This window comes from Sphingomonas sp. (genome assembly GCF_041661885.1).
Lineage (GTDB): Bacteria > Pseudomonadota > Alphaproteobacteria > Sphingomonadales > Sphingomonadaceae > Sphingomonas.
This window is the reverse complement of record NZ_JBAZTL010000008.1, coordinates 1-115343: the sequence shown is the minus strand read 5'-3', so window position 1 is coordinate 115343 and position 115343 is coordinate 1. Positions and strand designations below refer to the sequence as shown.

Annotated in this window: 109 protein-coding genes and 2 tRNA genes (1 of these 111 running past the window's edge); 56 read left to right on the top strand and 55 right to left on the bottom strand. The window is 63.6% G+C overall.

Annotated features, from left to right (window positions below; genetic code table 11):
• The 9 genes from WC704_RS15570 to WC704_RS15530 form a co-directional block, all read left to right on the top strand.
• Positions 1-63 carry the 3' portion of an arginine N-succinyltransferase gene (locus WC704_RS15570; RefSeq protein WP_372891520.1) on the top strand. It extends 954 nt beyond the left edge of the window, so the window shows 63 of its 1017 coding nt (coding positions 955-1017); its start codon lies beyond the left edge, outside the window; it ends in the stop codon at positions 61-63.
• 6 nt (positions 64-69) lie between these two features.
• Positions 70-1323, top strand: a complete 1254-nt coding sequence (locus WC704_RS15565) for an N-succinylarginine dihydrolase (protein ID WP_372891518.1) — start codon at positions 70-72, stop codon at positions 1321-1323.
• Positions 1324-1388: 65 nt separating this feature from the next.
• A complete protein-coding gene (locus WC704_RS15560) occupies positions 1389-1607 on the top strand; it encodes a hypothetical protein (protein WP_372891516.1) in 219 nt (72 codons plus the stop codon).
• Between the two features lie 68 nt (positions 1608-1675).
• A complete protein-coding gene (cysD, locus tag WC704_RS15555) occupies positions 1676-2578 on the top strand; it encodes a sulfate adenylyltransferase subunit CysD (RefSeq protein WP_372891514.1) in 903 nt (300 codons plus the stop codon).
• 47 nt (positions 2579-2625) lie between these two features.
• The gene (cysN, locus tag WC704_RS15550) at positions 2626-4587 is read left to right on the top strand and encodes a sulfate adenylyltransferase subunit CysN (RefSeq protein ID WP_372891512.1); all 1962 of its coding nucleotides are present in this window, start codon (positions 2626-2628) and stop codon (positions 4585-4587) included.
• A complete protein-coding gene (locus WC704_RS15545) occupies positions 4584-5339 on the top strand; it encodes a 3'(2'),5'-bisphosphate nucleotidase CysQ (RefSeq protein ID WP_372891510.1) in 756 nt (251 codons plus the stop codon). Before cysN ends, WC704_RS15545 begins: the two co-directional genes overlap by 4 nt.
• Before the next feature lie 89 nt (positions 5340-5428).
• Positions 5429-6778, top strand: a complete 1350-nt coding sequence (locus WC704_RS15540; RefSeq protein WP_372891508.1) for an ATP-binding protein — start codon at positions 5429-5431, stop codon at positions 6776-6778.
• A gap of 120 nt (positions 6779-6898) precedes the next feature.
• Positions 6899-9292, top strand: a complete 2394-nt coding sequence (locus tag WC704_RS15535; protein WP_372891506.1) for a TonB-dependent receptor — start codon at positions 6899-6901, stop codon at positions 9290-9292.
• Between the two features lie 26 nt (positions 9293-9318).
• On the top strand, positions 9319-10206 hold the full coding sequence (locus tag WC704_RS15530; RefSeq protein WP_372891504.1) for a tyrosine-protein phosphatase: 888 nt from the start codon (positions 9319-9321) through the stop codon (positions 10204-10206).
• Between the two features lie 144 nt (positions 10207-10350).
• Here the strand turns inward: WC704_RS15530 and WC704_RS15525 are convergent.
• A tRNA-Arg gene (locus tag WC704_RS15525) sits at positions 10351-10427 on the bottom strand.
• Positions 10428-10509: 82 nt separating this feature from the next.
• Between WC704_RS15525 and WC704_RS15520 the strand changes: the two genes are divergently transcribed.
• Complete coding sequence (locus tag WC704_RS15520; RefSeq protein ID WP_372891502.1) at positions 10510-11043, top strand: hypothetical protein; 534 nt, start codon at positions 10510-10512, stop codon at positions 11041-11043.
• On the opposite strand, the gene WC704_RS15515 is transcribed toward WC704_RS15520, so the two are convergent.
• The 9 genes from WC704_RS15515 to WC704_RS15475 all read right to left on the bottom strand — a co-directional run bounded on the left by WC704_RS15515 (position 11040) and on the right by WC704_RS15475 (position 22462).
• Positions 11040-13256, bottom strand: coding sequence for a spermidine synthase (locus WC704_RS15515; protein WP_372891500.1), 2217 nt, complete (start codon positions 13254-13256; stop codon positions 11040-11042). The two genes, WC704_RS15520 and WC704_RS15515, sit on opposite strands and share 4 nt — an antisense overlap.
• A complete protein-coding gene (locus WC704_RS15510; RefSeq protein WP_372891498.1) occupies positions 13256-13783 on the bottom strand; it encodes a GNAT family N-acetyltransferase in 528 nt (175 codons plus the stop codon). The genes WC704_RS15515 and WC704_RS15510 overlap by 1 nt, the downstream gene beginning before the upstream one ends.
• Positions 13780-14319: a GNAT family N-acetyltransferase gene (locus tag WC704_RS15505; RefSeq protein WP_372891496.1), complete on the bottom strand. Its 540-nt coding sequence runs from the start codon at positions 14317-14319 to the stop codon at positions 13780-13782. The genes WC704_RS15510 and WC704_RS15505 overlap by 4 nt, the downstream gene beginning before the upstream one ends.
• Positions 14316-15308, bottom strand: a complete 993-nt coding sequence (gene hemB, locus WC704_RS15500) for a porphobilinogen synthase (protein WP_372891494.1) — start codon at positions 15306-15308, stop codon at positions 14316-14318. Before hemB ends, WC704_RS15505 begins: the two co-directional genes overlap by 4 nt.
• Before the next feature lie 49 nt (positions 15309-15357).
• Positions 15358-16824 carry an MATE family efflux transporter gene (locus WC704_RS15495; protein WP_372891492.1) on the bottom strand — a complete coding sequence of 489 codons (1467 nt, stop codon included), beginning with the start codon at positions 16822-16824 and terminating at the stop codon, positions 15358-15360.
• A gap of 58 nt (positions 16825-16882) precedes the next feature.
• A complete protein-coding gene (locus tag WC704_RS15490; RefSeq protein ID WP_372891490.1) occupies positions 16883-19831 on the bottom strand; it encodes a valine--tRNA ligase in 2949 nt (982 codons plus the stop codon).
• Positions 19832-20163: 332 nt separating this feature from the next.
• Positions 20164-21165, bottom strand: a complete 1002-nt coding sequence (locus WC704_RS15485; RefSeq protein ID WP_372891488.1) for a polysaccharide deacetylase family protein — start codon at positions 21163-21165, stop codon at positions 20164-20166.
• Between the two features lie 36 nt (positions 21166-21201).
• Positions 21202-21276: transfer RNA gene (locus tag WC704_RS15480), tRNA-Gln, on the bottom strand.
• 61 nt (positions 21277-21337) lie between these two features.
• Complete coding sequence (locus WC704_RS15475) at positions 21338-22462, bottom strand: branched-chain amino acid aminotransferase (RefSeq protein ID WP_372891486.1); 1125 nt, start codon at positions 22460-22462, stop codon at positions 21338-21340.
• A gap of 72 nt (positions 22463-22534) precedes the next feature.
• Here WC704_RS15475 and WC704_RS15470 point away from each other — a divergent pair, with 72 nt between their 5' ends.
• The gene (locus tag WC704_RS15470) at positions 22535-23014 is read left to right on the top strand and encodes a MarR family transcriptional regulator (RefSeq protein ID WP_372891484.1); all 480 of its coding nucleotides are present in this window, start codon (positions 22535-22537) and stop codon (positions 23012-23014) included.
• A gap of 28 nt (positions 23015-23042) precedes the next feature.
• Here the strand turns inward: WC704_RS15470 and WC704_RS15465 are convergent, their stop codons facing one another.
• The 6 genes from WC704_RS15465 to WC704_RS15440 all read right to left on the bottom strand — a co-directional run bounded on the left by WC704_RS15465 (position 23043) and on the right by WC704_RS15440 (position 28111).
• A complete protein-coding gene (locus tag WC704_RS15465) occupies positions 23043-24791 on the bottom strand; it encodes a di-heme-cytochrome C peroxidase (protein WP_372891482.1) in 1749 nt (582 codons plus the stop codon).
• A gap of 169 nt (positions 24792-24960) precedes the next feature.
• Entirely contained in the window at positions 24961-25740 is a 780-nt protein-coding gene (gene proC / locus WC704_RS15460) for a pyrroline-5-carboxylate reductase (protein ID WP_372891565.1), read from the bottom strand.
• Between the two features lie 45 nt (positions 25741-25785).
• The gene (locus WC704_RS15455) at positions 25786-26301 is read right to left on the bottom strand and encodes a YbjN domain-containing protein (protein WP_372891480.1); all 516 of its coding nucleotides are present in this window, start codon (positions 26299-26301) and stop codon (positions 25786-25788) included.
• A 114-nt stretch (positions 26302-26415) separates the two neighbouring features.
• Positions 26416-26682, bottom strand: coding sequence for an accessory factor UbiK family protein (locus tag WC704_RS15450; RefSeq protein ID WP_372891478.1), 267 nt, complete (start codon positions 26680-26682; stop codon positions 26416-26418).
• 19 nt (positions 26683-26701) lie between these two features.
• Positions 26702-27259: a TspO/MBR family protein gene (locus WC704_RS15445; RefSeq protein ID WP_372891563.1), complete on the bottom strand. Its 558-nt coding sequence runs from the start codon at positions 27257-27259 to the stop codon at positions 26702-26704.
• A gap of 120 nt (positions 27260-27379) precedes the next feature.
• On the bottom strand, positions 27380-28111 hold the full coding sequence (locus tag WC704_RS15440) for a TlyA family RNA methyltransferase (RefSeq protein WP_372891476.1): 732 nt from the start codon (positions 28109-28111) through the stop codon (positions 27380-27382).
• Between the two features lie 277 nt (positions 28112-28388).
• Between WC704_RS15440 and WC704_RS15435 the strand changes: the two genes are divergently transcribed.
• Together WC704_RS15435 and WC704_RS15430 are read left to right on the top strand one after the other, a co-directional pair.
• Positions 28389-29060, top strand: a complete 672-nt coding sequence (locus tag WC704_RS15435) for an RBBP9/YdeN family alpha/beta hydrolase (protein ID WP_372891474.1) — start codon at positions 28389-28391, stop codon at positions 29058-29060.
• 129 nt (positions 29061-29189) lie between these two features.
• On the top strand, positions 29190-29396 hold the full coding sequence (locus WC704_RS15430; RefSeq protein WP_372891472.1) for a hypothetical protein: 207 nt from the start codon (positions 29190-29192) through the stop codon (positions 29394-29396).
• Between the two features lie 54 nt (positions 29397-29450).
• Here the strand turns inward: WC704_RS15430 and WC704_RS15425 are convergent, their stop codons facing one another.
• Both WC704_RS15425 and WC704_RS15420 read right to left on the bottom strand, forming a co-directional pair.
• The gene (locus WC704_RS15425) at positions 29451-29807 is read right to left on the bottom strand and encodes a DNA primase (RefSeq protein WP_372891470.1); all 357 of its coding nucleotides are present in this window, start codon (positions 29805-29807) and stop codon (positions 29451-29453) included.
• Between the two features lie 94 nt (positions 29808-29901).
• Positions 29902-31131, bottom strand: coding sequence for a multidrug effflux MFS transporter (locus tag WC704_RS15420; protein ID WP_372891468.1), 1230 nt, complete (start codon positions 31129-31131; stop codon positions 29902-29904).
• Between the two features lie 199 nt (positions 31132-31330).
• Between WC704_RS15420 and WC704_RS15415 the strand changes: the two genes are divergently transcribed.
• The 3 genes from WC704_RS15415 (at position 31331) to WC704_RS15405 (ending at position 34312) form a co-directional block, all read left to right on the top strand.
• The gene (locus tag WC704_RS15415) at positions 31331-31831 is read left to right on the top strand and encodes a hypothetical protein (protein ID WP_372891466.1); all 501 of its coding nucleotides are present in this window, start codon (positions 31331-31333) and stop codon (positions 31829-31831) included.
• Between the two features lie 77 nt (positions 31832-31908).
• A complete protein-coding gene (locus tag WC704_RS15410; RefSeq protein WP_372891464.1) occupies positions 31909-32874 on the top strand; it encodes an isopenicillin N synthase family dioxygenase in 966 nt (321 codons plus the stop codon).
• A 151-nt stretch (positions 32875-33025) separates the two neighbouring features.
• Complete coding sequence (locus WC704_RS15405; protein WP_372891462.1) at positions 33026-34312, top strand: homoserine dehydrogenase; 1287 nt, start codon at positions 33026-33028, stop codon at positions 34310-34312.
• Positions 34313-34318: 6 nt separating this feature from the next.
• Here the strand turns inward: WC704_RS15405 and WC704_RS15400 are convergent, their stop codons facing one another.
• Genes WC704_RS15400 through WC704_RS15390 form a run of 3 tightly spaced genes read right to left on the bottom strand, consistent with a single transcriptional unit; the run spans position 34319 to position 36273 of the window.
• The gene (locus tag WC704_RS15400) at positions 34319-34849 is read right to left on the bottom strand and encodes a hypothetical protein (protein WP_372891560.1); all 531 of its coding nucleotides are present in this window, start codon (positions 34847-34849) and stop codon (positions 34319-34321) included.
• Positions 34850-34882: 33 nt separating this feature from the next.
• Positions 34883-35311 carry a CoA-binding protein gene (locus WC704_RS15395; protein ID WP_372891460.1) on the bottom strand — a complete coding sequence of 143 codons (429 nt, stop codon included), beginning with the start codon at positions 35309-35311 and terminating at the stop codon, positions 34883-34885.
• Positions 35311-36273: a P-loop NTPase gene (locus WC704_RS15390; protein WP_372891458.1), complete on the bottom strand. Its 963-nt coding sequence runs from the start codon at positions 36271-36273 to the stop codon at positions 35311-35313. Before WC704_RS15390 ends, WC704_RS15395 begins: the two co-directional genes overlap by 1 nt.
• 70 nt (positions 36274-36343) lie before the next feature.
• Between WC704_RS15390 and hflK the strand changes: the two genes are divergently transcribed.
• The 4 genes from hflK (at position 36344) to WC704_RS15370 (ending at position 41771) form a co-directional block, all read left to right on the top strand.
• Positions 36344-37495 (top strand): protease modulator HflK, encoded by a 1152-nt coding sequence (gene hflK / locus WC704_RS15385; RefSeq protein ID WP_372891456.1) that lies wholly within the window; start codon positions 36344-36346, stop codon positions 37493-37495.
• Entirely contained in the window at positions 37492-38355 is an 864-nt protein-coding gene (gene hflC, locus WC704_RS15380; protein ID WP_372891453.1) for a protease modulator HflC, read from the top strand. The genes hflK and hflC overlap by 4 nt, the downstream gene beginning before the upstream one ends.
• Positions 38356-38466: 111 nt before the next feature.
• On the top strand, positions 38467-40002 hold the full coding sequence (locus tag WC704_RS15375; protein WP_372891451.1) for a Do family serine endopeptidase: 1536 nt from the start codon (positions 38467-38469) through the stop codon (positions 40000-40002).
• Between the two features lie 101 nt (positions 40003-40103).
• Positions 40104-41771 carry a helicase HerA-like domain-containing protein gene (locus WC704_RS15370; protein ID WP_372891449.1) on the top strand — a complete coding sequence of 556 codons (1668 nt, stop codon included), beginning with the start codon at positions 40104-40106 and terminating at the stop codon, positions 41769-41771.
• Positions 41772-41795: 24 nt separating this feature from the next.
• Here WC704_RS15370 and WC704_RS15365 read toward each other — a convergent pair whose 3' ends face one another.
• The 5 genes from WC704_RS15365 to WC704_RS15345 form a co-directional block, all read right to left on the bottom strand.
• Complete coding sequence (locus WC704_RS15365) at positions 41796-43016, bottom strand: CaiB/BaiF CoA transferase family protein (protein ID WP_372891446.1); 1221 nt, start codon at positions 43014-43016, stop codon at positions 41796-41798.
• Positions 43013-44953, bottom strand: coding sequence for a biotin carboxylase N-terminal domain-containing protein (locus WC704_RS15360; RefSeq protein WP_372891444.1), 1941 nt, complete (start codon positions 44951-44953; stop codon positions 43013-43015). Before WC704_RS15360 ends, WC704_RS15365 begins: the two co-directional genes overlap by 4 nt.
• A 164-nt stretch (positions 44954-45117) precedes the next feature.
• Positions 45118-45606, bottom strand: coding sequence for a nuclear transport factor 2 family protein (locus WC704_RS15355; protein WP_372891442.1), 489 nt, complete (start codon positions 45604-45606; stop codon positions 45118-45120).
• Between the two features lie 9 nt (positions 45607-45615).
• Positions 45616-47217, bottom strand: a complete 1602-nt coding sequence (locus tag WC704_RS15350) for a carboxyl transferase domain-containing protein (RefSeq protein ID WP_372891440.1) — start codon at positions 47215-47217, stop codon at positions 45616-45618.
• A 172-nt stretch (positions 47218-47389) separates the two neighbouring features.
• Positions 47390-48541 carry an isovaleryl-CoA dehydrogenase gene (locus WC704_RS15345; RefSeq protein WP_372891438.1) on the bottom strand — a complete coding sequence of 384 codons (1152 nt, stop codon included), beginning with the start codon at positions 48539-48541 and terminating at the stop codon, positions 47390-47392.
• Between the two features lie 129 nt (positions 48542-48670).
• Between WC704_RS15345 and WC704_RS15340 the strand changes: the two genes are divergently transcribed.
• Complete coding sequence (locus WC704_RS15340) at positions 48671-50044, top strand: MFS transporter (RefSeq protein WP_372891436.1); 1374 nt, start codon at positions 48671-48673, stop codon at positions 50042-50044.
• A 3-nt stretch (positions 50045-50047) separates the two neighbouring features.
• Here the strand turns inward: WC704_RS15340 and bglX are convergent, their stop codons facing one another.
• The gene (gene bglX, locus WC704_RS15335) at positions 50048-52342 is read right to left on the bottom strand and encodes a beta-glucosidase BglX (RefSeq protein ID WP_372891434.1); all 2295 of its coding nucleotides are present in this window, start codon (positions 52340-52342) and stop codon (positions 50048-50050) included.
• Positions 52343-52522: 180 nt separating this feature from the next.
• Here bglX and WC704_RS15330 point away from each other — a divergent pair, with 180 nt between their 5' ends.
• From WC704_RS15330 to WC704_RS15290, 9 genes are all read left to right on the top strand, one after another.
• Positions 52523-53542 (top strand): LacI family DNA-binding transcriptional regulator, encoded by a 1020-nt coding sequence (locus WC704_RS15330; RefSeq protein ID WP_372891431.1) that lies wholly within the window; start codon positions 52523-52525, stop codon positions 53540-53542.
• The gene (locus WC704_RS15325) at positions 53539-56493 is read left to right on the top strand and encodes a carboxypeptidase regulatory-like domain-containing protein (protein ID WP_372891429.1); all 2955 of its coding nucleotides are present in this window, start codon (positions 53539-53541) and stop codon (positions 56491-56493) included. The genes WC704_RS15330 and WC704_RS15325 overlap by 4 nt, the downstream gene beginning before the upstream one ends.
• Before the next feature lie 78 nt (positions 56494-56571).
• Positions 56572-57975, top strand: coding sequence for a glucoamylase family protein (locus tag WC704_RS15320; protein WP_372891427.1), 1404 nt, complete (start codon positions 56572-56574; stop codon positions 57973-57975).
• Entirely contained in the window at positions 57972-61064 is a 3093-nt protein-coding gene (locus tag WC704_RS15315) for a discoidin domain-containing protein (protein WP_372891425.1), read from the top strand. Before WC704_RS15320 ends, WC704_RS15315 begins: the two co-directional genes overlap by 4 nt.
• 71 nt (positions 61065-61135) lie before the next feature.
• Positions 61136-62302, top strand: a complete 1167-nt coding sequence (locus WC704_RS15310) for a serine hydrolase domain-containing protein (RefSeq protein ID WP_372891423.1) — start codon at positions 61136-61138, stop codon at positions 62300-62302.
• On the top strand, positions 62299-63183 hold the full coding sequence (locus WC704_RS15305) for a LysR family transcriptional regulator (protein ID WP_372891421.1): 885 nt from the start codon (positions 62299-62301) through the stop codon (positions 63181-63183). The genes WC704_RS15310 and WC704_RS15305 overlap by 4 nt, the downstream gene beginning before the upstream one ends.
• 81 nt (positions 63184-63264) lie before the next feature.
• A complete protein-coding gene (gene dgcN, locus WC704_RS15300) occupies positions 63265-64272 on the top strand; it encodes an N-acetyltransferase DgcN (protein ID WP_372891419.1) in 1008 nt (335 codons plus the stop codon).
• A complete protein-coding gene (gene dgcA, locus WC704_RS15295) occupies positions 64256-65245 on the top strand; it encodes an N-acetyl-D-Glu racemase DgcA (protein ID WP_372891417.1) in 990 nt (329 codons plus the stop codon). The genes dgcN and dgcA overlap by 17 nt, the downstream gene beginning before the upstream one ends.
• Entirely contained in the window at positions 65242-66804 is a 1563-nt protein-coding gene (locus WC704_RS15290) for an amidohydrolase family protein (protein ID WP_372891415.1), read from the top strand. The genes dgcA and WC704_RS15290 overlap by 4 nt, the downstream gene beginning before the upstream one ends.
• Before the next feature lie 3 nt (positions 66805-66807).
• Here WC704_RS15290 and WC704_RS15285 read toward each other — a convergent pair whose 3' ends face one another.
• Together WC704_RS15285 and WC704_RS15280 are read right to left on the bottom strand one after the other, a co-directional pair.
• Positions 66808-68745 (bottom strand): amidohydrolase family protein, encoded by a 1938-nt coding sequence (locus WC704_RS15285; RefSeq protein WP_372891413.1) that lies wholly within the window; start codon positions 68743-68745, stop codon positions 66808-66810.
• The gene (locus tag WC704_RS15280; protein ID WP_372891411.1) at positions 68742-70778 is read right to left on the bottom strand and encodes an alpha/beta fold hydrolase; all 2037 of its coding nucleotides are present in this window, start codon (positions 70776-70778) and stop codon (positions 68742-68744) included. The genes WC704_RS15285 and WC704_RS15280 overlap by 4 nt, the downstream gene beginning before the upstream one ends.
• A 136-nt stretch (positions 70779-70914) precedes the next feature.
• Here WC704_RS15280 and dacB point away from each other — a divergent pair, with 136 nt between their 5' ends.
• From dacB to WC704_RS15260, 4 genes are all read left to right on the top strand, one after another.
• Complete coding sequence (gene dacB, locus WC704_RS15275; RefSeq protein ID WP_372891409.1) at positions 70915-72369, top strand: D-alanyl-D-alanine carboxypeptidase/D-alanyl-D-alanine-endopeptidase; 1455 nt, start codon at positions 70915-70917, stop codon at positions 72367-72369.
• Positions 72370-72379: 10 nt separating this feature from the next.
• On the top strand, positions 72380-73204 hold the full coding sequence (locus WC704_RS15270; RefSeq protein WP_372891407.1) for a phytanoyl-CoA dioxygenase family protein: 825 nt from the start codon (positions 72380-72382) through the stop codon (positions 73202-73204).
• Between the two features lie 122 nt (positions 73205-73326).
• Positions 73327-74331, top strand: a complete 1005-nt coding sequence (locus WC704_RS15265; protein ID WP_372891405.1) for a hypothetical protein — start codon at positions 73327-73329, stop codon at positions 74329-74331.
• The gene (locus tag WC704_RS15260) at positions 74328-75098 is read left to right on the top strand and encodes an ATP-binding cassette domain-containing protein (RefSeq protein ID WP_372891403.1); all 771 of its coding nucleotides are present in this window, start codon (positions 74328-74330) and stop codon (positions 75096-75098) included. Before WC704_RS15265 ends, WC704_RS15260 begins: the two co-directional genes overlap by 4 nt.
• 121 nt (positions 75099-75219) lie before the next feature.
• Here WC704_RS15260 and WC704_RS15255 read toward each other — a convergent pair whose 3' ends face one another.
• The 4 genes from WC704_RS15255 to WC704_RS15240 form a co-directional block, all read right to left on the bottom strand.
• On the bottom strand, positions 75220-75375 hold the full coding sequence (locus WC704_RS15255; RefSeq protein ID WP_372891401.1) for a hypothetical protein: 156 nt from the start codon (positions 75373-75375) through the stop codon (positions 75220-75222).
• Positions 75376-75823: 448 nt separating this feature from the next.
• Complete coding sequence (locus WC704_RS15250; RefSeq protein WP_372891399.1) at positions 75824-77260, bottom strand: IS1182 family transposase; 1437 nt, start codon at positions 77258-77260, stop codon at positions 75824-75826.
• Positions 77261-77355: 95 nt separating this feature from the next.
• On the bottom strand, positions 77356-78360 hold the full coding sequence (locus WC704_RS15245; RefSeq protein ID WP_372891397.1) for a serine hydrolase domain-containing protein: 1005 nt from the start codon (positions 78358-78360) through the stop codon (positions 77356-77358).
• Positions 78357-79883, bottom strand: a complete 1527-nt coding sequence (locus WC704_RS15240) for a permease (RefSeq protein ID WP_372891395.1) — start codon at positions 79881-79883, stop codon at positions 78357-78359. The genes WC704_RS15245 and WC704_RS15240 overlap by 4 nt, the downstream gene beginning before the upstream one ends.
• Positions 79884-80104: 221 nt before the next feature.
• Between WC704_RS15240 and WC704_RS15235 the strand changes: the two genes are divergently transcribed.
• The 10 genes from WC704_RS15235 (at position 80105) to WC704_RS15190 (ending at position 89930) form a co-directional block, all read left to right on the top strand.
• Entirely contained in the window at positions 80105-83014 is a 2910-nt protein-coding gene (locus WC704_RS15235) for a TonB-dependent receptor domain-containing protein (protein WP_372891393.1), read from the top strand.
• Between the two features lie 20 nt (positions 83015-83034).
• Positions 83035-83646: an NADPH-dependent FMN reductase gene (locus tag WC704_RS15230; RefSeq protein ID WP_372891391.1), complete on the top strand. Its 612-nt coding sequence runs from the start codon at positions 83035-83037 to the stop codon at positions 83644-83646.
• A 240-nt stretch (positions 83647-83886) separates the two neighbouring features.
• On the top strand, positions 83887-84420 hold the full coding sequence (locus tag WC704_RS15225; RefSeq protein WP_372891388.1) for a 3-oxoacyl-ACP synthase: 534 nt from the start codon (positions 83887-83889) through the stop codon (positions 84418-84420).
• Positions 84417-85475, top strand: coding sequence for a 3-oxoacyl-ACP synthase III family protein (locus WC704_RS15220; RefSeq protein ID WP_372891386.1), 1059 nt, complete (start codon positions 84417-84419; stop codon positions 85473-85475). Before WC704_RS15225 ends, WC704_RS15220 begins: the two co-directional genes overlap by 4 nt.
• Positions 85462-86196, top strand: coding sequence for an ABC transporter ATP-binding protein (locus WC704_RS15215; protein WP_372891384.1), 735 nt, complete (start codon positions 85462-85464; stop codon positions 86194-86196). The genes WC704_RS15220 and WC704_RS15215 overlap by 14 nt, the downstream gene beginning before the upstream one ends.
• Positions 86193-87296: an ABC transporter permease gene (locus WC704_RS15210; protein ID WP_372891382.1), complete on the top strand. Its 1104-nt coding sequence runs from the start codon at positions 86193-86195 to the stop codon at positions 87294-87296. The genes WC704_RS15215 and WC704_RS15210 overlap by 4 nt, the downstream gene beginning before the upstream one ends.
• Before the next feature lie 75 nt (positions 87297-87371).
• A complete protein-coding gene (locus tag WC704_RS15205) occupies positions 87372-87770 on the top strand; it encodes a thioredoxin family protein (protein ID WP_372891380.1) in 399 nt (132 codons plus the stop codon).
• Positions 87771-87773: 3 nt separating this feature from the next.
• Positions 87774-88499 (top strand): cytochrome c biogenesis CcdA family protein, encoded by a 726-nt coding sequence (locus WC704_RS15200; protein ID WP_372891378.1) that lies wholly within the window; start codon positions 87774-87776, stop codon positions 88497-88499.
• Between the two features lie 59 nt (positions 88500-88558).
• Complete coding sequence (locus WC704_RS15195; RefSeq protein ID WP_372891376.1) at positions 88559-88945, top strand: thioredoxin family protein; 387 nt, start codon at positions 88559-88561, stop codon at positions 88943-88945.
• A gap of 58 nt (positions 88946-89003) precedes the next feature.
• Entirely contained in the window at positions 89004-89930 is a 927-nt protein-coding gene (locus WC704_RS15190) for a hypothetical protein (protein ID WP_372891374.1), read from the top strand.
• 44 nt (positions 89931-89974) lie between these two features.
• Here the strand turns inward: WC704_RS15190 and WC704_RS15185 are convergent, their stop codons facing one another.
• The 3 genes from WC704_RS15185 to WC704_RS15175 are packed head-to-tail and all read right to left on the bottom strand — an operon-like array spanning position 89975 to position 91115.
• Positions 89975-90172 (bottom strand): hypothetical protein, encoded by a 198-nt coding sequence (locus WC704_RS15185; protein ID WP_372891372.1) that lies wholly within the window; start codon positions 90170-90172, stop codon positions 89975-89977.
• Between the two features lie 38 nt (positions 90173-90210).
• Positions 90211-90672 carry a MarR family winged helix-turn-helix transcriptional regulator gene (locus WC704_RS15180; protein WP_372891370.1) on the bottom strand — a complete coding sequence of 154 codons (462 nt, stop codon included), beginning with the start codon at positions 90670-90672 and terminating at the stop codon, positions 90211-90213.
• A 17-nt stretch (positions 90673-90689) separates the two neighbouring features.
• Complete coding sequence (locus WC704_RS15175; protein ID WP_372891368.1) at positions 90690-91115, bottom strand: organic hydroperoxide resistance protein; 426 nt, start codon at positions 91113-91115, stop codon at positions 90690-90692.
• A 147-nt stretch (positions 91116-91262) separates the two neighbouring features.
• Between WC704_RS15175 and WC704_RS15170 the strand changes: the two genes are divergently transcribed.
• Positions 91263-91907 (top strand): DsbA family oxidoreductase, encoded by a 645-nt coding sequence (locus tag WC704_RS15170; RefSeq protein ID WP_372891366.1) that lies wholly within the window; start codon positions 91263-91265, stop codon positions 91905-91907.
• Between the two features lie 73 nt (positions 91908-91980).
• Here WC704_RS15170 and WC704_RS15165 read toward each other — a convergent pair whose 3' ends face one another.
• The 6 genes from WC704_RS15165 to WC704_RS15140 form a co-directional block, all read right to left on the bottom strand.
• Positions 91981-92751: an anti-sigma factor gene (locus WC704_RS15165; RefSeq protein WP_372891364.1), complete on the bottom strand. Its 771-nt coding sequence runs from the start codon at positions 92749-92751 to the stop codon at positions 91981-91983.
• Positions 92748-93377, bottom strand: a complete 630-nt coding sequence (locus WC704_RS15160) for a sigma-70 family RNA polymerase sigma factor (protein WP_372891362.1) — start codon at positions 93375-93377, stop codon at positions 92748-92750. Before WC704_RS15160 ends, WC704_RS15165 begins: the two co-directional genes overlap by 4 nt.
• 33 nt (positions 93378-93410) lie before the next feature.
• Positions 93411-93758 carry a cupredoxin family copper-binding protein gene (locus WC704_RS15155; RefSeq protein ID WP_372891360.1) on the bottom strand — a complete coding sequence of 116 codons (348 nt, stop codon included), beginning with the start codon at positions 93756-93758 and terminating at the stop codon, positions 93411-93413.
• Between the two features lie 15 nt (positions 93759-93773).
• Positions 93774-94706, bottom strand: coding sequence for a metallophosphoesterase (locus tag WC704_RS15150; protein WP_372891358.1), 933 nt, complete (start codon positions 94704-94706; stop codon positions 93774-93776).
• Positions 94707-94891: 185 nt separating this feature from the next.
• Positions 94892-95545, bottom strand: a complete 654-nt coding sequence (locus WC704_RS15145; protein ID WP_372891356.1) for a cytochrome b — start codon at positions 95543-95545, stop codon at positions 94892-94894.
• Positions 95546-95630: 85 nt separating this feature from the next.
• Complete coding sequence (locus tag WC704_RS15140) at positions 95631-96560, bottom strand: LysR family transcriptional regulator (RefSeq protein WP_372891354.1); 930 nt, start codon at positions 96558-96560, stop codon at positions 95631-95633.
• A 115-nt stretch (positions 96561-96675) separates the two neighbouring features.
• Between WC704_RS15140 and WC704_RS15135 the strand changes: the two genes are divergently transcribed.
• The 3 genes from WC704_RS15135 to WC704_RS15125 all read left to right on the top strand — a co-directional run bounded on the left by WC704_RS15135 (position 96676) and on the right by WC704_RS15125 (position 98392).
• Positions 96676-97221, top strand: a complete 546-nt coding sequence (locus WC704_RS15135; protein ID WP_372891352.1) for a carboxymuconolactone decarboxylase family protein — start codon at positions 96676-96678, stop codon at positions 97219-97221.
• 68 nt (positions 97222-97289) lie between these two features.
• Positions 97290-97922, top strand: coding sequence for a pyridoxamine 5'-phosphate oxidase family protein (locus tag WC704_RS15130; RefSeq protein WP_372891350.1), 633 nt, complete (start codon positions 97290-97292; stop codon positions 97920-97922).
• On the top strand, positions 97919-98392 hold the full coding sequence (locus tag WC704_RS15125) for a DUF1348 family protein (protein WP_372891348.1): 474 nt from the start codon (positions 97919-97921) through the stop codon (positions 98390-98392). Before WC704_RS15130 ends, WC704_RS15125 begins: the two co-directional genes overlap by 4 nt.
• A 20-nt stretch (positions 98393-98412) precedes the next feature.
• Here WC704_RS15125 and WC704_RS15120 read toward each other — a convergent pair whose 3' ends face one another.
• From WC704_RS15120 to WC704_RS15095, 6 genes are read right to left on the bottom strand one after another with little or no spacing between them, the layout of a single operon-like run.
• Complete coding sequence (locus WC704_RS15120) at positions 98413-99147, bottom strand: DUF1223 domain-containing protein (RefSeq protein ID WP_372891346.1); 735 nt, start codon at positions 99145-99147, stop codon at positions 98413-98415.
• On the bottom strand, positions 99147-100082 hold the full coding sequence (locus WC704_RS15115; protein WP_372891344.1) for a helix-turn-helix domain-containing protein: 936 nt from the start codon (positions 100080-100082) through the stop codon (positions 99147-99149). Before WC704_RS15115 ends, WC704_RS15120 begins: the two co-directional genes overlap by 1 nt.
• Before the next feature lie 42 nt (positions 100083-100124).
• Positions 100125-100568 (bottom strand): DoxX family protein, encoded by a 444-nt coding sequence (locus WC704_RS15110; protein WP_372891342.1) that lies wholly within the window; start codon positions 100566-100568, stop codon positions 100125-100127.
• Complete coding sequence (locus WC704_RS15105; protein ID WP_372891340.1) at positions 100565-101305, bottom strand: putative DNA-binding domain-containing protein; 741 nt, start codon at positions 101303-101305, stop codon at positions 100565-100567. The genes WC704_RS15110 and WC704_RS15105 overlap by 4 nt, the downstream gene beginning before the upstream one ends.
• Positions 101298-102143 (bottom strand): DUF692 domain-containing protein, encoded by an 846-nt coding sequence (locus WC704_RS15100; RefSeq protein WP_372891338.1) that lies wholly within the window; start codon positions 102141-102143, stop codon positions 101298-101300. The genes WC704_RS15105 and WC704_RS15100 overlap by 8 nt, the downstream gene beginning before the upstream one ends.
• Positions 102144-102147: 4 nt before the next feature.
• Positions 102148-102420, bottom strand: coding sequence for a DUF2282 domain-containing protein (locus WC704_RS15095; protein WP_372891336.1), 273 nt, complete (start codon positions 102418-102420; stop codon positions 102148-102150).
• A gap of 260 nt (positions 102421-102680) precedes the next feature.
• Between WC704_RS15095 and WC704_RS15090 the strand changes: the two genes are divergently transcribed.
• From WC704_RS15090 to WC704_RS15070, 5 genes are all read left to right on the top strand, one after another.
• Entirely contained in the window at positions 102681-103214 is a 534-nt protein-coding gene (locus tag WC704_RS15090; protein WP_372891334.1) for a sigma-70 family RNA polymerase sigma factor, read from the top strand.
• The gene (locus WC704_RS15085) at positions 103214-103855 is read left to right on the top strand and encodes a DUF1109 domain-containing protein (RefSeq protein WP_372891332.1); all 642 of its coding nucleotides are present in this window, start codon (positions 103214-103216) and stop codon (positions 103853-103855) included. Before WC704_RS15090 ends, WC704_RS15085 begins: the two co-directional genes overlap by 1 nt.
• An 88-nt stretch (positions 103856-103943) precedes the next feature.
• Entirely contained in the window at positions 103944-104201 is a 258-nt protein-coding gene (locus tag WC704_RS15080; protein WP_372891330.1) for a hypothetical protein, read from the top strand.
• Positions 104202-104319: 118 nt separating this feature from the next.
• Positions 104320-105159, top strand: coding sequence for a DUF692 domain-containing protein (locus WC704_RS15075; protein WP_372891328.1), 840 nt, complete (start codon positions 104320-104322; stop codon positions 105157-105159).
• Positions 105156-105902 carry a putative DNA-binding domain-containing protein gene (locus WC704_RS15070; protein WP_372891326.1) on the top strand — a complete coding sequence of 249 codons (747 nt, stop codon included), beginning with the start codon at positions 105156-105158 and terminating at the stop codon, positions 105900-105902. Before WC704_RS15075 ends, WC704_RS15070 begins: the two co-directional genes overlap by 4 nt.
• Before the next feature lie 15 nt (positions 105903-105917).
• On the opposite strand, the gene WC704_RS15065 is transcribed toward WC704_RS15070, so the two are convergent.
• From WC704_RS15065 to WC704_RS15045, 5 genes are all read right to left on the bottom strand, one after another.
• Positions 105918-106580, bottom strand: a complete 663-nt coding sequence (locus tag WC704_RS15065; RefSeq protein ID WP_372891324.1) for an NAD(P)H-dependent oxidoreductase — start codon at positions 106578-106580, stop codon at positions 105918-105920.
• Positions 106581-106613: 33 nt separating this feature from the next.
• Positions 106614-107384: a haloacid dehalogenase type II gene (locus tag WC704_RS15060; protein ID WP_372891322.1), complete on the bottom strand. Its 771-nt coding sequence runs from the start codon at positions 107382-107384 to the stop codon at positions 106614-106616.
• 17 nt (positions 107385-107401) lie between these two features.
• The gene (locus WC704_RS15055) at positions 107402-108175 is read right to left on the bottom strand and encodes an SDR family NAD(P)-dependent oxidoreductase (protein ID WP_372891319.1); all 774 of its coding nucleotides are present in this window, start codon (positions 108173-108175) and stop codon (positions 107402-107404) included.
• Positions 108175-108567 carry a nuclear transport factor 2 family protein gene (locus WC704_RS15050; protein ID WP_372891317.1) on the bottom strand — a complete coding sequence of 131 codons (393 nt, stop codon included), beginning with the start codon at positions 108565-108567 and terminating at the stop codon, positions 108175-108177. The genes WC704_RS15055 and WC704_RS15050 overlap by 1 nt, the downstream gene beginning before the upstream one ends.
• A 142-nt stretch (positions 108568-108709) precedes the next feature.
• Positions 108710-109675, bottom strand: coding sequence for an alpha/beta fold hydrolase (locus WC704_RS15045; RefSeq protein WP_372891315.1), 966 nt, complete (start codon positions 109673-109675; stop codon positions 108710-108712).
• A gap of 130 nt (positions 109676-109805) precedes the next feature.
• On the opposite strand from WC704_RS15045, the gene WC704_RS15040 reads away from it, so the two are divergent.
• Positions 109806-110393, top strand: coding sequence for a CGNR zinc finger domain-containing protein (locus WC704_RS15040; RefSeq protein WP_372891313.1), 588 nt, complete (start codon positions 109806-109808; stop codon positions 110391-110393).
• A gap of 7 nt (positions 110394-110400) precedes the next feature.
• Here the strand turns inward: WC704_RS15040 and WC704_RS15035 are convergent, their stop codons facing one another.
• Entirely contained in the window at positions 110401-111297 is an 897-nt protein-coding gene (locus tag WC704_RS15035) for a LysR family transcriptional regulator (RefSeq protein ID WP_372891311.1), read from the bottom strand.
• A gap of 142 nt (positions 111298-111439) precedes the next feature.
• Here WC704_RS15035 and WC704_RS15030 point away from each other — a divergent pair, with 142 nt between their 5' ends.
• Positions 111440-112417, top strand: coding sequence for an alpha/beta fold hydrolase (locus WC704_RS15030; protein ID WP_372891309.1), 978 nt, complete (start codon positions 111440-111442; stop codon positions 112415-112417).
• A gap of 208 nt (positions 112418-112625) precedes the next feature.
• Here the strand turns inward: WC704_RS15030 and WC704_RS15025 are convergent, their stop codons facing one another.
• Positions 112626-113951 (bottom strand): glycosyltransferase family 4 protein, encoded by a 1326-nt coding sequence (locus WC704_RS15025; protein WP_372891307.1) that lies wholly within the window; start codon positions 113949-113951, stop codon positions 112626-112628.
• A gap of 350 nt (positions 113952-114301) precedes the next feature.
• Here WC704_RS15025 and WC704_RS15020 point away from each other — a divergent pair, with 350 nt between their 5' ends.
• Positions 114302-115135 (top strand): CDP-alcohol phosphatidyltransferase family protein, encoded by an 834-nt coding sequence (locus WC704_RS15020; RefSeq protein WP_372891305.1) that lies wholly within the window; start codon positions 114302-114304, stop codon positions 115133-115135.
• The last annotated feature ends 208 nt before the right edge of the window (positions 115136-115343 follow it).

The window sequence follows — 115343 nt, the reverse complement described above, 5'->3', positions numbered from 1 at the left end:
GAAACTGCCGCGGCATTGGGCGTTGGCGAAGGCGATTCGGTCAGCCATGTTGCGCGGAACTGAACGGTCATGATTTGCGAAATCAATTTCGACGGCATCATCGGCCCGAGCCACAATTATGCCGGACTCAGCCACGGTAACCTCGCCGCGACGCGCAACGCCGGGGCAACCGCTTACCCGCGCCGCGCCGCGCTGGAGGGGATCGCCAAGATGCGCGCGAACCTTGCGCTCGGCCTGACGCAGGGCATCCTCCTCCCGCACGACCGGCCCAACCGTCGCTGGCTCGCGACGCTTTCGACCACATACGAAAACGCCGATCCCGTGCTGCAGGCGCAGGCGATGTCGGCCTCCGCGATGTGGGCGGCCAATGCAGCCACGGTTTCCCCGGCCCCGGATACGCAGGACGGTCGCTGCCATCTGACCGTCGCCAACCTCGTCACCATGCCGCATCGCAGCCATGAAGCGACTGAGACGCTGCGCCAACTCCGCCTCGCCTTCGCCGACCCTGCCTTCGCGGTCCACGACGCGATCCCCGCGCCCTTTGGCGATGAAGGGGCCGCCAACCATATGCGGCTGTGCGAGCGCCACGATCAGCCGGGGATTGAGCTGTTTGTCTATGGTGTGTCGGGCGGCGGCTTCCCGGCGCGCCAGCGGCTTGAGGCGAGCGCGGCAGCAGCGCGCGCCCACGCGCTAAACCCGGCCCACACGCTGTTCATCGAACAGGCCCCCGAAGCCATCGCAGCGGGTGCCTTCCACAACGACGTGGTGGCGGTGGCGAATGAGCGCGTGCTGTTTACGCACGAACGCGCCTTTGCCGATCGCGACAGCACCTATGCCGCAATTCGTGCGCGCGCGCCCTGGGCCGAAATCGTCGAGGTGCCTGTCGATGCTGTCAGCCTGGCCGATGCGATCGTCTCCTATCTGTTCAATGCCCAACTTGTGACGCTGCCCGATGCCACGATGGCGCTGATCGTGCCGCAGGAAGCGCGCGAGAACGCCGCCGTGTGGCGCTGGCTGCAGGCGATGCTCGCAGGCAACGGCCCGATTCGCCGTGTCGAAGTGGTCGATGTCCGTCAATCAATGGCCAATGGCGGCGGCCCGGCGTGTCTGCGGCTGCGCGTCGTGGCGGACCCGGCGCGGGTCGATCCACGTTTTCTGGTGGATGAAGCCCGGCTCGATCGCATTGCCGAGGTGATCGAACGGCATTGGCCCGATGCGATTGCGCCGGCCGATATCGCCAATCCCGAACTGCTCGCCCGCGTCGGCGCGGCACGCACGGCGCTGTTGAAAACGCTCGAGATTGTCGAGTTAATTTACAATTAACCATCGTCAAAAATCAAAAACTACGCAAATGCGCCATTGGCCCGGCGCTTGCTTAACCGTTCCGCATGTGGACAAAATTTTCTCGCCTGTTCGTCATCAAGAACAAGTTCGAGGCGTTCGCGGTGATTTACGCGCTGGCGCTCGGCGCGGTTGAGCGCGGGGTGCATTACCTCGATCAATATCCCGGCTGGGGCGGGTGGATGCTGTTCGCTGTGTGCCCGCTCGCGGTGTTCATGGCGGGTGGGCGCATCCTCGATTCGGTCGAGCATAACAGCACGGACTGATGTGGCTTTAGTCGCCAACAGGATAAATTGATCGCGCCGCTGCATTTGTGCTCTATCTGCGGCGCACCATGTCCGTCGTCCTAACCCACCTTCAGCGGCTCGAAGCCGAAAGTATCCACATCCTGCGCGAAGTCGTCGCCGAAGCCGAGCGCCCGGTGATGCTGTATTCGGTCGGCAAGGATTCGGCGGTAATGCTGCATTTGGCGAAGAAGGCGTTCTTTCCCGGCGTGCCGCCCTTCCCCCTGCTGCATGTCGACACGACCTGGAAATTCCGCGCGATGTACGACCTGCGTGACCGCGCGGCGCAGGCGGCAGGGATGGAACTGATCGTTCACAAGAACCCCGAGGCTGAGGCGCAGGGCATCAACCCGTTCGATCATGGCAGCCTGCATACCGATCTGTGGAAAACCGAAGGCCTGAAACAGGCATTGACCGCAGGCGGCTATGACGTCGCCTTTGGCGGCGCGCGGCGCGACGAGGAAAAGAGCCGCGCCAAGGAGCGCATCTTCAGCTTCCGCTCGGCCAGCCAGCGCTGGGACCCGAAGGCGCAGCGGCCCGAACTGTGGCACCTCTACAATGCGCGCAAGGCAAAGGGCGAGAGCATCCGCGTGTTCCCGCTGTCCAACTGGACCGAGCTCGACATCTGGCAATATATTCTGGCCGAGGGGATTGAGATCGTCCCGCTCTATCTCGCCGCCCCCCGCCCGACGGTGGAGCGCGACGGGATGCTGCTGATGGTGGATGACGACCGCTTCCGCCTCGCCCCCGGTGAAGTACTGGTCGAACGCTCGATCCGCTTTCGCACGCTTGGCTGTTATCCCTTGACCGGCGCGGTGGAGAGCACCGCCGCGACTTTGCCCGAGGTGATCCAGGAAATGCTGTTGACGACAACCTCGGAACGTCAGGGCCGCGCGATCGACCACGATCAAGCCGCCAGTATGGAAAAGAAGAAAGCGGAGGGGTATTTCTGATGGCTAAGTCTCCCCTCCCGCACGCGGGAGGGGTCGGGGGAGGGCCTTTGCCCCACTCGACCGCTCCACGGCCCTCCCCCAGCCCCTCGCGCGAGCGGGAGGGGAGCTTCGTACCCGACGCGCTTATTGCGTCCGACATCACCGCCTATCTTGCGCAGCACCAACGCAAATCGCTGCTGCGCTTCATCACTTGCGGCTCGGTCGATGACGGTAAATCGACGCTGATCGGGCGGTTGCTGTATGATTCCCGCGCAATCTTCGCCGACCAGCTTTCGGCGCTGGAAGCCGACAGCAAACGCGTCGGCACGCAAGGGCAAAATATCGACTTCGCTTTGCTGGTCGACGGCCTCGCCGCCGAGCGCGAGCAAGGCATTACGATCGACGTCGCCTATCGCTTCTTCGCGACCGAGAAACGCAAGTTCATCGTCGCCGATACGCCGGGCCACGAGCAGTACACCCGCAACATGGTGACGGGCGCCTCGACCGCCGATGCCGCCGTCATCCTGATCGATGCGCGCAAGGGCGTGTTGACGCAGACGCGCCGCCACAGCTTCCTCGTCCATTTGCTGCGCTTGCGCCATGTCGTGCTGGCGGTGAACAAGATGGATCTGGTCGGGTACGATCAAGGCGTATTCGATGCGATCGTCGCCGATTATCGCGCCTTTGCCACAGCGATCGGCATCACCGATTTCACCGCCATCCCGATTTCGGGTTTTGTCGGCGACAATATCGCCAGCCGGTCCGACGCGACCCCCTGGTATGCTGGACCGACGCTGATCGAGCATCTTGAGACGATCGACGTTGAGACCGATGTCGCACAGGCCCGCCCTTTCCGCCTGCCGGTGCAATGGGTCAACCGGCCCGATCTGGATTTTCGCGGTTTTTCCGGCCTGATCGCCAGCGGTAGCGTAAAGCCCGGCGACGCCGTGCGCATCCTGCCCTCTGGCCGAACGACCCGCGTCGCGCGAATCGTGACAATGGATGGCGATTTGCCCGAAGCCGTCGCTGGCCAATCGGTCACGCTGACGCTGGCCGACGAAGTCGACTGTTCGCGCGGCGACGTCATCGCCACCGCCGACAATCCGCCCCAGGTCGCCGACCAGTTCCGCGCGACGATCGTGTGGATGGCCGAAACGCCGCTGTTGCCGGGCCGGAGCTATTGGCTGAAGCTTGGCACGCAAACCGTCGCCGCGACCGTGCAGGAGCCGCGTCACGCGATCGACGTCAACACGCTGGCGGAACTCTCGGTCAAGACGCTCGCGCTCAACGACATTGGTGTGGCCGAGGTCTATTCCGATCGTGATTTAGTGTTCGAACCGTTCAGCGAAGGTGCCGATTTGGGCGGCTTCATCCTGATCGACCGCGCGAACAATGCCACCGTCGCGGCAGGGATGCTCACCTTCGCGCTGCGTCGAGCGCAAAACGTGCATTGGCAAGCGATCGACATCACCCGCGCCGCACACGCGGAACAAAAAGGCCAGACGCCGCGCTTGCTGTGGTTCACCGGCCTGTCGGGCTCGGGCAAATCGACGATCGCCAATCTGGTGGAAAAGAAGCTGTACGCGCTTGGCCGCCACAGCTTCCTGCTCGATGGCGACAATGTCCGCCACGGGCTCAACAAGGATCTCGGCTTTACCGATGCCGACCGCGTCGAAAATATCCGTCGTATCGGCGAGGTCGCCAAGCTGATGACCGATGCCGGGTTGATCGTGTTGACCGCCTTCATCTCGCCCTTTCGCGCCGAACGCGACATGGTGCGCGCGATGCTGCCCGAGGATTTCGTCGAAATCTTCATCGATACACCATTGGCCGAGGCTGAGGCGCGCGACGTGAAGGGCCTTTATGCCAAGGCACGCGCGGGGAAGATCGCCCATTTCACCGGCATTTCCAGCCCCTATGAGGCCCCCGAACGCCCCGACATCCACATCGACACAACCCGGGAAAGCCCCGAAGCGGCGGCTGACCGGATCGTCGAACATATCCTGGGCACATGGAGTCCCGCACTTTGACCGAACAGACCGATGCCCAGCTTGCCCGTTCAGTCGCGCTCGCGGCAGGAGAAATCCTGGTCGGGCTGTGCGCCGAAGGAGCTTGTCCCGATTCCGAACTTGGCGATCGCGGTGATGCCGAGGCGAACGCCCTGATCCTGCGCCTGCTCCACGCCGCGCGCCCCGACGACTTCGTGCTGTCGGAAGAAGCGCAGGATGACGGTGCGCGCTGTGCCGCGCGGCGCGTGTGGATCGTCGATCCGCTTGATGGCACACGCGAATTTCGCGAGCGGCGCGAGGATTGGGCGGTGCACATCGGTCTGGCGATTGATGGCGTCGCGGTGACGGGTGCGGTCTCGCTGCCGGCCGCCCGCCGCATATTCGCGACCGACGATGCCATCGCGCCGCTGCCCCCCGCCCCCGCCCGCCCGCGCCTGGTCGTCAGCCGCACACGCGCGCATCCATTGGTGCTGCGTGTCGCAGAAGCGATCGGGGCCGATCTCGTGCCGATGGGGTCCGCCGGCGCGAAGGCGATGGCTGTGGTGCAGGGCGATGCCGAAATTTATCTGCACACCGGCGGCCAATATGAATGGGACAATTGCGCGCCCGTCGCCGTCGCGCAGGCCGCCGGGCTCCACGCCTCGCGGATCGACGGGGCCCCGCTCCGCTACAATTGCCGCGATCCCTTGCTGCCGGATATCCTGATCTGCCGTCCGGAATATGCGCAACAGGTGCTTGACGCCGTGGCTGCGGAAAATCCCGAAGCGGGATGAACGTCCTCAAAACAGGCAATTGTTTCGATGGTGAATCGGTATTAAGCCTGTTCTGACGGGTCTCCCGTCCGCTCGGGGGAGATACATCGGTGCGGTTGTTTTCGGGACTGTTCCTGCTGCTTGCAGGTCAGGCGTTGCTGGTTGCGGCGCTGCCCGGCAGCGCCCTTGTCTTCAATCTTCAGCGCGGGCAACAAGCCTATCTGGCAGCGCAGGACCGGCAGTCGCTGGCGGCGTTAAGCGCGCTGATGGCGACCGAAATTCGCTCGGGGACTCCACTGGTTGATGCATTGGCGGCGGCGCAGGACGTTGTGGACCGCAATGCGGTTGCGGGCGATGCGCTTGCGCCGCTTAAAAACCGTGTCGCGCTCTATACCCTTGCAGGTCTGCACGTGGCCGGCGCTCTGCCCGATGCCGAGGGGGTCCGCGCCGCCCATCCGGTGATACGCGACGGGCGTCCACTCGCGATTCTCAAGATCGTCACCGGAAGCGGGGCAACCGAGGCAAGCTATCTCTTCGTGCGCGACCAACTCGTCGGAATCGTCGCGGCGATGGTCGCAATTTTGCTGATCCTGCTGGTTACCGGCTATTGGATCGCCGCGCGGTGGACGCGCCCGCAACTGGCGCTGTTCCGCGCGAGCCGAGCGATTGCGCAAGGCGATTTCAACGCCGATCTCACCGAAACCGGCCCCGCCGAAACCCGCGCGACGATGCGCAACCTGGGTCGGATCGCACGGCAGTTCGACCGGCTCGAATCCGCACGGCGTACCTGGCTGGTGGCGGTGTCCGAAGATCTGCGTGTCCCCGTTCATGCGCTTGGCGAGAAGCTGGCGGGAATGCAGAAAGCGACGCCGTCCGCCGATCAGGCGGGATATGAGGAGATTGCCGAAGGCGTGCAGCGCCTGCAGGAAATGGCCGAGGACCTGCACGCCGTCGCGCTGGCTGACCTTGGGCGCTTGCCGGTTACCTTTGCCACGGTCGATCCGGTGGCATTGATCCACAATGCGGTATGGGCGAACAGCCGCCGGGCCAAGGCGCAGTGCGTGTCGCTGGAGCCCGGCCAATTGCCACCAACAACCGTACCGGTGCGGTGGGATGGCGCGCGGATCGAACAGTTGTTCACCGCGCTGATCGAAAGCAGTCTTCGCTACACTCCAGCCGGAGGCCGCATCGCACTCGGATTGGAGGGGCACCGCAACGCCTGGCGGCTGATTATCGACGACAGCGCGCCGGGCATCGATGTCGACCTCGCGCAGCAATTGTTCGAACCCTTTTACCGCACCACCAAAGCCCCCGGTGAATCGGTCACCACTTCCGGATTGGGGCTCGCTACCGCGCAAGCCATCGTTGAGGCCCATCACGGTCGGATCGAAGCGGGGCGCTCCCCACTGGGCGGGTTGCGCGTGACGGTCATCCTGCCTGCGGCACCACCCACCGCGTGATTGTAACGGTGCTACACACTGCGATAATTGTGCGTTGCAACATTTCTATACAATTGTCGTAACGCTGGCGACACGAATCACGCACACGGGACCCCGGAGAGTTCTAGACCGGGGGATCCAATGCTTTCCAAAAATCAGTTCGTCGCGGTGCGTCTGCTTGCCGCGACCGCCTTCTGCTCGAGCTTTGCGCTGTCGCCGGCCTTTGCATCGACCGCGCCTGAGGCAGCACCCGCCGCGCCCGCAACAGCGGCCGACGAAAGCGCGCAACTCGGCGACATCGTCGTCACCGCAGAAAAGCGTCCGCAAACCGCGCAAAAGACGCCGATCTCGATTTCGGTGCTGAGCGGCGCTGATCTCGCCAATCGCCACGTCGTTTCGCTCGCCGATCTTACCGACGGGTCGATCCCCTCGCTCAAGGTTGCGCCATTTTATTCGCGCAACTCGGCGTTGATCGTGAACATTCGCGGCGTCGGCGTGCTGTCGGACGGCAACCAGCCCGCGCGGGACCAGGGTGTCGGCGTGTACGTCAACGGCGTCTATCTCGGGCGTGCGCAGGGCCTTGGCACCGCGCTGTTCGACATTGACAGCCTCGAAGTCCTGAAGGGCCCGCAGGGTACGCTGTTCGGTCGCAACACCGAAGGTGGCGCGATCAATATCACCACCAAAAAGCCAACCGGCGAATTTCACGCGAATGTGATTGCCGGGCTCGGCAATTACGGCAGCTACAAGACCGAAGGGCATATCGATCTGCCATCGGTTGCGGGGATTTCGCTCAAGCTCGATGGCGTTATCAGCCACCGCGATCCGTTGGTGAAGAACCCGTTGTCGGGCGCGTCGGGCTTCAACTTTTATGACAAGCACGGCCTGCGCGTAGAGGCATTGTGGAAGCCAACGGCCGATTTCAGCGCCGATTATGCCTTCGACACGTCTTATGACGCATCGACCTCGCTTTATCTGCAGCTCCTTGCCCGTGGCAGCAACCGGCAGGCCGCGCTCGGCACGCTCCAGACCACGCGCGCCGACGTCGCCAATGTCGGTGCCCCCGAACAGCCCAGCGTCGGCAAGGTGCAAGGCCATGAACTGAACCTGGAATATCATCCGGCGCGCAACCTGACGCTGAAGTCGATCACGTCCTATCGCTACTTGACCCAGAGCCAGTACGATAACGGTTCGGCGGCGACCACGCTGTCAAACGGCTCGGGCGTGTTCACCGGCGTCGCCTTCGCGCGCTACAGCCTGGCCCAGTTCCGCCAGAATCAGTTCAGCCAGGAATTCCAGGCCATTGGCGAGCTCGGTCGCCTGAAATATGTCGCGGGCGCGCTATATTATCGCGAGAACGTCCAGGACAACGCGCAGGCGTTCAACACCAACCAGTTCACCGATGCGGCGGGCAGCACCTACACCATCCTGTCGCTCAACTATGACGCGCAGCGGATCGATCGTGCGAGCCACGTGACCACCACCAGCGTTGGTGCCTTCGGCCAGGCGACCTACACTCCCGCCCTTCTGGACGATGCGATCCACTTGACCGGTGGCCTGCGTTGGACGCGCGACGCCAAGCATGGAGAGCTCTTCACGGTCAACGGTGCGGCTCCGGTCGTATTCGGTGTAAGCGGCACGCGCTTTCTCGACGCGCATTGGTCGCGGGTCGATCCAATGCTCAACGTACTGGTTGATGTGTCGCGCGACATCCACGTTTATGGCAAGTGGAGCACCGGCTATAAATCGGGCGGTGCCAATTCGCGCTCGCTGCAATATCTCGCGTTCAATCCGGAATCGGTGTCGGTGTTCGAAGCCGGGTTGAAGACCGAGTTCTTCAACCGCCATTCCCGCTTCAACGTCTCGGCTTATGCCGGCACCTACAAGAACGTGCAGGTCGATTTCTCGGGCCTGTATGAGACGATCGTCAACGGCGTGCTGACGCGCAGCAACCGCACGACCACCGAAACGCTCAATGCGCGCGGTACGGGCGGCATCCACGGGGTCGAGGCTGACTTCAAACTTACCCCGGTCCCGCACCTGACGCTGGGCGCGTCCTACGCTTATACCTATGTCCGCATCCCCTCGACCGCCAACCCGTTCCCGGCGACCGCAGGCGGCACGGTCAACAACACTCCGGTCCCGGTTTACCAGACCTATACGCCGAAACATGGAGCAAGCGGCACGATCGACTATGAGGTGCCGCTCCAGGGTGCCACGATCCGCGCGCACCTTGACGGCAATTATGACAGCGGCTTCTACGCCAATGGCAACGACCCGCTCTATCTGGGCGCGGGCAACCCCGGCAACGTTTACCAGCCAAAGGGTGATAGCGCGTTCATCGTCAACGGCACGCTTGCGCTGGCCGATATCGACGTGGGCCGTGGCGACGCGCGTGTGACGCTGTCGGTTTGGGCGCGCAACCTGCTGAACGAACAGCATGTGTTCTACAAGGCGCTCAGCCTGACTAGCGGGCTCAACGGCTTCTTCAACGAAGCGCGCACCTTTGGCGGCCAGGTACAGGTGAAGTTCTAACGATATCCGACCCTGGGAGACAGACCATGAAGATCGCGTCGCTTCGGTTTGCGGTCGCCGCAGCCGCCCTGGCCACTGCGCCACTGGTGTGCTGGGGGCATGGTCCGTCTCCCCAAATTCATCCTACCGCAGCAACGGCAGCACCGCATGAGCGGGTGCTGCCGTTGCAGGGTGGCCGAAATTTCCGCGAGCTTGGCGGGTATCGCACCGCCGATGGTCGCCACGTCAAATGGGGCGTGCTGTTCCGTTCGGGCTCGATGCACGGCCTGACCGATAGCGATTACGCCTATCTTGAACGCCGTGGCATCCGCGTCGTCTGCGATTTTCGCGACTCCCGCGAACGCACCACCGAACCCGTCAATTGGCCAACCGCCGGGGCACCACGCGTGCTGAGCGATGATTACAAGCTCGATATGGCCAGCTTCTTGCCTGCTGGCCCGATGAAGGACTGGACCGCCGAATCGACACGTGCCGCGATGGCGGCGAGCTATCCCCGGATGCTGGTACAGTTTCACGGCCAATATCGGCGCATGTTCGATGAATTGCTCGCGGGTCACGCCCCGCTTGCCTTCAACTGCTCCGCTGGAAAGGATCGTACCGGCGTTGCCGCCGCGCTGCTGCTGACCGCACTCGGCGTACCGCGTGAGACCGTTATCCAGGATTATTTGCTCACCAATCGCTATCTCGATGCTGGCGCCTTGCTTGGCAAAGGCGGCACGGCCAACCCCGCCAATCCGCTACGCCAGATGCCAGCGCCCGTCGTGCAAGCGCTGCTTGGCGCGAATCGCAGCTATATCGAGGCGGCGCTAAAGGTACTCGACGCGCATCCCGGTGGCGCGCGTGGTTGGTTGCGTGACGAAATGGGTCTGTCGGCAGCGGATCTTACCCGCCTGCGCCATAGCTATCTCGACTGAACGCCGAGCCCCGCCTGGCGTTTCACGGGCGCTCCATTGCAATGCCGGGAGTTTTCGGTGCCGCCGTCGCCGCGACCCGCCGTGCCTGTCGCGGCATGGTGGGAATACCCGCCAACATCCTGCGATCAGACACTTTTGAAAGAATGGTGCACCCAGAGCGATTCGAACGCCCGACCCTCAGATTCGTAGTCTGATGCTCTATCCAGCTGAGCTATGGGTGCGTGGAGACGCGCTGTTAGCGGCGTCCTTTAAGAGATGCAAGTGCGTTGCGTGACCTTTCTCATCGGCATAGAGCAATTTGTGATGATGCCCCCGCTCCCGCCCGCCCGCCGCGCCCGCCCTGCGCTGGTTTTCGCCCTCATGCTCGCCCCTGCGTTGGCGAGCTGCGCGGTGCAGCCATCGATCCGTTACCCCTCGCTATTACCGCGCGCGATCGAATCCCGCAGCGATGCCGAACCCGACATCGCCATTCCGGTCGCAGTGGCGGACCCGGCGACCGATTCGGTCCTGGCCGATTTGCGCAAGACGCTCGACAAAACCACCGCCGCTTTCGCGCCCGCAGCGGAAGCTGCCGAACGCCTGGCCAGCGTCGCGCAGGGCGACAAGGTCGGCGGAGAACGCTGGATCGCCGCGCAGACGGCGCTGGCGAACCTGGACGGCTATCGCGCGACAACCTCCTCGGCGCTGACCGATATCGATTTGCTGGCGATTTCACGCGCCGCTGACGGCAAGCCGGACTATCCGGCGATCACCAGCCTTCACAACGCGGCCCAAGCCGCATTCGAAGAACAAAGCGCCCGCATTGCGGCCATCGCCGAGCGGTTGCCCGGCGCCTAACGCCCCGCCTTCAATAGCGGCAAGATGGTCGAATAATCGTCCGACCAGGCCGTGAAGCCTGCCCGCGGTTTTATCGGGGCCCAGGACGCATCGTTCGCCTTCAAAACCCGAATCACCCCGGCATCGCGCGATAGCGCGATCCACTGCGACATCGTCCCCGCATCGCGGTTGTTCGAACCGGGGCGATAGAAAAGCTGCACCGCCTGCCAACCGCCGCTCCGCGCCGCCGCCGCGACGACGGGCTCGAGATCGAGGAAGCGATTCGAGATGTGGACGAGCAACAACCCGCGCGGGCTCAGCGTCCGTGCATAAACGGCAAAGGCTTCGCGCGTCAGCAAATGCATCGGCACCGAATCCGACGAAAAGGCATCGAGCGCGAGCAGATCGAGCGAAGCCTTAGGCGCAACGGCGAGGTTCAAGCGTGCGTCGCCGAGTTCGATCGTCGGGCGTGGCAGGCACCGCGACAGAAAGCTGAACTGCCCGGTGTCGCGCGCGATTCGCACCACAGCCGGATCGATTTCGTAGAAGCGCCATTGCTGCCCGGCCTGCGCATAACAAGCCAGCGTCCCCGCCCCGAGCCCGACGATGCCAACCCGCGCACCCGGCCCGTACAGCGTCGGCAGCGCCTGCATCGCCCGGCCAACGCCCGAATGGGCCACATAATAAGCGGTCGGCGTCCGCTCGCGCCCCGGCGAGCCGAGCAATTGCGTTCCGTGGACGGTGGTGCCGTGCGCCAGTTGCCGTTGGGCGGCGTTGTGATGAACCGTATAGATGCCAAAATAGCTGCGCGTGCGCGCGTGCGGCTCCAGCGAAATCAACACGGTATAATATCCACCGAACGCGACCAGCGCCCCCAGCACCGCAATCGCAAAGGCGTAGCGTTGCCCGAGCGCGATCAATCCGACCACCACCAGCGCCGACAGAACCACCAGATGCAGCGTTCCTGCCTGATCCGTTTGCCCGGGATAGGCCAGAACCAAGGCCACCAGCGTCAGCACGGCAAAGGCCACGACGGCGATCATCGCGCGACGGCGGCGCACTGTTCCACCCCACAGCCGTCCCAGCGCGCCGAGAAGGGGTTGCTGCGGCACCAGCAGCGCCGCCGCGAGGATCAGGATCGGATATTCATACGTCCAGTCGAACACCAGCGGGGCCACCAGCGCCGCGAACACCCCGCCGAGCGCCCCGCCCACCGACATCGCGAGATAGAAGCCCGTCAGTCGATCCGGCTCGGGCCTAATGCGGTACAAGGCGGTGTGCAGCGCGACCGAGACCAGAAACAGCAGCGCCAGCGCCATGATCGCGCCGATATAGGGCAAGCCCGGGACACCCCCGACCAATATGCCGCCGAACAGCAAGATCGCGATCGGCGCGATCCGCGTCTGCGTGTCGGCCATCGTGCGATCGGTGGCAAAGGCGATGGTAAAGCTCAGCAGATACAGGCCAAGCGGGATCACCCACAGCAACGGCATCGCCACGATATCGGTGGCGATATAGGTGGAGGTGGCGAGCATCAGCCCGGACGGTACGAATGCCAGCGCAATCCAATATGCGACGCGACGACGGCTCGGCGCAACCGACGAGATCACGGGTGCCACGCTACTCGTGCCCGCACGGGGATCGACGCGCGGCAAGGTCGCGCCGCACAAGGCGACCAACAGACCGACCAGAATATAACCGCTGCTCCACAAGATACGCTGCCCCAACAGCGCCATGCCCGGCTCGACCAGCAGCGGGTAGGCGATGAGCCCCGCAAAGCTGCCGAAATTCGACGCGGCGTATAGCGCATAGGGGTTCTCCCCCTCGCGCAACACGCTGAACCAGCGTTGCAACAAGGGTGCCTGCGCCGAAATCGCGAAGAATAGCGGCCCGATCGAAATACCGAGCAGCCACGGCACCCAAATCGCCGGCTGTGCGGTTGGCCCCGGCTGCACCGCGTTGAGCCCGATCGGCAACCACAGCCCCGCGATCAACAGCACGCCCAGATGCGTCATCGCCTGCTCGCGCGCGCCCAGCCGACCAAGCCAATGCGCGTAAGCGTACCCGCCCAGCAGCAGCGCCTGATACACCAGCATCGCCGAGTTCCACACCGCGGGCGCGCCACCCAATCGCGGCAACGCCATGCGCGCCACCATCGACTGCACCAGGAACAGCAGGAACGAACTCGCCAGAATCGTGATGACGAAGAGCGGGCGAACCAGGCGTGTGGGCATCAGGCGGGACGGTCGATGCGATAGCGGATATGGCGCTTCAGCGGGCTGTCATCGGGGACGGCGGGATGGTCGAAATCGCCCCCCGCCACGCGGTACAGGCCGAGCCGCTCCATCAGGCCCCAACTGCGGCGATTGGCGGCCACGGTGATCGCGGTGATCCGTGGCGTAGCCAGATTGGTCCAGCCCCATGCCAGGCTCACCTCGGCGGCCTCGCGCGCATAACCCTCCCCCCAGGCGTCGCGGCGCAGGCGCCAGCCGATCTCGATCTCGCCTTCGAGAAAGTCATACCCCTGCTGCAAGCCGCAAAACCCCAGGAAGGCCGCGTCGCTTTTGCGTTCGATCGCCCAGAAGCAGAAGCCCGCTTCGGCCTGCCGGGCGACGCAGCGTTCATACCCGGCACGCGCCTGTTCGAGCGTCGCCAGGGGCCCGAGATAGCGCATAACCTCTTCATCCTGCCCCATCGCGTGGAACGGTGCGATATCGGCTTCGCGCCAACCACGCAGGATCAGGCGCTCGGTCTCGATCATGCGGCGGGCCGGTCGATCACGTAGACGACCATCCGCCCCAGCGGATCGCCGACCGTGTAAAGAGGGTGGTCGAAGTCCAGATCCTCACGTCGCACCATGCCCAGCCGCAGCATCAGGCCCCACGACCGGCTATTGGCGGCATTGGTCCAGGCCGAAATGCGTGGGCGATCGGTATTGGCCCAGCTCCAGGCGATGCTCGCCTCCGCCGCTTCGCGCGCGACGCCGCTGCCCCAATAGCGCTCGGCGATGCGCCACCCGATTTCCAACTCATCCGACACGCCCGTGCCGGGATAACCGCTGATCCGCACCCCACACACACCCGCGAGAGCGCGATCGGCCTTATGTTCCACCGCCCACATCGTGTGGCCGTCCTTGGCCTGGTTGACCATCAACTTGTCGATCAGCGCATCAATGTCGGCGCGCGGGCGAACGCCGCCGAAATGCGTCATCATCGCGGGCGTGTTGATAATCGCATTAAACGTCGGCTTGTCGTCCTCCCGCCACGGGCGGAGGATCAACCGTTCCGTCTCGATCACGCGCCGAGCAACCGCGCGGCATGGGCGGCGTGATAGGTGAGTACGCCCGAACAGCCCGCGCGTTTGAACGCCATCAGCGTTTCCAGCACCATCGGATCGCGTTCCGCCGCGCCCGCTGCGACCGCCGCTTCGATCATCGCATATTCGCCCGACACTTGGTACGCGAACACCGGCACCTCGAACGCCGATTTCACCCGTGCAACGATGTCGAGATAGGGCAGACCGGGCTTGACCATCACGCTATCCGCCCCCTCGGCGAGATCGAGCGCGACTTCGCGCAGCGCTTCCTCGGCATTGGCCGGATTCATCTGATAGGTTTTCTTGTCGCCTTTGAGCAGCCCGCGACTGCCGACCGCATCGCGGAACGGCCCGTAAAAGGCGCTGGCATATTTGGCAGCGTAGGACATGATCTGGACATTGTGATGCCCGCCTTCCTCCAGCGCCGCGCGGATCGCGCCGATGCGGCCATCCATCATGTCCGACGGTGCGATGATGTCCGATCCCGCCTCGGCCTGGTTAAGCGCCTGCCCGACCAAAGCCTCTGAGGTGATGTCGTTGACGACATACCCCGCTTCATCGACCAACCCGTCATGCCCGTGCGTGGTATAGGGGTCGAGCGCGACGTCGGTCAGCACGCCAACCTCGGGCACCGCATCTTTCAACGCGCGGATCGCGCGGCACATCAGATTGTCGGGATTGAGCGCCTCGCGCCCGTCATCGGTGCGCAAATGCCCCGGCGTATTGGGGAACAGGGCGACGCACGGAATCCCGAGATCGCGCGCCTCGCGCCCGCGCGCGACGATGTTATCGACCGACCAGCGCGACACGCCCGGCAACGAAGCGATCGGGTCTTCCACCCCCTGCCCCTCGGCAATGAACAGCGGCCAGATCAGGTCGGCTGGGGTCAGCACGGTCTCGGCATAGAGCCGGCGGCTCCAGGCGCTGGCGCGGGTGCGGCGAAGGCGAAGGGCTGGATAACGTGCGGTCATGCGACGCGTTCTGGAACCGCGTGCGTGCGTGCGCAAGTGAGTCGGTTGCTTAGGGCTTTCCAGCGGGCACGACCAAGCGTTGCCGCCGCCAGCCGCCATAGCGATAATAGACCGACGCCATCACCAGCGTGGCGACCGAGCCGAGCGGAAAGCTCCACCACAGCGAATCCGCGCCAAGCACACCCTTGAAAGCGAGCGCAAAGCCCAGCCGCACCGGATACATCGCGACGATGAGCATCACCAGCGGCGCCCACACTGCCCCGTTTGCCCGCACGGTCGAAAACAACACCATCGTCATGCCGAACACGATGAAGTTCCAGCTCGCCAACACCTGAATATGCCGCGCAATCGGCAGTGCCGGGCTGTCATCGCCGAGGAACACCGCCATGACCGGTCGATCGAACGCGATGATCGCCACCACCAGCGTCGTCGTCAGCAGCGCGCTGAACACCAGGCCCGAGCGCGTAATGCGATCGACCCGATCCCACAGCCCCGCGCCGATATTCTGCGCCGCCATGCTGCTCACCGCCGCCCCCACCGCGAGCGCGGGCATCTGGACATAGCCCCATAGCTGCATCGACACGCCATACGCCGCAGTCGTGTCCACCCCATAGCGGTTGACCAGCCCGGTCATCGTCAGTGCCGCAAACGACACCACCAGCATCTGCGCGCCCATTGGCAGCCCCTTGGCGATGATGGTGCGGATCAGCGTCGCCGATGGAACCAGCCAGGTCAGTTCGTGGCCGCGCAGCCGGATCGGCAAATCGCGCCAGTAAATATAGACGAGCAGGCCCAACGCCGCGACATGCGCGGAAATCAGCGTCGCGAGTGCCGACCCGGCAATGCCGAGCACGGGCATCCCGAACCAGCCGCGAATGAACACGGGGTTCAATCCGCCATCGAGCACGACGCTCAGCACCGTGAACCACAACGGCGTGATCGAATCGCCTACGCCGCGCAGCGCCATGCCGAGCAGCACCAGCAGCATCGTCGCGGGCAAACCAAGGAAGATGACGCGCAAATAGGCGAGCGCCAGCGGCATCGCGCTGGCCGGGGTGGCGAGCGCTTTCAGGATTTCGGGCGTGAAGATCCAGCCGAGCGTCGCGATCACCACCGCCGCGCCCATCACCAGCCCGACCGACGCGCCGAACGCGCGGCGTGCGCCCTCGATGTCGCGGCGGCCGATGCTCTGGCCGATCAGGATTGTCGCCGCCATGCCGAAGCCGAAGATGCCGGCAAACATCAGGAACATGATGGTGTTGGCATTGGCGGTCGCCGCCACCGCGCCTTCGCCCAGGAAACGCCCAACCCAGATCGTGTTGATCGATCCGTTGAGCGACTGGAGAATGTTGGCCCCCATTGTCGGCAACGCGAAGGCAAGTAGCGTCCGGCCAATCGGCCCGGTGGTGAGGTCGTGCTTGCCGGGGCGGGTGGGCCTGGACGGGCGGTGCCCGCTTGCCGACGCTCCTTCTTCTCCCCTCCCGCTTGCGGGAGGGGGTGGGGGAGGGCCTGTCATGATAGGTGATCCGGACACAGCCCCTCCCCTAACCCCTCCCGCACGCGGGAGGGGAATTTCAGCCCAGCCGCGCCAGTGCCGCGCTTAGCCGTTCGGCTTCGGCGGCTTTTTCGGCATGGTCGGCGCGGGCCTTTTCGACCGCTTCTGGCTTGGCGCGCTCGACGAAGCTGGGATTGCCCAGCCGCCCGGCGAGTGCGTCGCGCTCCTTCGCGGCAGCCTCAATGCCCTTGGTCAAGCGCGCGCGCTCGGCGTCGAGATCGATCACGCCTTCCAGCGGCAGGACGAAGGTCGCCTCATCGACCACCACCTGCACCGCGCCGCCAGCCGGACCATCCCCCGGCGTAACGTCGATGCGTGCAAGACGCGCAATCACGCCCGCTTGCCGCTCAATCCGCGCCAGTGTCTCGGCGCTGGCATCGCGGATATGCACTGGCATCCGCGTACCCGGCGATACGCCGAGCTCGGTCCGCGCGGCGCGGACTTCGCCGATCAGCCGGATCACCCAGTCGATCTCCTTGCTCGCCTCCGGATCGATCGAGCGCGTATCCGCCATCGGCCATTTGGCGACGATCAGGTCATTCTCGCGTGGGCCCATTGCGTGCCACAATTCCTCGGTGATGAACGGCATGAACGGGTGCAGCAGCACGAGGATCTGGTCGATCACCCAACCGGCAACGGCGCGGGTTTCGTCGGCCTCCGCGCCGGTCGCGGGGGCGTCCATCTGCCCGAGAACAGGCTTGATAAGCTCCAGATACCAGTCGCAGAAGCGGCTCCACACGAACTGGTACACGGCATTGGCTGCGCCATCGAAGCGCAGGTCCGCAAGCGCGAGATCGACCGCCTGCACGCACGCGATCGTCTCGGCGATGATCCATTTGTTGACCGCGAGCGTCGCCTCCGGCGCATCGAGCGTCTTGCTCGCGCCGATGCCGTTGGCTTGCGCGAAGCGGCAGGCGTTCCACAGTTTCGTGGCGAAGTTGCGATACCCCTCGACGCGCTTCTCATCCATCTTGATGTCGCGGCCCTGGCTTTCCATCGCCGCCATGAAGAAGCGCAAAGCGTCCGCGCCATATGTGTCGATCAGCCCGAGCGGGTTGACGACATTGCCCTTGGACTTGGACATCTTCTGTCCATCCGACGCGCGGACTAGGCCGTGCAGGTAGAGCTTCCGGAAGGGCACATCGCCCATGAAGTGGATGCCCTGCATCATCATCCGCGCATCCCAGAAGAACAGGATGTCGAAGCCCGAGATGAGCACGTCATTGGGGTAGCGGCCGTGGAGCGTCAGATCCCCCCCGGAACGGGGGGGGGAACCGTCCGCAGGACGGTGGGGGGGGACCGCCGCGAGCGCTTCCGCTTGTGGCACGCCCCCTCCACCCTTCGCTGAATGCTCAGGGTCCCCCTCCCCGTGCCGGGGAGGATTTTGGTTGGGCCAGCCCATCGTCGCGAAGGGCCACAGCGCCGAAGAGAACCACGTGTCGAGCACGTCGGAGTCACGATAAATCGCAACTGCGCCATCTGCAGTGTCTACCAAAGGGCCGTCCGAAACAAACACTTCGAGATCGCCGTAGTAAGCTTTCGCCGCCTCGACCGCCGCCTCTTCATCAAGTGCAACGAATACCTGGCTGCCGTGAAGCAGCGCACCGCTATCTTCCCTGTGAATATCGTAGGTGATTTGATTCGCGTGTTGATCGAATTTCGGCCCAAACCAAGCCGGAATCCGATGCCCCCACCACAACTGCCGGCTCACACACCAAGGCTGGATATTCTCCATCCAGTTGAAGAACGTCTTTTCCCACGTCTTGGGCACGATCTCGATCGCGCCCGAGCGCACCGCCTCGATCGCCGGTTTCGCCAGCGTTGCGGCGTCGACATACCATTGGTCGGTCAGCCACGGCTCGATCACCACGCCCGATCGATCGCCATAGGGTGTCTGGATCGTGCGCGGTTCGGCGTCGTGTTCGGTGCCGTCCTTGTCGATGTACGGGATCAGAAAGCCCTCGGCCTTCAACTGCGCGACCACCGCCTTGCGCGCTTCCGCCGTCGTCAGCCCCAGGAATGCGTCCGGGATCAGCCCGTCGGCGACCTGCACGACCTGCGCCTTGGCATCGAGCATGTTGAGCATCGCGCCCGCCGCGATGCCGGCACGCTTGCCGACTTCGAAATCGTTGAAATCATGCCCCGGCGTGATCTTCACCGCGCCCGAGCCAAGCTCAGGATCGGCATGGTCGTCGGTGATGATCGGGATCAGGCGCCCCGTGATCGGCAGCTTGATCTGCTTGCCGACGAGATGCGTGTAGCGTTCATCCGCTGCATTCACCGCGACCGCCATATCGGCGAGCATCGTCTCGGGCCGCGTGGTCGCGACTTCGATGAAGCCCGATCCATCTGCCAGCGGATAGCGCAAATGCCAGAAGCTGCCCTTGATTTCGCGCGTCTCGACCTCAAGGTCGCTGATCGCGGTGCCAAGGCCGGGGTCCCAGTTCACCAGCCTTTTGTCGCGGTAGATCAAGCCTTCCTTGTGCAGGTCGACGAACACCTTGAGGACCGCCTTGGAAAAGCCCTCGTCCATCGTGAAGCGTTCGTTCGCCCAATCCATCGAGCAGCCGAGGCGGCGGAGCTGCTGGGTGATTTCCCCGCCGCTCTCTTCCTTCCATTCCCACACCTTGGCGACGAACGCTTCGCGCGTGAAATCGGTGCGTTTCTGTTGGGCGGCGGCCATCTGGCGCTCGACCACCATCTGCGTGGCGATGCCGGCATGGTCGGTGCCGACCACCCACAAGGCATCCTTGCCCTGCAAGCGGGCATGACGCGCGAGGATATCCTGCAGCGTGTTGTCGAGCGCATGGCCGATATGGAGCGAACCCGTCACGTTGGGCGGCGGGTTGACGATCGTCCACGGCTCGGCACCGGGACGGTCGGGCCGGAACTGGCCCGTGCTTTCCCAATGCGCATACCAGCGTTGTTCGATTTCGGCGGGGTCGAAGGTTTTTGGAAGCTCGGTCATAGCGTCCGGCTTTAGCCGCGACGCCACAAAAGAAAAGGGCGGCCCGAGCTCAAAACTGTCCGTGCAGGCGGATCGCAAAGGCGCTGATCCACCCCCCGGTCGCGGTTGTAACCTGGGTTGCCGATCCCCCGATAATCGGCGGTGATGGCGACCGTGTCCCCGCCCCGCCCCCACAACGCGCCCTTGATCGAACCGCCAGCCGAGGCTGGTGCGGTCGACTGCGATGACATCATGAGGCTCGATTTGCCCATCCGCGATTCCCGCGCGCCGCGCAGTTTGATCGTCCGGCGGAAGAATAGCCGCTGCAAGCGCAAATAAGGTTGGCTGGAACGTCAGCGGTCATGATCGACCCGGTCATACGCCGTTTCGATCTCTTTCGGCACGTCGCGGAAGCTGCTCCACGGCAACGCCTTGTGCAACGCCATCGACCATCGCTCCATCCACTCGATTCCTTCCTTGCCGGTATAGGGATCGGCGGTGCGATAGGCCGGGTCTTTCATCGCCTGCGACAGCGTGACCGGGCGCAGATGCTCGCGCTTTAACATCGCGGCCAGATCATCGATCGAATCGGCGTTGAGCCGCGTTGCGTGCAACAGCATGACATAAGCGATGTCGCGACCGAACAGGCCAAGCGCCGCGCCGCGATACCAGCGGATCGTGGTCGTACTATGCGCGAGATAGAGTTCCTTGATCCGCTTTCGCTCGGCCTCGTCATGGCGCGCGATCACATCATCATAAGGTTCCGCAAATTCCCAGTCGTCGGCATCGATCGTCACCGGGGCGATGCGATAGCCGTGCGCACTCAGCCACGCGTCGATTTCCTGCTTCACCGCGCCCGGCGTCCCCGTTTCGAGATAGGGATGCCGGAACCACCCGATCCGACGGTGCCGCGCCTCGAGCAGCCCGCGCGTGACCGGCTCGCCCCGCGCAATATCGGCAATATACGCCGCCGCGCCCAGGCTGTTGGGCGATTGGTGGGAAAATGTGTGGTTCCCAAGATCCATTCCGGCATCGAGCCAGTGCTTCAGCACATCGATCTGCTGCGGGCGGTCCAGATCATCCAGCTTGGATTCGTTGACGAAGCCCGTCGCCGGAATCCCGTGTCGCTGCAATCCGCGCAGCAGCGCGGCGTTGAGGTCGTTCACATAGCCCTGATTCTTGATGATGGTCAGCGCGGGCAGATCATCGAAGGTCAGCGCGATCGTCGCGTGCCGGGTCCGTGCCTCCAACGCGCCGAAGGACAAGAGCATCGCCGCGATGCCGAGCAGCATTATGCCGAGGATCTTCGTGGTGGCCGCTACCTGCCCGTGCAGCGCAGATCCCGTCCGTGTCATATTTTCCGAATGCTCCACGTGACGAGATCGGGAGACTGGCTGGGGCGGCAGGGTTCGAACCTGCGAATGGCGGCATCAAAAGCCGCTGCCTTACCACTTGGCGACGCCCCAATCCGGGAGCGCGGTGCTTTAGGCTGCGAATCAGAGCTTGGAAAGCCCGGATTCACGCTTTTCAGATCACACGCTCAAGCCAACCATACGGATCCGGCGCGTGTCCGCGCTGAATATCGATCAACGCCTGACGCAAACGCTGGGTGGTTTGCCCGGCCCCGCCACTGCCAATCTGGAACGCGCCCTCGCGCATTTTCATCGTGCCGATCGGAGTGACGACCGCCGCCGTTCCGCAAGCGAAGGCCTCCAGCAAGCGACCGCTCTCGGCATCGGCGCGACATTGATCGATCGCATAGGGTTCCTCCCGCACGCGCAACCCCATGTCGCGCGCCAGCGTTAGCAGCGAATCGCGGGTGATGCCGGGGAGGATCGTGCCCGTCAGCGGCGGCGTGGCGATGCTGCCATCGTCGAACACGAAGAAGATGTTCATCCCGCCCAATTCCTCGATCCAGCGCCGTTCGACCGCGTCGAGGAACAACACCTGGTCGCAACCCTGGCGAGTCGCCTCGGCTTGCGCGATCAGGCTCGCGGCATAGTTGCCGCCGCATTTCGCCGCGCCGGTGCCGCCCGGTGCCGCGCGCGAATACTCCTGCGACACCCACAGCGTGACCGCTGGTGCCCCGCCCTTGAAATAGGCCCCAACCGAGGAGGCGATCACCGCGTAGAGATATTCGCTGGATGGCTTCACGCCCAGGAACACCTCACTCGCGATCATGAACGGACGCAAATACAGCGCACCCCCGTCGATATCGGGAATCCACCCGGCCTCCTGCCGCACGATAGCGCGGACCGATTCGACGAACAGCGCGTCGGGCAGCGGGACCATTGCCATCCGCTCCGCAGATTTACGGAAGCGTGCGGCGTTCGCGTCGGGGCGAAACAGCGCCGCACCGCCATCGGGCAAGCGATAGGCCTTGAGCCCTTCGAAGATTTCCTGCGCATAATGCAGCACAGCGGAGGCGCTATCCATCTCGAACGCCGCACGCGGCGTGACCTTGGCGTCATGCCAGCCCGCGACCTCGTTATAGCGGATCGTCACCATGTGATCGGTAAACACGCGCCCGAAGCCCGGATTGGCGATCAAGGCGGCGCGCTCGTTCGCGGGCGTGGGGGCCGGATGCGGCTCCAGCGCAAACGCGTGTTCGCCCGAGGAGGAGCGGCGGTCGAAATTGGCGTTCTGCTGCATGGAAGCCCTGCGACAAGTTGTTACAATTTGGGGGTTGAAGGGCTGTACGGGAGGCGGCAAACGCGGTCAATAATGGCCACCGCAATCGCCTCTGCATCACCGCTTTTCCTGCGCGAACCCGAAATCCGCCGCGGCATGGAACTCATGTACTTCGCGCAAAGCACGCTCGCGCGCTCGACCGAGGACCGGTTGAGTGCGCTGGGGCTGGGCCGCGCGCACCACCGCGCCTTGTATTTCATCGCGCGCCATCCTGATCTGACGGTCAGCGCGCTGCTCGGGTTGCTTGGCATCACCAAGCAATCGCTCGGTCGCGTGCTCAACGAGCTGGTCGACCGTAACCTCGTTGAGACGCGCGTCGGGGAACGTGATCGACGGCAGCGCCTGCTGCGCTTGTCCGACACCGGCAAACAGCTCGAATCCGATCTTTTCGAGTGCGTGCGGCAGGTTTGGGCCGAGGCTTATGCCAGTGCCGGGCAAAATGCGGTCAGCGGCTTTTGGGCCGTGCTGGAAGGCATCACCCCCGAAGAGGTGCTCAAACTCCTGTCGGTTTGAGCACCGTCCGCCGCCGCCCACCACACGCTTATAGCGTCTTCATATATTCCAGCAACGCACGCTTGTCGGCATCGGGCAAGGTCGTGCCGAATTCATGCCCGCACCGGCTGTTGCCCGAATTGCGATCGGCGCAATCGGTCGTCGTGCGGGTATAGGTCGACCCGTGTTGGTCGGCGGCAAGGCCAACCGTATCGGGATCATAATAGCGCCCGAGATTGAAGGTGATCGCGCGCTTGGCCGCAGGCTGCAACAGATCCGCCAGCGAAGCGACCGAGCCATTATGAAGATAGGGCGCCGCCGCCCAGATGCCGTACAACACCCGCGACTCATAGGCATATTGCGTGGTCGCCGGGATCGCTGCCGAAAGGTTGAACGCGCCCTTCAAATCGGCCTGCGCCGCCGATAGCCCGGTCGCGGGTGGCGAGGCCGCCACGCCCTGTGCCGTCGCCAGTTTCGGCACCGACAGGGTCGTATAATTCTGCACGATCGACCCGACGACCGAGAAACCGAGCAGGCTGAACGCCGATTGTTTGGGAAGGATCGGCTTCATCAAGAACGGGATGCTCGCCCCGGTCAAAACGCCCGAATCCGCATCGCGCCCGAGAATGGCATATTGGCGCGAGTCGGTGCCGACATCGACGATCGGGGTGGCCCAGGTCTTCTGCAGCAGGAACCGCGTGACGCCCGGTTTTTGGCCGTGGCACGAAGCGCAACTCCCACCCGGCGCAGGTGCGGAGAACACCACGCTGCCACGTTGCGCCAACGTTTGGTCGATCGCCCACGGCCATTTCGGCGCTCCGATCTTTTTGACCAGCCCCTCAAGCCGGTTCAGTCCATCAAAATTGGCGGAATTGTCCGACAGGAAATTGATGCCGCCGATGTGCCACCATTCCTTCTTGGGCCGATAGACGCCGTAAACGCCATAAACCTCTCCCAGATTGCGCGCGAGCCCGAGGATGTCGTTGCCATTGTCGGCAAAGCCCGGCCACTGCGTCTTGTCCTGGATCGGTGCATTCCACAGGAAGGGATACCGCACCGGCGCATCGGCGGTGCGGATGTTGCCCGGAATCATGTAGCTGGGCGCCGCCCCGAGATCGAGCCCGGTGAGGCGGTTGAAGATCATGCTGACCGCGTCAAGCCGCCCAAGCCCCCAGGGATTGGTCTTCGGCAGGGCGCGGTCGGTCATGGTGCCTTCGCGCAGATACCAGAGCTGCACCGCCTGCTTTAAAGAGGCGACCTCGGCAGGCGACGCGCCCGGACCAAGCACGGCGGTGGCGAAGGTCTTGAAGGAAGCATCGGTCAGCAAAACGCGCCCGACCGCCGCACTCAGATCGGCGAGCAAAGCCTGGAAATCGACCAGCGCCGGGCCACCATCGACCCGATAATCACGGTCGGCAACGGTAATCTGGCGCGTATGGCACGCAGCACAGGTCATCCCGGTTATTTCGCTGCCTGCAGGGCCCGACGCAGTGAAGCCCACCGGCAAACCGACATCGCTATCGGGATTGGGCAGATAACCATAGCGCGCGAGGCTGTCGGCCAGGAACGGCTGCCCATCCGCGGTGGTCAGCGCTTTCAGCCAGGCGAGCGGGATCATTTGCGCGCCCTGATCGCGAGAGTAGAAATCGGCGCGGGTCGCAGCAGTCCAATTGCTGCCCTGATCGAGATAGACTGGCGCGGATGTCGCCGGAGCTCCGGCCGATCCGGGACTGGTCAAGACCAGCGAAGAGCCAAGAACCGAGCAAATAAGTGCCGACTTCAAGCGGTTGTTGCGCATCGTAGCCCCCTACCGATTGCCCAACGACTCTAAGCTCGCTGGATTGGCAGATGCTACGTGGCAACGTAATGGCATGGATGTGCCAAAATACACCGCGAGATTCTTGATTGAAATCTTTCAAGAATATCGAGCAAAATTACACTCTACAGACACGTCATCATCGACGATGTTACCGTCTTGCTTCTGCGGCCATTTCAGCATTGCGCCGCGTCGATGCCGCAACCGTCTCACGCAACAAGGTAAAAAGAGCCTGTTCGTGATCCAGTACGTCCAGCCCCTTGCGCGTCGAACCGCCGGGACTGGCAACGCGATCGGCGAGCGTGCCCGGCGAAACATCGGCAGCGGCGGCCAACAGCGCCGATCCCTCGACCGTCGCCAGCGCCAGACGCCTTGCTTGGTCAACGGGCAATCCCTGCGCAACGCCCGCCGTCGCGAGTGCGTCGATAAACCGGTAGAGAAACGCTGGCCCACATCCGGCAAGTGCGGTTACCGCATCAAAATGCGCCGCCGCGACCCACTCAACCAAACCCAGCGGCGCCATCAGCGCCTCAATCGCATCGCGCAACACCGCATCGCCGCACCGACTATCCAGCGCGACGACGCCCTTACCGATTCCGACCGGCAAATTGGGCATCGCCCGAACGATCGCCCCGGCCTGAAAGCGCTTGGCAAGGGCTGCTTCTTCCACGCCGGCCAGAATGGAAACCAGCGCTGGCACGCCCCGCAACCGCTCCGCAAAGCGCCTGGCAATTTCATCGAGCTGCTGCGGCTTCATCGCGAGGATCACCGCGTCGGGCAAGGCGCCCGCCGGTAGATCGCGCGCTTGCCGCACGTCCGCAGGCAGGGCACGATCGTTGCGATTGACGACATCAACCTGGTTGGCGGCGAGCACACCGCTGTCGATCCATTGGCGGAGCATTGCCCCGCCCATATTGCCGCATCCGATCATCCAGACGCGCGCAATCTTCGTGGTTGGCGCGGCAGGTTGCGCCACTCAGGCCTCGCCCTGCGTCTCGGTCATTGCTGCGGCGAGCGCCTCGGCCGGAGTCTTCCCGCCCCACAGGACGAACTGGAACACCGGATAGAAGCGTTCGCACTCGTCGATTGCGCTTTCGACCAGCAATTCCGCCGCGCCGAGCGACATGGTCCCGCCGCCGGACTCGGTTGCGCCCTCGATCATCGCGGCATGGCGGTACAACAGGATTCCGCTCGCCGACCACAATTCGAAATGGCCGACCCACAATTGCTCGTTGATCAACCCGATCGCTTCATAGATCGCGCCGCGCCGGTCATCCGCCACGCGCACATCGGGAAAGGCCAGAAACTGGATAACGCTATCTTCCTCGCGCCACAGCGCGCGGAGTTCATATTGCGTCCAGCTCCCCTTAACCTTGGCGATGACCTCATCGTCCTGCCGCTCATGCTCCCAGCCATGCGCCGCGAAATAGCTTTCCAGCATATCGATCGGCGCCGCGTCGTCGCGATCGAAATCCGCCTCATCGAGGATCATCGTGCGCCTCCATCACCTACCGTGCATATTGTGGTGACGCAGCATGACGGGCAGCACAAGAATGGAGCAGGTAGGCCAATCGAAAAAACTGTGGAAAAGGTGGAAAAGATCGTCTCAACCTTCCGCCTTGGGGGCAGCCGTCGCTTTCGCTTCGAGCGCGTCCAGCCGCGCACGCAACGCGTCGGCATCGTCGCGGGCCGCCGCTGCCATCGCCTTGACCGCCTCGAACTCGTCACGCGAAACGAAATCCAGTCCGCCAATCCATTCCTTGGCCCGCGCCCGCGCGCCCGCTTCCGCTTCGCGCCCGACACCCGCCAGCGTCCCCGCAGCACCGTTCAGGAACTTGGCGAAATCGTCGAAAATCTTGTTGTCGGATTGCATGAGGAAAATCCCGTGGGGTTCAAAGCTTGATGATCTGGGTGGCGGTAGCCGACGGTGCAAGGGTTTCAGCGTCGGGGTTCAGCGTCATGATCTGGTAGTTGAGATAGCCGGCAAACACCAGCCAGACGAGATACGGCACCAGCAAGAGCCCCGCCATCACGCGGATTCCCCAGAAGATAACGGTCATGGCCAGCGTGAGAACAAACATCGCCACAACGATGCCGAGCGCCACCGTAACCTGATGCATACCGAAAAAGACCGGCGACCACGTCAGGTTGACCACCAACTGAAGAGCGAACACCGTGATCGCCGGGCCGCGCATCCGCGATCCGCGGGCATGAATAATCATTGCCAACGCCAAACCGAGCATCACGTAAATCGCCGTCCATGCCGTTGGAAACGCCCAATCGGGCGGGGTGACGGGCGGTTTGGCCAGCGTCGCGTACCACGCATTCGTCGACCCTGAAGGCGCCAACCGCGCCGACGTGAAGCCGAGTAGCAGCACGAACGGCACCGTCACGACCGCCCAGCGCAGAAACGCCAGTCGCAACTGCTGTTTCGATGCAATCTCTCTCAAGCCACTGTCCCTTTTACGCGCGAATCCGGCAAACACCGCCAGATCCCTTCGCCGACCCATTTACTATAGAAGAACGGCGATTGTGATGCGTGGTTAAATTTTGTGCAACCACCCGCCGCATCATCGCGTAGCGGCAATTAGAAATTCAACATTGCCTTCAGGGCCGGTGATCGGACTTTTGACCAGCGTCGCGACACGCCAGCCCTGCGCCACGATCCAGGCCGCCACCTCGGCACAAACCCGCTCGTGAACCGCCGGATCACGCACCACCCCGCCCTTGCCGACCTCGCCACGCCCCGCCTCGAACTGCGGCTTTATCAACGCCAGCAGGCGCGCGTCCGGTTTGGCGAAGCGCAACGGAGCCTCCAGCACCTTGGCCAGGCCAATGAAGCTCGCGTCGCACACGATCAGATCGACCGGCTCGGGAATGTGCGCGGCGGTCAGGATTCGGGCGCTGGTCTGTTCATGGACGACGACACGCGGGTCCTGCCGCAGCTTCCACGCCAATTGGTTGGTGCCGCTGTCAACCGCATAGACCCGTGCCGCGCCACGCTGGAGCAACACGTCGGTAAACCCCCCGGTCGAGGAGCCGACATCGATCGCCACCGCACCGGTAACATCCCACCCGACCGCATCCAATCCGTGCGCCAGCTTGATCCCGCCCCGCGAGACCCAGGGGTGATCGCGCCCACGCACATCGAGCACGACGTCTTCGGCCACCGCTTGCCCCGGTTTGTCGATCTTGCGCTCGCCGGCAAACACCAGCCCTGCCATAATGAGCGCCTGCGCGCGCGTCCGGCTTTCGGCGAGGCCGCGATCGACGAGGAGTTGGTCAGCACGGGTTTTCGACATGGAAACCCTCCAACGCCAAGCGCGCGGCGCGCGCAAGGGGCTTCGAGTCGCGGACCAGCGTCGATCGCGATTTACGCCCGATCCGGGCTTTTTTGCGATCGGCCGTCAGCGCCTTTTCGGGCTATCGCACGCCGCCGTCTTTCTGGCGCAGTGCTATTGCCTATCTTTTAAGTAGGAATATCTTTGCCACTTGGGAGGCGTGGCCGCGCGGCGTCCCCTAGAGCACGGGTGGCCACGTCTCTCCGCCTGAATTTCGGGTCTTATTGGAAGAGGATCGATGGGAACATTCTCAAATTTCGACCCCGTTCAACCGACCATCCTAACCGTTCCGGGGCTGGGAGGATCGGGCCCGTCGCACTGGCAAAGTCTGTGGGAGCAAGCGCGCCCCGATACGATCCGCGTTGAGCTTGGCATGTGGAACACCCCGCACCGCAACGCGTGGGTCACCAAGCTCGATCAGGCGATTCGTTCGGCGCAGGCCCCGGTGGTGCTCGCCGCGCATAGCCTGGGCTGCCTTGCGGTGGCGTGGTGGGCAGAATTGACGCGACAGCCTTATGGCTGGCCCGTCGCCGGCGCGCTGCTGGTCGCCCCCGCCGATGTCGACCGGCCCGATGCGCAAGCGGAGCTTGCCGCCTTCGTGCCAACCCCCATTGGGCCATTGCCTTTCCCATCGATCGTTGTCGCCAGCCGCGATGATCCGTGGATCACGATCGAGCGCGCGCACAGTCTTGCGGTCGGTTGGGGCAGTCATTTCGTCGATGCCGGGGCGCAGGGTCATCTGAACGCCGCGAGCGGAATTGGCTGGTGGGCCGAAGGGCAGGAACTGCTCGACCGCGTGATTGGTGCCGCAGCGGATCGCCACGGCAAACCGCTCTCCCCCGGTGATGCGCGGTCAATCCTGGCGATCAACGCGACCGACGCAGCGCAGTCTTATTATCTCGCAAGATAAAAGCTTGCGGCCCTGCGCATTTGTGGAAGCGATCGAGTGTGGAACACATTGGGCCGAGGATCCACCGGACGAGAAATTATCTCCGCATCCGAGGGCCGAGTCTTAACCTTCTCCCGCCAATCTGGCGATGTGCCGTTTCGAAAGATCTTTCTCAGCCGATGGGCAGCCCTGCTCTGGGCCGCGGGCATTTTGTGGACGGCGTTCGACACGGTTGGTTTCGGGCCGCCCGCTGCACACGACAAACCCGAAGCGGCGAGCAATGAGAGCGATGCCACCGAGCTGAACGTCAATAATGACGACCTTGCCATTCTCGCCAATGCGATGAGGAGTGACTGACGCCGCTACCAATTGGATGGATCGGCGCTGTACCGCCACCTGCCTCAATCGCGCTTACGGGCGCAACGCCTCGTCGTCGCGATCGCTCAATTCGTCGTCATCGATCGAACCGTCATCAAGCTCGTCCTGAACGTCATCCTCGTCCTCGCTATCTTCGTCAGAATCCTCTTCCGGATCGAGGTCGTCATCTTCCTCGGCAAGGTCGTCATCGTTCATTTCGAGGCCGTCCTCGTCGTCATCGTCGTTCTCGGACGCAATGTCGGGATTGAGGTCGGTCAGCAGATTGCCGTCGCTCGGGCCGCTGCGCGTAACCTCGAGGATCTCGGCGCGCTGGCTCTCGTCATAGCCTTCTTCGTCATAACCGTCGTCGCCGGTGCCTTCGCCCGATACCCGATGTCCACCGATGCTCATTGTCTCTCTCCCGACAGCCCATGCGATGCAGGATCATCACAAACCGCGAACCGCGCAGCCGCTATTCGGTTCCCTTCCCCGCGCAGAAATTCCGTCAGGACGGGCGAAACAACCGCCCGCGCTCAACGATCGCAGCGATGCCAAGGCCGGCGATACCAGCAACCAAAAACCCCGAATGCATCGGCACCGTCGTCCCGTCGAAACTGCGCCCGATCGCCCATCCGATCACCCCGCCCAGCGTTATGCCGAAAAACCCCTGCACGCTGGACGCGATTCCGGCGATTTCCCCCATATTCTCCATCGCCATTGCCGACATATTGGAGGTCGCGAGGCCAAAGCACGCCATTGTGATCGCCTGAACCACGACAAACACCAGCAGCGGCTCGTCGCCCAACCGTCCTATCAACAGGCCAGTGCCAGACGAAACGATCATCACCACCAACGCAACCTGCGAGATGCGGCGCATCCCCAGATGGATCACGATGCGCGAGTTCAGCAAATTGGCCGCAGCCATCGTGCCCGCCGACGCGGCGAATACCGTGCCAAGCAGCCCGGGGCGATGAAACACATGCTCCATGATCGGCTGAATCGAGCTGAGATAGCCGAAGATCGCGCCCTGGCAGATCAGCGCCGCAATCATATAGCCTAGCGAATAGCGATCCATGATCGTCTGTCGCCAGCCGGAAAGCGTCGTTTGTAGAGACAGGGGAGCCCGGTTCTCTGCGCGCAGCGTTTCCGGCATACGAATCGCGAACCATGCGAGACAGAGCAGACCCGCGCCCGCGATCACTTCGAAAATCAGGCGCCACGACCCCAGCAACAGGATCGCCTGACCAATGCTTGGCGCAACGATCGGCACCGCCATGAACACCATGAAGGCAAGGCTCGTCACCTGCGCCATCGCTCGTCCGGAAAAACAATCGCGGATGACCGCAATCGTCACCACCCGGCTCGCCGCCACCGACAACCCGCTGACAAACCGCATGGCGAGCAGCAAGGTAAAACCATTGGCCAGTCCGGCGAGAAGATTGCAGAGGATGTAACCGATCAGCCCGCCAATCAGCACCGGACGGCGTCCGAACCGGTCGGTCAACGGACCGTGGATCAATTGCCCGATCCCCAGCCCCACCACGAACACGGTCAGGATCAACGGGCCATCGACAATCGCGTCCACCCCGAGCCTGTGGGCAATATCGGGCAAAGCGGGCAGCATCGTGTCGATCCCCAGCGCCCCCAGCGAGATGAGCGCGGCAATTAGCGGGACGAACTCGATCAGCCGGATCGGCGGCGAGTCCTGCATCGGGGGATGGTCGGAAACGGACATGCCGATCCCAATGCCCGAGCGCGCCCGTCAGGTCACCCATCAATTCGCCCGCTTGGGGGTCGCCGGGGGCGCGCTATCACAGGCGGGGCGGCGAGGCGCGCTCCAATGGGGCAATCAAATCGAATCGAGGCACGAAAATCTTGACCTCAGGCACCGTCAGCGTTAGTGTATTATTACATTGATACACGAGAGGCTCACCATGTTCCGTTCCGTCCTCTGCGCGGTTGCGCTTGTTTCGCTGGCCGCGTGCGATGGCGCAAAGAGCGGTAGCTCGATTTCGATCAACACCTCGGATGGGGACGGCAATATCGTCGCCGGAATCGACGGGAATGGCGAAGCCGCGATTGATACCCCTTTCTTCAAGGGCAAGATCACGCTGCCCAAAGTGAAACTGGACGCGACGAATTTCGACATGAACGGGGTGCATTTGTACCCGGGATCGACGATCAGCGGCATGAATATCAGCGCGCAGGACAAGCCCGGTGCCAAGGATGAAGGCCATGTACGGGTGGCGTTTACCAGCCCGGCTGCACCGGGCACCGTGCGCGACTGGTTCAAAGGCAAGCTGACGGCCGCCGGATTTACGCTCGCGGCGGAGGGGAACGGCCTCACCGGCAAGACCAACGAAGGCGAGCCGTTCGCGCTCGATCTCGTCCCCGTCGGGAAAGATACGGCCAAGGGCGTCATCACCATCGGTTGACCTCGCCCGTCGGTCTGTTGGTGACGTCCGGGCAAATCCGGTTTATCCGGTGGCTTTCCCATCACGGACGCCTGAATATGCTTGACACTCTCACCGCCCCCGCAACCGCGCAGGTTCCGGCCCTTTCGCTGAACGATCAAGCCGCCGATCCGGTCGCCTTTGCCGCCGCACTCGGTGGATCGTTCGAGCGTTTCGGCTTTGCAGTCGTCGCGGATCACGGCGTACCCGCCGATTTGATCGCGCGGGCGTGGGTGATGACCGAGGCTTTCTTCGCGCTGCCGGAAGAAACCAAGCGCGGCTATTTCGTGGCGGGCGGCGGCGGCGCGCGCGGCTACACACCCTTCAAGACCGAGATCGCCAAGGGCGCGAGCCATGTCGATCTCAAGGAATTCTGGCATATCGGCCGCGAGCTGGCCAAGGGCCACCGCTTCGAAGGGCAGATGCCCGCCAATATCTGGCCAGACCAGCCCGAAGGCTTTCGCGAAACCTTTATCGAGCTGTTCGCAGCGTTCGATACCGCAGGCGATCGCTTGCTATCGGCGATAGCACGCCATTTGGGTTTGACCCCCGACTGGTTCGATCATGCCGTAAAGGACGGCAATTCGGTGCTGCGGCTGCTGCATTATCCCCCCGTCCCCGCCGATGCGCCGGAGGTCCGCGCTGGTGCGCATGAGGATATCAACCTTATCACGCTGCTGCTCGGAGCCGAGGAAGCCGGGCTCGAACTGCTCGACAAGAACGGGAACTGGCTGGCGATCAAGCCGCCCGAGGGCGCGATGGTTGTCAATGTCGGAGACATGTTGCAGCGCCTTACCAACCACGTCTTGCCCTCGACCACGCACCGCGTCGTCAATCCGGCCCCCGATCGGCGCGGCCATTCGCGTTATTCGATGCCCTTCTTCCTGCACCCAGCGCCCGATTTCCTGATCGAGACGCTGCCATCGACGATCTCCGCGGAAAACCCGAACCGCTATCCCACCCCGATCACCGCGCACGACTATCTGCATGAGCGGCTGGTCGAAATCGGGCTGGTGAAAGCCTGACCCACTTCCCCTCTCCCTGCGGGAGAGGGGCAAGCCGCAAAGCGGCGCGGGGTGAGGGCGCGATTCGGGAGGTAGTCACCCTCACCCTTCCGCGCTACGCGCTCCCTCCCTCTCCCGTTGGGAGAAGGAAAGATTTGAACGGAGCTGCATGATGACCAAACCCCTCCGCATCGCGCTTGCCGGTCTCGGCACGGTCGGCGCAGGCGTGATCCGCTTGCTCGACACCAACGGCGCGTTGATCGCGCGGCGCGCGGGGCGGCCGATCGAGATCGTCGCGGTATCCGCGCGCGATCGAAGCAAGGATCGTGGCGTCGATATCGGTCGCTTTGACTGGGTCGATGATACCACCACGCTCGCCCATGCCGATGTCGATGTCGTGGTGGAACTGGTCGGCGGGGCGGACGGCCCTGCGCTCACCCTCGCGCGAACCGCGCTCGGCGCGGGCAAGAGCTTCGTCACCGCCAACAAGGCGATGCTGGCGCATCACGGCCTGGAATTGGCCCGCGCCGCCGAAGCGGCCAATGTCGCGTTGAAGTTCGAGGCGGCGGTGGCGGGCGGTGTCCCCGTCATCAAAGGGCTGCGCGAGGGCGCCGCCGCCAATGAGATCGAGCGCGTTTACGGCATCCTCAACGGCACCTGCAATTTCATCCTGTCCAAGATGGAGGCCGAAGGTCGCGATTTCGCCGATGTGCTGGCCGAGGCGCAGGCGCTGGGTTTTGCCGAATCCGACCCGAGCTTCGACATTGACGGCGTCGATGCCGCACACAAGGTTTCGCTGCTCGCCAGCCTTGCCTTCGGCACGCAACCTGCCTTTGCCGACGTCGCCGCCAGCGGTATCCGCCACGTGCTCGCCGCCGACATCGCCGAGGCGGCCTCGCTCGGTTACCGGGTTCGGCTGATTGGATTGGCGGAATCCGGCCCGAACGGACTGTTCCAGCGCGTCCACCCGCATCTCGTGCCCGTCAGCCACCCACTCGCCCATGTCACCGGCGCAACCAACGCCGTGGTGGCGGAAGGCAATTTCGTCGGACGCCTGCTGTTTCAGGGCGCGGGTGCCGGCGACGGGCCGACCGCTTCCGCCGTCGTCGCCGATCTGATCGACATTGCGCGCGGTGAATTTGGCCCCGCCTTCGCGATGCCCGCCGATGCGTTGCTGGCGCAAGGGCCAGCCGATGCCGGTGACCGGCTGGGCCGCGCTTATGTGCGCTTCACCGTTGCCGACCGCGTCGGCGTGCTTGCCGAAATCGCGGCGGCGATGCGCGACGCCGGGGTATCGATCGAAAGCCTGATGCAGCGCGGCGTCCACGCCGATGGATCGGTGCTGGTCGCCATCGTCACGCATGAGGGCCCCGAGCGCAGCGTCGCGCAAGCGCTGGAACGGCTGCGCGGATCGCAGAGTCTGGTCGGGCAACCGCTGTGGATGCACATCCTCGGCTAGACGGCGCTAGTCGGAAACTTTGCCGAAGGTTGTAGGCGGCGCATCATCCAGAGGGATCGGCACGCGCCGGGATTTGTCGGGCTTCTTGCGAAAGGCGTGCTTTACCCCACGGACCGCGTCTCTGCCGAGCAGGACTGGGTTCGTACCCTCGCTCTGCTCCTCGCAGCAACTGCTTGGCGCAAGCACTTTCTGCGCCAGCCGCACCGCCGCCGTGCCCGCGCCGAGCAGATCCAAACCGCCTGAACAGCCCCCGCTCAACGACGCACACGGCGCCGCTTCCAGCGCGAGCGCGCCTGTTCCGCGCAAATCGGGGTTGGAGGGCCGCGGCTCGTCCAACACCACTTCATTAGGATAAGGCAGTTTCTGCGACGGCAGTGGTTTGCCGCACACCACGATGTCGTCGGGACTGCTGTTTTTCGCGCCGCGCCGGACGCACGGTTCGTTCGGCACCGGCTGCAGGATCGAGAACGAGGTCGGCGCGACCGCCGAGGCGTCTGCCGGAGTGGCGCTTTGCGCGGCGAGGAGCAGCAACAGCATCACAGCGAAGCTGGGCCGCAATCGTGGCAAATTTCAGGCGATTGGCGCGATTTCGAGGCGCGGCAGTTCGATTGCGGGGCAACGGTCCATTACAACCTTCAATCCCGCCGCCTCCGCCCGCTCCGCCGCGGCCTCGTTGATGACGCCCAACTGAAGCCACACCGCCTTTGCCCCCACTGCAATCGCCTCGTCCACCGCCTCCCCGGCGGCGGCCGAATTGCGAAAGATGTCGACCAGATCGATCGACTCGCCAATCTGCGAAAGATCGCGAAATACGAATTCACCGTGCACATGCTCGCCCGTGATCTGCGGGTTGACCGGGATCACGCGATAGCCATGCTCCTGCAAGGTCCGCTTCACGCGGTAGGACGGGCGATCAGGGCGATCCGACGCGCCCACCAGCGCAATTACGCGCGTTTCCTGGAGCAAGGTGCGCAGGTCGGCATCCTGGGTAAGCGGCATCAGCCTTGTCCTTTGATCCAATCGGCGACCTTGTCGGCCACGCCCATGAACGCCACGCCTTCGGGACCGTTCCCCGCCGCCGGGGGCTCCCCAGCATCCGACGCCACGCGCACCCGAATATCGAGCGGGATACGACCGAGAAACGGCAAGCCCAGTTCCGCCGCAGCAGCCTCGGCCCCGCCTGTCCCGAACGGATCGGAAATCTCGCCGCACGATGGGCAAACATAGCCCGCCATATTCTCGATCAGCCCGATAATCGGCACGCCCGCCTTGACGAACAGGTCGATTGCGCGCCGCGCATCGATCAGCGCCAAATCCTGTGGCGTCGATACGATCACCGCGCCGGTCGGGCGATATTTCTGGATCATCGTCAATTGCACATCGCCCGTGCCCGGCGGTAAATCGAGCACAAGCGTGTCGGCCCGTCCCCAATTGGCGTCCATCATCTGCGTCAGCGCCCCTGCCGCCATCGGCCCGCGCCATGCGATCGCCTGGTCGGCGGCAACGAGCATCCCCATCGACAGCATCGGTACGCCATACGGTGTCGGCACCGGCTGCAACACCTTGTCGCGCGCAGTTGGTTTGGCATCGGCAACACCCATCAGCCGCGGCTGCGACGGGCCGTAGATATCGGCATCGACCAGCCCGACGCGCCGTCCGGAACGCGCCAGCGCGATGGCGAGATTGGCTGAAACGGTGGATTTTCCCACCCCGCCCTTCCCGCTCGCCACCGCCAGCACGATTCGGCGCGAGCGCTGGCTGGTCAGCGCAACCCGCACGCCGGAAACGCCGGGAACATCGGCGGCGGCGGCGCGCACTTCCCCCTCCAACGCCTCCCGCGCGGCGTCATCAAGGCCGCTGACATCGACGATGATACTGGCGCGTCCCTCCTCGATTTTGGCGGTGGCGCGCCCCTGGGCGACGCGGAGAAGGGCGGCATCTAGCAAACTACTGTCGGTCATCGTGCGCAGATAGGCGACACGGATGCGCTTGCCACTGTTTTTCGTAAGAACGCGCCCCTATAAAGGTCCCATGACGATCTTATCGGGCTGGTTTCAGCGCCTCTCCATCCTCGCCGCCGACAATAAGGGACCGTGGGGCAGCGGCTCCGGTTCCGACAATGGCGGAGGCGACAGCGGTGGCCCGCGCAACCCGTGGGCGCAGCCTCCCGGCGGCAAACCGCGCGGTGCCATGCCCGGCCCCAGCGCGCTCGACGAATTCCTCAAGCGGGCGCGTGGCGGCGGGGGCGGCTCGGGCGGCGGTGATGGACGTCCGCGCATCCCGGGGGCACCCAGCGCCGGGCAATTGTGGGTGATCGCGATCGGTATCTTGCTGGTCGCGTGGATCGCGCTGACCAGTTTCCATTCGATCGGCCCGCAAGAGCGCGGCGTGGTCACTTTCCTCGGGCGCTATTCGGAGACGCTGGAGCCCGGCATCCGCTTCACCCTGCCCGCGCCCTTTGTCGATGTCGCCAAGGTCGATGTCGCCGCGATCAACACCGATACCTTCCCCGACGACAGCAGCACCATCACCACCGGCAACGATACCGACAAGCTGATGCTGACCAGCGACCAGAACATCGTCGATCTGGATTATTCGGTGCGCTGGCAAATCGCCAACCCGCAGGATTTCGCTTTCCAGATCGCCAAACCCCGCGAAACGCTGCGCGCAACTGCGCAAAGCGCGATGCGCGCGGTCGTCGCTACCGCGACGCTCGACGAAGCGATCGGTGCTGGACGCACCGTGATGGAAATCAAGGTCCAGCAGGCGATGCAGGAAATCCTCGATCGCTATAATGCGGGCATCCGCATCCAGGGCGTCGCCATCAAGGGCGCGCAGGCCCCGGCGCAAGTGGCCGACGCCTTCAAGGAAGTGTCCGCCGCGCAGCAACAGGCGCAAAGCGATATCAGCCGTGCGCGCGGCTACGCGCAGCAGGTGCTGGCCAAGGCCCAGGGTGAAGCGGCGGCCTTTGACGTGATCTACGCCCAGTATAAACTCGCCCCCGAAGTCACGCGCCGCCGCATGTATTACGACACGATGGAGCAAGTCCTGTCCAAGTCGGACAAGACCATCATCGAATCGCCCGGCGTAGTGCCGTATTTGCCGCTACCCGGCCTCCGCCGCCTGCCGCCCGCGCCGTCTTCGAGCGTAGTCGCTCCTCAGACCTCGGGAGTCGCCCAGTGAACCGCGCCTTGTTCCGCAATCCCATCGCCCTTGGCGTCTTCGCTTTGGTGTTGCTGATCGTCGCTGCCAGCACCTTCGCGATCGTGCCGGAAACGCGCCAGGCGGTCGTGCTGCGCTTTCAGCAGCCGGTGCGCACCATCAACGAATATCGCCCCAACGAAGTGTTCGGCCAGACCGGCGCGGGCCTGACCGCGCGCGTTCCCTTCATCGATCGGCTGGTGTGGGTCGACAAGCGCGTGCTCGATGTCGAACTCGACAACCAGCCCGTGCTCTCGACCGACCAGACTCGCCTGGAGGTGGACGCCTATGCCCGCTTCCGCATCGTCGACCCGCTGAAGGCGGTGATCTCGACGGGCAGTACCTCGGTGACCGAACAACGCGTGCAGGACCAGTTGAAGCCGCTGTTCAGCTCCTCGCTGCGCAACGAACTCGGCAAACGGCCCTTCGCCGCTCTGCTTAGCCCCGAGCGCACGCAAGTGATGGGCAACATCCGCGCAGGATTGCAGAAGCTTGCGTCGCAATATGGCGTGCAGATTGTCGATGTCCGCATCAAACATGCCGATCTGCCGAGCGGCACGCCGTTCGACAGCGCCCTCAACCGGATGCGCACCGCCCGCCAGCAACAGGCGCTGACGATCAAGGCGCAGGGCCTACAGACCGCGCAGATCATTCAGGCGCAGGCCGATGCCAAGGCCGCGCAAATCTATGCGGACGCCTTCAACAAAGACCCCGATTTTTATGATTTCTACCGGGCGATGCAGTCGTATCGCTATACCTTTGCGCAGGATGCCAAGGGCCAGACATCCTTGGTACTGTCGCCCGACAATGCTTATTTGAAGGAATTTCAGGGACGGCGCTGACGGATGGCGCGATAACCGTCCATCAGCCGTTCATATTCAATCGCCGTTCAGCATCACCCGGTATCTACAATGGTGATGCTGCCAGTTGGTAGACGAGAGGAAACGACCAAAGTGCGCTACGCCTACGCCATTACCGCCGCCCTGTTGCTGAGCGGCACCGCGACTGCCATTGCCTTGCCGTCCGCCGGGGGCGCGCAGACCGCGCAGAACGAGCCCGCCGTAATCGCCGCCACCGCCCCCAAGCCGGGCGCGCCGATGAGCTTCGCCGATCTGGTTGCGAGGCTCCAACCGGCCGTGGTGAATATCTCGACCAGCCAGCACATCACGCAGCAGCAACCCGCCAACCCGTTCGCGGGCACCCCGTTTGAGGGGTTGTTCGGCCAGCAGGGCCAGGGGGGCAATGGCCCGGCGATCACCCGTGAAGCGACCTCGCTCGGTTCGGGCTTCATCATTTCCCCCGATGGCTATGTCGTCACCAACAATCACGTCGTTGCGCCCGGCGCAAAGGGCGCGACGGTCGATTCGATCACGGTGACGCTGGTCGACCGCAAGGAATATGTCGCCAAACTGATCGGGCGTGATCCAACGTCGGATCTCGCGCTGCTCAAGATCGATGCGAAAAACCTGCCCTTCGTGAAGTTCGGCGATTCGGATGCTGCGCGCGTCGGCGACTGGGTGGTCGCGATCGGTAACCCATTCGGCCTTGGCGGCACGGTGACGGCCGGCATCGTCTCGTCGCTGCACCGCGTCACCGGCGGCGGTGCTTATGATCGCTTCATCCAGACCGACGCGGCCATCAACCAGGGCAATTCCGGCGGCCCGATGTTCGATCTTAGCGGCAATGTCATCGGCATCAATTCGCAGATTCTGGGCAGCACCGGCGGCGGCAATATCGGCATCGGCTTCGCCATCCCGGCCACCGACGCCAAGCCGGTCATCGACAAGCTGATGAAGGGCACCAAGATCGCCCGCGGCTATCTCGGCGTTGGGCCGCAGCCGATCGACGACGATCTTGCCTCGTCCTTCGGCCTGGTCAAGAATCATGGCGAACTGCTCCGCAGCATCGAGCCGGGCCAGCCTGCCGAAAAGGCCGGGCTGAAGGTCGGCGACGTCGTGCTGCGCGTCGATGGCAAAGATGTTACCCCCGATCAGTCGCTCAGCTATCTCGTCGCGAATGTAACACCGGGTAGCCGCGTGCCGCTCGACATCGTTCGTCAGGGCAAACCGCAAACGATCATCGCCACAATCGGTACGCGTCCGCCCGAGGATCAGCTTGCCGCGAAAGCCGCCGGCGAAGACGGCGAAGACACGGACGATAGCGACAACCCCACCGTCGAGCAGGCGGCGGCCAACGCGCTTGGCATGACCGTGCAGACGCTGACCCCGCAAATCGCGCGCACCTTCAACATCGATTCGTCGGTGCAGGGCGTGGTTGTCGCAACCGTCGACCCGTCGAGCGATGCCGGATCAAAGGGTCTGAAGCGCGGCGACGTGATCGTCTCGGCCAATGGTGTTCCGGTCGCCACGCCAGCGGCGCTCGGCGCGGTGGTCGCGCAGGCGAAGGCAGCCGGTCGCACGCAAGTCGCGCTGTATCTGGTGCGCGGTCGCCAGCCCGCCTTGTTCATCGCGGTCAAGCTGAAGAAGTAAGCCGACACATCCCTCTCCCGCCATTCACGCGGGAGAGGGATTTTCCTTCCGCCGCCCCGGTTTTCGCGCGATAGCTTTTCGCCGAAATCGCGGGAGGCTTCATGAACGACACGACCAGCATCTTCATTGGCGCAGGGCCCGGCGGTGCCAACCCGCAAGCGCTCGAACTCAAGCGCGCCAACCGCCACGGCCTGATCGCGGGTGCGACCGGCACCGGCAAGACAGTCACCGTCCAGGGCATCATCGAAGGCTTTTCGCGCAACGGAGTCCCGTGCTTCGTCGCCGATGTGAAGGGCGATTTGTCGGGGTTAGCAATGGCTGGCTCCCCCACCGCCAAGAACCACGAAATCTTCGCCGCCCGCGCACACGAAATTGGCGACGACGCCTGGGCCTATGCCGATACGCCGGTGCAATTCTGGGACTTGTATGGCGAACAGGGTCACCCGATCCGCACCACCATCAGCGAAATGGGGCCGCTGCTGCTTTCGCGGCTGATGGACCTCAACGAGGTGCAGGAAGGCGTGCTGACGATCGCCTTCCACGTCGCCGACAAAGACGGGCTGCTGCTGCTCGATCTCGACGATCTGCAGGCGATGCTGGTTAGTTGCGGCGAACGCGCCGACGAGCTCACCACCACGTATGGCAATGTGTCGAAGCAATCGATCGGCACGATCCAGCGCGCGCTGCTCCAGCTTCGTAGCCAGGGCGGGGAACATTTCTTCGGCGAACCGGCGCTCGATCTCGATGATTTCATCGGCGTGGACGACAAGGGCCGTGGCATCGTCAACATCCTCGCCGCCGACAAATTGATGGCGAGCCCCAAGCTTTATTCGACTTTCCTGCTGTGGCTGATGAGTGAATTGTTCGAACATCTCCCCGAGATCGGCGATCCCGACAAGCCCAAATTGTGCTTCTTCTTCGACGAGGCGCATTTGCTGTTCGATGCCGCGCCCAAGGCGTTGCTTGAGAAGATCGAACAAGTGGTGCGGCTGATCCGATCGAAGGGCGTTGGCATCTATTTCATCACCCAGAACCCGATCGACATTCCCGATACGGTGGCGGGGCAGCTTGGCAATCGCGTGCAGCACGCACTACGCGCCTTCACCCCGCGCGATCAGGCGGCGGTAAAGTCCGCCGCGACCACCTTCCGTGCCAATCCCGGTGTCGATGTCGAAACCGCGATCACCGAATTGAAGGTCGGTGAGGCGTTGGTCTCGCTGCTGCTACCCGACGGATCGCCCTCGCCCGTGCAGCGCACGCTGATCGCCCCGCCCGCCTCGCGCGTTGGCCCGGTCACCCCGGTCGAGCGCGGGGTGATGATCCAGACCGATCCGGTCGGCAACAAATACGACACCGCGATCGATCGCCAATCCGCCGAGGAAATCCTCGCCGGCAAGGCGCAAGAAGCGAGCGCAGCGGCAGCCGAAGCCAAGGCCAAGACCGAGGCCGACAAAGCGGCGGCAGCGCAGGCCAAGGCCGATGCGGTTGCCGCGCGCGAAGCGGAACGCCAGCGTGTCGCGGCGCAACGCGAAGCCGACCGTCAGGCTCGCCTCGCCGCGCAACAGGAGGCCGCCGCTGCCAAAGCCGCCGCCAATTCGCCGTGGAACCGGGCGATCACCTCGGCGACGCGCTCCGCCTCCTCGGCGGTCGGGCGTCAGGTCGCCAATGAAGTGTCGAAGGCGGTGTTCGGCTCCAGCCGTGGTGCCGGGGCCGGGATTATCGGCGGGCTGGTGCGCGGCGTGCTCGGTGGGCTGTTCAAAGGCCGCTGACCGGGCGAGGTCATCGGGAGGAGGCTAAGCGGGGATCACCCCATTGGCCGCCAAGCGATCAAGCGCCTCCGCCGATAGTCCGAGTACCTCGCCCAGCGTCGCGCGCGTATCCGCCCCCGCGCGCGGCGGTGCGCGGTCGTAACGGGCGGGCGTCGCCGACAATTTGGCGGGAAAGGCGACGACGTTCAGGGGCGTGCCGTCCTGCCGCGCCATCGGCTGAACGGTCGCGCGGTGCGCGACATGGGCATCGGCCAGAATCGCGGGCAGGCCGTTGATCTTGCCCGCCGGGAGCTTGGCCGCCTCCATCGCCGCGACCAAATCGTCCGATCTCCACCGCGCGACGGCGGGGGCGAGGTGCGCGTGCAGCGCCGCACGATTGGCGCTGCGCAGCGCTACGCTGGCGAAGCGCGGATCCTCACCCAGCGCCTCCAGCCCCAGTACGCGCAGGAAATCGCGAAACTGCCGGTCATTGCCGAGCGCGACGACGATCTCGCCATCGGCGGTCGCATAATCGCGATACGGCACGATATTGGGGTGGTCATTGCCCATCCGCACCGGGACCGCACCGCCATTGAGATAGTTGGACGCCTGGTTCGACATCATCGCCAATTGCGTGTCGAGCAAGGCGCAGTCGATATGCTGCCCCTCACCCGTCGCGTCGCGGTGGCGCAAAGCGGCGAGAATCGCGACGGTGGCATAAGTGCCGGTGAACAGATCGACAATCGGCACGCCGACCTTCATCGGTGGGCCATCCGCTTCGCCGGTCACGCTCATCAGCCCGCCCATCGCCTGGATCAGGAAGTCATAGCCGCCTTTGTCGCAATACGGCCCGTCCTGGCCGAACCCGGTGATCGAGCAATAGACCAGGCGCGGGTTGATCGCCGAGAGTGCGGCATAATCGAGCCCATATTTGGCGAGCCCGCCGACGCGGAAATTCTCCACCACGACATCGCTCTCCGCAGCAAGGCGGCGGATCAGATCGGCGCCTTCGGGCTGGGCGAGATCAATCGCGAGCGAGCGCTTGTTGCGATTGGCGCACAGGAAATAGGCGGAATCGCCAGAGTCATCGGCGAGCGCAGGTGGCCCCCAGCGGCGTGTGTCATCGCCCTGCCCCGGCTGCTCGATCTTGAGCACCTCGGCGCCGAGATCCCCCAGCATCTGCGTCGCCCACGGCCCGGCGAGCACGCGCGACAGATCGAGCACCTTGATACCGGCCAGCGCGCCGGGTGTGGAAGCCTCGGTCATGCGCCGGTGTCGAGCCGCACCAGTACGACGCCCTCCTGCACTTGCCCGCCAATCTCTGCGTTCAGTTCGGCAATGGTGCCGTCGAACGGGGCGGTCAGGCTATGCTCCATCTTCATCGCTTCGAGCGTGACGAGCTTCTGGCCTTTGGTGACGGTATCGCCTGCGGCCACGTCCACCGCGATGATGCGGCCGGGCATGGGCGAGAGGATTGCGCCGTCGGCGGCGGTGCCTGCGGCGGCGGGATCAAATCGCGCCTCGGTTAGGACGAAGGTGTTCCCGTCTTCAGATACGAGATAGCCATCATCCTCAACGGTAACATACGCGCTATCGTTGGGAGCGATTTCGCGGAACTCAACAACATAGTTTTGCTTGCCGTCATTGAGACGAACGATCGTAGGTGCAGGCAAAGCGTTGGAGCGAAAGCCGCGCAGCCAACTCCAGGCCGACGGAGGGCGCTTGATGTACGTTTCCCGAGTAGTCGTCGAGTCGCCGCCAAGCGACCGATCTACCACCACCGAGGCGACCGATTGCAGCACGCGTTCGGTTGGCCCTGTGTCTGGAACCAGGCCGTCCAATTCCCGGGCAATCAAGCCAGTGTCGACCTTTCCATCCACAAAGTCAGGCTCGCCGAGCAGATTGGCGAGGAACTGCGCGTTGCATTTGACCGGCCAGCAAACGACTTGTTCGCACATCTTGGCAAGCGCCCCAATCGTCCGCTCCCGGCTATCCGCCTTGACGATCAGCTTCGCGATCATCGGATCATAGAAGGGGGAGATAGCATCGCCTTGTTGAACGCCTGTTTCGATGCGCGATTTGACGCCAGTGCTACGTGGACGATCGTAGATCGCGAAGTGGGTCAACGGCCCAGTCGACGGCAGAAAACCTGACGCGACATCCTCAGCATAGAGCCGCGCTTCCATCGCCCAGCCATTGATCGACAGCTCGTCCTGCCGCTTGGGCAGCGCCTCGCCGCTGGCGACGCGCAATTGCCATTCGACCAGATCGACCCCGGTAATCTCCTCGGTCACCGGATGCTCGACCTGCAACCGCGTGTTCATTTCCATGAACCAGATGCGGTCCGCTCGGAGGCCTTCGCTCGCGTCGGCGATGAACTCGATCGTGCCCGCACCGACATAATCGACCGCGCGCGCCGCCTTCACCGCCGCCGCGCAGATCGCCTCGCGCGTCACCGGGTCCATGCCCGGTGCGGGGGCTTCCTCGATCACCTTCTGGTGGCGGCGTTGGAGCGAGCAATCGCGCTCGAACAGATGGACGACATTGCCGTGCGTGTCGCCGAACACCTGCACTTCGATGTGGCGGGGCGAGAGGATATATTTCTCGATCAGCACTTGCGCGTTGCCGAACGAGGACGCCGCCTCGCGCTGACACGAGACGAGCGCATCGGCGAAATCCGCAGGGTCATCGACGCGGCGCATCCCCTTGCCGCCGCCGCCCGCCACCGCCTTGATCAGCACCGGATAGCCGACCTGCGCCGCCTCCGCCGCCAGCCGTTCGGGGGCCTGATCCTCGCCGAGATAGCCCGGCGTCACCGGCACGCCCGCCGCGATCATGCGCTGCTTGGCGGCATCCTTCAGCCCCATCGCGCGGATGCTGTCGGGCTTGGGGCCGACCCACAGCAGCCCGGCATCGAGCACGGCCTGCGCAAAGTCCGCATTTTCCGAGAGGAAGCCATAGCCGGGGTGGATCGCCGCCGCGCCCGTCGCCTTGGCCGCAGCGATGATTTTCTCGCCCACCAGATAGCTTTCGCGCGCCGGACTGGGACCGATATGAACGGCTTCATCGGCCTGGCGGACATGCAGCGCGTTCGCATCGGCGTCGGAATAGACCGCGACGGTGCGGATACCCATCGCGCGCGCGGTGCGGATGATGCGGCAGGCGATCTCGCCGCGATTGGCGATCAGGAGCGAGTCGATCATTGCCGACCCCTGCGGAAGTCCACAAAGTCCACGCTACGTCCCCCCTGTTTTGCCCCTTTGCGCGATGCCGCACGGAGCAGAGCAAGGCGGCGCGTGGGCATGGCAGTGGACATAGGCGAGAGCATAGCCGCGACGGCGGCGTGTAGGATAGCCCAGCCTCGCATTCAGCCCTCGCATCCGGTCGTGCGCGAGGACCAGGTCAGGTTCTGGATCTTCCAACTTCCGTTTTCGCGGACGAGATCGAAATGGTCGTAGCCGCAATGGTGCAGCTTGCCGTCGATCAGGAAGGTATAAGGTGCCCAGACCATCGCGATGTCGCCGTCGATTTCGATCGCGGGGTCACGCACCCGCTCTTCATAGCGCTCGGGCCCCGGGGTGAAGCGCGCCAGCAGCTCCCCGCGCGTTTTGTGGGTGATGGTGGAGGCTCCGCCCTGCTCGGTCGCGATCGTCGCGGTCGCATCGGGGCGCAGCGCTTCGCCGATCGCCGTCGCATCGCGCGCGGCGATGCCGTTGAGGAGCGCCGTGACCGGGGCCAGCACTTGCGCTTCCTCGGTTGCGGGGGGTGGCAGGCCGGTGCCCTTGGGCAGCGGCTGCACCGGCGTCGTCAGCGACGAGACTTGCGCGGCGAGGGCGAGTGCGAAGATCAGGGGCATGAAGAGTCCTTACATGCGGAACACCCCGAACGCCGGGCGTTCGGGGATGGGCGCGTTGAGGGTAGCGGCAAAGGCGAGGCCCAGCACGTCGCGGGTTTGTGCCGGGTCGATAATGCCATCGTCCCACAGCCGCGCGGTCGCGTACCACGGGTTACCCTCGTCCTCATATTTCTGGCGGATCGGAGCCTTGAAGACCTCGGCCTCTTCCTCGCTCCAGCCATCGGCGTCACGGTGGACGGTGGCGAGCACGCTCGCCGCCTGTTCCCCACCCATCACCGAGATGCGGCTGTTGGGCCAGGAGAACAGGAAGCGCGGGCTATAGGCCCGCCCGCACATGCCGTAATTGCCAGCCCCAAAGCTGCCACCGATCAGCACGGTGATCTTGGGCACGGTGGCGGTGGCGACGGCGGTGACGAGCTTTGCGCCATGTTTTGCAATGCCTTCCGCTTCATATTTACCACCGACCATGAAGCCCGAAATGTTCTGCAGGAACAGCAAGGGGATGCGCCGCTGGCACGCGAGTTCGATGAAATGTGCGCCCTTCTGCGCGCTCTCGCTGAACAGCACGCCGTTATTGGCGAGGATCGCGACCGGTATCCCCCAGATATGCGCGAACCCGCAGACGAGCGACGTGCCGTAGAGCGCCTTGAATTCGTGGAATTCGGAGCCATCGACCAGACGTGCGATGATCTCATGCACGTCATAAGGCGCGCGCACGTCGCTCGGCACGATGCCGTACAGCTCCTCCGCGTCAAATTTCGGCGGGCGCGGGCCCTTGAGGTTTACCGCCGCCTGGACTTGCGGCTGGAGCGTGGAGACGATGTCGCGCACGATCGTCAGCGCATGGTCGTCATTCTCGGCGACATGATCGACCACGCCCGAACGGCGACCGTGGGTGTCGGCACCGCCCAGTTCCTCGGCCGAGATGACTTCGCCGGTCGCGGCCTTCACCAAGGGCGGCCCGGCGAGGAAGATCGTCCCCTGCCCACGCACGATGATCGTCTCGTCGGACATGGCGGGCACATAGGCACCGCCCGCGGTGCAACTGCCCATCACGCAGGCGATTTGCGGGATGCCCTTGGCGCTCATATTGGCCTGGTTGAAGAAGATTCGCCCGAAATGGTCGCGGTCGGGGAAGACCTCCGCCTGGTGCGGCAAGTTCGCACCGCCGCTGTCGACGAGGTAAATGCACGGCAAAAGATTCGCCTCGGCAATCTCCTGCGCGCGCAGATGCTTCTTGACCGTCAGCGGGTAGTAAGTGCCGCCCTTCACCGTCGCATCGTTGCACAGGATCATGCACTGGCGGCCCGAGACGCGCCCGATTCCGGCGATCATGCCCGCGCCGGGGACTTCATCGTCATACAGGCCGTTGGCGGCAAGCTGACCGATTTCGAGGAAAGGCGAACCGGGATCGAGCAAACGCTCGACGCGGTCGCGGGGGAGGAGTTTGCCGCGCGCGGTGTGGCGCTCGCGCGCCTTCTCGGTGCCGCCGAGCGCGGCTTGGGCGACATCGGCGCGGAGGCGCTTGACCAGTGCACGATTGTGCGCGGCATTGGCGCGAAAGGTCTCGCTTTCGGGGGAAAGCGCTGAGGTGAGGACAGGGGCGGTCATGCGCTTGCTCCTCCCCGGCACGGGGAGGGGGACCATGAGCATTCAGCGAATGGTGGAGGGGGCGTGCCGCAGGCGGGGGGCTCGCTTGGGGAGAGCCCCCTCCACCACCCGCCTGAAGAAGGCGGGCGGTCCCCCTCCCCGTGCCGGGGAGGATGGGAAGCAACGTGTACCATCACGCCGCCCCGATCAGTTCACGGCCGATCAGCATTCGGCGGATTTCGTTGGTGCCAGCCCCGATGTCGAGCAATTTAGCGTCGCGGTAATAGCGCTCGACCGGCCAGTCCTTGGTATAGCCCGCCCCGCCCAGCGCCTGCACCGCCTCGTTCGCGACGCGCACGGCATTCTCGCTCGCCAGCAGGATCGCGCCTGCCGCGTCGAAGCGCGTGGTCTTACCCGCATCGCAGGCGCGCGCCACGGCATAGACATAGGCACGCGCCGAATTGAGCGCGACATACATGTCGGCGATCTTGCCCTGCATAAGCTGGAACGCGCCGATCGGCTTACCGAATTGCTGGCGCTCGCGGACATAGGGCACCACCACGTCGAGGCACGCCTGCATCAGGCCGAGCTGAATGCCGGCGAGCACGGTGCGCTCATAATCGAGCCCGCTCATCAGCACGCCGACCCCGCCATTGACCGGGCCCATCACATTCTCTTCCGGAACCTCGCAATCGGTGAAGACGAGTTCGGCGGTTGGGCTGCCGCGCATCCCCATCTTGTCGATCTTCTGGCCGATCGCGAAACCGGGCATGTCCTTTTCGATCAGGAAGGTGGTGATGCCACGGCTGCCCTCCCCGGTCTTGGCGTACACCACCAGCGTATCGGCATACGCCGCATTGGTGATCCAGAATTTGGTGCCGTTGAGGACGTATCCCCCCTGCACCTTGTCCGCCTTCAGCTTCATGCCGACCACGTCCGAGCCTGCGCCGCTTTCGGACATGGCGAGGCTGCCGACATGCTCGCCCGAAATCAGCTTGGGCAGATATTTCGCCTTCTGCTCAGGCGACGCCCAGCGTGCGATCTGGTTGACGCACAAATTGGAATGCGCGCCATAGCTGAGGCCGACCGACGCCGACGCGCGGCTTACCTCTTCACACGCCACGACATGTTCGAGATAGCCGAGACCAAGCCCGCCATCGGCTTCCGGCACGGTCACGCCGTGCAGGCCAAGCGCCCCCATTTCGGGCCACAGGCTCTGCGGAAACCAGTCCTCGGCATCTACCTTCGCCGCAATCGGGGCGATGCGGTCGGTTGCAAAGCGCTGGGTCGTGTCGCGGATCATGTCCGCCGTTTCCCCCAGTGCGAAATCCATTTGGCTTATCATTAGGCCTCTCCATGTCCCCGCTTTGCGCACCCGATAGCGCGTGTCGATTCAAATCGTAAGGGTTTGCCAGCGCGCGCTGTGACGAGCGATCGATTTGGCAGGACGAGCAAAATGAGGGATTGGGAGGCGATGAGACGCGCTCGTTCCCAATCCGTATTGCCGCAGAGTCGCGCGAGCGCTCGCCCGGGTGCAGGCCAGTTCGCGCTGTTCGGGGCGGGCGACTTCGCGTGCAATCTTTACTGGCAGAGCGTCTCCTTCTTCCTGCTGTTTTTCTATACCGACGTTCTCGCCGTGCCACCTGCGTTGGCAGGGACGATCTACATGATCGGCGCCTTGTGGGATGGTGTGGCGGATCTGTTGGTCGGCATCCTGGCGCAGCGATCGGGTGCGCGCTACCGCCGCTTCCTGGCGTTTGGTGCATTGCCGCTGGGGTTGGCCTTCATACTGCTGTTTTTTGCGCCGCCGCTGTCGGGCGCCGCGCTCGCGCTCGGGGTGCTGCTGGTGCAAATGGTGTTCCGCAGCTTCTACGCGCTGGTCAACGTGCCGTATGTCGCGTGGAGCGCCCGCTTCAGCCCCGATAGTGGCGACCGCACGATGCTCGCGGGTCTGCGGATGCTGTTCGGCACGGCAGCGGCGTTGATCGTCGCGACCGGGACGCCGTGGATCGCCGTGCGCTTGACCGGAAGCGCGACCAGCGCGGACGGCTTTCTGGCGGCGGCGGTCCTCTATGCGCTGGTCGGCGTGCTGCTATTGCTGGCGGTCGCTTATGGCGCGCGCGCGGCGACCGTCGTGGAGAATGTCGTCGAAAGCGCCTCGATCACCGCGTGCCTGTACGTGCTGGCCCGCAATCGCGCGTTCCTCACGCTCAACGCCGCGGCGATGGCATCGGGCATCGCCGCGGCACTGCTGACGCAATCGGTGCTCTATTATTTTCGGTACGTGCTGAATGACACTGCCGGCGGCGCGCATGCTCTGGGCCTTATGTCCGTCGCCGGGGCCGGAGCGGTGCCGCTGTGGCTGCTGGCGTCGCGCTGGATCGGGTTGCGTGGTGTATGGCTGATTGCGGTCGCAATCGGACTTGCGTGCCTCGGGTTGTTCGGAGCGATCGACTCGCGCCATGCGACCGCCGCGTTGCTCCTGCTGATCGTGCTGCAGGGCGCGTTCAGCGGATTTCATCTGGTTTTCTGGGCAATGCTGCCCAACACGGTCGAATATGGCCAGGCGCAGCACGGCGTGCGGGTCGAGGCGCTTGCCTTCGGCGCGGCGGCGCTGCTCCAGAAAATCGGGCTTGCGGTCGCCGCCGGGTTGCTCGGGCTGTTTTACGGCCACATCGGTTATGTGGCGGGGGCGGTGCAATCGGGGGCGACCATCGCGGGTATTCGCTGGCTCATGCTCTATGCCTGTTCGGGCGGGTTGGCACTGTCCGCACTGGCGATGGTGCTCAACCCGCTGCGACGCGACACGCACGCCGCGATTGTCGCCGACCTTCCGATCGGCGACTGACGCTCAGGCGGCGACCAGCGTGAATTGGCCGGCCACGCCTTCGGCTTGCGCCGACGGCGCCACCCAGACACGAAACAGACCCGGCTCGACCGTCGGTTGCAAGTCCGGCCCCAGGAACAACAGGTCCTCGCGGCGCAAGGTGAATACCACCTCCTGCCGCGCGCCCGGCAACAGCGAGATTTTGCGAAACGCCTTGAGCAGCCGCACCGGCTGGGTGATGCTGGCCGCGACATCCTGCACATACAGTTGCACCACTTCCTCGGCCATATGCGTGCCGTTGTTGGCGATGGTCGCCGTGATCGTCAGCGCTCCATCCCATGCCAAGCGACCGTCCCCCAGACGCAAATCGCTATAGGCGATCCGGCCATAGGTCAGCCCGTGCCCGAAGGCGAAACGCGCGGCGTTGGGCACTTCGCGATAATGTGCCTTATATTCCTGCGGCTCGCCCGGCGGGTTGGGCCGCCCCGTGTTTTTGTGCGCGTAATAATAGGGTTCCTGCCCGGTCGCATAAGGGAAGCTGACGGGCAGGCGCGCCGATGGACCTTCCACCCCGAACAGAATATCGGCGATCGCGGGCCCCGATTGCGAACCCAGGAACCAGGTAACAAGGATCGCGGGCGCATTAAGCACCGCGCCCGACAGCGCCAGTGCGCGACCGTTGCGCAACGCGACCACCACCGGCTTGCCCGTTGCCGCGACCGCCGCCGCCAACGCCATTTGCGGCGCGGGCACGACGATATCATCGCGCGACTGCGCCTCGCCCGACATGCGCTGCCCCTCGCCAATCGCCAGCACGACGATGTCGGCGGCCTTGGCTGCTGCAACCGCCGCTTCGATCCCGCCAGGCAGCGCCTCCTCAATCCCCGACCCTGCCGTGGCGGTGACCAGCGACGGATCGGCAAGCGCGGCCCGTACACCGCTCAACAGATCGACCGATTCCGCATCCGACCCATAGACGTTCCACGGCCCGATCAAGTCTTGCTGCCCTTGCGCGAACGGGCCGATCAACGCGATCCGTTTGCCACTGCGGGGCAATGGCAGCAATTCACCGTCATTCTTGAGCAACACGATCGAGCGCCGCGCCGATTGGCGCGCCACCGCCAGATTGGCCTTGGTGCGTACACGCGTCGTCTCGCGCTTGGGGTCGATGCGACGGAAGGGGTTGTCGAACAGGCCGAGCGCCTGCTTGACCCGCAGCACACGCCGCACCGCCTGATCGAGCCGCGCCATCGGCACCGCCCCACTCGCCACCAATTCGGGCAAGTGATCGCGGTAGAATCCGCTTTGCATACTGATGTCGACGCCCGCCAGAAAGGCCAGCCGCGCCGCCTCGCGCGCATCGGCGGCATAGCCGTGGGCGATCAATTCCTCGTCGCCGGTGTAATCGGACACCACCATCCCGCCAAAGCCCCATTCCTTGTGCAGCACCTGATCGAGCAACCAGGCGTTTGCCGTGGCGGGAATGCCGGAAAGATCGTTGAACGATGCCATTGTGGAGAGCGCACCGGCATCGAACGCCGCCTGGAACGGCGGGAAATACACGCTGCGCAGCGTGCGTTCGGAAACATCGACCGAATTGTAATCGAGCCCGCCTTCCCCCGCGCCATAGGCAACGAAATGCTTTGCGCAAGCGAGCACCGCATCGTCAGCGGCAAGCCCCTTATAGCCCTGAAAACCGCGCACGCGCGCCGCCGCCATCATGCGGCCAAGCAAGACATCCTCGCCCGCGCCCTCGACACCGCGTCCCCAGCGTTGATCGCGCGCGATGTCGACCATCGGCGCAAAGGTCCAGTCGATCCCTGCCGCCGCCGCTTCGACCGCGGCGATGCGCGCGGTGCGCTCCGCCAGCTCGGGTTCGAAACTGCCTGCCTCGGCCAGCGGCACAGGAAATACGGTGCGGAAGCCGTGAATCACGTCGGCGGCGAACAATAGCGGGATTTTCATCCGGGATTCGCGCATCGCAACCGTTTGCATCTGCCGCGCCATTTCGGCGCCATTGCCGTTGAACACGCCCGTCAGTCGGCCATTTCGCGCCTCGGCTAGTTGCGAATCGAACGTCGCCCCGGCCTTGATCGGATTGAGGGCATTCGCAGCCCCACCGGCCCAGGCGGCGGCCAGCAGCGTCAACTGCCCCGCTTTCTCCGCCACCGTCATTTGCGCGAGCAGCGACTCGATCATCGGCGAGCTCGCCGCCGAATCGGCAGCGGCCATCAAAGCCCGCGCCGGGCTTGCCAGCCACGCGGTTACCGCACTGGCACCCAACAACGCCGCCCGGCGCGAAATTCCTGTAATTTCCATCAGTCACACTCCCCGCGATGTCGCGCTCGCCTATTCCAACCTGCGCCGAAACGCACGGTCTTGAACACTGCTTTTGATTGATGTAACCGGTTACATCAAGCAGCGAGATCGGCAGGGCGCATTTGCCCAACCGGCGTTGGGGCGTTTTCGGCAACGCCACGAGGGAGGATGAAGAGGACAATGGCGAATGCCACGATCCGCGATGTGGCGCGTGAAGCGGCGGTTTCCGTCGCTTCGGTGTCGCGCGTGTTGAACGGGCACAGCAATGTTCGCGCCGAAACCCGCCAGAAGATCGAGACGGTTGCCGCCGCACTCGGCTATGTTCCCCATGCCGGCGCACGCAACCTCAGCATGTCGCGCGCTCATGCGGTCGGCATCGTCCTGCCTGACCTCCACGGCGAGTTCTTCTCCGAAGCATTGCGCGGCATGGATCGCGCGGCGTCGGAGCGCGGCTTTCACTTGCTGCTCTCCAATTTGCACGACGGCGACCGCGCGGTGGAAATGCTGCATACCATGCGCGGGCGTGTCGACGGACTCGTCATCATGGCCCCGCATATCGACCCGGAGCGGCTGTTCGCTGGCCTGCCGCCCAGCATCCCTGCAATTCTGGTCAATTGCGCGCCCTCGCGGGAGGACCGTACTGCGCTACGCGTTGACAATTTCGGCGGCGCAGCGGCGATGGTGCGACACCTTGTCGCCAGTGGGCGGCGCGGCATCGTCCATGTCAGCGGCCCGCTCAGCAACGTGGAGGCGCGCGCGCGTGTCGATGGCTATGAAGCTGCGATGCGCGAGGCCGGGTTGATCCCGCGCGTTATCGTCGGTGACTTTATGGAAGAAACCGGCGCTGCGGCAGCCGCCGAGATCCTGCGTGCGCCCGATGGCGTGGACGCGATCTTCGCCGCCAACGACATGATGGCGATCGGCGCGTTGATCGCGCTGCGCGACGCCGGGGCGGATGTGCCCGGTCGCTTCGCCATTGCAGGCTTCGACGACATTCCGCTGGCCCGGCTGATTTCGCCATCGCTCACCACGATGCGCGTCGATATCGCCGGCATCGGCGCACGGGCGATCGCCCGACTGGCCGATGCGATCGCCGGCACCCCAGATCACCGCCTCGAGCTATCCGTGCCCGAGCTGATGATACGTGACACAACCAAAACAAGCCCGCGTCAGTCGGGTGTAAAGCAGGGAAAAGCATGATGAATAAAACCACTTTCCTCCGGCTGCTGTTGGGCAGCGCTGCCGCGGTTTCCGCAGGGGGCATGGCGATCGCGCCCGCCTATGCGCAGACCTCGACCGCGGCGATCCACGGCGCGGTGAGCGATGCTGCCGGCACCGCTTCCGCCAATGCCAGCGTCGTCGCGGTCAGCAGCGACACCAACCAGACCTTCCGCGCGACCACTGACGCTTCGGGCAGCTACACGCTCAACGGCCTGCGTCCGGGTTCGTATCAAGTGACCATCACGGCGACCAATGGCGAGGTGTTCAAGCAACTCGTGACCGTCGGCATCGGCCAGGTCGCGTCGCTCGATGCGACTGTCGGCGCACCCGGCGCGGATGCGATCGACACGGGCAAGGACATCATCGTTACGGGCGGTCGCCTGATCGAAACCAAGACCAGCGAAGTCGCAACCAACGTCACCCAGCAGCAGATCCGCTCGTTGCCGCAGACCGACCGCAACTTCCTGTCCTTTGCCGCACTCGCCCCGGGCGTGCGGTACAATGATAGCGAGACCGACAAGAGCTTCTCGTCGGGTGCTTCGACCACCAGCCAGGTCAACGTCTTTATCGACGGCGTCAGCCTCAAGAACCAGGCACGCGAGGGCGGCGTTGCCGGCCAGCAGAACAGCCGCGGCAACCCGTTCGGCCAGTCGGCGGTGCAGGAATTCCGCGTGCTCACGCAGAACTACAAGGCGGAATATGAGCAAGCCGGTGCTGCGATCATCACCGCAGTCACCAAATCGGGCACCAACGAATTCCACGGCGAAGTGTTCGGGCAATATACCGACAAGGGCCTGAGCGAGAAGGCGTATTTCGACAAGCGCAATAACCGCCCGGAACCGGCGTTCAAGCGCAAGCAGTATGGGATTTCGCTCGGCGGCCCGATCATCAAGGACAAATTGTTCTTCTTCGGATCGTTCGAAGGCAATGACCAGGACCGGGCCTTCAACGTTGCCGCACGCGGTTCGGCATCCCAACGTGCCGCCGTCGAGGCCGCATCCGGGCGCAGGCTGTCCGATTTCGAGGGCTCGTTCGTCAGCCCGTTCCGTGGCAAATTCTACTTCGGCAAGCTGACCTTCACCCCGGATTCGCGCCAGGTATTCGATTTTTCGGCCAGCCGTCGTCAGGAAAGCGATATCCAGGGTTTTGGCGACACGACCTCGTTCGAGACGGCCGAGAACAAGAAGAACACCGTCGACACCTATTTGTTCAAGTGGACCTATTCGGGGGATTCGTTCGTCAACGAATTCAACACCAACTACGTCAATTACCGGTTCAACCCGGCAGCGCTCAGCCCGAACCTTGTCACGCGCGAATTTGATGGGGTTATCACGTTTGGTGGTAAAAATTCCACGCGAAACGAAGTTCAGAAGAACTACACGATCCGTGATGATTTCACCTATAGCGGGTTGGATGGTCACACCTTCAAGGTTGGCGGTCGCGTCGATGTCGTGGATTTCACGTTTGATGACCGTAGCTTTGTTCAGCCCGATTATGTTTACCGGTTGGATCCTGCGAGCAATACCGACTACAGCTTTCCGGCAGAAGCGCGGCTTGGCCTTGGGACCGGTCTCATCAAATCTTCGGATACCGAGATTGGTCTCTACGCCCAGGACGATTGGCAAGTTACCAAGAAGCTGACGCTTAACCTCGGTCTTCGTTGGGATTATGAAACCAACGGATTTAACAACGATTACATCACCCCACAAAATGCGGCAGCGGCGCTGCGCGCGTTGCCGAAAACCTTTTATTTCGATCCAGAGAACTACATCTCGAACGGTCGCAACCGCAGCCCGTTTGCAACCGCGTTCGCACCTCGCTTCGGCTTTTCGTACGATATCAGCGGCAATCAGCGCACGGTGATTTTCGGCGGCGTCGGGCGCTATTATGATCGTAACAACTTCAACAACACGATCGACGAACTGTCGCGCACGATCAACCCGATTGGCGTGTTCCGCTTCTCGCGTGACGGACAACCGCGCTCGGGCTTGCCGACGGTGGCATGGAACCCGTCCTACGGCACGCGCGAAGGTTTGCTGGCGCTGATTGCCAGCTCGACCACCGAAGGGTTGCCCGAACTGTTCGCGGTGAAGAACAACGCCAAGCCGCCGGTAAACGACCAGGCGAGCTTCGGTATTCGCCAGAAGGTTGGCGCATGGCAAGTGTCGGTCACCGGATCGTACATCAAGGGTCGCAACGGCTACACCAACCTGTTTGCCACGCGTACCAACAATGGCTTGGGCAATTGCTGCAACACCGCGCCGGTGGTGCCCTTCGGCTATGCCAACGCGTTGATTGGCTTTGATGGGCTCAGGACGCGCTACAAAGCACTCTATGTCACGGTGGACAAGAACTACACCAAGGCATCGGGTTATGGCCTTAACATCGCCTACACGCTGTCCAAGGCCGAGCAGAACGGCAACGATCTGTTCAGCCTCGATGGTACGACGCCGGATTCTTACGGCTTCCGCGCCCGTCCGGGCGACGAGCGTCACCGGTTGGTGGTTTCGGGTATCGTCGATCTGCCCTTCGGCGTGCAACTCTCGACGCTCAGCACCTTTGGCAGCGGCCAGGCCTATGCCGTTACCGATGCCACCAACGGCTTCGACAACGGTCAGTTGAGGATCAAGTCGGCCTATCCGGAAAAGAACTGCATCGCGGGGCTGTTTGCGTTCTGCGAAGTCAATCTCAGCCTTGAAAAGCACATCGATTTCCGTGGGCTCGGCAAGGATCAGGTCAGTGTTGCGATCGATTTGTTGAACGCGTTCAACAACAAGAATTTCCGCGACTTTGACGGCTTTGTGAACAACGCAATCGATCCGGGAACCGGGCAGGTTTCCGATCCGCTCGATCCGGCCGATGCTGCCCATGCGGGTAACACGTCGACCTTGCCGCGGCGTATCCAGTTCCGCCTGGGGTATCGCTTCTAATACCCTTCCTCCCCTGGCGGGCGGCCCTCCCCGGGTCGCCCGCCGTTTTTTTGTACCGTGTATTCAAAGGTTTTCTGCATGATCGACCGGCGTCATTTCCTCGGCACCGGCGGCCTCGCGCTCGCCGGGCTGGCAAGCACCGGCCTCGCTGTTGCTCCCCGCGCGCTACGTGGCGAAGCCTTGATCGCCGACATCCAGCACCGCACCTTCCGTTATTTCTGGGACACGACCGATCCCGCAACGGGCCTCGCGCCCGATCGTTGGCCGACGCCGTCTTTCGCCAGCATCGCCGCCGTCGGCTTCGCGTTGACGGCATATCCCATTGGCGTGGTGCATGGCTGGATTAGCCGTGCGCAGGCGCGCGCACGCACGCTCGCCACGCTGCGCTTCTTCGCCGAAGCCCCGCAGGGCCCCGCCCCCACCGGTACCGCCGGGCATAAGGGCTTCTTCTACCACTTTCTCGACATGAAAACGGGCACGCGTTTCGGGCAGACCGAGCTTTCGACGATCGACACCGCACTGCTGCTTGGCGGCGTGCTGTTCGCGCAAAGCTGGTATGATAGCGATCACCCCGACGAGCGCCGCATCCGCCAACTCGCCGAACAAATCTATGGCGCGATGGACTGGAGCTGGTTCACCCCGCGCGCTCCCTTCATCGCAATGGGTTGGCACCCGGAGACCGGCTACATCCGCCACGATTGGGACAGCTATAACGAATCGCTGTTGCTGTATCTGCTCGCGCTCGGCTCCCCGACCAATCCGCTGCCCGCCGAGACATGGGACGTATGGACCGCGCGTTTTGCTCCGGCGTGGAGCGACCGCTGGGGCAAGCCGCATCTCGCTTTTCCGCCTTTGTTCGGCCACCAATACAGCCAGACCTGGGTCGATTTTCGGGGTATCCGTGACCGGTTTATCGCCGCCAGGGGCCTCGACTATTTCGAGAACAGCCGACGCGCGACCTATGCGCAACGCGCTTACGCCGCCGCCAACCCCGGCCATTTCGTCGGCTATGGTGCCGATTGCTGGGGCCTGACCGCGTGCGACGGCCCAGGCGACTTTACCGCCACGTTCAACGGACGCCCGCGCGAATTTTTCAGTTACTCGGCCCGCGGCCCGGGTGACCGCGATGACGGTACGATTGCCCCCACCGCCGCGCTCGGCTCGATCGCCTTTGCCCCGGAAATCGTGGTACCCGCCGCCGAGACGCTGCACCGGCGTTATGGCCACGCCATCTACCGCAAATTCGGCTTCGCCGACTCCTTCAACCCGACGCTGACCGCCACATCTCCTGCGGTGCGTGAAGGGGTGGTGATGCCCGGTGCCGGATGGGTCGCCAACGATCATCTCGGCATCGACCAGGGGCCGATTGTCGCCATGATCGAAAACCGCCGCTCGGGCCTTATCTGGCGGACGATGCGCCGCAACACCCATATCCGACGTGGTCTGGCGCGGGCAGGATTTTCGGGCGGCTGGCTGGCATGATGCTCGCGGCATTGCTGTTGGCGGGGGCGGCGCAAATCGCGCCGCTCGATGGCTTCGAGACGCTCCAGCCGTGGAAAGCCGACGCGTCAAACGGCGTCGGTGCCGAGATCGATTCGGTGCCCGGCGCGACGGGCACCGCATTGCGGTTGCGCTATGATTTTCACGACGTCGCGGGCTATGCCTTTGCGCGCCGCACTTTGCCAATCGACTGGCCAGTCAATTATGCGATCCGCTTGAAGGTGCGTGGCACTGGCGGCGTCAACGACTTGCAGATCAAGTTTACCGATGCGAGCGGCGCCAATGTCTGGTGGTATCAGCGCCGCAATTTCCGCCCGTCCGCCACCTGGCAAACGCTGGTGCTGCGCCCGCGCGACCTCAGCTTTGCGTGGGGGCCAAGTAGCGACACCACCCTGCGGCACACCGCGGCAATGGAGGTCGTGCTGGTGCGTGGCCGCGACGGCGGAGCAGGCGAAATCGCGATTGACGATTTGACCTTTGAGCCGCTCCCGCTCCCCGGTCCGCTCCCCTCCCCCCACGCAAGCGACGCGGCGGTGCTGGACGGCGATCCCGCGAGCGCGTGGCGCGGCCACGGCGGCGAGGGCGTGACGGTGGATTTTGGTGGTGCCAAGCCGCTCGGCGGCGTGGTTCTGCGCTGGGCCCCCAACGCTGGCGCGGCGCGCTATACCCTTGAGGCGTCTGACACCGGAAGCGACTGGCGCACGCTGCGCCAAGTCGATGCCGGAGACGGCGGCGACGATCCGATAGCCCTGCCCGAGACCGAAACACGCTATCTCCGCGTCTCCCTCCCCGCCGACGCGCCGCCTGCGGCGCTCGCCGAGATCGAGACACGTCCACCCGAATGGGCCGCGACGCCCAATGCCTTCGTCGCAAGCCTGGCCAAGGCCACGCCGCGCGGCACCTTCCCGCGCGGCTTCTCGGGCGAGCAGCCCTATTGGACGCTCGTCGGCTCGGCCAATGGCGGCCCCGCCGGGTTGATCGGCGAGGATGGCGCAATCGAGGTCGGCAAGGGTGCGTTTTCGATCGAGCCGTTTGTCGTCGCCGATGGGCGCACCTTCGGCTGGGCCGACGTAACCGCGACACAATCGCTGGAAGACGGCGCGTTGCCGCTGCCGCACGTGCAGTGGCAAGGGGCCGGGTGGCGGCTCGACACCAGCCTGTTCATCGACAGCGCCGCGCCGCGCCTGCTTGCCAAATGGCGGCTGACCAATACCGGCACCACCCGCCGCACCCTGCATTTGCTGCTCGCGGTGCGCCCGCTCCAGGTCAATGCGCCGACGCAGTTCCTCGGTCAGCCCGGCGGAGTCAGCCCGATTTCCCGGATCGTCTGGCAAAACGGCACGCTGACCGTCACCGCTCCGCCCGCAATCGAAGGCGATGCCGCCACCACGCGAACGCTGCTGCCTCTCGTCGCGCCGACGCGGGTAGCAGCGCGCGCGTTTGACCAGGGCGCACTCGCCATTCCCGTCACTGGCGGCGCGTCGGCGGTCGAGGACCCGACCGGTCTCGCCACCGCTACGCTCGGCTATGACCTTATGCTGGCCCCTGGCGAAAGCGCAGACGTACCGATGGCGATCCCGTTTGCCGATGCGCCCGCCCCGCTCGACCGTGCGGGCTTTGACCGCGCCCACACCGCGACCGTTGCGGCGTGGCGCAGCACGCTTGGCGCCGTCACCCTCACCGTTCCGCCATCCCGCCAGGCGGTCGCCGATACCGTGCGCACCGCGCTGGCGCATATTCTGATGAGCCGCACCGGCCCTGCGCTGCAACCCGGTACGCGCTCCTATGATCGAAGCTGGATTCGCGACGGCGCGATGATGTCCGACACGCTGCTGCGGCTCGGCCTTAGCGCACCTGCACGCAGCTTTGCCGACTGGTACGGGACCAAGCTGTTCGCCGACGGCAAGGTGCCGTGCTGCGTCGATCCGCGCGGCCCCGATCCGGTGCCCGAGAATGATGCGAATGGCGAATATATCCATCTCGTAACCCAGCTATATCGCTTCACCGGAGACCGCGCCGCGCTCACCCGCGACTGGCCAAGGATCGACGCCGCGCGTCGCTATATGGACAGCCAGCGCGCCAGCGAACGCACCGCCAGCAGCCCGGCGTTCAGCTTCGGCCTGATGCCGCGTTCGATCAGCCACGAGGCCTATTCGGCCGAGCCGCAATACAGCCTGTGGGACGATTTCTGGGCGCTGACCGGCTATAAGGACGCGCACTTTGCCGCCACCACGCTCGGCCGTCCCGAAGCCGGTGCCATTGCCGCCGCGCGCAATCAGTTCGCGGGGGACGTCCACGCCGCGATCAAGGCTTCGACCGCCAAGTTCGGCATCGACTTTCTCCCCGGCGCGACCAGTCTCGGCGATTTCGACGCGACTTCGACGACGATTGCGCTCGACCCGGCGGGTGAACAGGCCGCGCTCGATGACACATTGCTGCGCAACACCTTTGCCAAACAATGGGCCCGCGTCGAAAGCCGCAGCGCGCCCGATGCAAAATGGGCCGACTATACGCCCTATGAGTTGCGCAACGTCTCGGCCTTCGTGCGGCTGGGCTGGGCGGAGCGCGCGAACCGGTTGCTCGATTTCTACATGGCCGGGCGGCGTCCGGCGGCGTGGAATGGCTGGGGCGAAGTCGTCGGTCGCCTGCCGCGCGAGCAACGCTTTATCGGCGACATGCCCCATGCCTGGGTTGCCTCCGACTTCATCCGCGCTGCGCTCGACCTGTTCGCCTATGAACGCTTTGCCGATCACGCGCTGATACTGGGAGCGGGGCTGACCACACCGTGGTTAAGCGGACACGGCAGTGCCGTTTCGGGCTTGCGTACTCCTTATGGAGCGCTCGACTTTGCGATTCACCAGACGGGCCAAACGCTGACCGCCACGCTCGCGGGAACCGCGCGACCGCCCGGCGGCTTCGTGCTGGCATTGCCCTCGTCGAGGCGCCCGCGCTTCGCCACGATCAATGGCCGCATCGTGCGATTGGCAAAGGATGGGCTCCATATCCCCGCGACCGGCGAAAAGCTGCGCATCGTTATCGCAACCGATCATCGGGGGTCGCCCGCGCCATAGAAGCACAGGGCAACGCCGCCCCACAGCTTTCCGTGTTTTACAACGGCGCGCGTTCGCTTAACGTTTGGGATATGCTCTCCTCGCTTCTTCTGCTCGCGGCAAGCGCCAGTCAGCCAATGGCGGCGGCGCGGGTTACGTTCGATCTTGCAGGGGAGCGGTCCGTGCAGGTTTCGGGATATGCCGATATCGCCGCCGCCAGAATGCTGAGCGCGGACGATCTGGTTCGGATTGCGTCTATTTCCAAGCTGGTCACGGCGATTGCGGTTTTGCGGCTGGTCGAGCAGCACCGGCTAAATCTCGATGCCGATGTGTCGGAGGTGCTCGGTTACCGCTTGCGCAATCCCGCCTTTGCCGACCGACCGATCACGTTGCGGCTGTTGCTGTCGCACCGATCGAGCCTGACCGACGGGGTCGACTATGTCCTGCCGCTCGACGCCGATCTACACCGCGTGCTCGCCGATCCGAAAATATGGGATGCCGAGCACGCGCCAGGCGCCTATTTCCGGTACACCAATTTGAACTTTCCCGTGATCGCAGCGGTGATGGAACGCGCGACCGGCGAGCGGTTCGACCGGTTGATGCAGCGTCTCGTGTTTGCGCCGATGAAGCTTGATGCTTGCTACAATCTCACCACCTGTTCGGACACGGCGGCACGGCGGGTCGTGGTGCAATATCGGTCGGGGACGGTGACCCGCGATGATTATCACGGGCTGCGCCCATCTTGCCCGGTCACGCCCGCGCGGGATGGCACCTGTGACCTGTCGCAATGGCGCGCGGGTAAAAACGGGGCGACCTTCGCGCCGCAAAGCGGGCTCTACATATCGGCACATGGCCTTGCCCGGATCGGGCGAATGCTGCTCGACGAGGGGCGGATTGATGGAGTGCGCATCCTGACGCGGCGCTCGGTCAAACTGCTCGAAACTCCGCAATGGACGTGGAATGGCGATAGCGGGGCGGGCAGCAATGGGGAGACCTGGCATGGGCAGATGTGCCGCTATGGCCTGGCGGTCGCCTTCCCGGCAACGCCAGTGGCTGGCTGTCACGACGATCCTTTTGGTGACGGACGCGCGCGTTGGGGGCATCTGGGCGACGCTTATGGGCTGAAATCTGGGCTGTGGATCGATCCGCGACATCGCTCCGGTATCGCCTATTTCGCGACCGACGTTCCCGCCGTCCCCGGCACGCGCTCGGCCTATAGCCGCACCGAGGAAACGCTGGCGCAAGGTGTTGCTCCATGAACCTGCGCCACATCGAAATTTTTCATGCGGTTTATGTCAACGGCTCGGTCAGTGCGGCGGCGCGGGCGCTCAATATCTCGCAACCCTCGGTCTCCAAGACGCTGCGCCATGCCGAATCGCTGCTCGGTTTTCCGTTGTTCGAACGCGCGACGGGCCGTCTCGTGCCGACCGAGGATGCGCATATCCTGTTCACCGAAGTCAGCGAAATTCAGGACCGGGTTTATGCGCTGCGCGAGGCGGGGCGGAACCTCAAGCGCGGAACCGGCGGAATTTTGCGGGTGTCGGCGCTGCCCTCGCTCGCGCTCGACGCGCTGCCGGTTGCGGTCGCGAGCTTCCTGCGCAGCCATCCGACGGTGAAGTTCGACCTGCAAACGGTCCATCATGACGATTTGCTGCGCAAACTGTACGAGCGCGAGACCGACATCGCGATCGCCTATGCGGTGCCGCCAGCCGCGCCGATCGGGCATCGCTGGCTTGGCGAAGGGGAACTCGTCGTCCTCTACCGCGAGCAGGACATGCCCGATGCGCCGCCACGGCTCGAGCTGGAATGCCTGCGCGACAAACGCTTTATCAGCCTCGCCGCGAGCGGCCCGATCGGACAATTGTTCACGCAGGAATTGCAGCGGCTCGATCTCGAGCTCGACGAAGTGGTGTCGGCGCGAACCTTCTACATCGCGACCGCGCTGGTGCGGCAGGGCGTGGGAATGACGGTGGTGGACAGCTTTACCGCGCAGGCCTCGCTCAGTCCCGGTTTGTCGGTGCGGCCGCTGAAACCGCAACTGGCGTTCGATGTCCATGCGATGTTCCTGCTCAACCGCCCACCGACCGCGCTGGCCACCGAATTCCTCAAGACATTGGCGCGCGTAATCGACGCGGCCTGAAGCAACCGCATAACGAAAGGCTATGCCGCGCGGCGCACTCGTTATGCTTTGGCTGTGGCTGCCGCCAGTACGGTGGGCGGCATGATCCCTGGACCCTATTTGCTGTATCTTGGCCACAGCACCGACACGATTGGCATCAAGACCTCACGCGGCCTCGCCACCTTCCGCCCGGCGGATTGCGTCGGCGAATTTCGCTATGACGATTGTCCGCTGACACTGGGCCTTGACCGGCTGACGATTGCGGAAGGAGCGGCGGCAGGCGCGCGCACCCTGGTGCTGGGCATCGCCAATTCGGGCGGTACGATGGGGGAGGATCTGATCGCGGATGCCATCGCCGCGCTCGAAGCGGGGATGAACGTCGCCGCCGGACTGCATCAGCGCCTGCGCGACGTGCCACGGCTTTCAACGCTCGCCCGCGAGCGTGGCCTTGCCTTGTTCGACGTGCGCGATCCGCCGGAGAATCTGGTGGTCGGAACGGGATACCCCCGCGCCGGTCATCGGCTGTTGACGGTCGGCACCGATTGTTCGGTCGGCAAAATGTATGCGACGCTCGCTTTGACCACGGCGCTGCGCGCGCGCGGCATCACCGCCGATTTCCGCGCGACGGGACAGACCGGCATCCTCATCGCCGGGGGCGGCATACCGGTCGATGCCGTGGTGGCCGATTTCATCTCGGGCGCAATCGAGCAACTCACCCCCGCGCGCGATGACGATGGCTGGGACGTGATCGAAGGGCAAGGGTCGCTGTTCCATCCCGCTTTTGCGGGCGTCTCGACCGGATTGCTGCACGGCGCGCAGGCCGAGGCGATCGTGCTGTGTCACGAACCCGATCGCGCGCACATGCGGGGCCTGCCCGGACGCGCCTTGCCGGATCTGGAAGAATGCCTGGCGATGAATCTGCAGGTCGCGCGCCTCACCAACCCGCGCGTGCGCGCGGTCGGCGTGTGCCTCAACACCTCCGCGCTCGACGCAACGGCAGCGCGCGCGCTGTGCGAACGCACCGAGGATCTGCTCGGCCTGCCCTGTACCGATCCGATCGCCTTTGGCGTCGATCCCATCATCGATGCGCTCCATGCCCCGCACGCTTGACGCGCGACACGACCGTTTCGCGTTGCACACGCCGTTCCGCATTGCGCGCGGTGTTAAGACAGCGGCGGACGTCATCACGGTAACGATCACGCAGGACGGATATGTTGGCCGCGGCGAGGGCGTTCCCTACCCGCGTTATGGCGAGAGCGTCGCGATTTCCCTGGGCGAGGTTGCGCGCGTGCGCGATGCCATTGAGGGTGGCGCGGACCGCGCGGAGCTGCTCGGTCTGCTGCAACCGGGCGCGGCGCGCAACGCGATCGACTGCGCCTTGTGGGATTTGGAGGCGAAGCGCACGGGCCACGCGGTTACGACGATGATCGACGGGCCTGACCCCACATCAATGGCAAGCGCGTTGACGGTCGTCATCGACACACCGGCGGCGATGGCACGGGCGGCCGCCCTGATCGCCACCGCGCCGCTCATCAAGGTCAAGGTCAACCACGAGAACCCCGCCGCCCAACTGCGCGCAGTGCGCGCCGTGGCACACAATGCCACGATGATCGTCGACCCCAATGAAAGTTGGGACCGCACCCTCGTTGAATCGATGCAGCCGCTGCTGGTCGAACTCCGCATCGCGCTGCTCGAACAACCGGTGCCGGCCAAGGACGATGCCTGGCTCGCCGAATTTGCGCCGCTGGTGCCGATTTGCGCCGATGAATCGGTCCATACCGTCGATGATCTCGATCGGATTGCCGCGCGCTATCAATGCGTGAACGTCAAGCTCGACAAGGCTGGCGGATTGACCGCCGCACTTGCCCTCGCCCACGGTGCCCGCGCACGCGGCCTGGGGATGATGACGAGCTGTATGGTCAGTTCCTCGCTATCGATCGCGCCCGCGCTGCACATCGCAATGCTGTCCGATTTTGTCGATCTTGACGGGCCATTGTGGCTGGCGGAGGATCGCGATGGTGGGGTGACGGATAAAGGGGGCATCCTGTCGCCACCGGCCCCCGGTTTCTGGGGTACGCCATGAATATCAGCCGGATCGGATTGTTGATCGGCGTAGCGCTGGCGTCGATCAGCGCGTCGACCCCGCCTTCCGCCGACCTGATCCTGCGCGGCGGCACGATCTATACCGGTTCGGACGCACCGTTCGTCGGCGACGTGGCGATCGAGGGTGACCACATTGTCGAAGTCACGCCGCATGTGGCGCGCACCGCCGCGCGCGTGATCGACGCGCATGGCATGATCGTGGCACCCGGTTTCATCGACCCGCACACCCATATGGGCGATGATCTTGCCTCGGACGATCCGGCGCGGCGGCTGATCCCGATGTTCCTGATGCAAGGCGTGACGACGGCGTTCATCGGCAATGACGGCGGCGGCGCGATCGACATTGGCAGCGTGCTCGACAGCGCGCGGACACGCCCGGTCGGGATCAATTATGCCAGTTATACGGGTTTCGGCACGATCCGGCAGCGCGTGATCGGCGAGGCCAAGCGCGCACCGACCCCGGATGAGCTGGCCCAGATGCAGGCGCTGGTCGCAACCGCAATGTGCCAGGGCGCGATCGGGCTTTCGACCGGGCTGTTTTATGCCCCGCAAAGCTTTTCCAGGACCGACGAAGTGGTCGCGCTCGCCGCCGAAGCCGGCAAACGGGGCGGCTTTTACGACAGCCATATCCGCGATGAATCGAGCTACACCGTCGGGCTGTTGGCGGCGATCGACGAGGAGATCGAAATTGCGCGTGCCGCGCATATTCCGGCGCATGTCTCGCACATCAAGGCGCTTGGCGTCGATGTGCAGGGCCAGGCCCCGGCGGTAATCGCGCGGATCGCGGCAGCGCGCGCGGCGGGGCTTAACATCACCGCGAGCCAATATCCGTGGTCGGCGAGCGGCTCCAGCATGGTCGCCTCGCTCGTTCCGTTATGGGCGCAGGACGGCGCCCGCACGGCGATGCTCGCGCGCTTTGGCGACCCCACGCAGGCCACGCGGCTGCGCGCGGACATGGCCGAAAACATGCGCAAACGCGGCGGGCCAACCAAGCTGTTGATTACCGAAGGTGCCGAACGCAACCGCACGCTGGCGGAGGTAGCGGCGGCGACCGGGACCGATCCTATTACGGCGGCAATCGCGGTGATCCGCGTTAGCGACCCGGGCGTGATTTCGTTCAACCAAAGCGAAGCCGACATCGCCGCCTTCATGCGGCAACCCTGGGTGATGACCGATTCCGACGCATCGCCCGGCCACCCGCGCGTTTATGGCAGTTTCGCGCGCAAATATGCGAAATATGTCGTCGCCGATCACGTCCTGACGCTGCGTGAAATGATCGAGCGCAGTTCGTCGCTAACCGCCGACACCTTCGGCCTGACCGGGCGCGGGCACCTGAAAGCCGGCGCCTTCGCCGATGTCGTGGTGTTCGATCCGCGCCGCTACGCACCGCGCGCGACTTACGAAAAGCCAACCGAGCTTGCGGTCGGCATCCAGACGGTGCTGGTCAACGGCATCCTAGCGGTTGACGGTGGCAAGCTGACCGGTCGTGCCGCCGGACGCGCGCTGCCGCATCACCCGCCCGCCGGAACCTGTCCCTGAGCGTCAGTTCGTTTCGCTATAATGCTGCGGATTGCGGGTTCCGGGCGCGGGCAGCGGCGCGGCCCGATCATCAGCCACGCCTGCCCGATAGAAGCGGATATTGTCGAGTTGCAGCCACGCCTTGCCGCCGGGTTGCCCTTCGAGCCGGACGATCAGCGCGCGCAATTTCGTGAGATCGAGTGCTGCGTTCCGGTCACGGCTGGCGAAGGCGCTGAACGGGATGTGGAAGCTGTGCTGCACCTCCCCCGCTTCGAAACCGGTGCGGAACCAGTCATCATCGTTGATCGCATAGCTATCGAACAACAGATCGTAGCGACCACTGCCGCGCGCATCGAACGCGACACCGGTGAAGCCACGCGCATCGGCGAGCTGCACCGCGCCTTGCGTGAGCGGCAACACCAGTTGCGCGAACGGACGCGGCTTGGCCCCCATATGCGCGATGAGGAAGACCGGACGATCGGGCGACTTCGGATCGTCGCTGCCCGGTCGAACAAAATCGAGGTGGCTGTGGTCGACGCCGGAATCGGTACTCTCAACCGGCAAGGTGTCGAGATCGGTACGTCCGTCTTTCCGCGCGCCGGTGTCGATTGGCCCCGGCATGATGTGGAGCGGCAACGGTGTTGGTGCCGCCCCGTTCACCAGCGCGCGCAGCGGGGCGAGCGCGATCTCGCGCCCCGACACGAACACGCGCGCGACCTTCCACAAATCGGTGATGCGTTCATCTGGCCGCCCGTCGATCAGCACCAGATCGGCACGCTGGCCCGGCGCGATTCGTCCGTTGTCCGCCGACTGCCCCAGAATATCGGCACTGGTCGCGGTCGCAGCGACCAGTGCTTCGGCGGGTGTGAAACCGAGCTTGGTCAACCACCAGATCTCGCGCAGCGTGCCGGGGCCGTGATACACGCCCTCGATCCCGGCATCGGTGCCGACCCCGATACGCACGCCCGCCGCCTTCAGCCGCCGGACATTGTCCTGCATGATCGCCCAGCGCTTCGCATCATAAGCCGCGACCGGCTTTGATGATTGCGCCGCATGGCTTGCTTCGAACGCCGCCTCGGGTGGGGTCAGCGCGCGTTGCTCCTCGGGTTCGAAACGGCGGGTCTGCTGCGGCTCATACACCACCAATGTCGGGATATAGGCGGTGTGGTTGGCCTTCATCTGCGCGATCAAATCATCGTCGATCAGCGCATCCCCCGCCCCGTGCCCCACGGCATCGACTCCAGCCATCGCGGCGACACGGTCGCCCTGCACGGTTACCGTATGGGTGATGACCGGCAAACCGGCCTTGTGCGCATCGGCCACGATCGCAGAGAGCGTCGGCACGTTCATGCTGTTGAGATCGCTGTCGCGCCCATAGCGCCAGCCATCGGCAAAGACCTTGATGAGGTTGGGCTGGTACGGCAGCGCGGTCGCCATCGCAACATGTGCGGCGGCGGGGGTTGCGGCCTGCAGCGTGAAGAAGGCACCCCAGCCATATTCGGTGCCATGCCCACCCGGCACGCCCACGCGCACCGCCAGCTCAAGGTGCGGTGCCGCCACCGCCCCCGAAGCGACCATCTGGCGGATCGGCGCAATCATTTCGCCCGACACCGAATAGTCGTTCACCGACGTTACGCCTGCCAGCAGATAGCCGGCATAGGCCTTGCCCAGATCATCGGGCGCATCGTAACCCGGCGAACGCAGATGCGTGTGGAGATCGTGTAATCCGGGGATCAGCGTAAGCCCCCGTGCATCCACGCTGCGCGCGCCACGCGGCTTGCGCAGATGCGGGCCGACCGCGACGATGCGATCCCCGCGCACCAGCACGTCGCCGATTGTCGCGGGCGCACCGCTGCCATCGAACACCCGTGCGCCACGGATCATCACCGCATCGTCGGGGCCCGCAGCGATACCCACCGCCGCAATCGACGAAAGTGTCAGAAACGCAGCAACCCACTTCATCGCGTAACCTTGTGCATGAGCGTGCGATCCAGAAAATCATCGGTTGCCCGATAGCTCGCCAGCCAATCGGCGTAGCGGAAGAAGTCGTGGCGCTCATCGGGAAAGACGAGTTGTTCGAACGGCACCTGCCGTGCGGTGAGTTCGCGCGCGAGCAGCAACGACTGGTAGAAATCCACGCTCTTGTCGTCGTCGCCGTGGATCAACAATACGGGCGAGCGCCACGACGCGATCGCGCCCAGCGGTGAGGATTGCCACTGCAACTGATGCGCCGCCGCCTCTGCCTCTGGCGACAGTGTCTTCTCGACCGGGCGAACCATCGCGTGGACGCCGTGGAAATCCACCCCGGCGGCGAACAGATCGCTGTTGCGGGCGAGCGCTAGCGCGGTGAGATATCCACCCCAGCTCCCGCCCCAAATCCCGATCCGCGCCGGATCGACATCGCTGCGCGCCGCCAGCCATTTGCCTGCGGCCAGCACGTCGCGATATTCCGATGCACCGCCACGCGCCTGGCCCGGTGCCTCGCGAAAATCGTGGCCGTACCCGGTGCCGCTGCGATAATTCACCGACAGCACGTCATAGCCCTTGGCCGCGAAATGCTGGTTCAGGATGTAGGCGTTCGAATAATAATAAGAGGTGTGGAAGCCGGGCAACATCTGCCGACGCGGGCCACCATGCACATAGACCAATGCCGGATGCTTGCCGGGGCCGCGCGCGTGGAACAATTGCGCGTGGACCAGCACGCCATCCTCCGCCGCGAAGGTGACCGTTTCGGGTGCCGTAAACCCCGCGACCGTGGCGGTGGCGTGCAGCGGCGCGAGACCTCCGCCGACCAGCGCGGGGTGCGCAAGTTGCGTCGCGCTGGTCGCCATCACCGCGAGCGTATTCTGGGCAAAGGTCGGAATCGATTCGCTCCCCGCGCCTTGCGTCAGCCGCGCCGCCGCGCCGCCGGTGAGCGACACCGTCCAGATGTGACGCCGTTCGAGGTCTCCGGCATTGGCGGCATAAACCAGTGCTTTGCCGTCCGCCGACAAGAGAAAGCTCTCCAGCTCGAACGTACCCGGCGTGAGATCGCGCGCGGTGCCGCGCACCGGATCGAGCGCATAAGCGTGCAGCCAGCCGCTCCGCTCCCACGGGAAGACGATCGTGCCGTCCGTCGTCCAGAACAGATTGCGTGCGCGGGTTCCGGCATAGGCTCCGCCAGCCCCTGTCGGTGCCGACCATAGCGTTCGCGCGGCACCAGTCGCAAGCTCGACGCCGCGGATCGACCAATAGCGCCCGCTATCGTCCGTGGCGGTGGCGGGAGGATCGACGAAGCGGATATAGGCGATGCTCTTGCCATCGGGGGCAAAACACGGCTCGACCGCGAAGCCCAAACCGGGATCGAGATAGCGCAACCGCGCCTCCCCGCGCGCCGCGACGTCGAGCAAGGCGATGAAGCTGTGGTCGCCGCGTTCGTCCACGAACAGGAGCTGGCTACCGTCTGGTGACCATTCCAACCGCGAAACCTCGCCAGCAACCGACGCCACACGCCGCGCGCCCGCCGTCTGGCTCCACAGCCAGATCTCGCCCTTGCGCGTATAAGCCAGCCGCTCGCCATCCGGTGCGAAAACCGGTACATGGCCGTCGCCCACCGGTTCCGCTGCGCCGCCGGTGGTGGATGTTATGAAAATTTGTTGCTTGGGCGGGTTTGCGCTGGCCGCGGTATTGGGGATGCTGCCATCGGGAAATTCGGGATCGCCACCGCGCACAAAGGCGACCCTTGCGCCATCCCGCGTCAGCGCAAGATCGGACAGTTGCTGCCCGTCATCCTCGGTGAAAGCGGTGATCGCGCGTGCAGGCATATCCCGCGTCGCGACCCAGATGTTGCGCACGCCGCCCGCATTCTCGACCCAGGCGAAGCGCGGCGTGTCGGCGGCACCGACCAGCCCACTCGCAATCGGCAAGGCCAAGGTCGCGGCCAGATCATCGGCCAGCGCCGGTCGTGCCAACAGCAGGGCGCAAAGCCCCAACCCCAATGCGATACGCCGTGTCATACCCGCATAGTGGAGCCGCGCACGAGTGCCGACAACCGGCGATCGGCCCGATCATGCGCAACGGTTATACCGGGGGCAACGCTCTGTATGTGCCTGCCTGCATTGTTTGTCGCGCAATTGGTCCTAGGCTGCGCGCATGTATCGTCCGCTCATCACGCCCTTCGTCCTGCTGCTCACCACCGCCCTGCCGACGGCGCTCCACGCCCAATCCGTGCTGCAGAGCCGGGTTGAGGACACGTTGCGCAGCGCCAGCCCCGGCACGCGCTTTGGCTTGGTCGTGGTCGACGATACCGGCACCGAAATCATCGCGATCAACCCCGATCAGCGCTTTATCCCCGCCTCCAATACCAAGCTGTTCACCACCGCCGCCGCCTTCTGGTCGCTAGGCGGGCTTGACCGGCCCGACGAAACGGGCGGCGCGGCGGTGCGGATCGACCAGACCGGGAACCAGCGCGACGTGATTCTGGAAGGGCATGGCGATGCGCGCCTGTCGAGCGCCCCCACTTGCACGGTCGATTGTCTTGCGACGCTCGCCGATGCGGTTGTCGCAAAGACGCGCGTGGTGCGCGACGTGGTCGGCGATGACAGCCTGTATCCCGACGAGCGCTGGAGCCCTGGGATGAGCTGGAACAACATCCCGACCAAATCGGGCACGGCAACCTCAGCGTTGACGCTCGACGACAACGAACTGCCGATCACCGTCGCACCGACCACGCCCGGTCGCCCGCCAGCGATAACGTTGCCGCCTTATTACACCGTCGAAAATGGTGCGTTGACGACAGCGACGGGGGCGACGGCAATCACCTTCGACCGCGCACCGAACGGCACGGTGGTGCGCCTCGGCGGGACGATCGCGGTCGGCAACAAGCCCGAGCAATTGCGCCTCGGCATCGATGATCCGGCGCACCATGCTGCATGGGTGCTGCGCAACATGCTGGTTGCGCGCGGTGTCCGCGTTACGGGCGGCGTCAGCGTGCGCCATCGCCCGAACGGGCCGGGCGATGACCCGGCCATTCGCGGTAGCGCGCCCGCAGCGCGAGCACCCGCTGCAACACCACTCGCGCGACTGACGCCCCCGCCGTTGATCGAGGACCTGACGCTCATCAACAAGGTCAGCCAGAACCTCCATGCCGAGCTGATGCTGCGCCGAATCGCCGTGAAAAACGGCAGCGGATCGATCGCCGATGGACAGGTCGCCGTGCGCGCGATGCTTGCCCAGGCGGGTGTGCCGCGCGTGGCGTTCGACTTTGCGGACGGGTCGGGCATGTCGAGCTACAACCGGGTCACCCCGCGCGGCGTGGTGACCTTCCTACGCTGGGCAAGCGCGCAACCCTGGGGCACGGCGTGGCGCGCGACGCTGCCGGTGGGGGGCGAAGGCACGCTTGCGCGCCGCTTTGCCGGCAGCGCGCTCGACCACAGACTGTTCGCCAAAACAGGCACGCTCAACGCCACCAACGCGCTGTCGGGCTATATCATCGCCAAGAGCGGGCGCACGCTGACGATGGCGCTCTACGCCAATGACGTTCCCGAAGGCGCGAGCGCGATCAAGGCGATGGATGCAGCGTTGCTCCTGATCGCATCGCAAAACTGAGAGACGGGTAATGACCGATTATGTCGCCGACTTTCGTGCCCACGGCTACGCCGTGATGCGCGGCTTCTTTTCGCCCGCCGAGGTTGCGGCGATCGGCGCGGCGATGGACCAGGTCTATGCCGAGGGCGTCGCGCACGGCCGGAGCTTTCGCCACGGCAATTTGTTCTACACCGTTCGCCCCGGCCTCGACGGTGCGCCGCATGTGCCGATGGTGCAGTGGCCCTCCTACCATGTCGCGCTGCTCGACCAGACGCGGCTCGATCCGCGTTGGGCGACGCTGCTGGAGCCGTTGATCGGGCGGGACATCAAGCAGATCATCAACCAACTGCATTGGAAACTGCCCGATCGCAGCGGCGATTTTGCCTGGCATCAGGACGCGAAATCGCGTCGCCCGGCTGCGGCGTATCGCAATCTCGGTAGCTCCTACGTCCAGACCGGCCTCGCGATCGACCCGCACAATCCAGGCAGCGGCGGTATGCGCTTCATCCCCGGCAGCCACACGCGCGGGGCCCTGCCGCTCGACCCCGCCGCCTCGCTTGGCCGCTCGCCCGAAGACAGCGCGCTCGACGCGGCGGGCCTGTCGCCCGAGGACCAAGTCGACCTGATCCTCGAACCCGGCGATATCGCTGTGTGGAGCCCGTATCTGGTCCATGCCTCGGGCACCAACACCGCCACCCACCTGCGCCGCTTCTACATCAACGGCTATGTCCGCGCCGAGGATTGCGACCGCGGCGAATGGACCTTCCGCGACGGCCAGCCGGTCGCTTTGGGCGCGGAGCAGGCGCTGGTGCATTACGAGCAATTGCGCGAACGGCCCGAGCCGCATTTTGTTTAAGGGGGGAAGCGATACGTGGGACGACCAGAGTTGAGCGGATAAGAGACTGGCAGTTTGTGGCTCGCATCGTTTAGAACGCGCCTGCAAGATCAACCCAGGCAGTGGTCCCAATTGTGTTTGATATGGAGATCAAGGCTGGGAGCAACCGTCTGTTCGATTATGACTGCCGGATCGTGGTCAACGGTATTCGAGCCACTTTTGCACCTTGGCGGGACCGGCTCACCGTAGGAATCGGACTGTTCGTTATCATAGCGGTTGTGCGGGCCTGGTTCGCAGATCGCCCGTGGACCGTTGCTGCATGGGTCGGCTTGGCTGCCGGTGGCCTTATCGGCGTAACAGCGGGGCAATTAATTGCATCGCGTTTGGCTTTCCATGCCTTTGACGGTGCGTTAACGGCGGATGCCCTGCACTTGCCGACACGCCGACGCTACATAATCGTGTGGCACGCCATCGGGCTTGGTATTCTGGCAATCGTTACGCTGGTCGTCCGGCCCTCTCTGGTGATCGTGAGTTTGCCCGGCTATGCGGCTGGCGCGCTCATCGGTGGTGGGACGTTCGGGTTCGCCGTACCCGGGCTCGCCATCGTAAAGCTACGGTACGGGCGAACGGTCCGATCATGGGCGCAACGCCCGCACGCAGGAATTGTCGCTGCGGCGACCCTATGCTTGTCGCTGATGTTGCTGGCTCGCTTTCTCGGCACCAACGCCCTTATTGCCCTCGCCAGCATCGAAGCGGCCATGCTCGCCTTAGCGTTGACGGTCGTCGATGACGGGATCGTTCGCTTCCTGACGGCCAACGGGCACCGTTCGTGGCGGATCATCGCTCGTCAGGCGCGCGGCGTTGTTCTGTTCACGGTAGTGGCTGCGCCAATCTGCGCATTTGCCTTTGGTACTATCGTTGCCGGGATCGTCGCTATCGTCTCGACTGCGGCCCTGGTGCTGATGACGACGCGCATCCTTGCCTATCGCCTCCACGGCAAGCGCTCCGCCGATGTCCTTGTCTCGGTCCTGATGGCGCTTTTGATGTTGGTGGCCTTCTCCATGCCCGCCATTATGCCGCTCGTCGCGATCGTCATGGTCTGGCAGTTGCAGCGGCGCGCAGCGACAAGGACGTGGATGCTCGCATGAACCCGATCGTCCGCCTCGAATCCGTGTCCGTCGAGCGCTCTGGTCAACGTGTCGTTCACGAGGTCGATCTGACGGTCGGGCGCGGATCTTGGTTCGGGCTGATCGGCGCCAACGGATCGGGCAAAACCAGCCTGTTGCGGGCGCTCGCGGGCCGATTGCCCTTTGCCGGTGGATCATGCCGCATTGATGGCGATGAACTGATTCTCGATCGTGCGGCACGCGCCACACGCGTCGGATTCTCGCCTCCGCCCGACAAGTTGCCGGATGCTTTGCGCGTGCGCGAAGCGCTCGAACTGATCGGTGGGGGTATCGACGAAATTTTACCACGCCTTGGTCCGCTGCGTGCAGCACTCGCGCTGGATGCCCTGCTCAACCGCTGGATCGGTGACTGCTCGGCGGGAATGCGCCAGCGGATCGCAATCGCTTTGGCCTTCGTGGATGCCCCCGCACTCGTGATATTGGACGAACCCTTCAACTGGCTCGATCCCGTGGCCAGTTTTGATCTGCGCCAGGCGCTGCGCGCGATGGTCGATAACGGCCTGACACTGATGACGGCTTTACATGATCTCGGCACGCTCGCCGCCGCCTGCGATACCGGGTTGATGCTCGCGGATGGCCGCGTCGCAATGGCGTTGGACGATAATCTGCTTCGGACAGCCGCTCAAAATCCCCAGGCATTCGAACGACAAATGATCGATCTGCTGCGGTCGAACGGCGATGAGGTGAACGGTCGCTTTGGGCTTGGAACAGGGGTTAGTGCATTATGAGCACCTGTGCGAGCAATCTGAGCCGCATTTCGTTTAGGTGGGAAAACGGTTGGCGGAAGAATCGAGATTGGTGGTTTGCTGTCGGCCTACGGAAAAATAAGAATCATAAACGGATACTCGATCACGCAGGATCATTCGCCATCCTTGCCTTAGCCCTTGCTAGGCTTCGCTCGCAGAAAATTGTCATGAAAAATTTGGCGCGCTTCTTGTCCTTTCCAAGGTACGCCGCGATAATTTCGCGCCAGAGCTGGGCATCATTATATTGCAGATTGCTCATCTCAACCTCCGATCGGTGCTGAAGTTAGATGGGGTAAGCGCTCTCCACTGTCCAGTGGTGTAATTGTCGGCGCCAAGTGGCACGCTCCAATGGTCCGGTTTGGATGGTTTGCGTCCGTTGGATGATTCTTTAGAGACGGATACGCCAAGTATCCTGCGGATGCCGTCGGATTTGCCTACGCCAGAACCACGCCACAGCAGAAAACGTCAGCGCGACTCCGATAAGGCTCGGCAGCCACCCATTTTTCTGTGCCGACACGAAACCGTTCGCCGCGATTAGAAAGGCGGGCACGGCCAACGCAAGCCAATCGCGTGAGGTGATCTTTCGCATAGATAGACTCATAGCTGACCGTAGGAACGGCAGCAACTGGGCCAGGCCGTGTAAAAACGTGTTCGCCGGTGCGGGCCCATAGTTTTGGAGCGGCGCGCTGAAGGTTGAGCGTTGACGCTCAGGTCTGGATTGCTGCGATCAGCGGCCGTACGCCCAAGATGGCAACCAGCCTTTTGAAGTTATAGGCGAGGATGTGGAGGCTGGCCTCCGTCCTGACGTGCTTGAGTGTTTTCATTTGGAAGTGCGTCGAGCCCATCCAGGCCTTCAGCGTGCCGAACGGATGCTCGACAGTCTGTCGGCGGATCCGCATTGCCTCTGGCGCACGATCCAGGCGCCGCTCCATCGCCTCGACGACCGCCTCATGTTCCCATCTTCGGACCCGGCGTTCCTTGCCGGTCGTGCATTGGTCATGAAGCACGCAAGTCTGGCAGTTCGAGCTCCAGTAGCTATGGAGCGTCATGCCGTCCTCGACCGAGGTGTAACGATAGATCAGATCTTCACCGGCGGGGCATCGATAGACGTTTTCCTGCTCCAGATAGACGAAGTCCGGTTTGCCGAAACGGCCTTGCGCCTTTGCCCCTGAGGTCAGCGGTCTGGGCACGAAGGCGGTAACGCCGATGCCCTCGCAGGTCCGGATATCCTCGCTTTTGAAATAGCCTTTGTCGGCGATGGCATCCAAGGTGTCGACGCCCATGGCCGCCTTGGCTTTCGCCGCCATGGAAGAAAGCTGGCCGCGGTCATTGCCGATATTCAGCAGTTCGTGCGCGACAATGAGGTGATGCTCGGCATCGACGGTCGCCTGCAGATTATAGCCGACGATGCTCGTGCCACGGCCCGCGCTCGTCATGGCGCGTGCGTCGGGATCGGTCAGCGACACCTGCTGGTCCGGCGCGTTCCGCACTTCCTCTTCACGCGCCGCAAGATCGCGCATCTGCGCCCGCAGCCGGGCGATCTTCTCCGTCAATCGCTTCGCCTTCGGCTCGGCAATGTCGCTCTCCTCGCGATCGGTGCGATCAAGCGCGTCGAGATACCGATCGATATTGTCCTGCACCTGCTTCATCCGCGAGGCGACCTTGGCGGCCGTGTAGTTCTTGTCGCGGTTGTTGACTGCCTTCATCTTGCTGCCGTCGATCGCGACGACCGCGCGCGTGAACAGCCCCAATTGCCGGCACAAGACGATGAACTGGCTGCATACAGACCGGATCGCAGCGCCATTGGCCTGGCGGAAGTTGGCGATCGTCTTGAAGTCGGGCGCCAACCGCCCCGTCAGCCACATCAACTCGACGTTGCGCTGTGCTTCGCGCTCGAGCCGCCGGCTCGACTGGACCCGGTTCAGATAGCCGTAGAGATAGATTTTGAGCATCGTCGCTGGATGATAGGCGGGGCGGCCGGTCTCGGCCGGCGTCATGCCTGCGAACTCCAGTGCCTCCAGATCCAGCGCATCGATGAAGGCCTCGACTGCCCGAACCGGGTTATCTGCCGACACATAATCATCGAGCGATGCTGGCAGCAGATAGTCCTGCCGACGGTCTTCCCCTTGGACGAAACGGCCCATCCCAAAGCCTCCCGAAACGCGAGAGAACCATACCAGATTCCGACGTTTTTACACAGCCTCGGGCAGAAACTGCCGAACGGCCCGTCATCCCCCCCCTAACCCACCGCCCCCGCCACCGCATCGCCAGTCGCCGGTCGCAGCGTGAAAATCCCGCTATCGAAATGCCGCGTCGGGTGGACGCGGTTGGTCAGCAGCGTCCAGGCATATCCGCGTTCGAAATCGACCCAGAGGCCGGTGCCGGTAAAGCCGGTATGGCCGATCGTCTCGGCGGAACAGGCGCCTCCGCCCGACCAGCCGTCAAACTTGCGCTCCCACCCGCAGGTGCGATGCTCGTAGAGCGGCGTGCGGATCGCAGCGCGCATGGCGGCTGATGCGCCGCTCCCGTCGAGCAGCCCGGCGGCGAAATCGAGCACGCCGCCGACCGTGCCGAACAGCCCGGCATGGCCGGTCTCCCCGCCCAGCGCCGCCGCATTCTCGTCATGTACCTCGCCCTTCAGCACGCGGCCGCGCCACGCGCAGCGTTCGGTCGCCACCGCAGGGCCAGGCGGTGGCCCGAAAGCGAGCCCCGCACCGAGCGGCCAGGCCGAGAGCGGCGCGCCGGTCAGTCGCTCGACCGCGATGCCGAGCAGGATGAAGTTGATGTCGGAATAAACCGGCGACCCGTGCCGCCATGCGCGCTGCAGCACGAAGGCGCGCAGCCGCTGCGGATCATCGCCATAGGTGTAGATCGGCTCGACGGCGGGGAAAAAGGTGCGGTGGGCCAGGCAATCGCGGAAGGTCAGGCGGCGCTCGGGCGCGCCCGCAATGTCATACTGCCGCAGGTCGGGGATAGCGTCGGTCAACGGCGCATCGAGATCGATCCGGCCTTGATCGGCCAGGTGCAGGATCATCGTGGTCGTCGCGATCACCTTCGAGACCGAGGCGAGATCGAACCAATGCGCTTCGGTCAACACCTCCGGCTCGGGCAGCAGCGCGGCATGGCCCGCGACCCGCACCGCGCGCCTGCCGTCAGCAGTGACGATGCCGAGCGTCGCGCCGGGAATACGCCCCTCGATGACCGCCGCCGCCGCTGGCGCGAAGGCGCGTTCGATGTCGATCATGCCCCCTCCTCCCGCGCCTGCACCCGCGCAATCAACGGCAGGAACAGCACCGCCGCCAGGCTGAGCCCGCCCGACAGCCAGAAAAACCCATCAAAACCGATATGCCGCGCGATATTGCCGCCTGCTCCGGCCAGCAGGCGCGGCAACAGGAAGGCAAAGCCCGACAGAAACGCATATTGCGCGCCGGGATAGCGCGGGTTCACCAGCATCGACAGGAACACGACGAAGATCGCCCCTTCCATGCCATGCGCAAATTGGTCGAGCGCGGTGGCGATATAGATGACATGCGGGCTCGGCGGCTGAAACCACAGCCACACGAAGATCCAATTGCCCAGCGCCGACCCGATCGCCCCCAGCGCCAGCGCACGCGTCAGCCGCAAGCGCACCGCCAGCAACGCGCCCACCGCGACCCCCGCCATGCTGCTCGGCAAGGCGACGAAGCCATCGGCAATCCCCATCGTGGTCAAATCATAATGCGCGGCGATTTCGAGCGGCTTGGACAAAGCCAGCGTAAGCACGTCGCCCATCCGGTAGAAGCTGACAAAGGCCAGCAGCGGCAGCACCGGATAACCAAAGCGCCAGAAGATATCGACATAAGGCCCAACCATCGTCGACTGCCGCGCCCATGCCCCCGACGGCAGATGAACGATACGCGGCAGCAATGCCGCCATGATGACAAACGGTAGCAGGCACAGCACCAATACCGTGCTCGTGGCATCGGTTTTGGCGCTGATTCCGATCGCGACCGCCGCCCGCAGCACCAGCGCCCCCGCCCCCGCCGCGAGGAGCAACGACAGCCCCAGGATTACGACGCTGGCTCCAAGCCCCGTCGCCAGCGCAACGCCCCGCGTAGGCAGCCCCGGCATCCTCGCACGGGGCCATTGCGGGCGCATCATCGCCAGGATCGGCAAGGGCGCGAAGGCGCCTGCGGCGATCACCAGATAAGCCCAGGTCCAATTGGCATGGTCCGCGACGATCAGCGCGCCACTGCCCGCCGCGACCATCGCGCTGCGATACCCCCACAGATTGGCGGCGGTCAGCGGGCCCTGCGTTTCCGGGGTGGGAGCCAGTTCGATCCGCCACGCATCGGCCGAAACTTCCAGCGTCGTCGTCCAGAACGCCAGCAGCAGCGCGAACAGCCCGGTCAAGGGCAGGCTGGCGTCGCTTGAGGTGAACGCCATCGCCACCATCGCGGCGAAAATGCCCAATTGCGAGAGTATGATCCACCCCAGCCGCCGACCGAAGAACCGCCCGAACCCCGGCACCGAATATCGATCGAGCAGCGGCGCCCACAGGAATTTCAGCGTCGGCAGCAACTGCACCCAGCCGAAAAAGCCGATCAGAACCAGATCGACGCCATGCTTTGCCAACCGCGCCGACAGGATCGTCGAAAACATGTAATAAGGCAGCCCGGCGGAGAAGCCGAGCAGCAGGTACAGTGCGAAATGATTACGCCCGGATGTTCCTCCGCTGGCAACGGTCGGCGCTTCCGGCAGTGATGGGCCGGATAAAACCGCCGACATCGTAATCCCCCTGTGCAGTTGCTTCTGCCGGGCCATGCTCCCCCGCCATCGTGCCAGCGTCAATGCCGCACATGATGCACGCGCGCCACACTTTCCGGCAAATAACGCGGCGGCGATGCCCGCAGGCTATGGCACACGCAACAGAAACTATGGCGCGTTGCAACATTCCTGTTACCTAATGTCCGGGGTTGCGCGGGGGCGCAACATTAGGGGATCACCAGATGTTGAAGGTTACGTCGCTCAAGACTTTACTCGTTTGCGGCACGGCGTTTACCGCCCTTTCCTGCCTGAGCGCGGGGACAGCGGTCGCGCAGACGACGCCCGATGCGGCCACTCCGACCGGGGCGGCCTTGCCCAAGACGGGCGCAGGCGAAGTCTCACGCAAGGCGGATTCAGCCGACATCATCGTCACCGGTTCGCGGATCAAGCAGAACCCGAACGACAGCGCCTTGCCGCTGCAAATCATCACCACCCAGGAATTACAGCGCAACAGCATCAGCAGCCCTGAACAGTTGATTTCGCTGCTGACCGACAATGGCAGTTCCGCCGACAACCTCGCCAGCAATTCGGACGTGGTAACGTCGGAACGGCGCGGCAATAACGGCGCGTCCTTCGCCAATTTGCGCGGCCAGGGTCCGGCGGCGACGTTGGTGCTGCTCAACGGGCGTCGCGTTGCGGCGCAGGGCACGACCGGGGCCGCCGTCGATGTCAATCAAATCCCGTTCGCGGCACTTGAGCGCGTCGAGGTGCTGAAGGACGGTGCCTCGGCAATCTACGGCACCGACGCGGTGGGTGGCGTCATCAACTTCATCACCAAGAAGAATTATCGTGGCTTCGGCGCGACGGCGTTCTCCGACGTAACCGAAAAGGGCGACGCGCCGATCTATCGCCTGTCGGCGATCGCGGGCTTTGGCGATCTCGACAACCAGGGCTTCAACGTGATGGGGACGATCGGCTATAGCTGGGTCTCCCCGCTTGAGGCGCATTCGCGCAGCTTCGTCAACACCTTCCAACATGACCGTGGCCTTGGCGTCGATACACGCGGCACACCGTTCGCGACGATCGTCAACCTCGCGGGCACCAGCTTTGCCACATCGTCCGCGTTTCCGCTGATCCCCGGCACATCGGTGCGCGCCACCGGCGGCATCAACGTGCTGCGCCTGCCCGGCCAGGCGGGCTGTAACGCGGTGACCGACCAGGACATTTACGATACCCAGGTGTGGGGCGCGCCGGGCAATGGCCTCGCTTGCTCCTTCGACACGGGCAAGAACGTGTATCTCCAGCAGCAGCTCAACACGCTGACCTATCTGGGGCGTGCGGTGAAGCGGTTCGGCGCGCATGAGATCGCGCTCGAAATCACCGGGTCGAGCGCGGACTCGGTGAAGCGCTTCTCGCCGGTGCAAATCACCCCCAACACGTCCACGCAAAATTACCGATATTCGCGGGTCGCCGGCGTCAACGATGTCGCATTCGACAACCTTATCGGCCGCATCAACGGCGTGTTTCCCGGGTTGCTGAACGCCAATTCGACCTTCTCCTATCGCTGGCGGTGCGTCGAATGCGGCGAGCGCGAAATCACCACCACCACCACCACGTTCCGCGCGGCATTGAACGCAACCGGGCCGTTGTTCGGCGACTGGGATTACAATGCCGGCATCTCTTATGCCGATAGCATCTCGGCTTCGACGCTTGGCACCGGATATTATTATCAGGACGCACTGGTGGCGGCGCTCAACAGCGGCGCGGTCAATCCGTTCCTGTTCCCCGGCCAGACACAGAGCGCCGCAGGGCTTGCGGCGATCCAGTCTGCCTCGGCGCAAGGTGTCGTGCTTTACGGCGGTAAATACTCGGTCAAGCAAGGCGACGCGTCGGCCTCAGGCTCGCTGTTCGACATCTGGGGCGGGTCGGTAAAACTCGCGGCGGGTGTCGATTTCCGGCGCGAGGAATATAAGTTCAACGGCGATCAGCGCGCGGTGCAGCGCACGATCATTGCCGCGCCGTTTGACAATGGCAACGCGCTCAACGGGGTGCATCGCGACATCAAGGCGGTGTATGCCGAATTGCAGGTGCCGCTGTTCAAGGGATTCGAGGTTTCCCTTGCGGGTCGCGTCGACGATTATTCGGGTTTTGGCACCACGACCAATCCGAAAATTTCGCTTAAATATCGGCCTTTCAAGCCAATCCTGTTCCGCGGATCGTACAATACGGCGTTCCGCGTGCCGTCCTTCAACCAGATTTTCAATCCCGATACCGACTCGGTTTATACCGGGTCCGACTTTGCCGATCCGAGGAACTGCCCGAACGGCACCGTCAACGTGGCAATTGGCTGCCCGTCGCTCAACAACAACGTCAACATCCGCAGCGGCGGCAATTTGAACCTTGGCCCGGAAACCGCGACGCTTTTCAGCGCCGGCGCGGTGTTCGAGCCCTCGCGCCATTTCAGCGCGACGGCCGATTTCTGGTCGATCAACCGCAGCAACACGATCCAGGTCTTGCCGCTGCAATATCTGTTCGCGAACTATAGCTTGTTCCAGGATCGCTTCATCCGCGATTCAACCGGCAGGCTGACCGTTATCGACCAAACCTATGCCAATGCGGGCAATACCCGGACGCAGGGCATCGATTTTACGGTGCGCGGCAGCCTTGATGCGCTTGGCGGCACGTTCGCGGCGGGGTTCGACGCAACGCTGCTGCTGAAGAAGGAAGAAAAGGTCAACGCAAGCGCCGCCACGATTCAGCAACTCGGCGTTTATTCGCTCGCCTCGGACCTTGGCCTGCGCTGGAAGCATAACGCCTTTGTAAGCTATTCCAACAACGACTTCAGCCTGGCGCTCACCCAAATCTTCCGCTCTGGGTACAAGAACCAGGTTCTACCGGGCGTTCTGGCGGGCACGTTCGATCCATCGAACGACATTACCGACGTTTCCGATTACATCTATTACAACCTTTCTGCCGCTTATACCGGGATCAAGGGGTTCAAGCTGACGCTCGGTGTACGCAACCTGTTCAATACGGACCCGCCGTTCGCGATTTCCTATGACAGCAACAACGGCAGCGGCAGCTCGTGGGAACCGCGCGTTGCCGATCCGCGTGGCCGCTCGTTCACCGTGCAGGCCGAAGTGAAGTTCTGACCAGCGGAGAAACGACGATCGTGATCGATCTCCCCACGCGCGCAACCGGCGGAGGCGCGCGTGGGGAGGCGGCGGCCATGCCACCCATCGTGCGCATCGTCGCCATCTCGGGCAGCCTGCGCCGCGCGTCGATCAACACCGCGCTTCTCGAGGAAATCGCGGCGCTTGCCCCCGCAGGGGTTGTTGTTGAAATGGTGTCGCCGGGCGCGCTGCCGTTGTTCAATCCCGATCTTGAATCGGACCTCCCGCCGACCGTAAGAACATTCCGAGAGCGTATTGCAGCGGCCGATGCCCTGCTGATCGCCAGCCCCGAATATGCGCACGGGGTCAGCGGGGTCATCAAGAACGCGCTCGACTGGCTGGTGTCATCCGAGCATTTTGCGGGCAAGCCGGTCGCCGTGCTGAATGCCGCTGCGCGGGCACATCATGCCGACGCGGCGCTGCGTGAAATCTTGTCGACCATGTCAGCCCGGATTGTCGATGACGCCTCCGTTACCGTTTGTCCGCCAATCACCGGACCATTGGCGGCGCCATCCCGCGCGCGTGTCCGGGAAGATCTGACGGCTGTGCTGAGCGCACTGACGACCGCAGTTCACCAAATGCAGGGGTCGAAAACGGCGCGGATAGTGTAACCGTTCGCCGGTGGTTTGCGAACTATTACGTAGCACATTCGGCAGATCGAGCGGAGGATCGCGATTTTGGACGATACGCCAGTGCGCGCGGACGGGAGCCGGCCGCGCTGTTTTCGCGTTGCTCACGCCGGCGCTGCGCTTCCGGAGCTTCCGCGCGCACGGGTACAGCTTGATGAGCGCCGGGCGGCGGCGCTGGCCACGTTGCTTCCCTTGCTGGGATGTGGCGAGGAGGCGGCGGGAATGGCGTTTGACGGCCTTGCCGAATGCCATGCGCAGGATGATCCCACCGCCCGGACGCTGCGCGACATTGCCGCGGAAGAGCGCCTTCATGACCGGCTGATCCGACAGGTGCAGAGCGGCTTGCCCGAGGCGGCACAGGACCGGTCGCCAATCGAGGCGGCACGGCGGTTCCATATCGGTCTGGTTCGCGGCGGCCCGGCATTGCACCTGGCCCGTATCGCCGCGCTCGATTCGGCGGTGTGCCTGATGTTCGGGCGACTGCTGCGCCACGATGGCCCGGTCGCCGCCGATCCCGAAATCCTCTCGATCCTGCGGCGTATCCACCGCGACGAGGCGCGCCATGTCCGCGTGACACGCGGTCTCGCGCTCGATCACGGACTAACCGTGGCGATGCGCGATGCCGCAGCAGCCGCTCGCGGTGGACTTGCGGCGATCCTGCGGCTCGCCGGGGACGCTTTCGAGGCACTCCATGTCGACCCGGCGGTGCTCGACCGCGATCTTAGCCGACTGCCCGACGGACTGCTCAAAACATGACCGCAGCAACGCTCCAGGGTCACCCCTGGCTGTCGCAGGGCAAGATTGCGGTGCTCGGCACGGGACATGCGCTACCCGGCGCGCCGGTGACGACAGCGGCGCTGCTCGACCGGATCGCGGAGCGCTTCGACCTTTCCCGCCGCCGCGAGGCGCTGGCGGTGGCGCGGCGGATGGCCATCGACACGCGCCATGTTTGCCGCGATTTTGCAGCGGCTGACGAGGTGGCGCGACCGGGCCATGCCAATCCCGATCTGGCCGCCGCTGCGGTGAACGCCGCACTGGCCGATGCCGGCCTTGCGATCGGCGACATCGGGTATCTGATCGGCCACACCGCAACGCCGCTCCAACCGCTGCCGAGCAACATCGCCTTCGTCGCCGATCGGCTTGGATATGGCGGCCCCCATATCGAACTGCGCCAGGCCTGTACCGGCTTTGCCAATGCGTTGATGATCGCGTTCGGCTTATTGGCGGCACCGGGCGCGCGTCCGGTCGCGATTGTCGGCTCGGAAACCGGCTCGCTCTTCTTCGATCCCGCGCGGATCGCCGAGGATTCGGGGCAGTTGGTCAATATGGTGCAAATGGGGGACGGTGCCGGTGCCATCATCCTCGGTCCGGCGACCGATGGCGGCAGCAGCATTTCGGCGGCATGGTTTGGTGCGATCGGTCTTGGCCGTACCCCCGGGCTCCAGATGCGCGCCACCGGCCACCGCGAATTCGACCATGATTTTGCGGCGATCCTCGCATCCGGCACGCGATTGTTCGATGCCGGGCGGGAGGCAGCGGCGTTGCACGGGGTGGTGCCAGAGGCGGCGGATATCATCGTACCGCATCAGGTCAGCGGCCGGATCGGCGAGCAAAGCGCCGCGCATTTCGGTCTTCCGATCGAGCGCGTCTTCGTCAACGCCGACCGGCTCGGCAATACCGGTTCGGCGGCAATCTGGCTGGCGCTTGCCCAATTGCGCGAAACCGGGGCCGAAAGCGGCCTGCGCGCGCTCATTCTTGGGGCCGAGGCCACCAAATATATGCATGGCGGCTTTGTTTATGACCACGGCTGAACCGCTGGTCGAGGTTGTTGGCCTGGCCAAGAAGTACCGCACACGCACCGTCGTGCGCGATGTGACCTTGCGCCTGATGCCCGGCGAGATTGTCGGATTGGTTGGCGCCAATGGTGGTGGCAAGACCACGACGCTGCGCATCCTTGCGGGGTTGCTCCGCCCCGATTTGGGCAGTGGCGCCGTATTGGGCGACGACATCCGCGCTTCCGCCACCGCGCGACGCGCCCGGATCGGTTATATGCCGCAACGCCTTTCGCTTTACCCCGAACTGACCGTCGCCGAGAATTTGCGCTTTCGGGCCGATGCCCACGGACTTCCCGACGCGCGCGGCCAGGTTGAGGCCGCCGCCTTGCGCTGGGGGCTGGCTCCTGTGCTCACCACCCGGTTCGAACGGCTGTCGGGTGGATGGGGCCGGCGCGTGCAATTTGCCGCGACCTTGCTCCATGCGCCCCCCTTGCTGTTGCTCGACGAGCCGACCGCCGGGCTGGATGTCGTAACCCGCACCGATATCTGGCGCTGGTTGGTCGAGCTGGCCACGCGCGGCCACGGCATCGTCATCGCCACGCACGACCTTGCCGAGGCCGAGCGCTGCCCGACGATATTGCATTATCGCGATGGCGTGGTGGAGGGACCGATCACACCGAAGGTTTTAATCGACAAGAGCGGCGCGAGGACACTTGAGGCGGCGGTCGCGGCGTTGGCGACGGCAGCACCGCAATGATCGGCTTGCGACGGATTACGGCGATCGCCCGGGTCGAGGTGCTGCGACTGCTACGATCCCGCACGACCTTTACCCTGTTGGTGGTGGTGCCTGCGTTGCAGGTGCTGCTGTTCGGCTATGCAATTCGCCCCAATGTGGCGAGCGTGCGCGTTGCCATCGCCGCACCGACACCCGCCAACGCCGCCGATGCCGCGCGCGCGCTCCGGCGCTTGCCCGGGCTGGAAATCCTCGATGGCCCTTCGACACCCGGTGCCGCCGAGCGCGCAGTCCGCAGCGGCCACGCGTTGATTGGCATCGAGGTGCCCGCGCTGCGCTCTTTCGCCAATCCGACCCAGGTCCAGCGTCCGCTCCGTATCGTGGTTGACGGGACAAACCCGGTATTGACCAACGTGGCCGTCGCCCGGATCGAGGCGGGATATTGGCATGGGCTGGCCGAGCGCGCGGATGCCGCCGACAGCGGGCCCGGCTTTGCGGTGGAACGGCTGTATAACGCCGATGCGCGCGCGGACTGGACCTTTCTGCCCGCGCTGATCGGCGTAACGGTGATGATCGCAATGGTCATGCTGGGCAGCCTGAGCCTGGCGCGCGATCGTGAGACGGGCAGTTGGGAAGCCTTGCTCGCGCTCCCGATCAGCCGGGGAGACACCTTTGTGGGCAAGCTCCTCCCCTATGCGGCGATCGGCACGGCACAGGGTTTGCTGGTGCTGGCCGCAGGCGTGCTGCTGTTCGGTCTGCCGGTGCGCGGCAGCGTGGCTGCATTGATCCTCTTGCTCCCCTTGTTCGCCGCAGCGCACGTTGCACTGGGCTATGCGATCTCCGTCCGGGTAAGAACGCAGCTTGCCGCGTTGCAGGGCGCCGTCGCTTTCTATCTGCCGGCGATGCTGCTGTCGGGCTTTCTGTATCCGTTCGAAACCTTGCCGGAATGGGCACGCTGGATCGGCGGGGTCTTCCCGCTTACCCACTTCATCCGCGCCGCGCGTGAGGCGCTGCTGCGCGGCGGGCACGCGGTGGACATACTCGCCCACGGCTGGCCCATGCTTGTGTTCCTGGTGGTGGCCAGCACGGCGGCATTGCTGGCGCAACCGCGCCAGCTCAATTGAGCACGCCTGTAACCGGACCTGCCAACGCACCGAATGGAAGTTCAAGACCCCGCCGGGGCATTTGGGAGTTCGGTCATGTCATTCTTTCGCGCCGCCGCCGTCGCTCTCGCGACCTCTATCACCGTCAGCGCCGCCATGCCTGCACAGGCGGCCGAGTTTGCTCCGTTCGATCGCGCACAGTTTGAGGCAGCGCAGGCACAGGGGCGCCCGATCCTGCTCGACGTTCATGCCTGGTGGTGCCCGGTTTGCGGGTCGCAAGCGCGGACGATCAAACGCGTCGCAACGCCTGAAGCCTATCCCAAGCTGATCGTGTTCCGCATCAACTATGACACGCAAAAGGATGTGTGGCGGAGCTTTGGCGTCCGCAAGCAAGCGACGTTGATCGCCTTTCACGGCAAGCGCGAGACCGGGCGGATTGCCTATATGACCGACAAGGTGAAGATCGCCGATCTCATCGCCTCGACCGATCGCTGATCCGTGGCAAGCGGTCTCAGTCCAGCCCTCGCCTTTGCGGCGGGGGCACTAACCATCCTGTCGCCCTGCGTTCTGCCGCTGGTGCCGATCGTCATCGGCAGCGCGGCGCAGCGCCACAAATGGGGGCCCTTTGCCCTCGCGGTCGGCCTGGTTGCGTCCTTTACCCTGGTTGGTTTCGCGGTCGCCGTGCTCGGCGCGTCTTCGGGCTTTGACGGCGAAATCGTGCGGCAAGTGGGCGCGGTAATCCTACTGCTGGCAGGCGTTGTTCTGATGATGCAACGGGTGCAGGATTTGCTCTCCCGCATCGCGACACCGCTCGCCTCTTGGGCCGGGCAGCGCCAATCCGGGCTCGAACGGTTCGGCCTCGCGGGGCAGGCCGGGATCGGGGTGTTGCTCGGGCTCGTGTGGAGCCCGTGTGTCGGGCCGACGCTGGGCGCGGCGACCGTGCTCGCCGCGCAGGGGCAGAACCTCGCCGAAGTGGCCCTGGTGATGGCGGCATTTGGCGTCGGCATCGCGACCATGCTGCTGCTGATCGCCACCGCAACGCGCGGTTTCCTGTCGCGGTGGCGCGGTCGCCTGATGAGCACGGGCAAAGGCGGCAAGCGTGTGCTCGGCGCGCTGCTCATCATCGTCGGTGTGCTCATTCTGACCGGCGGGGACCGGCTGTTTGAAGGGTTCATCGTCAGCATCTCGCCCGACTGGCTCACTGACCTCACCACCACATATTGATCGCCAGCGCTCCCCCTGCACAGGGGGCCATTGCCTCCCCAATCGCCAAGGAAATTTTGATGTCGCTCGCTCGCTTTGTTCCCCTCGCCGCCGTCCTTTGCATCGCGGCCCCGGCTGTAGCGCAACCCGTCAAGCCATTCAGCCTTGCCGCGCTCAAGGCGGCGCAGGCGCGGGGCCAATCGGTGTTGATCGATGTGTACGCGCCGTGGTGCCCAATTTGCCGGGCGCAGGCACCGACGATCGACGCTATGGCGACTGATCCCGCTTATGCGAAACTCCAGATCCTGCGGCTCGATTACGATCATCAGACGGCAGAAAAGAAGGCGCTCGGTGTTTCCCGGCAGAGCACGCTGATCGCGTTTCAGGGGGCCAAGGAAACGGGCCGTGTGGTTGGCATTACCGATCCCGCGCAAATTCGTGAGCTGGCAATAAACGCGCTCCGCTAAGGTGCGCCGCACCATGCTCACGCGCCGAGGCGCAATCGCGGCCCTTGGGATAGGTGTGGTGGGTGCCGCTGCGTTGGCGCAGACAAATGCTGCGCCAACGTATGAGGATCCCGATGATCTTTATGCGGCCCTTGCCAATCAACCCGTCGAGCGGATTGCGCAGGCGGGTGGTGAAATTGCGCTGGTCTTCGCCGACGGTGCGCCCGGCGTGGATCGCGAACGTGTTCGTGCCTGGATCGGGCAAGCGGCCGATGCGGTGACCCGCTATTTCGGGCGCTTTCCGGTACAGCATTATGGTCTCCTCGTCATCGCGCAGGACGGCGATAGCGTGGGGCACGCCACGACCTTTGGCTATGCGGGATCGGCGACACGTATTCATGTCGGGCGTTCGGCGGACACCGCGGCGTTCGCGCGTGACTGGATTCTGACACACGAGATGCTGCACGCCGCCCTGCCCGACCTTCCCCGGCGGGCGTTGTGGCTCCAGGAAGGCAATGCCACCTATATCGAGCCGATTGCGCGGGCGCGCGCCGGGTACCTCTCCGAGCGGGAGGTTTGGCGTCAGTCGCTCGTTGGTATGCCAAAGGGCGAACCCGGCCCCGACGATGACGGCATGAACGGCACGAAAAGGTGGGCAAGGCTGTATTGGGGCGGCGCAACCTTCTGGCTGCAGGCAGAGGTCGACATCGCGCGCGCAAGCGGTGGGCGACACTCGCTGCGGGACGCCATGCGCGCGATCAACCGACAGAGCGGCGGCAACCATGTCGACTGGACACCCGAGCAATTGATGGCCGCAGGCGATGCGGCAACCGGGACCAACACGCTCACCCGCCTCTACACACGCTTCGCCGGGCAACGCGTGGTAACCGATCTCGACAGCCTGTTCGCCAGTCTTGGTATTGTCGATCGCGACGGTGATGTGGTGTTCGACGACGCGGCCCCGCTGGCGCATCTGCGCCGCAGCCTTACCCGCCGAGCGGCGTAACAGCGACGAAAGCGGGCCTGCGAACGAGGCGGGGATACGCTCCGTCAGCCGTCATCCAGATCGAGGAACGGAACAACGTCGTTGTCGGTCGCAAACCAGAGCCCGGACTGAACGTCCTCCGGTTGCTGGCGCGCAATCGCCACTGCCTCGGCCAGCGGGCCATAGAAGAGCGTTTGCGCAACCGGGTCGCTCTCATCGAGATAATAGAGCCGGACGGTCGTAGTGGAGGACGTACTGCGCATCGGCGGATCATGGAACCGCGCCGCGATCCGCGCAAGATTCAGCTCGCGGCAATCGTTGCCTCGGCGGCGGCGAGCACCCCGACCAGATGCTGCACGGTGGCTCGCAATTCGGTCAGGTCCCCAGGTGACAAAGCGAGGCCGCTCACCAGCGTCAAGGGCACATCGCGCGCCGCGTCCCGCAGCGCCTCGCCTTGTTCGGTCAACCCCACCAAAACGCGCCGTTCATCGGTGGCGTCGCGCTGGCGCGTTACCAGCCCCGCCGCCGCCATCCGCTTGAGCAACGGCGTCAGCGTCCCGCTGTCGAGATGCAGCCGCTCGCCGAGCGTACCGACGCTTTGCGGTGCCTGCTCCCACAGCACCAGCATCACCAGATATTGTGGATAAGTTAGTCCGAGCTTGGCCAGCACCGGGCGATAAAGCCGGCTGAACAGGTTGGAGGCGGCATAAAGCGGGAAGCACACCTGCAGGTCGAGCCGCAGGAAATCATCGTCTTCGCGCATTGCCGCCTCCGTGTCGGTCACCTGGTGGTAACGGTGATCTTGACGTCGATATTGCCCTTTACCGCATTAGAATAGGGGCAGACGGCATGGGCCGCCGCGACGATGGCCTCCGCGCTGGCCTGGTCGAGCCCGGTAATCGTCACGTCGAGCGCGACCGAAAGCACGAAGCCGCCCGACGCGTTGGGCGACAAGCCAACCTCCGCCGCCACGACGATGTCGCCATCCTTGACCTTCTCGGTCTTGCCGCGCGTCACGTGGATTACGGCATTTCCAAAGCAGGCGGCATAGCCGGCGGCAAACAATTGCTCGGGATTGGTCGCCCCGCCCTTGCCACCGAGCGAGGTGGGGAGCGCGAGCTGGAGGTCGAGCAGGCCGTCCTCGCTGCGAACTGTACCGCCACGACCGCCGACGGCGGTTACCTTGGTGTGATAGAGCGTGCTCATGATCGTCTCCTTGAGAAAATGCGGGTGTCGGACGCACATTTATATTGTGTACAATTTAATTGATTACAAGTAATATCGACAGGTGCATTTTTCCGCGGAAAACCCCACATTGTGGTTCAACGCTCCTCCAGCCCCAGATGGTGCCTCATGCCAAAGCCGATGAAGATCGATTTCGTTTCCGACGTGTCCTGCCCGTGGTGCATCATCGGGCTGCGCGGGCTGGAGGAAGCGCTGTCGCGGACCAGCGACTTGATCGACGCCGACATCACCTTCCAACCCTTCGAGCTCAATCCGCACATGGGCAAGGACGGCCAGAATATCGGGGAGCATGTCGCCGAAAAATATGGCGCGACGCCGGAACAGTCGGCGGCCAACCGCGCGATGATCCGGCAACGCGCCGCCGATCTCGGCTTTACGATGCACATGAGCGACACCAGCCGGATCTACAATACCTTCGACGCCCACCGACTGCTGCACTGGGCGGAGCTTGAGGGCAAACAGGCAGCGCTAAAACGCGCACTGTTCGAAGCCTATTTCACCAATCAACAGGACCCGTCGGACCATGCGGTGCTGGTCGCAATTGCCGCGACGGTTGGGCTCGATCCCGCACGCGCCACCGAGATTCTCGTAAGCGACGAATATGCGCGCGAGGTTCGCGCCGCCGAACAGCTTTGGCAGTCACGCGGGATTAACGCGGTCCCCGCGATCGTCATCAACGAGCGCTATCTCATTTCGGGCGGACAACCTCCCGAAGCCTTCGAGCAGGCCCTGCGCGAAATTGCTGCGGCCTGATTACCGGGACAACGCAAGTGCCGCCCGTGCGGAGGAGAAGCGCACTAAAACGCGCGTGGCGTCGGGGTATCGGTCACCCCGTCGCCCGCACGAAGGCATCGCGGAATTGCTCGAGTTCGTGCGAGTCGATGTCCGAAACCGCCCAAAATTCCAGGCCCCCGCTCGTCCAACGCTCCAGACCATAGCCCTCGCGCCGGGTGATGATGCCAACAGGCGACGAAAAGCTGCCCGCAGGCAGCACGAACAGGTTGATGGTGTGCAAACGCCGATGATAGACGATCGCCGGGACAACCCGGCCATCCAGATAATCCAGCCGCCCCCCGACCAGCGGAAATCCCTGTCCGGCGAGTTCGGGCACCGGCGGCGCGAAATCGATCCGCCCGTTGAACCACGGTTTTACGACGTGCCGGTTCGAAGTGGCGACGTCGGTCAGGTGATTGGCCAACAACGACCGTACATGGTTGGCGACAAGTTGATCCTGTACCGAGCCCGTGGTGAGTTGCGGCACGGCAACCAGCAAAGCCAGGCTCGCCGCCAGCGCCGTTACGGCGCCTCCCGCCATCCACGAGCTGACCGATTTCCGGACCGTCGGTGGAACAGAGCGCGATTGCGCAGGCCGCTGCGCAGCTATATCGGCCTCGATCCGTGCGCGCAGCGATGATGGAGCCCGGTATTGCAGCGCCGGATCGCGCGCCTGCTCGCTCACCCTCTCCAGCCGCGCAAATTCTTCAGCGCAGCCGACACAGCTTTTCAAATGCGCCTCAAATGCGACGCTGTTCACCGCATCTAGCTCACCATCGAGCAGTGCGTGCAGGTGGAGCAGCCGGTCCTCACACGCGGTCATGCGCATTCCTCCTGCGGCGCGTCGCGCTGCGGCAACAGCAATGTCGCGAGCATATCCCGCGCCCGCGCCAGTCTGGACATCACGGTTCCGATCGGAACCTCGGTCACGGCGGCAATTTCACGGTACGACATCTGTTCCATTTCCCGCAGGACCAGCGCCTCCCGGAAGGGTTCCGGCAGGGCGGCGATCACGGTGCGAACACCTTCCACTTCCTGTTGACGAAGCAATGCGGCTTCGGGCGTTTCCCCCTCATCGGGATAATTGTCGATCGCCGCAGCCTGGCCCTCGCTCAGCCCCGCCTGATCGATCAGAACCCGGCTGCGCGCCATTGCGGCACGCGCCCGGTCACGCCAGCAATTGCGCACGATCGCGAACAGCCACGCCTTGGCCGACCCGCCCTGATAGCTTCCAAAGGCACGGAAGGCGTTGAGAAAGGCTTCCTGAGCGATGTCTTCCGCCGCTGTCGGGTCCGCGGTGAGGTAACGCGCCAAGCTATAGGCCGCATCGAGGTGCGGTAGCATCACCTCGCGAAAGCGCCGTGCCTCGTCCGAAACGGCGGCATCCCCCGCCCGCGCCCGCCCATTGAAGACAAGCCGGGGCCGAAATATGCTGCCGCGCCGGTCCATCACGCCACTCCACCGCGCATCGCTTTGCCTCTCTTAAGCCGTGACCATCACCTTGCCCGTCATGTGCGGATGGAGCGAGCAGAAATAGCCATAGGCTCCCGCCTTGGTGAAGGTGAAGGTGAAGGAGTCACCGGTATCCAGCACCTTCGATTTGAACAGCTTGGTGCCCGAGACAACCGTGTGGGGGATGTCGTCGTCATTTACCCAGGTTATGGTTTGCCCAACCTTCACCTTCAGCGTTTCCGGCCCGAAGGTGAAGTTGGAGATGTGGACCGTCGGCGCGGCAACCGCCGCCGCCTGCGCAAGCGCAGGCCGACTGACTGCAGGAGCCGCGACCGTTCCAGCAAGGGCGGCCAAAAGAACGATACGGTAAGGGAACATCGGGGGTATCTCCAATTAAGCCGAAAGCGTTTTGTCGACGAGCGCAATCTGATGCTCGCCACGCTTGAAGGTCGCTTCGGTAATGCCGAGCAAGTCACGCAATTGCCCCGCCGGAACCACTTGCGGGCCGGGTGACGGCGCCGTGCCTGGCATAGGCTGCGGGAATGCGGTCGACCGGGCGGTGTGGAAGATCATATTGCCCTCCACCTTCTGCGCGATCTGGTGGATGTGGCCGTTGAGGATCGTGACCGAGCCGAAGCGCCGCAGATGCGTCAGCGCCTGCGCCGAATCATCGGTGCCCCAGCCCCATTCAGCGTAGAGAATCCACAGCGGAATGTGTGCGAAGACGACAATCGGCGTCGAGGAGGCATGGCCCGCCAGATCCTTCGCCAACCAGGCAAGCTGCTCGGCCCCGAGCCGCCCGGCACCGCCGGGCTTGAGATCGGCGACATTGACCAGGCCGACAAAGTGGACGCCCTTATGGTCGAAGCTGAACCAGCCAGCGCCCTTGCTGCCCTTGCCGTAGCGCGCGAGGAAAGCCTTGCCATTGCCCTCGTCGAGCATGTCGTGCTCGCCCGGAACATGGAAGGTCTGGATACCGGCCTCTTTCAGAATCTGGTCGGCATCGTCGAATTCCTGGTCGCGCGACAATTGCGTGATGTCGCCGGTGTGGATGATGAAGTCCGGCTTTTCCGGCATCGCGATGACCTTGGACACCGCCTCGCGATAGGTCGCGCGCGCATCCGGATTGGCGGGCTTGGCGAAACCGACATGGCTGTCGCTGAGCTGAAGGAAGGTGAAGCTTGCCGCCGCACTGCTGCCCTTGCCAGCGCCCAGCATCGCGCTGGAGGCGACACCGCCGGACAGCGCCCAGAGTGCGCCGGTGCCGGCCCAGGCCATGCACTTCAAGGCATCGCGGCGATCGGTTGGATTGTCAAAAAGGTCCATGATGTGCACTCCAAGATGGGGGTTCAGGAGAGAAGACGGACGCACTCCCGCTTTTATTCCAGGCCCGAGAAAAAAGTCACCGACGCCGCACTCGTGTGAAGGCCCCCCCAAGGACTGGGCAGGTCTCATTCACCGTGCCCAGTCCTCATATAGAGCGGAATCCGCGGCCCGGACCAGAATGGGCCCTACTCGGCCATGCTGACCGGGCGGCCTGCAGACACACCTTCGTTCCGCGCCCTGCCCGCTTTTCGCACAGTCCCGGTCGACCACGGCAGCATCGATTGCAGCACTTCGTCTTTGACCACGATACGATGGAACAGCGCCGCGAGAACATGCAGCGCGATCAGCCCGAGAAGAACCCAGGCGACGTTTTCGTGGAGATCGTGGAATAGCCGGGTCAGCGCCTTGTCGCGCTCCATCACGACCGGCATCGTGGCCCCCAGAACCACGAACGCCTTTCCGCGCGTGAAGCTTTGCACCAGCCCGGTTAGCGGCTGAACGAACATCAGGGCGTAGAGCCCATATTCGCTGAGTTTCGCCGCCCCTTGCTGCACCTGCCCCATCGTCGCGGGGAAAGGCGGCAAATAAGCGCGCGATAGACGCCAGCCCAAGCGCGTCACAGCCGCGAGCAACAATGCGACGCCAAGCGAGCGGTGCAGCGTCAACAGCAGCGCCGCCGTCTCCCCATCCTCGACCGCTTCCAGGCTCCAGATACTGGCAAACAACCCGACGATCAGTAGCACGGTGATCCAGTGCAGCCCGATCGTCACCCGGTCAAAGCGTCGCGGTTTCGCCCGCGCCTGCGCGCAATCCTCGCTGTCAAACGTTGAATATGTCATGATCGATCCCGGCGCGAACGATCGACCCGGCCGTAATTGGCCTCGGGGATGTTGCGCATGGTGGCAGACGGGCGCCACTGCGCTTTTATTCCCGAGCCGTCGCAATACCGACGTCACGTTGCCCTGTGAGATCGATGCCCGCAAAATGGCTCCGCGCGGCATCGATCATGGCCCGGACATTGACCGATGCACGGCGATTGGCCTGATAGACCAGATGCACCGGCATCAACGGCGCGGCGACTTCGTCAAGGACCGTCACCAACGCGCCATCGGTGATCGCGTCGATCGCCTGATACGACAATACGCGTGCGATGCCCAAGCCCGCGATTGCCGCCGCAATCGCCGCATCGGCGGTGTTGACGACCAAGCGCGGTTCGATCCGGATCGCCGGGGAACCGGACGGGCCGAACCGCCATTCCGGCGCGCGGTCGATTTCCGCGAACGAAATCAGGTCATGATCGTGCAGGGCCGGGATATTCGCCGGAGTGCCGCGCGCGGCAAGGTAGGCCGGGTTCGCCACCAAAATTCGCCGCACTTCCGCAACCTTGAGCGCGTGCAGCGCACTGTCGGAGAGGTCGCCGATCCGCACCGCGACATCGATCCCTTCATCAACCAGCCGAACAACGCGATCGACCAGCGTCAGCGACACACGCAGCAGCGGATGCGCCCGCAGCAAGCCGTCCACCAGTGGCAGAATATGCAGCCGTCCAAAGCAAGCCGGCGCGGTGATGACCAGCGTTCCACCGGGCGTGGCACCATCCCCCCGCAACGCAAGCGCCGCATCGTCGAGCTCCAGCAGCGCCGCGCGACATCGCTCGAGATAGGCCGCGCCATCCTCCGTCAACCGGACCGAGCGGGTTGTGCGGCGCAGCAAAGCCGTGCCGAGCGACGCCTCAAGCGACGCCACCGCCCGGCTCGCCGCAGTCGGCGAAATTCGCAAAAGGCGCGCAGCCTCGGCAAAGCTCGCCCGGTCCGCCACCGCAACGAAGGTTCGCAACTCATCAAGCCGGTCCATAATTATCCCGAAATTCGCATGAGTGAAGTGTATAATGATCCAATTATCACAACCCGCCTCAAATGCCATCTTCTATGGGCAGGCCGCATCCAGCCGCTTGCACGGAGAAAATTCGATGTCCCGCCTTGCTATTCTTGCTCGTGAAGACGCCCCCGCCGCATCGCAGCCGCTGCTCGACGCTGTCGAAAAGCAGCTTGGGTCGGTTCCCAATCTTTTCCGCCTGGTCGCCAGCAGCCCCGCAGCACTGGAGGGCTATCTCGGTCTCAACGGCGCGCTTGGCCATACGCTCGATGCCAAGACCCGTGAGCGGATTGCCATCACCACGGCCCAGGCCAATGGCTGCGATTACTGCCTGTCGGCGCACACCTATCTGGGTCTCAACCTCGCCAAAATCGACGACGCCGAAATCGCGCTGAACCGCGCCGGTCACTCGGGCGATGCGAAGGCCGATGCGGCGATCGTGTTTGCGCGTCAGGTCCTGACTGCGCACGGCAAGGTCAGCGATGGCGATGTCGCCGCTGTCCGTGGTGCGGGCTTCTCCGATGCGCAGGTGATCGAAATCGTCGCCTCGGTCGCGCTCAACGTGCTGACCAACTACATCAACAATGTCGCCGAAACCGACATTGATTTCCCCGTGGTCAGCACCGCAGACGCGGCCTGATTGTTTTGGCCGCCGGCGGGGACCTTCATAGGTTCCCGTCGGCGGCATTCCCTGTTGGGGAGTCCCCAGTGCCCTACGGTTTCCTCGACATTGCAACGACCCCCAGCGTTCACGCGGCTCAAGCCGCCAATGGCAGCGCGGGATTGTACGATAACGTCGGTGCCAACCGCACCTTCGATCGTTTCGGTCCTGCCGAGCGCGCCTTCATCGCCGCACGCGACAGCTTTTACATGGCAAGCGTGTCGGAAACCGGCTGGCCCTATGTCCAACATCGCGGTGGGCCGGCGGGCTTTTTGAAGATGATCGACGAGACGACGCTGGCCTTTGCCGATTTTCGCGGCAACCGCCAATATATCAGCCTTGGCAATACCTCGGTGAATGACCGTGTCGCGCTGATTCTGATGGATTATCCGGCGCGACGGCGGCTTAAACTCTATGCCCGGATCGAAGCGCGCGATCTCGCCGCAGACGCTGCCCTGGCAGAGGCCCTCGCCTTACCCGGCTATCGTGGCGTCCCCGAACGGGCCTTCGTCTTGAAATTGGAAGCGTTCGACTGGAACTGCCCGCAGCATTTGACGCCACGCTTTACCGAGCGCGAAATCGCCGAAGCGGTCGCCCCGATGCGCGCACGCCTCGCCGAACTTGAAGCCGAAAACAAAGTTTTACGCGACCGCATCGCCAATCGGGGAGATTATATATGACCGTCGAAATTCCGCGCCCGCCGCTCCCGCCCTTTACCCGCGAGACGGCGTTGCTGAAGGTCCGCGCGGCGGAAGATGCCTGGAACAGCCGTGATCCGGCCCGCGTGGCACTCGCCTATACGATCGACAGCGAATGGCGGAACCGCGACCGCTTCTTGCGCGGGCGTAACGCAATTATCGACCTGCTCACCGAAAAATGGGCGCGCGAGGAAGAGTATCGCTTGGTCAAGGACCTGTGGGCCTTCACCGACAACCGCATCGCAGTTCGCTTTCAATACGAATGCCGCACCGATGGCCAATGGTATCGTTGCTACGGCAACGAGCAATGGGAGTTTGCGGAAAACGGCCTGATGCGTCGCCGCGAGGCCTCGGTAAACGACGTGCCGATCGCCGAATCGGAGCGTCGCTTCCTCTGGGATGGCCCGGTGCCACGCCCGGAAGGGTATCCGGGGTTGCACGGGGTCGCTTGACGCGACCCCGCACGGACCCGTTACAGGCGCTGCGCCGCCAAAATGCGGCCGCCCTTGCCCTGTTGGACCAGAATCGCCTCGCGCAAATCGGCGCGGGGGGCTTGCGAGATGCGATAAGATTGCGCACGCCCGGTCCAGGTCCCGATCGCCTCGAGCGAACGGACGACATTGCGATGCGGCAGGGTTCGCCCACCATTTTCGCCCGCACGGATCGGCACGAGCTGAACGCGAGGATCGTACCGGACCAGCCACACCGTTGCCGGTGCAGACGTGGTGCCCGCCGCCAGCGTAACGCCGCCGGCCCCGCGCGCGATGGCCGGGCCCGATGCGCCGCGTCGGCTGGCACGGATCACCGATGCCAGTTCCTGCGCATTATCGCCGACCAGCGAATCGTGACCGTCGATGATAATTTGCGGGGTGAACACCTGCCCACGACCGCCCGCGCGCGCGTAATCCCATTGCCGCGCGGTAAAGGCTGGCTGCGCGAACGTGTCCTTCCAGCCAAGTTGATCCCAATAGGTTACCCCGAAATTGAGCGCGAGGATATCGGGGCGATCCGCGATGGCATTGACGTTCGCGTTTGCCGGCGGGCAGCTTGAGCAGCCCTGGCTTTCGAACAGTTCGACAACCGTTGGATGTGCAGCATCGGCAGCATCCGCCGCCGCCGGAAGAAACGATCCCACGCCTGCCAGTGCCGCTACGAACACAGTGGCAATCCCGGCCGTCAGGCCAAGGCGGGAAGTCAAACCAGTCATTATCGCTCTCCTGCGCGAGCATAGGATTGGAAAGGTGGCGATGCCGCACCGTTGCGCTGCATTCCTTCCATGTGGCGTTGCTCACCACCGGCACGGCGGAAACTGCTTGGGTCGGCGCCGTAAGCCGCCGAAAAGGCCCGGCTGAAGTGGCTGCGGCTGGCAAAACCGATATTGGCGGCGATCATCTTCACCGGCAGCCGAGTGCCATTCAGCAAATCGGCCCCTTGTTGCAACCGGGCCCGAGCAACAAACGCCATCGGCGTCATCGCCAGGTTCGCCGCGAATTCGCGCGCAAAGGCCGATCGGCTCATCGACGCTGCACCGGCCAGGCTGGATACGGTATGCGGCGCAGCCGGATTTGCGATGACCGCGAGGATCGCTTTGCCCAGGCGCGGATCGCGTAGCGCGCCAAACAGCCCGTTGCTGCCCTCCGCGCGCAAAAACGTCTGCCGCAGGGTCATCACGACACACACCCGCATCAAGGCATCCGCGAGCGCACGAGACCCGTGCCCTCCTGCTTCGACCTCGGCGATCATCAGATGACAAATTTGCTGGATCAGCGCGGACTCGCCCAGCGTCTCGACGATGGGCTCGCTCACCGAATCCAGCAGCCCGAATGTCCCGCTGACGCGCGCCGAAACCGTCCCCGTCGCGATCAGAAGATCTTTTCCCGCAACGCCCGCCACCGGCTCTTGCGCGGGCACAATCGTGCGCTCGATGCCGGGCGGCAGGAGCACGATGCTTCCTGGCCCGCAAACGACATCAGGCTGACGCGGAATCACCAGACGCATCGTCCCGGCAAGGACATAATGCACCTCGATACCGTCGCTGCGATTGCCGGTCAGCGAATGGCCATGCTTCAGCGCCAACCGGAAAAAACTGTTCACCGAAACGTTCAGCGAGCTCAGAATTGTGTGGAATTCGGGTTCGTTCATCGGATCCTCCAACTCCCAATTTCGTTGCGAGGCATCCAAAGGTTACACGTGCGTTTCGATTTTAAAAATTCTGTCGAGCGACCACGCACCGCCGCCACGCGCGATCAACGGCAGCAACAACGCAGCCCAGCTCAAATGCGTCGACCACGCATCGGGGTACACGAACACTTCGATTACCAGCGTCATCCCCAGCAGCGCTGCTGCGGCGGGGCGGGTGAACAAACCCAACACCAGCAGGATCGGGAAGATATGCTCCGAATATGCCGCCATCGGCGCCGCGATGGTGGGCGAAATGAACGGCAGCGCGTAATCGGTCCGAAACAGTTCGTAGGTGGAATCGGTCAGCGTCAGCACGCCCGTGACCTTGGTCCGCCCCGAAAGGAAGAAGATCGAAGCGATCGCCAGCCGCGCAAGCAACAGCAAAAGCGCGTCTGGAACCAGCCGTGCAAACGCACCGCCGGCGCGGCGGTAAAGGTCGAGGATCATGATGGACTCCGATCAGAAAGGGTGGGCGTAAATGCGCCGCTCTCCATCAGGCGAGCGAACAGTGTTTGAAGATCAACCTCCGGGTCAGCGTCGAACGCCGCAGCTCCGGCACCGACCAGAGGTTGCCCGGCGGCAACGGCTTTGAGAAACGCCAGCCCGCCAGGCCCCACCGCATCGATTTCAACGGCCTGACCGGGTCGGGTCACCAGGGCGGTTTCGGGACGCCATTCGATCATCTCGAGCGCGTTCGGGTCTTCCGACGCATGGGCGTGCCAGATACTGACAGCGGGCGACGCGAAAGGCGCAAAGCGCGTTGCCGGATGCAGCACAAGCCGGGTTTCGTCATTCACCCCTTGCTGCAGCAATGCCGCGCCATCGAGAATTGCGGCATCCGCAGAAAACAGGCTCTCCAACCACAGGCGCTCCAGCGCCGCGACATCCGCGATCCACAGGATATCCTGGACCGGCGGATAACTCCGCAAAAACATCGCGAATCCCGCCCCGACATGACTGAGGCGCGGTTCGCATGGCGGCGACACCTGCAAATATGCCTGGGCACAGGCCGCGAAGGGCTCTTCGCCAAACAATGCGAGAACCACCGGATAATTGGCGGCCAAGGCATCAATTGCAGCCCGCGCACCGGTGTTTCGGTGGATCGTCAAGGCGGCGGGTTCGGCAACCGTGGCCGCGCGCAATGCCGCCGCGAAGTCGCGTTGAAACGCGACCAGGCTAAGCATCGACCAGCTCCGCGCGCGCGCTATCATAAGCGAGCAACGCCGCTGCGCGATTGCGTTCCACCATCAACTGCTCAAACGGGGGTATATGGTCGTCGCGCTCGATCAAGGTGGGGCGAGCGCCGATGCGGTCGATCAAGCGCGCGTAAAGCTGCCACACCGCATCGACGATCGGAGCGTCGTGCGTATCGATCAACAGTCCGGTCGCGCCATCAGGATCAGGCGAATGGCCGGCAAGATGAATTTCGCGGATCGCCGCCGCCGGCAGCGCGTCCAGATACGCCTGTGCATCACCCCCGAGATTGTGCGCGGACACAAAGGCATTGTTGACGTCGAGCAGCAATTCGCAGCCGCTTCGCTGTACCATTTCGGCAAGGAAGGTGGCTTCGTCAAAAGCGTGCCCCGGCAGGTCGATATAGGTTGAGGGGTTTTCAACCAGCAGCGGACGCCGCAGCACGTCCTGCACGCGCTGGATATTGTCGACCACGCACGCAAGCGCCGAACGGGAGCGCGGAAACGGCAAAAAGTCACCGTGCTCGACCCCGCCGGACCGCGTCCAGGCGAGGTGGTCCGACACGGCACACGGTTCAATCCGCTCCGCGAGACGGGCCAGGCGCGCAACATGGTCGGGGTCGGGCGGCGTTACCGAGGCAAGCGACAACCCGACGCCATGCAGCGAGACCGGGTGCTCGCGCCGAACCGCCTCCAGCGCGGCGAGCCGGGGCCCGCCGTCCATCATATAGTTTTCAGAATGAACCTCGAACCACAGGCCCGGGTTACGCGCGGCAAGCACCGCATCGAGATGCTCAAGCTTGAACCCCAGGCCTGCAGTGAGGGTCATGGCATCAGGCCTTCGGAGTCAGCGAACCGAAGCCCTTGGGCGTCTTGATCTTGGTGCAGGTGCCAGCCGGAACCAGCTTCCACGCATCGCCCTGATAGTTGCGGACCGAAGTACCCGCGCAGCTCGTGCCGGCACCGGCCTTGCAGTCATTCTTGCCGGCGAGGCTGACGCCGTAGCACTTTTCCATCGGCTTGGCGGCGGTCTGCGCCTGGGCAGCACCGGCACCGAGCGAGGCAACGAGCAGCGCGGTGAGCGCAACACTGGAGCGAGAAGTCATCGGATCATCTTCCTTGTAAGCTTGAAGCGGCGAAATCGCGCCTGCCGCACACCGATCTGGGAAGGGGGGGGGTGATCGCTGCGCGGCAGGCGGGAAGCCGCAGGGGCGCGGCCTCAATCGCTATTCGCCGGGGCGCACTTCTCGGTTACAACGATCCATAAAAACCGACCGTCGCCCGCGAAATCAAAAAATGTCTCGCGATTCGAACGGTTGGCTGTAACCAAACGTTGGGACGACGCGAATGGCCCTTAGGAGTGCACGTGCGGGCGAGTGAAGAACAACTGCGAGCGATGATGCTCGGCGGTCTCTCAGGGGACGCCCGGGCCTATCGGACCCTGCTGGATATCCTCGCGCCTTTGCTGCGCTCCTTTTTTGGCCGCCGCCTTCGTGATGCTGCGGAAGATGTTGAGGATCTCGTGCAGGAAACACTGATTGCCATTCACACGCGACGCGCAACGTACGACACAAGCCGACCGTTCACGGCATGGGCGTATGCGGTCGCGCGCTACAAGATGGTCGATCACTTTCGGCGGCGGCGGGCGACTGTGCCGATCGAGGGGCTGGAGGATATTCTGGCGGCCGAAGGCTTTGAAGACGCGATATCGGCCCGCATGGATGTCGACAGCCTGCTCGACGTTCTTCCGGAAAAGCAGGCTCGGGCAATTCGCGAAACCAAGGTCGATGGCCTCAGCGTTGCAGAGTCGGCCAACCGGCATGACATGAGCGAATCAGATGTGAAAATTTCGGTGCACCGCGGGCTGAAATCGCTCGCCGCCCGATTGGGACTTTCGTGATGAACACCGACGACCTGATCCAATCGCTCTCGACGGGCGTCCGCCCCGTTGCTCCGCACATGATCGAGCGGCGGCTGTTCGTCGCGCTCGCAATCGGTGGCGCCATTACCGCGCTTGTCGTGGTGCTTGGCCTTGGGTTGCGTCATGATTTGACGACCGCGATGTATGGTTATGCGATCTGGATGAAATGGGCATACACGCTGTCCTTTACCCTGATCGCGTTGTTCGCCACCTATCATCTTGCCCGCCCGGAGGCGACGCGCAGCCGCTGGTTGTGGTTGCTTCTGATTCCGGTTGGCCTGCTTTCTGTCATTGCGGTGATGGAATTCGCGGCAGCTCCCCAATCGCATTGGCTGACGATGTGGCTAGGCGATAGCTGGCGGCGATGCTCGATGCGGGTGCTGATTTTGGCCGCGCCGATTTTTGCCGGGTTGATCTGGGCATTTCGGCGATTTGCACCGACGCGCTTGCGCCTTACCGGTGCCGCGGCGGGCCTTGCTTCGGGTGCCTTTGCCGCACTGCTCTACAGCTTTCGGTGTGACGAGACCTCGGCGGCATTTGTGTTGACGTGGTACACGCTCGGCATGGGCGGCGCCGCAGTGTTCGGCGCGCTGGTTGGGCCACGTTTGTTGCGCTGGTAGAAATTCCTTCAACGAAAATTGTAACCCGACCGAACACACCGCCGAATAGGAAAATGCCACTTCGGCAAACCCTTTCGGAGAAAATCTCATGATCACTTTCAAAGCCGCAAGCATTGCTAGCAGCGTCGCTCTCGTTGCTGTCGCTGGTGTTGCCGTGACGGCCCCTGCCCAGGCTGCTGGCAAGGTTGTTCACTGCTACGGCGTGAATAGCTGCAAGGGTCAGTCGGATTGCAAGTCCGGCGCGCATGAGTGCAAGGGCCAGAACGAGTGCAAGGGCCAGGGCTTCAAGGCGCTGACCGCGAAGGCTTGCAAGGCTCAGGGCGGCAGCCTGACCGAAACCAAGTAACGGTTGAGGTTTGCGGGGCCGGTCGTCCTCCTGACCGGTCCCGTGACACCGGGGCCATCCCATTCCGTTGGCGAAGGGATGGCACCGCGTCCTCCCTTTTGACTGCATGGTGAGCCCGTTGCCCGATCCCATCGCGCCTTTTACCGGCTTCGGCCTTGGCCTGCGTCCGCAGCATTACGACGACTTCTTGACGCGGCCCGTGCCGCTCGATTTCGTCGAGGTTATTTCAGAAAATTTCATGATCGACGGCGGTCGCCCGCTGGTGATGCTGGAGCGCGTTCGCGAACGCTGCCCGGTTGCGTTGCACGGTGTTTCCATGTCGATCGGATCAGCCGACGGCCTTGACGAAGAGCATCTTCGCCGACTGTGTTCGCTGGCGGACCGGATCGATCCGCTATGGGTTTCGGATCATCTGTGCTGGACCGGTTTCGGCGGGTTCAATTCGCACGATCTGCTGCCCCTGCCCTATACCGACGAGGCGATGGACGTGGTTTGCGCCAATATCCACCACGCGCAGGAGGCACTTGGCCGCGCGCTCGTGATCGAAAATCCGTCGAGCTATCTCACGTTTCCGGAATCGAACCGGACCGAATGGGAATTCATCGCCGAAATGGCGGCGCGTACCGGCTGTTATCTGCTGCTCGATGTGAACAACATTTTCGTCAGCGCCACCAATCACGGTTTCGACCCGATCGCCTATCTCGATGGCATCCCCGGTGATCGTATCCGCCAGATGCATTTGGCCGGGCATAGCCACGGCAAGACGCTGCTGATCGACACGCATGACGCCCCCGTTCCTGACCCGGTATGGTCGCTTTACGCCGAAGCGTGCGCGCGCTTTGGTCCTACCGCGACGATGATCGAACGCGACGACCACATTCCACCGCTCGATGATTTGCTGGTCGAACTGGCGATCGCGCGGGAGATTGCCGGCGTGCGCCACGCGGTGGCGGCATGAGTCTGGCGCTCCTGCAACGCGATTTTTGCGGCTGGCTGGCGGACGCGCCAAACCAGATTACGCACCATGTCGCGGAGACCGCCGAAGAGGGCCTTGCGGTCTATCACCATGCCTATCGCGCTCAATTGATTGATTGCCTGCGCGATACCCATGAAAAATGCGCCGCCTGGCTGGGCGAAGAGGCGTTCGAAGCGGCGGCGCTGCACCATATTGCGCTGCATCCACCGAAAAGCTGGACGCTTGGCCGGTATGGCCACAATTTCGCGGCGTCGCTTTCCGCCCTATATCCCGACGATCGCGAAGTGGCCGAGCTGGCATGGCTTGATTCAGCGCTCCGCCAGGCGTTCGACGGCGCCAACGCGTCCCCGGTCGATCTCGCCACGCTGGCTGACATTGACTGGGATGCTGCGGTGCTGCGCTTCGTGCCGACACTGACCATCGGCAAGGCACTCACCAATAGCGGGGCGATCTGGTCGGCGATTGCTGAGGGTAACACCCCGCCCCCGGCCCAGATTTTACCCCAGGTCGGCGCTTTGCTGGTTTGGCGGCACGAACTGTCCCCGCATTTCCGCAGCATCGAAGAGCGCGAACGTGCGATCCTTTCGCTGGCCTTAGCGGGCTTGCCCTTTTCGGCCTTGTGCACGCAATTGGTGGACGAACTTGGCGAGGAAGACGGCGCCGCGACCGCGGCAGATTTGCTTCGTACCTGGCTTTCCGATGGCCTGATTTCACATATCGCCTGAACGGAGCCAGCCGCGCTATTTCCACTCGAGCAGTGGTGCGGTCTCCAGCGTCAACAAACGTTCCACATAGCGCTCAAGATAGGCTTCGCGCGCCGTGGCATCGATCCGCCCCGGGCCATAAACCGCGAAGGGGGCGATCACGCTGAACCCGGTAAAGCCGAAAATACCCCGATGAATCGGGAAAAGCACGTCCTCGATCGGCGCATATACCCCGCTGTCCGAATAGACGTCTTCCAACCCGCCGAGCGACACCGCACACATCGCGCGCTTGCCCGCAAAAAATCCACCCTCGAACCAGCGCCCGCCACCATAGGCCCGGCCAACCGCAAACACGCGATCGACCCAGCCCTTCAGGATCGCGGGCAGGCCAAGCCACCAGATTGGAAATTGGAATACCAGCACGTCGCACCAGGCGAGTTTGTCCATTTCGGCCTGAAGCGCGGGAACGAACCCATTGTTGGCGCTGGCATAAGCCTCCTCGGCTTGCTGGCCCAACCGGTCCGGGTTGGCGACGGTGACGAAGTTGCGGCGATCCGACACCGGGTCAAACCCCATCGCGTAGAGATCCGAGACCTGGACCTCATGCCCCGCAGCAAGGAGCGCCGCGACACCCGCGCGCAGCAGCGCTCCGTTGAAGCTGCTGGGTTCTGCGTGCGCAAATACAATCAGAACCCGCATCGATACTCCCCTGCCCGTCGCCGCGCCCAGCAATCAGGCGATACCGGCCAGCGCCAATACCGCGTCCATACCCCGCCCGACAAATGCCGGGCCCGGTTCGATCGGCTCGCGCGGCACGCCGAGTCGATTCACCCACGCGGTACGATAGCCGAACCACGCCGCGCCCGCTGCATCCCAACCGCCAAAAGCGGCGAAGCCGATGCGCGCCTTGGGCAGCGCGAACGCATCGAGCGCCATGCCATAGGCCGCACGCGCGGGCTTGAATTGGCGAACCCGATCGGTGCTGAGCACATGTTCAAACATCTCGGTAATGCCACTGCGCGCCATATTGGCCCGAAGCGTTGCCTCGCTAAGGTTCGACAGGAAGGCCAACCGAACACCGGCGGCGCGCAGCTTCATCAACGCCGGGCGCACATCCGGCCATGCCTCAAGCTCGCTATACGCCCCGACCAACATATTCCGGTCGCGCTCGGTCAGCGCGATTTGCAATGCTTCTGCGGTATAGCGCAGCGCGGAATCGGCCAAGGCGTCGAACCCGTCATACTGCCCGGCGGCGGTGTAGAGCCAGGCATAACCGAACAGCTTGGCATTCCATTGCTGCGCCAGCGCTTCGCCCCGCTCAGGAAACAACCGTTTGGCCAGCGCACCGACCGGACGCGGGTCGAAGATTGGAAAACCATCGAACCCGATCGCATCGACGGCGGTTGCGGGGGCAGCACGCCCGGCGGTGGGCAACAACGCCGCGCCCAGGGCAAGCGCTCCCATCGCATCACGGCGGGAAAGCGTCATCGGAACATCGGACATAATGGTCTTCCTATTGGTCACAAAGATCTGGTTTCCCCGCCGTCCATCCGCAGGCTTGCCCCCGTCATCCAATGCGCGGACGGCGACAGCGCGAAAGCGATGAGCGCAGCGATGTCTTCGGGTCGACCGAAGCGCGAAATTCCCGCCTCACTGGCATAGGTCGACATTGCATCTTCAAGCGGTATTTTGCGGGTCGCCGCGAAATGTTCGATCATCTTCAGGCGTCGCCCAGTCAGCACTGCGCCTGGAAGAATCGTATTGACCTGGACATTGTCGGTAAGCCCACGATCGGCAAAAGCCTTGGACAGGCCCGAAATCGCCGCGTTGATCGCCGAAACCCCGGCCAGCATTGCCTTGGGCGCTTCGGCGGTTGCGCCCGACATGAAAATCAGCGAGCCCGCCGACGCCATTAGATGCGGCCACCCCGCAATGGCAAGGCGACGCGCACCGTGAAATTTGAGCGCGAGCCCGTCCTCCCATTGCGCATCCGTCATTTCCAGCACGTCAGCCTGCGGCACTGCGCCAGCGATGTTGACGATCGCGTCGATCCGCTCGCTCGCCGCCAGCGTCTGCGAAATCACCTTCACCGCCGCATCCCGATCGCGCATGTCCTGCGCAATCGGCAGCGCCGTCGCCCCGATGGCGCGGATCTGGGTTGCCGTCTCTTCAAGATCGGCTTCGGTGCGAGCGACCGGGACGACCAGATCAAAATCGCTTGCAAGACGAATGGCGGTGGCCCGACCGATGCCTCGGCTGGCACCGGTGACGATGACAGTACGAGACGAAGCCATTACCGCATCGCCCGATCGATCAGCAGCGTATCGGTAAACTGACGAAACGCCGCGAGCTTGCCGTCGGTGACCGTCCAGACATGTGCGAAGGCGATATCGAGCGCCTTGCCCGTAACGCTGTGAACCCCGCTATACCGTCCGATCGAGATGACAACGTCGCCGGCATCATGAAACGTCGCGGGCGTCACCAACAGGTCCTGCCAGTCAGCCAGCATCGGCCCGAGGATACCCTCGGCAACCGCGGCGGGGCCACGACCGGCCGCACGGTAGGGCCAACCTTCCATCCCGACCCAGTTGATATCATCGGCCATAAGGCCCAGCGCTGCGGCAGCATCACCACCAGCCAGCGCGGTGTAGAAGGCTGCGACCGTGTCGCGGTTGTTACGCATCATGCTGTTGATCCAAAACAGAATCGTCCGCCGCCGGATGCACATTCGAACACCGGCTGGCGAACGGAAAGAAGGGTGTGTTGCCGGTGGGTTCCAAGGGGGGATGGAACCGCACCGGCAACGTATTTACCGGACGGGAAGGGTTTTATTGTCCGGCAAAAGCGATCTTGATTTCGCTGGCAACCAGCGGGACGTTTTCTTCAAGCGCGAAGTGGCCGCCGTCGAGCCAGACGAGCTTCGCCTTCGGCAGATCCTTCTTGAACGCCTCGGCACCCGCCGGGATGAAGAACGGATCGTTCTTGCCCCAGACGATCAGCGTCTTCGGCTGATATTTGCGGAACGCGGCGTGCCAGCTCTCATAGAGGCCAACGTTGGTCTTGTAATCGGCCAGCAGATCGATCTGATACGCATCGGTGCCGGGACGGTCGAGCAATGCCTGGTCATGCACCCAATTGTCCGGGCTGATCGCCTCCGGGTTCTTCGCGCCGAAGCTGTACTGGAACTGCGTCGTCTCGGGCTTCAGGAAGGTCCGCGCCGCCGCTTCGGTCGTCGCGTCGCGCTTTTCCCAAAGCGGCAGGAACACCTGCTTGGGCATATCGCCAACGCCTTCGAGATAGGCGTTCGTGTTCTGAACGACGAGGCCCTTCACCCGCTCCGGGTGCGCAGCGAAGATCCGGAAGCCGATCGGGCCACCATAATCCTGCATGTAGAGCACATAGGAATTCAGGTGCAGTTGATCGAGCAGCCCGGAGACATGCGCGGTCAGGTTATCGAAGGTGTAGGAGAACTTCGTGTTCGACGGCGCGTCCGACTGGCCGAAACCGACATAGTCCGGCGCGATTACGTGGAAGCGATCGGCCAATGCCGGAATCAGTTCGCGATACATATGCGACGAGGTCGGGAAGCCGTGCAGCAGCACGATCGTTGGCGCGTCGGCGCGCCCTGCTTCACGGTAGAAGATCTTCAGGCCGTCAACCGTCGCGGTGCGATACTGCGTCTGCGTCGAAGCTGCTGCAGGAGCGGCCTCTGCCGGAAGCGGGGTAGCAGCCAAAACACCGGCTGCCGAGGTTGCCAGCAATGCGCCGGCGGCGGAACCAAGAGGATTTGTCATCGCGTGTCCTTATGTAACCTTTTAAACGGTTTTTATAGGTGACATTCTAAAACACACCTGTCAAGAACGATTTTATAGGTTACAGTTTGATGGCGTCACCGGCTTGCGGTCGACGCAGAATGGGATTGCAATGCGCCAAGAGCCGTTTTCAGGGGAGTTTCGCGAGGGAATGCCGTTCCTTGGCGGCAGTTTGTGGATCGATTTCGTCAACACCACGCCCATCATCAAAGGCGAGCTGCTCGATCTGATCGGAACCGAGTCGGCGCTGTCGCATTGGGCCGCGCAGGCCAATATCGGCACGCCCGATACCGAAAACCGTGACGATCCAGCCGCGCTTCACGCATTGCGCGCGCAATTGGCGGACGCGTTCGACCGACTCGCCGCCTCCGAGCCGCTTCCGGCGGACCTGATTGCCACCATCAACGGCTTGATCGAGCGATCATCGGTGCGGCGGCGCATCGGGGCCGGTGCGGCGGTCGAAGAGCATGTCGAATATGGCGGCCCACCCGTGGCAAGCGCGGTGGCCTGGGACTTTGCCCATTTTCTCGACGCGTTCGAGCATCAGCGAATGCGCCACTGCGACAACCCGGCCTGCACCATGCAGTTTTACGACGTCGGCAAGAATAATCGCCGACGCTGGTGCACGATGTCCCTGTGCGGCAACCGCGACAAAGTTGCGCAATATCGCGAGCGCAAGGCCATCGCCCGGCAGCACTGAACCGGCGCTAGACCGCCAGACGCTGTTTCAGGCGCGGTACTGCATAATCAAGAAAAGCGCGCAGTTTCAAAGGCACCAGCCGTGCGCTCGCATGGACGAGGCTGATCGGTGTCGGCTCGGGCTCGAACCCGCGCAGTACCGTTACCAGATACCCCTGCCGCTGTGCCTCGACCACTTGATAACAGAGCACCCGGATCAACCCGGCTCCCGCGATTGCAGCCTCGATCGCCGCTTCGGACGTCGTCACCGCCAATCGTCCGTGGATCGGGAATCGTCGAATTGTCTTGCCGATCTGAAACGGCCACGCTTCGGGCACGGACAGTCGGGTGCCCGACAAACACTCATGGTCCGCCAAATCCTCCGGGTGCTGCGGTGTTCCCCGATCCGCAAGATAGGCTGGGCTGGCGCAGATGACCGGGCGAATGTCACCGATCCGGGTCGCCACCATGCTGCTGTCGGGAAGCCGACTGATCCGCACCGCAAGATCGATCTGGTCGTCGCCAAGATGCAGGATCTCATCGGTCAACCGCAAGCTGATGCCCACGTCGGAATAAGCGCGCAGAAACGCGACCACGATGGGCGTCAGGTGCATCCGGCCAAAGGCAATCGGCGCGGTGATGGTCAGGTCACCGCGCGGTGCGCGATACTCCCCCGACGCCGCCCGTTCCGCCTCCGCCAATGCGTCGAGCAGCCGCCGACATTCGGGGTAATAGGATTGCCCGCTTTCGGTCAGCGAGACTCCACCCACCGAACGATTGAGCAAGCGCACGCCAAGCATAGTCTCCAGATCGGACACTTTACGGCTGATCGTTGCCAGCGGCATACGCGTGCGCCGCGCGGCGGCAGAAAAGCCGCCCGCCTCCACCGCAGCGACGAACGCGGTCATCGACTCGAACCGATCCATTGTACTTCCCATATTATGGGAGGATGCTTCCCGCGTACACCGGATATTTTGCGCGATCGGAAGGGGCTATAGCAGGCTCCATCGGCGGCAGGCGACCCTCACGGTCATAAACCGCCCCCACCTCTATCCTGTGAGAGCGATAATGAAGAAAATTGCCCTGGCCGCAATCGCGACCGCCCTCCTGACCACCGCCAGCTTTGCAAAAACACCGGTCCACGTTCCTGCAACGGCGGTGACGGCGGCGCCCGTCGTCACCTACCACGTCGCCAAGGTTCGTGGGCTCGACATTTTCTATCGTGAAGCCGGTCCCGTCACCGCGCCGACGGTATTGCTGCTGCACGGCTTCCCAAGCTCATCGCACATGTTCCGCGATTTGATCCCGCTGCTGGCCAAGAAATATCATGTGATCGCACCCGATTACCCGGGCTTCGGCCATTCAAGTGCGCCCGCGCCCGAAGCATTTTCCTATGACTTTCCAACGCTCGCCAATGTGATCGATGAATTCACCGGAACGATCGGGTTGAACCGCTATGTCCTGTACATGCAGGATTACGGCGGCCCGGTCGGCATTCGCCTCGCGATGATGCATCCCGAGCGCGTGCGGGGTCTGGTCGTCCAGAATGCCGTCGCCAATGTCGAGGGGTGGAACCCACAGATTGTCGGCGGCTTCGCCCCGGCCTGGAAAAATCGCACGGCTGAGAGCGAAAAGGTCTTCCGCGGCGCGTTCACCGCTGAGGCAACCAAGTTTCAATATGTCGAAGGCGTTTCGCGCACCGACCGGATCAACCCGGACGCGTGGGTGTTCGATCAGTCCTTGATCGACCGGCCCGGCAATGACCGGATCCAGGTCGAATTGCTCTACCAATATCAGCACAATGTCGAACTCTACCCGCAATGGCAGGCGTTTCTGAAGGCAAAGCAAATACCGACGCTGGTTGTGTGGGGTGACAACGACCCGATTTTCACCACCAAGGGACGTGACCTGTTCAAAACACTCGTGCCGTCGACCGAGGTTCATTCCTACCCCGCCGGACATTTTGCTCTGGAAAGCCACGCGCCCGAAATTGCGACGGCAATGCTGACATTCCTGGGTCGCTTGCCATCACGGCCTGCGCGCTAGGGCCGCCTTTGCGGTCGCGCTGCACATCGCCAAGGCGAAAATTGGCATGAATCGTCATGGCCGCTGGATGGACAATGTTTCCATCCGGCGGCTTTCGCGGTGTTTCCAATAGGTAACGGTCTCACGATCGCCTTGCCCCCGGATAGGGCTTATGCGCTGATCACACACGGTAGAATGGCACCGTAAACCAATCTGGGCATAGCTTCGCTCAACCGCCAAACTGTCTAACGGGTCGGGGTACCTCATTAGGGCCGAGGTTGCTGATGAAATCAACGATGTCGGCGCAATAGGCGGCTTCGGTCATGGCAGAGGGGATGTATGGGTTACGGTGCATCTTAACATCGGGTGTCGCTGCGATTGCCCGCACCCAGCCTTCTTCATCGTTTTCGGACAAGAGCACTGTAGTGGCACTGGCCACTTCGCGATGGGCTGGAATGTCTGTCGCGATGGCCGGTACACCCAACGCGTTCGCCTCAAGCAGGGGCAACCCGAAACCCTCCGCAAGGGAGGGGCACAATACGCCGGCAGCACCCAGCATCAACGAAGCCAGCGCCGGGCTCGACAAGCCGATTACGTGGTGAACTCGCCCGGCCAGCTCAGAATCGAATGCCAGCGGGGCCAGAATGGAGTCGGCATCTTTCCCAGGAGAGCCAACGATGACGAGATGCGGCGCTGCAGGCCCCATAGTTGCCATCAGATGTTGCCAGACGCGCAGCAGCAGTGCGTAATTTTTGCGGGGCTCGACTGTAGAAACCGCCAGGAAATAGCGTGTGCCGGACAACTCTGCGACGGCGGATTCGACATCAACAAATGCCGCTGACAATGGCAGGGATCGCACCAACCCCAGTGGGCAGGGTCGACCGAATTGCTGCATCACCGCAGTTACACTATCGCGCGTGTAGGCGGAATTGAAGATCACGCAATCCGCATGTTCCGCTGCGGTCCGGATCATTTGCCGGTGATACATGGGTGCTTTTTCCCCGACCAGGTGCGGATAGTCGATGGGAATGGCATCGTGCACCATCATGGCACAGGTAATGTCAGGGCGCTTCGCGAGCCAGTTGAAGAAATTTGGCATTGCCAGCCCCAACTGTCCAATGTTGAGATAGATCGCGTTGCTCGGGACTGCTCGACTTGCGATGCGATGGGGAAACAAACGCGTCGCCGACACCATGTCAAGCATACGCCCAACCTTGCTCCGGAACGAAAGAGGCAATACCGGATGCACCGGTCGCGTGGTTTTTTGATTCTGTCGATGCCCGATATGATCCAACAAATGCTGCAATTGGAGGTCAGCCATGAGGTCGACATCCTCCGCCCACAATTCTTGGATATATGCCAGTAATTTCCTGACCTTTTCCGCCGAAAAAGCATACACGCCAACAGGTGTCGGTAATATTCCAATATTTTTACTCGACAAATCATCAAAAAGATATCGAGCAAACGCCAGGTCAATTCTATCTATACCTCGCGGCGTTAAAAATGCTGGACCGATAAATAAGCGCACTACATCGTAAGCAATAATGGGGCGCATAAAAAACCTTATTAATAGCCACTATTATATCATATAATATCGTAATAAGTGTTATATATGAATTTTTTCTATCGTGGAAATCTATATTAATTATATATGCGATAGAATCATTTACAAAAAATAACGCCATCACACAACAAATTTGCGCGAGTCCGAAGCCGACGCGGCATCCTCTCGCTCTGCCCTCGCATCATTAGCTTTCGGCGATTCTCACGCGAAGCCGGCCTATCACGCGACGAAAAAAGCATAATTGCCATGACGCATCGCCAGAACATATAGCCTGTACTGCAACAGCGAAATCGGGCAAAGCCACGCGCCAGCCCTGAAATTCATACGCAGAGGATTTGCAGTTGAAGACTTACCGACGCGTTGGATCAGGTCAGGAAATTCTCCACTCCGATCTTGAGGCAACACTGGCGCAATTACCTCCGATTCAGCTCGAGGCGAACCGGAAGGCCGAGGGGTATAATCAAACACAGGATGAACCCCAACGCGTTGAGTCGGTCGATGAGCCTGAACAACCGGTCCACCACGTACGGGTGAACAATAGCTTCCTTGCGACCCAAGAGCGCAATATCTTGCGGGCGCTTGCCGCACGTACACCGTCTATCGTAACTCCTGACCAGTTGACCGCACTGGGACTTCTCGGCGCCCTTCTGGTATTAATCGGATTCGCCGCGAGCCGCGCCTCCCCTTGGTTCGTTTTTCTTGCTATCCTTGGACTCTTCCTTAATTGGCTCGGTGACTCACTCGACGGTACGCTCGCCCGTTACCGCAAGATCGAGCGACCCGACTTCGGCTATTTTCTCGATCACTCCTGTGACCTTGTTTCACAGACCCTTATTTTTGTTGGACTTGGGCTTTCTCCGTATTTTACCCTATTTTCTTCGCTGCTCGCGCTTTCAATGTATCTATTGATGACCAGCTTTACCTATCTGAAGGTATTGATCCTAAAAACCCATCACCTGTCCTATTACGGAATGGGCGCGACCGAGTTACGCTTGTTGCTGACCGCCTGGGCGCTGTTCGGCCTATGGAGCGGCCCGGGGTTAGTCGACGCCCGGTTCGCTGGCTTGCGCGTTATCGACATGACAATTTTTGTCTTGTGGTCATTGGTATTTCTGGCCTTCGTATGGAAGGTTTGGTCGGATACCAAGCGGTTTCGAGAAATCCTCGATAAGTGATCCGCTCCCTCCTGTGCAACCGTCGAAGGGACGTTTTTGCGGCGGCGCTGGCTTGTGACCTGCCCCCCGCTGGTCCCGCAATCATAACGAGAGTCTGTCGGATTGATATTCTTGCTCGCCCGCCGGCACAAGCGCGCCGGGCGGGACGCTTCTATTTTGCAGGAACGCCCGGCGCGCTTGTGCCGGCGTTTGGTTCCCCAGCGACGAG

Bases quoted from the DNA above. Each gene is read 5' to 3' on its own strand.
- WC704_RS15565 (WP_372891518.1), top strand. From the start codon at position 70: ATGATTTGCGAAATCAATTTCGACGGCATCATCGGCCCGAGCCACAAT.
- WC704_RS15560 (WP_372891516.1), top strand. From the start codon at position 1,389: ATGTGGACAAAATTTTCTCGCCTGTTCGTCATCAAGAACAAGTTCGAG.
- cysD (WP_372891514.1), top strand. From the start codon at position 1,676: ATGTCCGTCGTCCTAACCCACCTTCAGCGGCTCGAAGCCGAAAGTATC.
- WC704_RS15535 (WP_372891506.1), top strand. From the start codon at position 6,899: ATGCTTTCCAAAAATCAGTTCGTCGCGGTGCGTCTGCTTGCCGCGACC.
- WC704_RS15530 (WP_372891504.1), top strand. From the start codon at position 9,319: ATGAAGATCGCGTCGCTTCGGTTTGCGGTCGCCGCAGCCGCCCTGGCC.
- WC704_RS15520 (WP_372891502.1), top strand. From the start codon at position 10,510: ATGATGCCCCCGCTCCCGCCCGCCCGCCGCGCCCGCCCTGCGCTGGTT.
- WC704_RS15515 (WP_372891500.1), bottom strand. From the start codon at position 13,256: ATGCCCACACGCCTGGTTCGCCCGCTCTTCGTCATCACGATTCTGGCG.
- WC704_RS15510 (WP_372891498.1), bottom strand. From the start codon at position 13,783: ATGATCGAGACCGAGCGCCTGATCCTGCGTGGTTGGCGCGAAGCCGAT.
- hemB (WP_372891494.1), bottom strand. From the start codon at position 15,308: ATGACCGCACGTTATCCAGCCCTTCGCCTTCGCCGCACCCGCGCCAGC.
- WC704_RS15495 (WP_372891492.1), bottom strand. From the start codon at position 16,824: ATGACAGGCCCTCCCCCACCCCCTCCCGCAAGCGGGAGGGGAGAAGAA.
- WC704_RS15490 (WP_372891490.1), bottom strand. From the start codon at position 19,831: ATGACCGAGCTTCCAAAAACCTTCGACCCCGCCGAAATCGAACAACGC.
- WC704_RS15485 (WP_372891488.1), bottom strand. From the start codon at position 21,165: ATGACACGGACGGGATCTGCGCTGCACGGGCAGGTAGCGGCCACCACG.
- WC704_RS15475 (WP_372891486.1), bottom strand. From the start codon at position 22,462: ATGCAGCAGAACGCCAATTTCGACCGCCGCTCCTCCTCGGGCGAACAC.
- WC704_RS15470 (WP_372891484.1), top strand. From the start codon at position 22,535: ATGGCCACCGCAATCGCCTCTGCATCACCGCTTTTCCTGCGCGAACCC.
- WC704_RS15465 (WP_372891482.1), bottom strand. From the start codon at position 24,791: ATGCGCAACAACCGCTTGAAGTCGGCACTTATTTGCTCGGTTCTTGGC.
- proC (WP_372891565.1), bottom strand. From the start codon at position 25,740: ATGATCGGATGCGGCAATATGGGCGGGGCAATGCTCCGCCAATGGATC.
- WC704_RS15455 (WP_372891480.1), bottom strand. From the start codon at position 26,301: ATGATCCTCGATGAGGCGGATTTCGATCGCGACGACGCGGCGCCGATC.
- WC704_RS15450 (WP_372891478.1), bottom strand. From the start codon at position 26,682: ATGCAATCCGACAACAAGATTTTCGACGATTTCGCCAAGTTCCTGAAC.
- WC704_RS15440 (WP_372891476.1), bottom strand. From the start codon at position 28,111: ATGTCGAAAACCCGTGCTGACCAACTCCTCGTCGATCGCGGCCTCGCC.
- WC704_RS15435 (WP_372891474.1), top strand. From the start codon at position 28,389: ATGGGAACATTCTCAAATTTCGACCCCGTTCAACCGACCATCCTAACC.
- WC704_RS15425 (WP_372891470.1), bottom strand. From the start codon at position 29,807: ATGAGCATCGGTGGACATCGGGTATCGGGCGAAGGCACCGGCGACGAC.
- WC704_RS15420 (WP_372891468.1), bottom strand. From the start codon at position 31,131: ATGTCCGTTTCCGACCATCCCCCGATGCAGGACTCGCCGCCGATCCGG.
- WC704_RS15415 (WP_372891466.1), top strand. From the start codon at position 31,331: ATGTTCCGTTCCGTCCTCTGCGCGGTTGCGCTTGTTTCGCTGGCCGCG.
- WC704_RS15410 (WP_372891464.1), top strand. From the start codon at position 31,909: ATGCTTGACACTCTCACCGCCCCCGCAACCGCGCAGGTTCCGGCCCTT.
- WC704_RS15405 (WP_372891462.1), top strand. From the start codon at position 33,026: ATGACCAAACCCCTCCGCATCGCGCTTGCCGGTCTCGGCACGGTCGGC.
- WC704_RS15400 (WP_372891560.1), bottom strand. From the start codon at position 34,849: ATGCTGTTGCTGCTCCTCGCCGCGCAAAGCGCCACTCCGGCAGACGCC.
- WC704_RS15395 (WP_372891460.1), bottom strand. From the start codon at position 35,311: ATGCCGCTTACCCAGGATGCCGACCTGCGCACCTTGCTCCAGGAAACG.
- WC704_RS15390 (WP_372891458.1), bottom strand. From the start codon at position 36,273: ATGACCGACAGTAGTTTGCTAGATGCCGCCCTTCTCCGCGTCGCCCAG.
- hflK (WP_372891456.1), top strand. From the start codon at position 36,344: ATGACGATCTTATCGGGCTGGTTTCAGCGCCTCTCCATCCTCGCCGCC.
- WC704_RS15370 (WP_372891449.1), top strand. From the start codon at position 40,104: ATGAACGACACGACCAGCATCTTCATTGGCGCAGGGCCCGGCGGTGCC.
- WC704_RS15365 (WP_372891446.1), bottom strand. From the start codon at position 43,016: ATGACCGAGGCTTCCACACCCGGCGCGCTGGCCGGTATCAAGGTGCTC.
- WC704_RS15360 (WP_372891444.1), bottom strand. From the start codon at position 44,953: ATGATCGACTCGCTCCTGATCGCCAATCGCGGCGAGATCGCCTGCCGC.
- WC704_RS15355 (WP_372891442.1), bottom strand. From the start codon at position 45,606: ATGCCCCTGATCTTCGCACTCGCCCTCGCCGCGCAAGTCTCGTCGCTG.
- WC704_RS15350 (WP_372891440.1), bottom strand. From the start codon at position 47,217: ATGACCGCCCCTGTCCTCACCTCAGCGCTTTCCCCCGAAAGCGAGACC.
- WC704_RS15345 (WP_372891438.1), bottom strand. From the start codon at position 48,541: ATGATAAGCCAAATGGATTTCGCACTGGGGGAAACGGCGGACATGATC.
- WC704_RS15340 (WP_372891436.1), top strand. From the start codon at position 48,671: ATGAGACGCGCTCGTTCCCAATCCGTATTGCCGCAGAGTCGCGCGAGC.
- bglX (WP_372891434.1), bottom strand. From the start codon at position 52,342: ATGGAAATTACAGGAATTTCGCGCCGGGCGGCGTTGTTGGGTGCCAGT.
- WC704_RS15330 (WP_372891431.1), top strand. From the start codon at position 52,523: ATGGCGAATGCCACGATCCGCGATGTGGCGCGTGAAGCGGCGGTTTCC.
- WC704_RS15325 (WP_372891429.1), top strand. From the start codon at position 53,539: ATGATGAATAAAACCACTTTCCTCCGGCTGCTGTTGGGCAGCGCTGCC.
- WC704_RS15320 (WP_372891427.1), top strand. From the start codon at position 56,572: ATGATCGACCGGCGTCATTTCCTCGGCACCGGCGGCCTCGCGCTCGCC.
- WC704_RS15315 (WP_372891425.1), top strand. From the start codon at position 57,972: ATGATGCTCGCGGCATTGCTGTTGGCGGGGGCGGCGCAAATCGCGCCG.
- WC704_RS15310 (WP_372891423.1), top strand. From the start codon at position 61,136: ATGCTCTCCTCGCTTCTTCTGCTCGCGGCAAGCGCCAGTCAGCCAATG.
- WC704_RS15305 (WP_372891421.1), top strand. From the start codon at position 62,299: ATGAACCTGCGCCACATCGAAATTTTTCATGCGGTTTATGTCAACGGC.
- dgcN (WP_372891419.1), top strand. From the start codon at position 63,265: ATGATCCCTGGACCCTATTTGCTGTATCTTGGCCACAGCACCGACACG.
- dgcA (WP_372891417.1), top strand. From the start codon at position 64,256: ATGCCCCGCACGCTTGACGCGCGACACGACCGTTTCGCGTTGCACACG.
- WC704_RS15290 (WP_372891415.1), top strand. From the start codon at position 65,242: ATGAATATCAGCCGGATCGGATTGTTGATCGGCGTAGCGCTGGCGTCG.
- WC704_RS15285 (WP_372891413.1), bottom strand. From the start codon at position 68,745: ATGAAGTGGGTTGCTGCGTTTCTGACACTTTCGTCGATTGCGGCGGTG.
- WC704_RS15280 (WP_372891411.1), bottom strand. From the start codon at position 70,778: ATGACACGGCGTATCGCATTGGGGTTGGGGCTTTGCGCCCTGCTGTTG.
- dacB (WP_372891409.1), top strand. From the start codon at position 70,915: ATGTATCGTCCGCTCATCACGCCCTTCGTCCTGCTGCTCACCACCGCC.
- WC704_RS15270 (WP_372891407.1), top strand. From the start codon at position 72,380: ATGACCGATTATGTCGCCGACTTTCGTGCCCACGGCTACGCCGTGATG.
- WC704_RS15265 (WP_372891405.1), top strand. From the start codon at position 73,327: ATGGAGATCAAGGCTGGGAGCAACCGTCTGTTCGATTATGACTGCCGG.
- WC704_RS15260 (WP_372891403.1), top strand. From the start codon at position 74,328: ATGAACCCGATCGTCCGCCTCGAATCCGTGTCCGTCGAGCGCTCTGGT.
- WC704_RS15255 (WP_372891401.1), bottom strand. From the start codon at position 75,375: ATGAGCAATCTGCAATATAATGATGCCCAGCTCTGGCGCGAAATTATC.
- WC704_RS15250 (WP_372891399.1), bottom strand. From the start codon at position 77,260: ATGGGCCGTTTCGTCCAAGGGGAAGACCGTCGGCAGGACTATCTGCTG.
- WC704_RS15245 (WP_372891397.1), bottom strand. From the start codon at position 78,360: ATGATCGACATCGAACGCGCCTTCGCGCCAGCGGCGGCGGCGGTCATC.
- WC704_RS15240 (WP_372891395.1), bottom strand. From the start codon at position 79,883: ATGTCGGCGGTTTTATCCGGCCCATCACTGCCGGAAGCGCCGACCGTT.
- WC704_RS15235 (WP_372891393.1), top strand. From the start codon at position 80,105: ATGTTGAAGGTTACGTCGCTCAAGACTTTACTCGTTTGCGGCACGGCG.
- WC704_RS15225 (WP_372891388.1), top strand. From the start codon at position 83,887: ATGGCGTTTGACGGCCTTGCCGAATGCCATGCGCAGGATGATCCCACC.
- WC704_RS15220 (WP_372891386.1), top strand. From the start codon at position 84,417: ATGACCGCAGCAACGCTCCAGGGTCACCCCTGGCTGTCGCAGGGCAAG.
- WC704_RS15215 (WP_372891384.1), top strand. From the start codon at position 85,462: ATGACCACGGCTGAACCGCTGGTCGAGGTTGTTGGCCTGGCCAAGAAG.
- WC704_RS15210 (WP_372891382.1), top strand. From the start codon at position 86,193: ATGATCGGCTTGCGACGGATTACGGCGATCGCCCGGGTCGAGGTGCTG.
- WC704_RS15205 (WP_372891380.1), top strand. From the start codon at position 87,372: ATGTCATTCTTTCGCGCCGCCGCCGTCGCTCTCGCGACCTCTATCACC.
- WC704_RS15195 (WP_372891376.1), top strand. From the start codon at position 88,559: ATGTCGCTCGCTCGCTTTGTTCCCCTCGCCGCCGTCCTTTGCATCGCG.
- WC704_RS15185 (WP_372891372.1), bottom strand. From the start codon at position 90,172: ATGCGCAGTACGTCCTCCACTACGACCGTCCGGCTCTATTATCTCGAT.
- WC704_RS15180 (WP_372891370.1), bottom strand. From the start codon at position 90,672: ATGCGCGAAGACGATGATTTCCTGCGGCTCGACCTGCAGGTGTGCTTC.
- WC704_RS15175 (WP_372891368.1), bottom strand. From the start codon at position 91,115: ATGAGCACGCTCTATCACACCAAGGTAACCGCCGTCGGCGGTCGTGGC.
- WC704_RS15170 (WP_372891366.1), top strand. From the start codon at position 91,263: ATGCCAAAGCCGATGAAGATCGATTTCGTTTCCGACGTGTCCTGCCCG.
- WC704_RS15165 (WP_372891364.1), bottom strand. From the start codon at position 92,751: ATGACCGCGTGTGAGGACCGGCTGCTCCACCTGCACGCACTGCTCGAT.
- WC704_RS15160 (WP_372891362.1), bottom strand. From the start codon at position 93,377: ATGGACCGGCGCGGCAGCATATTTCGGCCCCGGCTTGTCTTCAATGGG.
- WC704_RS15155 (WP_372891360.1), bottom strand. From the start codon at position 93,758: ATGTTCCCTTACCGTATCGTTCTTTTGGCCGCCCTTGCTGGAACGGTC.
- WC704_RS15150 (WP_372891358.1), bottom strand. From the start codon at position 94,706: ATGGACCTTTTTGACAATCCAACCGATCGCCGCGATGCCTTGAAGTGC.
- WC704_RS15145 (WP_372891356.1), bottom strand. From the start codon at position 95,545: ATGACATATTCAACGTTTGACAGCGAGGATTGCGCGCAGGCGCGGGCG.
- WC704_RS15140 (WP_372891354.1), bottom strand. From the start codon at position 96,560: ATGGACCGGCTTGATGAGTTGCGAACCTTCGTTGCGGTGGCGGACCGG.
- WC704_RS15135 (WP_372891352.1), top strand. From the start codon at position 96,676: ATGTCCCGCCTTGCTATTCTTGCTCGTGAAGACGCCCCCGCCGCATCG.
- WC704_RS15125 (WP_372891348.1), top strand. From the start codon at position 97,919: ATGACCGTCGAAATTCCGCGCCCGCCGCTCCCGCCCTTTACCCGCGAG.
- WC704_RS15120 (WP_372891346.1), bottom strand. From the start codon at position 99,147: ATGACTGGTTTGACTTCCCGCCTTGGCCTGACGGCCGGGATTGCCACT.
- WC704_RS15115 (WP_372891344.1), bottom strand. From the start codon at position 100,082: ATGAACGAACCCGAATTCCACACAATTCTGAGCTCGCTGAACGTTTCG.
- WC704_RS15110 (WP_372891342.1), bottom strand. From the start codon at position 100,568: ATGATCCTCGACCTTTACCGCCGCGCCGGCGGTGCGTTTGCACGGCTG.
- WC704_RS15105 (WP_372891340.1), bottom strand. From the start codon at position 101,305: ATGCTTAGCCTGGTCGCGTTTCAACGCGACTTCGCGGCGGCATTGCGC.
- WC704_RS15100 (WP_372891338.1), bottom strand. From the start codon at position 102,143: ATGACCCTCACTGCAGGCCTGGGGTTCAAGCTTGAGCATCTCGATGCG.
- WC704_RS15095 (WP_372891336.1), bottom strand. From the start codon at position 102,420: ATGACTTCTCGCTCCAGTGTTGCGCTCACCGCGCTGCTCGTTGCCTCG.
- WC704_RS15085 (WP_372891332.1), top strand. From the start codon at position 103,214: ATGAACACCGACGACCTGATCCAATCGCTCTCGACGGGCGTCCGCCCC.
- WC704_RS15080 (WP_372891330.1), top strand. From the start codon at position 103,944: ATGATCACTTTCAAAGCCGCAAGCATTGCTAGCAGCGTCGCTCTCGTT.
- WC704_RS15070 (WP_372891326.1), top strand. From the start codon at position 105,156: ATGAGTCTGGCGCTCCTGCAACGCGATTTTTGCGGCTGGCTGGCGGAC.
- WC704_RS15065 (WP_372891324.1), bottom strand. From the start codon at position 106,580: ATGCGGGTTCTGATTGTATTTGCGCACGCAGAACCCAGCAGCTTCAAC.
- WC704_RS15060 (WP_372891322.1), bottom strand. From the start codon at position 107,384: ATGTCCGATGTTCCGATGACGCTTTCCCGCCGTGATGCGATGGGAGCG.
- WC704_RS15055 (WP_372891319.1), bottom strand. From the start codon at position 108,175: ATGGCTTCGTCTCGTACTGTCATCGTCACCGGTGCCAGCCGAGGCATC.
- WC704_RS15050 (WP_372891317.1), bottom strand. From the start codon at position 108,567: ATGATGCGTAACAACCGCGACACGGTCGCAGCCTTCTACACCGCGCTG.
- WC704_RS15045 (WP_372891315.1), bottom strand. From the start codon at position 109,675: ATGACAAATCCTCTTGGTTCCGCCGCCGGCGCATTGCTGGCAACCTCG.
- WC704_RS15040 (WP_372891313.1), top strand. From the start codon at position 109,806: ATGCGCCAAGAGCCGTTTTCAGGGGAGTTTCGCGAGGGAATGCCGTTC.
- WC704_RS15035 (WP_372891311.1), bottom strand. From the start codon at position 111,297: ATGGATCGGTTCGAGTCGATGACCGCGTTCGTCGCTGCGGTGGAGGCG.
- WC704_RS15030 (WP_372891309.1), top strand. From the start codon at position 111,440: ATGAAGAAAATTGCCCTGGCCGCAATCGCGACCGCCCTCCTGACCACC.
- WC704_RS15025 (WP_372891307.1), bottom strand. From the start codon at position 113,951: ATGCGCCCCATTATTGCTTACGATGTAGTGCGCTTATTTATCGGTCCA.